Below are 109653 nucleotides of genomic sequence, written 5' to 3'. Positions count from 1 at the left end.
ATTCGGAGCACAGCTGTGGATGACTGCCCGCATTTTTGCGGCAAAAAAGCAACAATCGCGGCGCTGCAGCGTGACCTGTGCGTGTATCGGCTGGAATTGAGAACGATTTTGACGATAATGGGACATGTGGAATCGCGCTGCAGTGGCGCGGCCGTACCATTGCAACGTCAGCTGTCAATTGGAATTGGTGACATGTCGCTGAAGGTGAAACTCGGACTCCTGGCCGCCGGCCTGATGCTGTCGGGCTGCATGCAGGCCACGACGTACGAGGCGACCAACACGCAGGCCTTCAAGCCGAAGGACAAGGAGCTTCTCGCGAAGATCCGCTACACCAACACGCCGGTGGCCGAGCCCTATCGGCGCGCGATCGTCGAGTATCACCGCAAGGAAGCCCCGGGCTCGATCGTCGTCGATTCCGACAGCCACTACCTCTATTACGTCCTCGATGGCGGCAAGGCGATTCGCTACGGCATCACCGTCGGCGAAGAGGCGATGGCGTGGTCGGGCATCGCGAAGGTCGGCGCCATGACCGAATGGCCGGCCTGGCATCCGACCAAGGGCGAGATCGAGCGCCTGGGCGTTCCGACCTTCGTCGCTCCGGGTCCCGACAATCCGATGGGCTCACGCGCGATGTACCTCTATGCCAACGGCAAGGACACGCTGTTCCGCATCCACGGCACCAACCAGCCGGAATATATCGGCGCCTCGATCTCCTCGGGCTGCATTCGCCTGACGAACGAAGATGCGATCGACCTCTATAACCGGGTGAAGGTCGGCACCATCGTCGTGGTGCTGGATCCGAAGAAGGGTGATTCGCCCTACAAGCCGCAGATGGCGCTGCAGGGCGGCGGCACCTTCGCTGCGATGCAGTGAGCCCCGGCTGAAGCCGGTACGATATTCAAAAGCCGAGAAGCGCGTTTAGCAGCCTTTCCAAGGCGCTGGTCACCCGGCGCCTTTTTGTTTGGGGCTAGAACAATCCGCGGAACGGATCCCAGCCACGCCGGCCGTGATGGCGCTTCCGTGGAGCCGGCTTCGATGGCGAAGCCCGTTCCCCACTTGAGCTGTTCAGGGCGCGCTGGTCCCGCCCGGCTGTATTCCGTGCCTTGTCGGACGCTACGGTCGGCGCGCGCGTCTCTGCGGCGACGCGTCCGGACTTTTGCTGTTCAGGCGCAGACTTCGACGCGGTCTGCCGATTGCGGACCGTTCCGGCGGGCTTTGCGGCCGGAGGCTGCGCTTCCGTATCGGCCCGTCCGGAGCGGTCGTCAGCAGAAGGGCTCTGCGCGGTGGCCGGCGGCTCGGCCTTCTCGTCGGTACCGGCGCGACCGCTGCTGTTGTGTTCGGCGTCGGTGCTCGCGGTCTTCCGGACATTTTCGGTGCCAGCCTGCGCGGTCTCGCGTGACGGCGCGTCGTCGGGCCTGGCGGCGGGCATCAGGGGCGCGACCTTCGGCAGCGGGTCGAGCACGTCCCATTGGCAGATGCGGTAGTTGTTGCGGCGTTCGATCAGGTCGAGATGAATGTGGTCCTCGTGGTACCAATCCGAATCGGGGCCGAGCACCGTGGAGAAATGGGTGCAGACCGCGTGCAGCACGGACTCGCGCAAATCGCGCGGCTGATTTCGGTCGGTGAGATCGATCATGCGGCCGTCGGCCAGCTTGAAGCCGTGGACGTCCAGCGCATTGGCACGGCCGTGCTCCGATAGCTGCGCGCCGCTGACATTGTTGCGGCCGCGGCACTGATAGGAATCGAAATTGTCGAGCGCAGTGACCGCGCTGCCGAGCCGTTCGGCCAGCGGCGCCACATCGTTGCGCACCCAGTTGACGACCGCGGTCGCCATCGGACAACGCATGGTCGCCGCAGGCGTCAGCGCCACCCTGCGCTTGTCAGGCAGCACCACCGCCTCCAGCCGAACCAGGTCCTCGCCGCCGCATCCGCCTGGCCCCTTGATCGGCGGAATCGACGGCGCGATCGCGACCTCTTCGGTCAGGGCCAGCCTGCAGGCCGAAGGCGGCGGCGGAGCTTGGGCATCCACCTTTGGACCGGCGCTGGCCGCGTCGCGCGGGGCGGCATCCTCCCCCTTGGCCGCTGCCCGCGCCGGCGCATCGGCAGGCCGCGGCTGCGGAAGCGGCACCTTGGCAACACCGTCGGCCAGCTTCGCTGCGGGCTCGGCGGCCGTGGGCGGGCTGCGATGCGCCGATTTCGCGGCCGCCGCCGGCGCCGCCATGAGCCAGCTCAATGCGATCGCCACGGCCACAGCGCTAACCATCACGCCCGGCGCGACGTCGTGGCCATCACAAGCCCATTTGCGTCGGGTGCGGCGCGCGCTAAAATTGACCAAAGAGACCAAAAGACCCTCGCTGCAAGCGAATACCGGAGGAACGACCTGATGCTTGGTTTGATGCAAGACTGGCCCCTGCTTTGTCACCGGATCATCGAGCATGCGGCGACAATCCACGGCTCCCAGGAGGTCGTGACCCGCTCGGTCGAGGGCCCCATCGTTCGCACCACCTACCGGCAGATCCACGACCGCGCTCTCAAGGTCTCGCAGAAGCTGACGCGCGACGGCATCAAGCTGGGCGACCGCGTCGCCACTATCGCCTGGAATACCGGCCGTCATCTCGAGGTCTGGTACGGCATCATGGGAATCGGCGCGATCTGTCATACGGTCAATCCGCGCCTGTTTCCCGAGCAGATCGGCTGGATCATCAACCATGCCCAGGACCGCATCGTCATCACCGATCTGACGTTCGTGCCGATCCTCGAGAAGCTCGCCGACAAGCTGCCGAGCGTCGAGCGCTACATCGTGCTGACCGACGCCGCGCACATGCCGCAGACGACGCTCAAGAACGCCGTCGCCTACGAATCGTGGATCGGCGAGGCCGACGGCGATTTCGCCTGGGGGACCTTCGACGAGAACACCGCAGCCGCGATGTGCTACACGTCCGGCACCACGGGCGATCCGAAAGGTGTGCTGTATTCGCATCGGTCCAACGTGCTGCATGCGTTGATGGCCAATAGCCGGGATTCACTCGGTACGTCCGCAGCAGACACAATGCTTCCGGTGGTTCCGCTGTTCCATGCCAACAGCTGGGGCATTGCCTTCTCCGCTCCGTCGATGGGCACCAAGCTGGTGATGCCCGGCCCCAAGCTCGACGGCGCGTCCGTCTACGAGCTGCTCGACACCGAGAAGGTGACCTACACCGCCGGCGTGCCGACGGTGTGGCTGATGCTGCTGCAGCACATGCAGGCGCATAACCTCAAACTGCCGCATCTGAAGATGGTGGTGTGCGGCGGCTCGGCAATGCCGCGCTCGATGATCCAGGCCTTCCTCGACATGGGTATCGGCGTGCGCCATGCCTGGGGCATGACCGAGATGAGCCCGATCGGCACGCTCGCTACCCTGAAGCCGCCGTTCCTCGCCGCCGACGGCGACGCCAAGCTCGACGTGCTGCAGACCCAGGGCTTCCCGCCGTTCGGCGTCGAGATGAAGATCACCGACGATGCCGGCACCGAGTTGCCGTGGGACGGCAAGACCTTCGGCCGGCTCAAGGTGTCCGGGCCCGCGGTGTCGAAGGCCTACTACAAGGTCGACAGCAACATCCTCGACGATGAAGGCTTCTTCGACACCGGCGACGTCGCAACCGTCGACGAGCATGGCTACATGCGCATCACCGACCGCTCCAAGGACGTCATCAAGTCCGGCGGCGAATGGATCTCCTCGATCGACCTGGAGAATCTCGCGGTCGGCCATCCCGCGGTCGCCGAGGCTGCCGTCATCGGCGTCTATCATCCGAAATGGGATGAGCGCCCGCTGCTGATCGTGCAATTGAAGCCCGGCCAGACGACGACGCGCGAGGACATCCTGAAATACATGGAGGGCAAGATCGCCAAATGGTGGATGCCCGATGACGTCGCCTTCGTCGACGGCATTCCGCACACGGCAACGGGCAAGATCCTGAAGACCGCGCTGCGCGACCAGTTCAAGAGCTACCGCTTCCCCAACGCCGCAGCTTAGCAACAACTCCCGTTCCGCGCGAGACTCACGGCCCCTGCGCCCCCCGCGGGGGCCGTTTGCGTTCCGCGCAAAAAGTTCCATCGCCCTCGCCTCGACCAAAGGCGAATAGGAAGCCCATGGGCGGGTTCCTAAGGTCCGGCACCATAAAAAAACGAGGGAACGCCACCATGCGAAAATCAATCCGCCTGCTGCCCTGGCTGCTGGGAGCATCACTGGTCGCCACGGCCGCTCACGCCGCCGGCAACAAGGTCGTGATCGGCGACATCGACGACATGTCCGGGCTCTATGCCGACGTGATCGGGCCGGGCGGCGTCGAGGCTGCAAAGATGGCGATCGAGGATTTCGGCGGCAGCGTGCTCGGCAACAAGATCGAGTTCATGGAGAGCGATCATCAGAACAAGCCGGACGTCGGCGCCCAGAAATTGCGCGAGTGGGCCGATCGCGACGGCGTCACCATGATCCTCGGCGGCTCCAACACGGGGGTCAGCCTCGCGATGGCCACCGCCGCCAAGGAGAAGAAAATACCGTTCATTGCGATCGGTGCCGCCGGCGCCTCGCTGACGGGCAAGGACTGCACGCCCTACACCGTCCACTACGCCTACGATACGACCTCGCTCGCCAACGGCACCGCCAAGACCATGGTCAGCCAGGGCGGCAAGAGCTGGTTCTTCCTGACCGCCGACTACGCCTTCGGCACCCAGTTGCAGGAGGCCGCGTCCAAGGTGGTCGAGGCCAATGGCGGCAAGGTGGTCGGAGCGGTCCGCGTGCCGCTCTCGACCTCGGATTTCTCCAGCTATCTGCTGCAGGCGCAAGGCTCGGGCGCGCAGGTTCTGGGCCTCGCCAATGCCGGCAACGACTTCACGAACTCGATCAAGGCCGCGGATGAATTCGGCATCGCCAAGACGATGAAGCCGGCGGCGCTGCTCGCCTTCGTCAGCGACATCCACAGTCTCGGCCTGAAGACCGCGCAGGGTCTCTATCTCACCACCGGCTGGTATTGGGACCTCAACGACAAGACCCGCGCCTTCGCCAAGCGCTACTTCGAAAAGACCAAGCGCGAGCCGACCATGAACCAGGCCGCCTACTACTCGGCGACGACGACCTACCTCAATGCCGTGAAGGCGGCCGGCACCACCGACTCCGACAAGGTCATGGACCAGCTGCGCAAGATGAAGATCGACGACATGTTCACGTCGAACGGCAAGATCCGCGCCGACGGCCTGATGGAGCACGAGATGTACATCATGCAGGTCAAGAAGCCGGAGGAGTCGAAGTACCCCTGGGACTACTACAAGCTGATCCAGACGATGTCGGGCGAGGAGGCGTTCGGCAAGCTCGCCGACTCGGCCTGCCCGCTGGTGCATGGGCACTGAGCATCCGGCGCAGCCTGACCAAGGAAGCCGCGGCCCCTCCCTTTCGGCGGGGCCGTGGCGTTTGTGCCGCTGCGGCTTTGACGTGGCGCAAGATGGCAGTCTCGGCCGCATCTAGAAGATGGGCATGGGTTCAAGAGCGCGCGTCCCGGCTTCCACGACATGGCGCGACGTACCGTCGACGGTGCTGACGCTCGGGCTGGTGTCGCTGCTGATGGACATCTCCTCGGAGCTGATCCACGCGCTGCTGCCGGTCTTCCTCGCCACCGTGGTCGGCGCCTCCACGGTGACCATTGGCCTGATCGAAGGCGTGTCCGAGGCTACCGCCGCAATCACCAAGGTGTTCTCCGGCGCACTATCCGACCGCATCGGCAAGCGCAAGCTGCTGGTCGCAATCGGCTATGGGCTGGCGGCATTGACCAAGCCGGTGTTTCCGCTCGCCGGCACATCCTGGCAGATCCTCGCCGCGCGCTTCGTCGACCGCATCGGCAAGGGCATCCGCGAGGCGCCGCGCGACGCACTGATCGCCGACGTCACGCCGGAAGGCATCCGCGGCGCGAGCTACGGCCTGCGCCAGGCGCTCGACACGATCGGCGCCTTTGCCGGTCCCCTCCTCGCAGTGGCGCTGATGGCGCTCTATGCCAACGACTTCCGGGCGGTGTTCTGGTGGTCGGCGCTGCCGGCCACGCTTGCCGTGCTGCTGATCCTGTTCGGCGTGCGCGAGCCGGTGGAGACAGCGCCTGCGCCGCACCCCGGCTGGCCGGTCCATGCGCGCGAGCTGCGCCGGCTGCCATCAGCCTACTGGATCGTGGTCGCCATCGGCGCGGTGTTCGCGTTGGCCCGCTTCAGCGAGGCGTTCCTGGTGCTCAAGGCGCAGGCCGACGGCCTCGCTCTCTCCCTCATCCCGTTGGTCTACGTGCTGATGAACCTGATCTATGCCGGCGTCGCCATGCCCGCCGGCATCCTCTCCGACCGCATCGGCCGCAACAACGTGCTGACCTGCGGCCTCGTGGTGCTGACAGCCGCCGACCTGACGCTGGCCTTCGTGCCCGGCCTGATCGGCACCGCGATCGGCGTCGCGCTGTGGGGCCTCTACCTCGGGCTGTCGCAGGGGCTGTTGTCGGCGATGGTCGCCGATACCGCCCCGCCGGACCTGCGCGGCACCGCGTTCGGCCTTTTCAACCTTGTGACCGGCGCTGCGCTGCTGGTCGCGAGCCTGCTGGCGGGATGGCTGTGGCAAGCCTATGGGTCGCAGGCGACGTTCGCGACCGGCGCGGCATTCTCCGTCGCAACCATCCTATTGATGCTGACGGCCTTGCGCGCCCGCCCCATCCCAAGCGCCTGACGCAGTCAACGGATCAACCGCCCTCTCCGGGCCAGACCCCTCTTGAATTTAGCCCCTCCGCGTGGTCTCACACGGATGACCCGGCCGCCCGGCGCAACGCAGGCAGCGGCCCAACCCGGCAGTTCCTGACACGATGGCACGCAGGTTTCACGCCCCCTATCTGTCGGAGCCCATCTCCAGCCTCGCGACCTGGACCCGCAATCTGGCGGTGTTCTCGGTCGTCGCCGTGCTGGTCTCGATCCTGATCCTGCGCTTCGATTTTCTGGAGATGAAGCCGGCGCTGGCGACGTTCTTCGGAGCGCTGGGGCTTGCCGTCCTGTCGATCCTGCTCGGGCTCGCGGCCTTCGTCGCGATCTGGCGCAACGGCAGCCGCGGCATGAGCCGGATCCTGCTCGCCTTCATGATCGATGCCGTGGTGCTGGCCTATCCGGCCTACCTCGCGCTCCAGTACCGCAAGCTGCCGAAGATCTACGACATCACCACCGACCCGATCGATCCGCCGCGCTTCGAGGCCTTGGCGCCGCTGCGCAACGGCGACGGCACCAACACGGCCGTGTATGCCGGGCTGTATTCAGCCGAGCAGCAGCAGAAATTCTATCCGGACATCGAGCCGGTGCAGATCGAGCTGCCGCCCGATCGTGCCTATGCGATCGCGCTGAAGCTGGTCAACCGGCGCAAATGGTTCGTGGTCGACGAGCGCGCGCCGCAGCCGCCGCGCCGCGTCGGCCGCATCGAGGCGGTCGCACGCACGCCGATCATGGGCTTTCGCGAGGACATCTCGATCCGGATCCAGCCCGACGGCGAGGATTCCCGCGTCGACGTCCGCTCCGCCTCGCGCTATTTCGAGTCAGATATCGGCAGCAACGCCGCGCGCGTGACCAAGCTGATCGAGGATCTCTCCAGCGCCGGCGAGGCCGAGGCGCAGAAGCCGGTGAAGAAGGTGACGCCGCCGCCCATGGCAGCGAAGGGGAATGCGAAGACGGTGAAGAAGTGAGAGGCGAATAGGGATTACCGAACAGGGAGAACGTCGAGCACGACCGTGCTTCCTTGCCTCCTCCCTACTCCCTCTTCGCCTATTCGCTACACCAGCCGATACGTCCCGCCGATCACCGGATCGCCTTCCGTCGCGACCACGCCGCGGGCGACGAGGTCTTCCAGATGCGCCAGCACGGAATAGCCGGCCGCCGTGGTGAGCCGCGGATCGATGCCGATATAGATCGCGCGCACCATGGTCGGGATGTCGGCCTCGCCCTTGGCGAGGCGATGCAGGATCGAGGCTTCGCGCGCCTGGCGATGGCGCATCAGGAAGCGCGTGTAGCGCGGTCCCTCCGGAATTTCCGGTCCGTGGCCTGAGAAATACAGCTCCTCGGGCCGCGCGGCGAGCCGCTCCAGCGAAGCCATGTAGTCGACCATCGAACCGTCGGGCGGCGCCACGATCGAGGTGGCCCAGCCCATCACGTGATCGCCGACGAAGGTGGTGCTACGCGCGCCCCAGGCGAAGGCGAGATGGTTGGCGGTATGACCGGGTGTCGCCAGCGCCTCGAGCTGCCAGCCCTGCCCCTCGATCACGTCACCATCGGCAACGGTGACATCGGGCGCGAAGTCCCGATCGACGCCGGATTCCGGGCTGTGCTTCTCGCTCTCGTAGCGCGGCCGCGACGCGCGATGCGGGCCCTCGGCATAGACGGTGGCGCCGGTCGCGGCCTTGAGCCGGCCGGTGTTCGGCGAGTGATCGCGGTGGGTGTGCGTCACCAGGATGTGCGTGACGGTCTCGCCTCTGACGGCATCGAGCAGCGCCTGCGCATGGGCCTCGTTGTCCGGACCCGGATCGATGATCGCGACGTTACCGGTGCCCACGATGTAGCTGACGGTACCGGTGAAGGTGAACGGGCTCGGATTGTTGCAGAGGACGCGGCGAATGCCCGGACGCACCTCCTCGACGACTCCAGCTGCAAGCGGGAAGTTGCGGTTGAATGGGACGTCTTCCTCGGCCATCTGCTGCCCTTAACTCTGCGCGGGCGCTTGAATGGCCCGCTTCCTCCGGCGTCATGCCCCGCGCAGGCGGGGCATCCGGTACGCCCTGGCATATCGGCTGATCACTCTCGTCTCGGCATACTGGATCGTCCGCTTGCGCGGACGATGACAGTTGAGGACTCAGGGCCCGTCCCCAAGATCGACCAGGCGAATTAGAAGAACGCCTGGATGCCGGTGATGGCGCGGCCGAGGATCAGCGCGTGGACGTCGTGCGTGCCCTCGTAGGTATTGACCGTCTCGAGGTTGGCGACGTGGCGCATCACCTGATACTCGATCGAAATGCCGTTGCCGCCGTGCATGTCGCGCGCGACGCGGGCGATGTCGAGCGCCTTGCCGCAATTGTTGCGCTTGACGATCGAGATCATCTCCGGGGCCATCTTGCCCTCGTCCATCAGCCGGCCGACGCGCAAGCTTGCCTGCAAGCCAAGCGCGATCTCCGTCTCCATGTCCGCAAGCTTCTTCTGCACCAGTTGCGTGGCGGCAAGCGGACGACCGAACTGCTTGCGGTCCAGCGTATACTGGCGGGCGCGATGCATGCAGTCCTCGGCGGCGCCGAGCACGCCCCAGGAGATGCCGTAGCGGGCGCGATTGAGGCAGCCGAACGGCCCTTTCAGGCCGGACACGTTGGGCAGCAGCGCGCTCTCCGGCACCACCACGCCGTCCATCACGACCTCGCCGGTGATCGAGGCACGCAACGAGAGCTTGCCGCCGATCTTCGGCGCCGACAGCCCCTTCATGCCCTTCTCGAGGATGAAGCCACGGATCTGGTTGTCATGCGCGGCCGACTTCGCCCACACCACGAACACGTCGGCGATCGGCGCGTTCGAGATCCACATCTTGCTGCCGGTCAGGCGGTAGCCGTCGGCGACCTTCTCGGCGCGGGTCTTCATGCCGGCCGGATCGGAGCCGGCATCCGGCTCGGTGAGGCCGAAACAGCCGACCCATTCGCCGCTGGCGAGCTTCGGCAGGTACTTCTTGCGCTGGCTCTCGTCGCCATAGGCGTAGATCGGATACATCACCAGCGAGGACTGCACCGAGTTCATCGAGCGATAGCCGGAATCGACGCGCTCGATCTCGCGCGCCACGAGGCCATAGGCGACGTAGCTCGCATTGGCGCAGCCATATTCCTCCGGCAAGGTGATGCCGATCAGGCCGAGCTCGCCCATCTCGTTGAATATCTCGCGATCGGTCTTCTCGTCGAGATAGGCCTTGGTCACGCGCGGCAGCAGCTTGTCCTGGGCATAGGCGCGCGCGGTGTCACGCACCATGCGCTCGTCCTCGGTCAACTGCTCGTCCAGCAGGAAGGGATCGTCCCACTGGAAGCTCGACTGGGCCGGCTTGTCCTTTGCCTGAGGGCGCGCGCTCATGAATGGTCCTTTCGCGTCTCGCTGCGCACGGGTCGCAGCAGTCTAGAGGTTAAATCCTGGAAGTTCAGCCTTCAAGCCGCTCGTTGGCGACGATCTCGATGCCGAAACCCGACAGGCCCTTGTAGTCATGCGCCGACGACGTCAGGTTCCGGATCGAGGTCACGCCGAGATCACGCAGGATCTGCGCACCGACGCCGACCTCGCGCCACTGCCGATGGCGATCGGCCTCCGCGGTATGCGGCTCTTCGACCGGCTCGACGGGAACGCCGGCCGCGCCGTCGCGCAGATAGATCAGCACGCCGCGACCGGCCTGCTTGAAGTGCTGCAGCACCGCCTGGATACGCTGCGGGCCCGCGATCAGATCCTTCACGATGTTGGGCTTGTGCAGCCGCGTCAGCACGTTCTTGCCGTCGCCGATGCCGTTGTAGACGAACGCGGCGTGGGTGATCGGATCGAACGGCGAGCGGTAGGCGAAGCCCTGCAGCGGCCCGATCGGGCTGTCGGTCGTGAACGTCGACACCCGCTCGATCAGCTTCTCGCGCGCCTGCCGGTAGGAGATGAGATCGGCGATGGTGACATGCTTGAGATTGTGGGCCGCGGCGAAACGAACGACCTGCTCGCCCTTCATGACCGTGCCGTCATCGTTCATCAACTCGGAGATGACGCCGACCGGCGGCAGCCCCGAGAGCTTGCAGAGATCGACCGCCGCCTCGGTGTGGCCCGAGCGCAGCAGCACGCCGCCGTCGCGCGCGATCAGCGGGAAGATATGGCCGGGCCGCGCAAAATCATTGGCGCCGGCATTGGGATTGGCGAGCGCGCGACAGCAGGAGGCACGCTCCTCGGCCGAGATTCCGGTGCCACCGTCCGGCTTGTAGTCGATCGAGACGGTGAACGCCGTGGTGTGATTGGAATCGTTGTGCGCGACCATCGGGTCGAGCCGCAGCCGCCGCGCGTCGTCGGCCGTGATCGGCGCGCAGACGATGCCGGAGGTATGGCGAATGATGAACGCCATCTTGTCGGGCGTGCAGAGCGAGGCGGCGACGATGAGATCGCCCTCGCCCTCGCGGTCGTCGTCATCGGTCACGACGACCATCTCGCCCTTGGCGAAGGCGTACAGAACTTCCTGGATCGAGTCGGCCATTGCAAGTCTCGCTGCTTTTCCGGGCTGCTTTAGCCGGGATCGCAGGCGCGCGCCAGAGCGGCGGAATCGCCGCGCGAAGGTCGCCTTCCCCGGGAAAAGGACCTGCCCTGCCAGGACAAGCGCCCTGGTATCTGTTTAAAGTCGCCTCAAATCGAGAACAAGGGAGCCGCGCCTCATGGCCGCATTCGATTTTGCACCCCTCCTCAGCCCCGGCCTGCCCGCGCCGGCCGCGCGCTGGACGGGACTCGCAAAATACAGCTTCGTCGGTGGCAACAACGACGCCGACGCCGTGCCCGTGGAGGGCTTGCGCGCGGCTGCCGACGCCGTGCTCGCCCGCGAGGGACGCGCGCTCGCCACCTACGGCCTCGCGCACGGGCCTCAAGGCTACCGGCCGCTGCGGGACTTTCTTGCCGCCAAGCTGACGCGGGACGCGGGCATGTCGGCGCGCGCCGACGACATCATGATCCTGTCCGGCTCGCTGCAGGGCCTCGACCTCGTCAACCAGGCGCTGCTGACGCGCGGCGACACCGTGCTGGTCGAGCAGGACAATTACCAGGGCACGCTGGCGCGGCTGGCACGACTGGGCGTCAAGGTCATCGGCATCCCGCTCGACCAGGACGGCATGCGAACCGATGCGCTGGCGACGGTGCTGGCCGATCTGAAGGATCGCGGCATCCGGCCGAAATACATCTATACCATTCCGACGGTGCAGAACCCGACCGGCACCATCATGCCGGAAAGCCGCCGTGCCGAGCTGCTGTGGCTGTCGCGCGCCTATGGCGTGCCGCTGTTCGAGGACGACTGCTACGCCGACCTGATCTGGGAGGGCAAACGGCCCCGTGCGATCCACGGCATGTCCGATCATGGCGGCGTGATCCACCTCGGCTCGTTCTCGAAATCGGTCGCGCCCGCGCTGCGGGTCGGCTTCCTGGTCGCGCCCTGGGAGATCATGTCGGTGCTGCTGGCCCTCAAGACCGATGCCGGCTCGGGCGCGCTGGAACAGATGGTGCTAGCGGAATATTGCAGGCCGCATTTCGCGACCCACGTGCCGCAGTTGGTGCGGGGCCTGCGCGCCAAGCTGGACACCCTGATCGAGGCGCTCAACGCGGAGTTCGGCACCTCCGCCGAGTTCGCGCCACCCAAGGGCGGGATCTTCCTCTGGGTCAAGCTGCCGGACCAGGTTGACGCGATGAAGCTGTCACAGGCAGCGCTCAAACGCGGCGTCTCGATCAATCCGGGACCGGAATGGTCCACCGACGCCGCGCATGCGCGGAGCCGCCTGCGGCTGTGCTTCGCCAGCCCCTCGCATCAGGAGATCCGCGAGGGCATCGCAGTGCTCGCCGATGTCTGCCGGGAGGAGTTCGGCGTGCCGCTCCGCTCGTCCAATGTGGAGCGGACGCGCGCGATCGAGTGATTTGCGCGCCGCTCACCGCACCGAAAAGGGCGACTGATAGGGCCGCCCGAACGGCACGCCATTGATCACCGTCTGCACCGGCTTGAGCTGCAGCTTGCCGTCGCGCTTGTTGCCGCGGGTATCGACGAAGCTGACGGGACCCTCGACCAGGTCCATGATTGCAACGTCGGCCGGCGCGCCGACCTGCAACGTGCCCATCTTCGGCGCACGGTTGATGATCTTGGCCGGCACAGAGGTGGCCATGCTCACCACCTGCTCCAACGAAAATCCCATCGCGATGAATTTCGCCATCACGTTGGGCAGGAACGGCATGCCCGGACTGTTGCCGGAGAACACATGGATGTCGGAGGAGATGGTGTCCGGGCCGCAGCCGCCGGGGATTGCGACTTCGGCCACGGTGAAATCGAAGCTGCCGCCGCCGTGGCCGACATCGAACAGCACGCCGCGCTGCTTGGCGGCGAGCGCCGCGGGCAGCAGCTTGCCGTCCTGGACGATGTTGGTGAAGGCGCCGCCCATATTCGGCGCGCCGGAATAGGCATGGGTCAGGATGTCGCCGGGGCGCAGCAGGTCCAGGATCTGTGACATCAGCTCGCCGGTCTCGACGCCACCGATATGCACCATCATCCGCGCCGGCCAGCCGCACAGCTCGCAGGCCTTGATGGCACGCTTCAGCGGCTCGATCCCGTGCTTGAAGATCACGTTCTCCGACATCCGCACCTTGACCCCGAGCAGGAAGTCCGGGTTCTCCGCCAGCGCCATGGCGCAGGCGTCGACCTGCGCGTTGTCGATGTTGTAGAGCTCGGCCACCGGGAACGCCGACAGGCCGTTGTTGGCGATGTGGACGAAGGCGTAGATGCGTGCCCGCGACTGGGCGGCGATGAAGCGGCGCAGCGCCGCCAGATTGTTCACGCCGGCATCGCCGGCCGAGACGACCGTCGTGGTGCCCTGGAATTGCACCAGTTCGTCCGGGGGAATCCCGATCGCCGAACCATAGGGGTAGACGTGACTGTGGAGATCGATCAGGCCCGGCGTCACCAGCCGGCCGTTGGCGTCGATCGACCGCAGCGCCCGCTCGGCCGGTATCTCGGGCTCGACCGCTTCGACGACGCCCCAGCGGATCCCGATGTCGCGCCTGCCTCGGAGCGACTGGCTGGGATCGATCACGTCGCCGCCCTTGATCACCAGATCGAACTTGTCGGCCGGCCCCATCGCGGCGCCGGCGGGACCCGATAGCGCGGCCATGGCGGCCGCTCCGGACGACAGCAGGAATTTGCGGCGCGACAGCGCAGACATGGTCAGCCTCCCCACGCTTGTTTGTAGTTGCGGGGAGCATGCGCCTTGTCCCCCTCGCCATCAAGGCCGGCCCGGAAAGAATGAGACTTTGTGCCAACGATCTCGGCGCAGGTCTGTCGTTGCGCCGTTGACGCAGTGCATTAAGATGTCACGGCAGTCATCCCCGCGAGACCGCATGATTTCGATCTCCCGCCCTCTCATCGCAATCGTCCTCTGCGCGTCATCAGCGTCTGCCGCCCGGGCCGACGACACCGTCGAGGTCGCCCGGACCTGGGGCCTGATCGGAACCTGGGCCGCCGACTGCAGCGCACCGCCGGTCAAGGGCCGCGGCGCCATCATCTCCTACGAAGTCACTGACGATCGTCACCTGATCTATCGTCGTGACCACGATCCGTCCGACGTCAACCAGGTGGCGAGCGCACGCGTCGAGGCGGACCAGACGCTGGTGCTCTCGATCGTGCTGCCCAAAGCGCGCCAGACGCGAGAGAACGGGATCACCCGGACCGCCGACGGCAACATCCGCTCCGTGTTCAATCGCGGCGAGGACGACAGCTACACCATTCGTGACGGCCGCTTCGTTGCCAACGGCAAGCCGACGCCAGCGCTCAGGAAATGCGACTGACGCGGCGGGCTCGAGGGGGCGCCGCGATTCGCCCGCGAGCTTGAAGACCAAATCTGAACGTGCATTCAGCAACTTCGTGGAAGTTCCTGCGGAACGTTCTTTCACACTTCAAGTTGATCCCGCACTTTCATTCTGGAGGACAATATGAAGAAAATCGCTCTCGCGCTCGCTTCCCTGGCGGTCGTCGCGCTCGCGGCACCGTCGATCGCCAATGCCGAGACCGTGGTCATCAAGCGTGGCGGCCATCACTACCACCACGGCTGGGATCGGTCCCGCGCCGAATACCGCATGCATCGTGAGTACCGGCCTCACCGTTATGTCCGGCCCTTCCACCGCCATCACGATCGCACCGTGATCATCCGGCGCGACTGATCTGCAACTTCGACACAGCAATGGCCCCGCAAGGGGCCATTTTCTGTGGCGTTCGTTCTGACGCCCGTTCTTGCAGGGCTTCGCGTGGTCGTCAGCGGTCCCAGTCCGGCGCAAAGGCCGGATTGACGAAGCGCTTGTCCTTCGGGAGGGACGCGATGGTGGCGCGATCCTCATCGTCGAGTTGAAGCTTTATCGCATCCCAGTTCGCACGCTGACTTTCCGGGCGCGCTGCCTTGGGAATCGCCGCCACCCCATCCTGGTCCAACAGCCATTTCAGCGCGACCTGGGCGGCGCTGGCGCCATGCTTCCTGCCGATGGCCCCAAGCGTCTCGTCGGCGGCGGCCCGTCCCTGCGCCAGCGGGCAATAGGCCACCAGGGGAATCGAGCGGCCCGCCATGTAGGCCATCAGCTTCGACTGGTCGAGCATCACATGATATTCGACCTGATTGCAGGCGACAGGTGCCTGGATCTCCTCGACCGCCTGCTTCAGCAGCGCGACGGTGAAGTTGGCGACGCCGATCGCGCGCGTGCGCCCCTCCTCCTTCAGCTTCAGCAGCGTCTCCAGGGCGGCGGGCAGGTTCATCCCCTTGGCCGGCCAGTGGATGAGATAGAGATCGACGAACTCCAGCCGGAGCTTCTTGAGGCTCGTGTCGAAGGCACGGCGGATCGCATCCGGCGCGAGGTTCTCCGGCCAGACCTTGGTGGTGACATGCAATTCGGCGCGCGGCAGATTGGTCGCCGCAAGTGCAGCACCGATCGCGTCCTCGTTGGCGTACATCTCGGCGGTGTCGATGTGGCGGTACCCGAGCGCAAGCGCGCTCTCGACGGCCTCGCGGCAGACGGTGCCCTGCATGCGAAAGGTGCCGAGCCCGAGCTTGGGCAGGCGGATACCCTGGGTGTCGATGGCGTTCATGAAATCTCCTGGAATCGCGCGAGCCGCTCGCCAGCGAGCGCCGGCGGCAGCCTCGAAACATCAAGACCTTGGCGGGAAGTGCTCAGCTTGCCTTCGCTCCGCTTGCGAGTTCAAGCAAGCCGGCATCCACCTCGATCAAGATGTCGGGAGCGAGGTTCCTGGACGCAACAGGCGCGTGGGTAGACCCGCCGATCAGCGCCAGTTGCAGATGCCGCCGCTGCCAGGCCGGCACGGCCAGGTCTGAATGCGCGTATCCATCGCCTGCGCGTCGAGCGGATTGCCGCGCCGATGGACGAGCTTGGTGCGGGCGGCGCCGCGGGGCCGCTCGGCCGTCCTCGTACCATGAGGCCGCCGGGTGGCGACGGCGCGCGGGATTCCGGAACTGACGTCGGGGTCAACAGCAGAACGGACGGCGACCGCAGGTCGATCTGTTTTGGCTTCGATGGGCACGGGTTCGAAATGCGCCTCGGGGCCGAGCGGCTCCGGCGACAACACGGCCTTCGACAAATCGAGCTTGAGGAAGTCACCCGGCTGATAGGCCCCTGCCACAGCATCGGTCGCTGCGAGCAACACGGCGCATGTAATCGCGCCGACAACAGCTCTCAACACCATCCCATCCTCCCGTTCCCCCGCGTAACGCCACTTACGCGCGCCCCTGCCATGAGATCTCCGCGCGCCCGCTGACGGCAAGGCGCACGGCTGCAAGAACCGGCTGCGAGCGCCTGAGTTCGCGCCACGCATCATGTTCGATGATCGACCGTTATCAGTTCGGTGAAAGCGCCCGCCAACCGCCGGTCGTTCGACGCATCATAGCCAAAGTTCCGCGCTCGTCTCTCATGTAGGTCACGGCGCCGTCATTTCCAGGCCCAAAACTGCTGATCACGGTTACCGCTGTGCACGCAAACGGGCGCTCGCGAGATAAGTCATACTAATTCGAGGAATCGATTCTGATGCGGCAGCGTAGCCTCTCGGCGACGCCCGGCGCGATATGCATGACGCCGGGCTTGGCCGCGAACTCGCCGTCGAAATTGAGCGGACTAGCGAAACCGCGCCACGGCTCGATGCACAGGAACGGCACGCCGCCGGGCTTCGACCAGATTCCAAGCTGACGAAAATTATCCCAGGCTAACTCAAGCGCCGGTCCCCTGGTTCCGACGAGGCGAACCGAACGGCTGGCCGGCTGATCGAGGATCACGGCATCATCGTCGAACAGGCGTTCGCTCAACGGGAGAACGCGCCCCTCGATCGGTGAGGGCTCCGGCCGCTCGCGCAGCAAACCGCCGGTCAGACGGCGGATCGGCGCCAGCTCAGGCTCTGCAAAAATCAGCCGATAGCTCTCCTTCGGCTGGCCGGGGAGCAGCGGCCAGTTGAAGGCGGGATGGCCGCCGAACGAGGCGGGCAGCATCTCCGCACCGGGGTTGGCGATCTCGACCGCCACGTCCAGCGCGTCAACGGCGATCCGGTAGCTCACCGTGAGACGGAAGGCGAACGGATAGCGCACCCGCGTCGTCTCGTCGTCGGTCAGTTGCAACACGCACGACTCGGCCCCGCGCTCCAGCCAGGTGAAACGCAGGTCGCGGGCGAAGCCGTGCTGGGTCATCGGATAGGTCTGGCCGCGGTGGTGGAGCTGGTCATTCTTGAGTCGGCCGACGATTGGAAACAGCCATGGCGCATGGCGCGGCCAGGCGCCTCCGGCCTGCCAGAGCAACTCCAGGCCCCCGGCCGTCTTCAGCGAGCACAGCTCGGCGCCATCAGCCTTGACCGAGGCGGTGATGCCGCCCGCGCCGATCGTGTGAAGGTCGTCGCTCATCTGCCGTCACCCTCGTCGCAAAGAGATCACACGAGGTGATGCCGGATCGCGGCAGCAACGTCCAGGGTGCGGTTCATCACCAGCGCAGAGACCACCGCCACAAGTACAGGGGACGGGGATGTCGAACACGCGGCCGAAGCCGAGGATATCGCCGCGTTCATAGGGCCCGCGCGGTGTCCGAAGGGTAGGCAACCCGCGCCAAATCTTCGTGCAGGCCGCCGCTTGCCGGACCTGATCATTCGTGTACGAATGACCGAAACCGGCTTGATGCTGCGCCGCGTGCAGGCGCAAACTGCCGCAAATGCTTTGCCAGGAGAGAAGGATATCCCGATGGCCCATGACGCGCCGCAAGCAACCGGTCCCAGCAAGCTGGTCATCCGCAACATCGGCCTCATGCTGTCCGGTGCCCTGGAACGGCCCATCCTGGATGCCGACACGATCGTCGCCGAGAACGGCAAGATCACGGGAATCGGCCGCTTCAAGGACGTCGACACCGAAGGCGCGACGACCATCGTCGATGCCCATGGCACGACGGTGGCGCCGGGCCTGATCGACAGCCATGTTCATCCGGTCGCCGGCGACTGGACGCCGCGGCAGAACCAGAGCAACTGGATCGATTCCTATCTGCATGGTGGCGTCACCACGATGATCTCCGCCGGCGAGGTGCACATGCCCGGCCGGCCGCGCGACGTCGTCGGCCTGAAGGCGATGGCGATCTTCGCGCAGCGCGCATTCTGGACGCTCCGTCCCGGCGGCGTGAAGGTGCATGCCGGCGCGCCGGTGATCGAATGCGAGATGGTCGAGGACGACTTCAAGGAGCTCGCCGCCGCCGGCGTCAAGCTGCTCGGCGAGGTCGGCCTCGGCGGCGTCAAGGACGGCCCGACCGCGCGCAAGATGGTCGGCTGGGCGCGCAAATACGGCATCCAGAGCACCATTCACACCGGCGGTCCGTCGATCCCCGGCTCCGGTCTGATCGACAAGGACGTCGTGCTGGAGGCCGGCACCGACGTCATCGGACACATCAATGGCGGCCACACCGCGCTGCCCGACGATCAGATCCGCTGCATCTGCGAGGGCTGCAAGGCGGGGCTCGAGCTGGTGCACAACGGCAACGAGCGCTCGGCGCTGTTCACCTTGCGCACCGCGCGCGAGATGAACGATCTCCACCGCGTCATCCTCGGCACCGACGCGCCGGCCGGCTCCGGCGTGCAGCCGCTCGGGATCCTGCGCATGGTCTCGCTCTTGTCCTCGCTCGGCGATGTCCCGGCCGAGATCGCGTTCTGCTTCGCCACCGGCAACACCGCGCGGATGCGCGAGCTCGATTGCGGCCTGATCGAGGTCGGCCGCTCCGCCGACTTCGTCATCATGGACAAGGCGCAGCACTCGCCGGCCAAGACCCTGCTCGACAGCGTCCAGCTCGGCGATCTCCCGGGCATCGGCATGACCATCATCGACGGCATCGTCCGCACCCAGCGCAGCCGCAACACGCCGCCGGCGACGAAAATTCCGGAGATCGTGGCGAAGTAGTTGCCACAAGCTTCGTCATTGCGAGCGCAGTGTTCGTGAATGCGCCCTCTCCCCTTGCGGGAGAGGGCATGCAGGACGGAGCAGAAATCTCGGTCGGGTGAGGGGTATCTCTCCGCGAGTCTCGCTCGCCGAGAGATACCCCTCATCCAATCGCGAATGTGGATGGACCGGAGATGCCCTCTCCCACAAGGGGAGAGGGTGCTGTATCGGGCTGCGCTCATAGCGACTGAGCAAACAAGTAGGGTGGGCAAAGCGACGCCGCCAGGCGGCGCGTGCCCATCATGTGCAGATGCGCTCTCGGTGAGAATGGTGGGCACGCTTCGCTTTGCCCACCCTACGCGGGCGGTTTGCAACAGCTATTTCAGCCGGCTCAGCAGCGACAGCAAGCTCTCGCGCTCTCTCGCATCCAGCGGCGCCAAGGTCTCCTTGGAGATCGCGAGCGCCAGCGGCGCGGTCTTCTCCGCGAGCTGCTGACCCGCGCGGGTCAGGCTCACCAGTAGCCGGCGGCCATCCTGCGGATCCGAGCTGGTCTCGGTGAGACCGCGTGCGGTCAGCCGGTCGATCACGCCCTTGATCGTCGCGACGTCCATCGCCGTGAACCGTCCCAGCTGGTTCTGCGAGCACGGTCCGGTCTCGACCAGCTTCGACATGGCCGCCCATTGCGTCGGCGTCAGGTTGCTGCCGATGTCGCGGGCGAAGATCATGGTGTGGCGCTGCCAGACCTGGCGCAGGATGAAGCCGATCTGATCGTCGAGCACGTAGTTTGATTTCGCCGCCTTGGCCGTGGCCTTCGCAGCGGGCTTTGCCTGCGGCCTCGGCGCAGTCTTCGTCGTGGCTTTCGCCGATCGCTTCGGCGGGGGACTCTTGGCCATATCTTCCCTCGCCTCAGATCGACAGATGCGCGTCGCGGATGTCGGGCCGCGCGTCGAGCTCAGTCATGGTGCCGGAGAAGCAGATGCGGCCGCGCTCGATGATGTAGGCTCGGTCCGAGATCAGCTTGGCGAAATGCAGGTTCTGCTCGGAGACGACCAGCGAGACGCCTTCCTTCTTCATGGTCAGGATCGCATCGACCATCTGCTCGACGATCTTCGGCGACAACCCCTCCGAGGGTTCGTCGAGCAGCACCAGCGACGGATTGCCCATCAGGGTGCGCGCGATGGTGAGCATCTGCTGCTCGCCGCCGCTCATGCGGCCGCCCGGGCGGTTCTTCATCTCGCCGAGATTGGGAAACAGCTGATAGAGTTTCTCGCGCGTCCATTGCGGCGCATTGGGCCGCGGCTTCTGCCGACCGACCTCGAGGTTTTCCTCCACCGTCAGCTCGGTGAAGATGCGGCGCTCTTCCGGAACATAGCCGAGGCCGGCGCGGACGATCTCATGGGTCGGCGCGGACGAGATGTCCTTGCCCTCGAACACGATCTGGCCCTCGCGCAGCTCGACCAGGCCGACGATCGAGCGGAAGGTCGTCGATTTGCCGGCGCCGTTGCGCCCGAGCAGCGCCACCACCTCGCCCTCGCCGACCTCGAGGCCGATGTCGAACAGGATATGCGCCGGACCGTAGTGGCTGTTGAGATTGGCGACGGACAGCTTCATGCCGGCGCTCCCTCGCGATGGTCGGCATCATAGAGCAGACCCTCGCCGAGATAGATCGCCTGCACCTCCCGGTTGGCGCGCACCTCGGCCGGCGATCCCTCGGCGATCAGGCTGCCGCGATTGAGCACGAGAATGCGATCCGCATGCTCGAACACCACGTCCATGTCGTGCTCCGTGAAAAGGACGCCGATCGACTGCTCGCGCGCGATTCCAGCCGTCAGCCGCATCAGTTCGACACGCTCGCGCGGCGCCATGCCGGCGGTCGGCTCATCCATCAGCAGGAGCTTCGGTTGGTTGGCGAGCGCTATCGCGAGCTCCAGCCGCTTGAGGTCGCCATAGGCGAGCTCGCCGCACGGACGCTCGGCATAGCCGGCCATGCCGACGAGATCGAGCAGGCGATCGGCCTCGCCGCGCTCGATTGAAATCATCGGGCTCCAGAAATCGAACAGACGGTGATGATGCGAGACCAGGGCGACCTGGATGTTCTCGCGCACGGTCATGGTCGGATAGGTCGCGGTGATCTGGAAGGTGCGGCCGACCCCGAGCCGCCAGACCTCGCGCGGCCTGCGCCCCGTGGTCTCCTGCCCCATCACCGTGATGCGGCCGCTGTCCGGCACGTTCTGGCCGTTGAGCATGTCGAAGCAGGTGCTTTTCCCCGCGCCGTTCGGGCCGATCAGCGCCAGGATCTCGCCGGCCCGCAGCGTGAACGACACGTTGCGGACCGCGTGAATGCCGCCATAGGATTTCGACAGGCCTTCGACCGAGAGCAGCGACACGCTGGGGCTCATTGCGCGCCCTCCATCTTGGCCGACAGCGAAGCGCCCTTGGGGGCCAGTGCGCGACGCCGATGCATGACGGTTTCGACCACACCCACGATACCTTTCGGGAACACCACCACGATCAGCACGATGAAGATGCCGAGCACGAGCTTCGACCAGTCGGTCTGGCTGACCAGCCAGATGTTGAGCGCCTTGTAGACGATGGCGCCGAAGATTGCGCCGGGCACCGTCTCCACGCCGCCCAGCAGCACCATGACCAGCGCATCGACCGAGAGCGAGATGCCCATGTTGTCCGGAAACACGCTGCCCTTGAGATAGGCGAACAGGGCGCCGCCGATGCCGGCCGTGGTGCCGGCGATGATGAAGGCCGTCCACTGGATGCGCTTGCCGTTGATGCCGATGGACTCGCTGCGCAACGGCGAGTCCCGCATGCCGCGCAGGGCATAGCCGAACGGCGAGAAGGTGATCAGGCGCAGCACGCCGACAACGAAGGCGGAGACGCCAAGCGCGAGCCAGTAGAAATGCGACGGCGACGCCGCCCATTTCTCCGGCCAGAGCCCGAGAATGCCGTTATCACCACCGGTGACCGCGACCCATTGGAACGCGATCGACCACACGATTTGCGCAAAGGCCAAGGTGAGCATCGCGAAATACACGCCGGAAAGCTGGACGGCGAAGGCGCCGAACACGGCCGCACCGAGCGCGCCGAGCAGCGGCCCCAGCAAGAGGCAGGCGATCATCGGCAGTCCCGCCATCTTGGCAAGGAAGGCGACGCCGTAAGCGCCCAAACCGAAATAGGCAGCGTGGCCGAAGGAGGTGAGGCCGCCGACCGCCATCAGGAAATGCAGGGACGCCGCGAAGATCACGAAGATCGCGATCTCGGCGCCGACGGTCAGCGCGTAGTTGCCGGCGATGAAGGGCAGCATCGCCGCCAGCGCCAGCGCGACGAGAGAGGCCAGCCGCTCGACCGAGCTCAGCGGGCGCCACGGAATGACGGTCAGGCCCGGCGTGCGGCGCGCCGGCGCCTCCTTCTTGCCGAACAGGCCCCAGGGCCGCACGACCAACACGACGGCCATCACCAGGAACACGAGGATCAGCGAGATCGTGGGGAAGATGAGAATGCCGAAGGCATTGAGCTCCGACACCAGCACGGCGGCAACGAACGCGCCGAGGATGCTGCCGAGGCCGCCGATCACGACGACCACGAAAACCTCGACGATGATGCGCAGGTCCATCGCGTGATGGACCGCGTCGCGCGGGATCTGCAGCGCGCCGCCGAGCGCGGCGAGGAAGACGCCGACCGCGAACACCGAGGTGAACAGCCATTTCTGATTGACGCCGAGCGCCGCGACCATGTCGCGGTCCTGCGTCGCCGCGCGCGCCAGGACGCCCCAGCGGGTGCGCTGGAACAGCAGCCACAGCACCCCGAGCACGATCGGACCGAGCGCGATCAGGAACAGGTCGTAGCTCGGGATGTTCTGACCGAAGAAGTCGACCGCCCCCTTGAGGCCAGGTGCACGGCGGCCGACCAGATCGTCCGGTCCCCAGATCAGCACCACGAGATCTTCGACCATCAGGGTCAGGCCGAAGGTCGCGAGCAGCTGGAACAGCTCCGGCGCGTGATAGATCCGGCGCAGCAGCACGATCTCGACGAGGACGCCGATGGCCGCGACCGCGAGCGCCGCCACGACGATGCCGCCCCAGAAGCCGAGCGAGCCAGACAGCCGCTCCGTAAGCGAGAACGCCACATAGGCGCCGAGCATGTAGAACGCGCCATGGGCGAAATTGACGATGCGGGTCACGCCGAAGATGATCGACAGTCCCGACGCCACCAGGAACAGCGAGGCTGCGCTGGCAAGGCCGGTCAGGAACTGGACGAAATAGAAGGCCATGGGCGGTCCGCGTCAGGAGATCGTCTGTATCGAATGAGCCGCGTTCGAGCTCGTGTGCCCTGTCAATGAGCCGGCGAGCAAGCGTGGGGTGAGGGATCTCGGCCTGAACCTGTAGATCAGGCGTCGCGCGCCCTCACCCCGCCCGCTCTCCTCCGCGGGAGGAGGAGGCAGGAAGACCTCACTTAGTCCTTCGGACGGAGCTTGGAAACTTCGGCATCGCTCGGCAGATAGTCCGAGCCCTTGCGATAGACGGTGTCGACCATGATGCCCTTGCCGTCCTTCAGCGCGGTCTTGCCAACATAAGCGCCGAGCGTCGACTGGTGGTCGATCTTGCGGAAGGTGATCTCGCCGAAGGGCGACGGAACGGACAGTCCCTCGGCCGCGGCGATCAGCTTGTCGGTATCGGTCGAGCCGGCCTTGGCGAGGATGGCGGCCGCCGACTTGATGGTCTGGTAGCCGACGATCGAGCCGAGCCGCGGATAGTCGTTGTACTTGGCCTGGTAGGCCTTCAGGAACGCGTCGTGCTCGGGCGTCTTGATCGAATACCAGGGATAGCCGGTGACGATCCAGCCCTCGGGCGTCTCCTCCTTGAGCGGATCGAGATATTCCGGCTCGCCCGTCAGGAAGCTGACGACCTTGCGGTCCTTGAACAGGCCGCGGGTGTTGCCTTCGCGGACCAGCTTGACGAGATCGGCGCCGAAGGTGACGTTGAGGATCGCCTCCGGGTTGGCGGCGGCGACGGCCTGCACCACCGGACCGGCGTCGATCTTGCCCTGCGGCGGCCACTGCTCGTCGACCCACTGGATGTCCGGGCGCTTCTCGGAGAGCAGCTTCTTGAACACGGCGACGGCCGACTGGCCGTATTCGTAGTTCGGCGCGATGGTGGCCCAGCGCTTGGCGGGAAGCTTCGCGGCCTCCTCCACCAGCATTGCCGCCTGCATGTAGTTCGACGGACGAAGGCGGAAGGTGTATTTGTTGCCCTTGGCCCAGGTGATGGCGTCGGTCAGCGGCTCGGCCGCCAGGAAGAACACCTTCTTTTGGTTGGCGAAGTCGCTGACGGCCAGACCGATGTTCGACAGGAACGTGCCGGCGAGCATCGCCACGTTCTCGCTCGACACCAGCTCATTGGCAGCGGTCTGCGCGTCGGCCGGCTTGCCGCTGTCGTCCTTGGAGACGACGACGAGCTTCTTGCCGTTGATGCCGCCGGCCGCGTTGACCTCCTCGACCGCGAGCTGCCAGCCCTTGCGGTAGGGCTCGGTAAACGCCGGCAACAGCGAGTAGCTGTTGATCTCGCCGATCTTGATGACGTCCTCGGCACGCGCCGTGCCCGTCAATCCGGCAACGGCAAGGCCCAGGCCTGCCGCAAGCATCGTTCTCCGTCGCATCCCTTCAGCCTCCAATTTTGATTTGAATTATCTTAGACCGTCGTCGCCCTTGATCTCGGCGACCGTGAGCCCGCCGACCCTTGGCAAGGGACGCCCGCTGTCGGTGACCGCGAGCGCGACCATGATCTCGTTGGCGCGTGGCGCGTCGTTGATCTGCACCTCCATGCCGTCGAAATGGCTGCGCACGAACGCGGCGTCCTTGTGCCCGAGCGGGATGTCGAGCGTGCAACCGACGCCGCCGCGCTTTTTCGATGACGGGATCAGCGCCGCGCCCTTGCCGAGCACCTTGCGCACCGGCGCGCCCATTTTCGGATGCAGGATCGCGGCGGCATGCTCCAGCTCGCCGTCGCTGCCGACGGCCGCGGCCTTGCCGTAGCTGTGCGCCGCCGGCCCCTCGATGCCGAGCGCGGCCACGGCGCGCTTGGCGAGCATCTCGCCGAGCTCCTCGCCGATCGCGATCAGCGGCGTGAGGTCCTCGACATAGCGGCCGGCAAACGGATTCTCGATCACCGCCACTGCCGCCGCGCGCCGCGTCGGCGGCGACACGGTCCGGCCCATCTCCTGATGGACTTCCTCGACCACGGTCACGATCTTTCTGATGACGGCGCTCATCGTCGACCCTTCGTGTTCCTGCACATCATGCATCAAACCTCACGCCGCCGCCGCCCGCAACTGCGGCCGACGAACGATCTCGATCGCGCGCGGACCGACAACGCGAATGTTGCCGCGGAGCTGCAGTACGGCGCCTTCGATCAGGCCGGCCGAGAGCAGCGACTGCGCACGATGCTCGCCCACGGCCAGCGCTTGGGCAATCTCGGCATCACCGAGATCTCCGACCTCGCATGTGACGAGGCGGTCACCGAGATCGCTGTCCGGCTGCAGCTCGCAGGCGGGTCGGCGAAGCACGGCCGGATGACCCGGAAGGTCAACGGCGTTGCCGATCACCGTCGCCGCCGCATCGGCCTGCGCCGCGCTGCGCGCGAGCACCGTCACCGCGTCGGCAATGCCCAGCGAGAAGCTGCGGCCGTGGCGGCCCGATGTGGCGACGCCGCCGATCGCATCGGCAGCACGAAGCGTCATCCTGCGCATCACGCCTGCGCCGTCGGGACGGTCCATCAGCCCGACGCTGAACGTGGCGGCATCCCGCAGATGGAGTGCGATGTCACCGCCATTGTTGACATAGGCCCGCGTCAGCTTCGCCGCGCCGCGCATGGCGCCGAGAATCTCCTCGGCGACGCTGCCCGCGACCGCGGCCATCGGCGTGATGAACATCTCGCGCGCGAACGGCGACACGGCCGCATGCATCCGCCGCGCAACGACGCCTTTCAATGGGCAACGATCGTGATCGGCTCCCTTGCGCAGATCGGACAGTTCCGCACACAGCTCGTCCAAGAGACCCGTGAAACGCTCGGCCGCCGCACGATAGGCCGCGCGAACATCGCCATCGGCGGCGTCGGCGCCGATGATCAGATCGATCGGGCCGTCCTGCAGATGCAGCCGCCGCTCGGGCAACAAGGCGATCTGTGGCTGCCGGGTCATGCGCCCGGCCACGGCAGCTGACGAATGTCCTTGCTGACATCCTTGAGCGACGTGAGCGGCTGGACGTAGTCCATGTGCCCACCGAGCGCCGCGTAGTCCGATAGCCTCAACGTGAACTCGATCGGTGCGACGATCGCCGGCGTCGGCACATAGCCGAAGGCGCCGGCCGGCATCTGGGTCACGTCGACCATGTAGGTGATGCCGCCGCCCGGCCAGACATAGACCGGCGCACCGCCGCTCGTGACCCGCGTCAGCGTATCCTTGACCGACCGCGTCAGCCGCACCGGATTGTCGGTGACGCCCGCGCGCAGCGAGCCGCCGGCACCGGCCATGAACAGCACGGTGCACAGTGCCGGCTCGCAGTTCTCCTGGATGCGCTCGACCGAGAACTGCAGCTCCGGCGGCATCTCGCGCTGCACCGGCTTGAGCGACTCGTCGAGCACGTAGTAGCCGGCATGTTCGCCCGTCGTGGACACCATCAGCAGCGTCGTGCCAGGCTTCGCCGTCTTCGCATCGAACGGCCCGAGAATCGACAGCGGATCGGAGATGTCGGTGCCGCCCCAGCCGGTTCCGGGCTGCGCCACCTGGAAGTAGCGGCCCGGCGTGGAGCGCCGTCCCTTCATCTTGATGCCGGTCGCGGCAATGTCGAGCAGCTTGCCGGCCTGGTGCTCCGACAGCACGCCGGTGATGTGATCATCGACCACGACGACCTCGTCGACCTTGCCCTGCCATTGCTTGGCGAACATGCCGATCGTGGCCGAGCCGCAGCCGACGCGCATGCGCTCTTCCTTGACGCCGTTGACAACAGGCGGCTGCCCCGCCTGCACGATCACGCTGGAGCCGCCGTCGACGACGAGCTCGACGGCCTTGCGGTTGCTGAGGTCCATCAGCGCGTCGCAGGTGACGCGCCCCTCCTTCTTGGAGCCGCCGGTGAGATGATGCACGCCGCCGAGCGAGAGCATCTGCGAGCCGTATTCGCTGGTCGTGACGTGACCGACCGCTTCGCTGTCGACCCGCACCGTCGCCGCTTCCGGGCCGAGATAGCGATCGGTGTCGATCTTCACCTTGACGCCGCAATAGCTGAAGATGCCCTCGGTCACGACCGTGACCATGTCGACGCCCTCGACCTGCGAGGACACGATGAACGGCGCGGGCTTGTAGTCGGGATAGGTGGTGCCGGCGCCGATCGCGGTGACGAACAGCTCCGGCTGATGCACGATCTTGCCGTCCCAGTCGCCGCTCGCCTGGAACGGCACCAGCTTGCCGCCATGCGACACCGTGCGCTCCAGCAGGATATGCGGATCGACGCGCACCAGCACACCGTCCTGATTGGCATAGCGGTCGCAGGCGCCAGCCGCGCCCGGCTTGATGTAGCACATCACCGGACAGGCATCGCAGCGGATCTTGTCCCCTGCACCTTCGCTCGCCGTCTCAGTCACCATGCAGAGAAGCCCATCTTGAAGCGGAGTTGACGGCAACCGTCCGCACGCCGCGGCAATTCGTTCGTATACGAATGATGTCGCGCCCCTCCGCCGACTGTCAAGCGCCACCGCGAACGAAAAGCACGATTGCCGGATAAACGATCAGTTTGCCCTGCACAATGACGACAAATCGTGCACACGCTGCAGCGCAAAACGTGGCACTTGCATGTTAGTACACAAACGATACGCTCGGAGCGATCACCATCGCATCCTCGTTAACGATAGCACAGCGGACGGCAGAAGGGCATGACGCCAGCAACGATTCGGCTGACCGTGAACGGACGGGCGCATGACGTTGCGGCCGCGCCGGACACGCCCCTGCTTCATGTGCTGCGCAACGACCTCGCTCTGAACGGTCCGAAATACGGCTGCGGCCTCGGTGAATGCGGCGCCTGCACCGTGCTGATCGACGGCCGTGCCGCCCGCTCCTGCGTCATTCCGGTGGAAGGCTGCATCGGCCGCGACGTCACCACGCTTGAAGGGCTGGGCTCGCGCGAGGCGCCCGATCCGGTGCAGCAGGCCTTCATCGCCGAGCAGGCCGCGCAATGCGGCTACTGCCTCAACGGCATGATCATGACGACCAAGGCGCTGCTGGCGATCAAGCCCGATCCGTCACGCGACGAGATCAAGCAGGCGCTGCGCTACAATCTCTGCCGCTGCGGTGCCCATGTCGAGATCCTCCGCGCGGCGATGCGCGCGGCCGGCCACACGCTCGAGGCGCTGGACTGATGAACGATCGCCTCACCAAGGACGCCGACACGCCTCGCGGCTGGCTGGTCGTCGAACGTCCCATCGCCGGCAACGATGGCCGGTTCGAAACCTTCATCCGGATCACGGCCGCAGGCGAGGTCTCCGCCTTCAACGGCCATGTCGATCTCGGCACCGGCATCCGAACCGCGCTGGGACAGATCGTCGCGGAAGAGCTGGATGTCTCCTTCGCCCGTGTCGTGGTCGTGCTCGGGGACACCGCGGTCGTGCCGAATCAGGGCGCGACCATCGCCAGCGAGACAATTCAGATCACCGCCGTGCCGCTGCGCAAGGCTGCGGCGCAGGCCCGCGCCTTCCTCCTGGCGCGGGCGGCAGCGCAACTCGACCTCGACGTCGTGGATTTGAGGGTCGAGGACGGACTGGTCCGCGGTCCCGACAACCGCGTCCTCAGCTATGGCGAGCTGATCGGCGATGAGACGTTCCGCCTCGCCCTCGCCGACGATATCGTCGTCAAGTCGGTGAACGACTATCAGGTCGTCGGCCGGTCGGTGCCGCGCGTCGATCTGCCGGCAAAGGCGGCCGGTGAACTCACTTATGTCCATGACGTTCGCGTCCCCGGCATGCTGCATGGCCGCGTCGTGCGTCCACCCTATGCCGGTGTCGATGCCGGCCCCTTCATCGGCACCAGCCTTCTTGGCGTCGACAGGGAGTCGGTGCGCGACGTACCGGGCCTGGTTGACGTCGTCGTCATCGGCGACTTCATCGGCGTCGTCGCCGAGCGCGAGGAGAACGCGATCCTCGCCGCCGAGCGGCTCCAGGCGAATTGGAAGCCGGTGCCGAGCTTGCGCGACCTCGACGATGTCGAGAACGCGCTGCGCGCCAATCCGTCCGAGCCGCGTCGGCTGCTCGACAAGGGCGATGTCGATGCCGCCATCGCCGGCGCCGCCAAGCCGATGCGGCGGACCTATCTCTGGCCCTACCAGATGCACGGCTCGATCGGGCCGTCCTGCGCGGTGGCCGACTATCGCGACGGGCAGACCCGCATTTATTCCGGCACGCAGAATCCGCACATCCTGCGCGGCGATCTCGCCAAGCTGATCGACTGTCCCGAGGATCACATCGAGCTGATCCGGCTGGAGGCCGCCGGCTGCTATGGCCGCAACTGCGCCGACGATGTCACCGCCGATGCGCTGCTGCTATCGCGCGCGGTCGGCCGTCCGGTGCGGGTGCAATTGTCGCGCGAGCAGGAGCATCTGTGGGAGCCCAAGGGCACCGCACAGCTGATGGACGTCAATGGCGGCCTCAATGCCGATGGCTCGGTTGCGGCCTATGAGTTCGCCACGCGCTATCCGTCGAACGGCGCGCCGACGCTGGCGCTGCTGCTGACCGGCCGCATCGCGCCGGAGCCTGCGGTGTTCGAGATGGGCGATCGCACCGCGATCCCGCCTTACGACTACGACCACATGCGCGTCACTGCGCATGACATGCCGCCGATCGTGCGTGCGTCCTGGATCCGCGGCGTCTCGGCGCTGCCCAACACCTTCGCGCATGAGTCCTATATCGACGAGCTCGCGGCGGAGGCTGGCGTCGACCCGATCGAATACCGGCTGCGCTATCTGAAGGACGAGCGCGCGCGTGATCTCGTGAACGCCGTGGCCGAACGCGCCGGCTGGACGCCGCGCCCCGTGAGGGAAGAGAAGACGCCCGAGAACGGCGTCGTCCATGGCCGCGGCTTCGCCTATGCGCTCTACGTCCACAGCAAGTTTCCCGGCTACGGCGCGGCTTGGTCGGCGTGGATCGCCGATGTCGCGGTGAATACGACGACCGGCGACGTCAGCGTCACGCGGGTCATCGCAGGCCAGGACTCCGGCCTGATGATCAATCCGGACGGCGTACGCCACCAGATCGAAGGCAACGTCATCCAATCCACCAGCCGGGCGCTGATGGAGGAGATTCCGTTTTCGCGCGGCAAGGTCGCGGCCCGGGAATGGGGTGCGTATCCGATCATCACCTTCCCCGATTTGCCTGAGATCGACGTGCTGATGCTGCCGAGACCGGATCAGCCGCCGCTCGGCGTCGGCGAGTCCGCGTCCGTGCCGAGCGCCGCTGCGATCGCCAATGCGATCTACGACGCCACCGGCGTCCGCTTCCGCGAGCCGCCATTCACGCCGGAGCGCATTCTGAAAGGGCTGCGCGGCGAACAGGTCGAGACGCCGGCGCCGCAGTCGCTGCCCGCCCCCGAAAGACCGGCGACGACATGGCTCAAGCCCTTTGCCAGGCGGGGCGGCGTGATCGCCAGCGCCGTCGCGGCCTGCGCCGCGGCGATCGGCGTCGCCACCGCCGTGTTGCCCTGGCGTGCCATCGCACCGATCACACGCCCCGATCCCTCGGTCTATTCCGCCGCGACGATCGCGCGCGGCGAGGCGCTCGCGGCGCTCGGCAATTGCGCGGTTTGTCACACCGCGGATGGCGGCCTGATCAATGCCGGCGGCCGTGCGCTGGAGACGCCGTTCGGCACGCTGTTCAGCACCAACATCACGCCCGACGTCGAGACCGGCATCGGCGCTTGGTCCTATCCCGCCTTCGAGCGCGCCATGCGCGAGGGCGTGCATCGCGACGGCCGGCAGCTCTATCCGGCGTTTCCCTACACGCATTTCGCGCGAACCGATGAGGCCGACCTGCAGGCGCTCTACGCCTACCTGATGGCAGAGGCGCCGGTGAGACAGCAGGCGCCCGACAACGCGCTGCGCTTCCCGTTCAACCTGCGGCCGCTGATCGCCGGATGGAACGCGCTGTTTCATGACACCCAGCCGTTCAGGCCTGACCCAACCCAATCGGAGCAGTGGAATCGCGGCTTCTATCTCGTCGAAAGCCTCGGCCATTGCAGCGCCTGTCATTCGCCGCGCAATGCGCTCGGTGCCGAGCAGCGCAACGCATATCTGGCTGGCGGCTTCGCGGAGGGCTGGGAAGCCCCCGCGCTGACCGCGCTCTCGACTGCCCCGATCCCGTGGACCGAGGACGAGTTCTACACCTATCTCCGCTCCGGTCAGTCGCGCCTCCATGGCGTGGCCGCCGGTCCGATGGCGCCGATCGTGAAGGATCTCGCGACGCTGCCCGACGCAGACATTCGGGCCATGGCGGTCTATCTCGCCTCCTTCCAGACGCCCTCGCCCGAGGCAGCGAAGCTGGAGGCGACGGCAGCGGAGTTGGAGGCGCGCACCAGGGTGACCTCGGCGGCATCTCCGGCCGCCCGGCTCTATCTCGGCGCCTGCGCGGTCTGTCACGAGATCGGCGGCCTGCCGCTGTTCGGCAGCCGGCCCTCGCTGGCGCTGAACAGCAACCTGCACAGCGCCACACCCGACAACCTGATCCAGGTGATCCTGCACGGGATCATGAAGCCGGCCTCGTCCGATCTCGGCTACATGCCGGCGTTCAAGGACCATCTCAGCGACGTCCAGCTTGCCGAACTCGTCTCCTATCTCCGTCAGCAATTCGCCCCGGACAAGCCGGCCTGGACGGACGTGGACGCCGTCATCGGTCGCATCAGGTCGGCCGCGGTGCAGTGAGGCCGAGCATGCTCCTTCAGCGCCCGGCGCCCCGCCCACCACCCTGACGCGCATTCGGGCACCTGCTTGCCAGTAATTTCGCCTTGCGGCAGTCGCCCTGCCGCTTCTAGAATTCGGGACTACGTTCCAAAAAATGGAACAAACGGTATCATCATGAGCGCCCTGACCAACGCCATCGACATCCTGCGCTGCTTCTCAACCGCGCGGCCCGACCTCTCCTTTGCCGACGTCCAGGTCCTGACCGGCAAGCCGAAGAGCTCGACCTCACGCCTGCTCCGCTCGCTGCGCGATTGCGGCCTGCTCGAGCAGGATCCGCACAGCCGCCGCTACCGGCCGGGCCTGCTCACCTTCGAGCTCGGGCGGCTGCACCGGGCCCATGACGACCTGATCGCCACCGCCGAGCGCGAGCTGCGCGATGTCTGCGCGCGCACCGGACACACCGGCTACATCGCCGTGCTCGACGGCTATCAGCAGGTGGTGCTGCGCATCGTGCCCGGCTCCAACCCGCTGCGCGTCGTCAACCCGCCGGGCCAGCGCACGCCGGCCATCATCACCTCGAACGGCCGCGCCATGCTGGCGCGTCTGTCGGACCAGGAGATCCGGGCGCGCGTGCCGCTCGACTATCCGAAGGTCCCGGCCAACTCGCCGCAGAACTTCACCGAGCTGATGGCGCGGCTGAACGAGATCCGCCGGACCGGCATCTCGGACGCCGCCGACGAGGCCATCGAGGGCGTCGGCTCGCAGGGCTTTGCGCTGGCGAGCGGCGAGAGCGGTGAGCTGATCGGCATCGCCGTCTCCTACTCGGTCCAGGCCACCACCGAGATCGAGCGTGCCAATGTCCGTCGCGAGCTCGGCAGCATGGCCGCAAAGCTGCGGCGCATGACCGGCGATCCGCTCGGCCAGACCATCGAGCAATTGGCCGGACTGGCCTCCTGATGACGAGCAGCAGCGCGCCGCGCGTCAACAGCCTGGCGCTGTTGATCCTGCCGAGCGCGCTGCTTTTTGCGCTGTTCTTCTTCCTGCCGATCGGATTGATGGCGGTGATGAGCGTCCTGACCGGCAACCCCGTGGTCATGCCGAACGTCGCCCTCACCGCCAGGCACTATGCCCGCATGGGCGATGACGGCTACTATCTCGAGGTGATCTGGACCACGATCCGGATTGGCCTCTGGACGACCCTGGCCGCGCTCATGATCGGCTATCCGCTCGCGCATTGGATGGCGCGGATCAAGAGCCGCACCGGCCACGCGCTGCTGCTGATGGCCGTGCTGGCGCCGATGCTGACCGGCATCGTGGTGCGTACCTTCGCCTGGATGACGCTGCTGTCCGACAAGGGTGCCATCAACCAGATCCTGACCTCGCTCGGGCTGGTCACCAGGCCGTTGCAGCTGATGTACAATGAGACCGGCATCGTCATCGGCCTCGTCCACATCTATGTGCCGTTCATGGTGCTGACGCTGACCGGCGTGATCGGCCGCATCGACGAACGGCTGGAGCAGGCGGCGGAGAATCTCGGCGCCAGCCCATGGCGCGCTTTTCTCGAAGTCACCCTGCCGCTCAGCCTGCCCGGCATCCTCGCGGGGTCGCTGCTCGTGTTCGCGCTCGCGATCAGCGCCTATGTGACCCCGATCCTGCTCGGCGGCTTCCAGGTCATGACCCTGCCGATCCTGATCTACCAGCAGATCTCCGCCAACTTCAACGTCGGCTTCGCGGCTGCGCTCGGCATGGTGCTGCTCGTCATTTCGCTCTCGCTCGTCATCGCGTATAATCACGTGCTCGGCCTCGTCTCGGGCCAGCGCGAGCTGCAATGAGGGCGCAGATGACGAGCCTTGCTCCAGGATCGCAGCCGCCGCTTGCTGCGCCGATCGATCTGGGGGCGGCACCTGCCCGTCGCAGCACGACGCCGCTCCGGTGGGGCCGCAGGCTCTATCTCGCCGCCAACAGCGCCATCCTCGCCTTCCTCCTGGCGCCGATCGCGATCGTGATCGTGTTCGCGCTGAATCCGACGCCCTTCATCCAGTTTCCACCGGTCGGCGTCTCCTTGCGCTGGTTCGAGAAATTCTTCGCCTCGCGCGACTTCATGCACGCGCTGCTCTTGAGCATCGAGGTCGCAGCGATGACCACGGTCGCGGCCACCGTGCTCGGCGCGTCGGCCGCGCTGGCGGTCGCGCGCGGTAACCTTCCGGGCTCTCGCCTGATCGTGGCGACCATGCTGTCGCCGCTGATGCTGCCTGCGATCCTGACCGGTCTTGCACTGTTCCAGTCCTATGTGCTGCTCGATGTCGGGCGCCCGTTGTGGGGCCTTGTCGCCGGCCATACGCTGGTGACGATTCCCTACGTCGTGCGCACCACCCTCGCCGTGTTGCATAATTTCGATGTCAGGCTGGAGGAAGCCGCGCAGAATCTCGGCGCCAGCCCCACCCGGACCTTCTTCGAGATCACGCTGCCGCTGGTGAAGCCCGGCGTTCTGGCAGGCGCGATCTTTGCCTTCATCGTCTCGTTCGACCAGTTCCCGGTGTCGCTGTTCCTGGTCGCGCCGGGCAGCGAGACCTTGCCGATCACGCTGTTCAACTATCTGAAGTTCGATCTCGACGGCACCATCGGCGCGGCCTCGGTGGTCTCGATCCTGCTCGCCTTCATCGTCGTCATCGCGCTCGACCGCACCGTTGGCCTGCGCTCCTACGTCAAACTCTAAGGGAGATTCCGGACATGACCGACTCATTGCGTCGCTTCCCCATGAGCCGCCGGCGCCTGCTGACTTCGGCTGCTGCGCTTGGTGCAGGCGTCGTCGCGGCGCCTTACGTCGCGCGCGCCGAGGAGCCCGTGCTGAACATCACCGGCTGGGGCGGCAAATGGGGCGACGTCATGAAGGCCGAGATCGGCCCCGCCTTCGAAAGCGAGTTCAAGTGCAAGCTCAGGACCGACACTGCGCTGCCGTTCCTGCCGAAGCTGCAGGCGAGCTCGCGCTCCGCGCCGATCTACGACGTGCTGCACACCAACTCCAACGAGCAGTGGGCCGCCGTCGAGATGGGCCTCGTCGAGCCGAAGGTCGACCCCAAGCTGGTGCCGAACATGGCCGACGTCTACCCCTACGCGGTCAGCGACAAGATCGTCGGTGTCTGCATCTTCACCAGCGCCATTGGCTTGGGCATGCGCACCGACAAGGGCTACGCCAACGTCACGTCCTGGAAGGAGCTGTGGGACGCGAAGTACAACGGCGTGCGCGGCGGCTATGTGATCCCTGTCAACAGCCTGGGACAGGCTTTCCTGATGATGTGCGGCACGCTCTACGGAAAGGGGCAGACCGATCTCGACGCGGCCTATGCGGCGCTCGAGAAGCTGAAGCCGATCAAGCTCGTCGACTTCACCGGCGCGATGGAGAAGCTGTTCCTGTCCGGCGAGGTCGGCCTCGGCGTGATCCACGACTCCGGCATCTACCGCTATGACGGACAAAACCAGCCGATCGACTTCGTCACCCCGAGCGAGGGCGTGCTGTCGCTGGAGCAGGTGCTGAGCATCACACCCGGCAGCAAGATGAAGGAGCTCGCCAACGCCTATGTGAACTACATGCTGCGCCCCGAGGTCCAAAAGCGCCTCGCCGAGACCGTCTGGTACTCGCCGGCCAACAAGAAGGTGAAGCTCGACGCCAAGTACGACGCCAAGCTGCTGACCACTCCGGAAAAGGTCAGCAAGCTGATCCAGGTCGACTGGAAGTGGTACAATGCGCAGAAGGACGCGATCGACAGCCGGGTCAACCGGATCTTCCGCGCATGAGCGCAAGCATCGAGATCGCCAGCGTCAGCAAGGTCTATGACGGCGGCGTACGCGCCGTCGACGCGGTCGCCATGGACATCCGTCCGGGCGAGTTCTTCTCGCTGCTTGGCCCGTCCGGCTGCGGCAAGACCACCACGCTGCGCATGATCGCGGGCTTCGACAGCCCCAGCACCGGCGAGATCCGCGTCGACGGCGCCGACATCACCCATGTCCCCGCGCACAGGCGCGACATGGCGATGGTGTTCCAGAACTATGCGCTGTTTCCGCACCGGACGGTGGCGGAGAACGTCGCCTTCGGCCTGCGCATGCGCAAGACCGACAAGGCCACGATCGCGTCCAAGGTCACGGCCGCGCTGGCGATGGTCGAGCTGTCCGGCATGGAGGACCGCAGGCCGGCACAATTGTCGGGCGGCCAGCAGCAGCGCGTCGCGCTCGCCCGCGCCATCGTCATCTCGCCGCGCGTGCTGCTCTGTGACGAGCCGCTCGGCGCGCTCGACAAGAAGCTGCGCCAGCAGATGCAGTTCGAGCTCAAGCAACTGCAGAAGACTCTCGGCCTCACCCTCGTCTTCGTCACCCACGACCAGGAGGAGGCGCTGGCGATGTCCGACCGCATCGCGGTGATGAACGCCGGCCGCGTCGAGCAGATCGGCACACCGGTCGAGATTTACGACCAGCCGCGAACCCGCTTCGTCGCCGACTTCATCGGCGACACCAATATCTTCCGCGGCCAGCGCGTGACGCTGGACCACGGGACCGGAATCGCGGTCGGCAATGGCCTGGTGCTGGCCCTGCCGGATGTGTCCGCAACGGCCGGTGGCGAGGTTCTGTCGGTCGCCTTGCGGCCGGAGAAGATCATGGTGTCGCCAGCCGGCCCGGTCGATGCCGAGAGCAAGGGCACGTCCGCACGCGGTACGGTCGAGAGCACGAACTTCCTTGGCGGTGCCGTCCTCTACCGCATCGTCCTGGACGGTGGCGAGCGGGTGCTGGCTCAGCAGCCGAATTCAGGAGCCGGTCCACTCCACGCACCCGGCCAAGCCGTCGCGCTCGGCTGGCGGCCGACCGATCTCGTCATTCTCGAGGATTGATATTGTGAACGTCATACTCCCGTCCCCTTCCCTCGATGTGGCGGATCGCCCTTCGCAACGGCGCATGGGCGTCGTCGTCATCGGCCAGAGTCCGCGCCCCGCGATCGAAGCCGAGATCGCAGCCGTGCTGTCTCCCGGCACGACCATCGAATTGCGCGGCGCGCTCGACGGCATGAGCCGCGGCGAGATCGATCGCATCCCGCCGGTCGACGGCGCCGATGCGCTGTTCACCTTGCTGCCGAACGGTGACAACGTGCGCATCAGCAAGAAGGCGGTCGAGGGCCGGGCCAATGCACAGCTCGCGAAATTTCGGCAGGACGGCATCGACGTCGCGATGCTGGCCTGCACGGGCAAGTTTCCCAACCTCGCGCCAGAAGGGCTCGTGATCCTGCCCTCGGCAGTGCTGCACAAGATGGTGGAAGCCGTGCTGCCGAGGGGCCGGCTCGGCGTGTTCTCGCCGCTGGCCGAGCAGACCGCGCTGATCGCCGGCAAATGGCAGCGTGATCACGTCGAGGTGGTGGGCGTCACGCTGCAACCGGGCTCCGATGACGCGGCCGTCGACGCCGCGGCGCGCGCGATGGCGGCCAAGCAGCCCGACCTCGTCGTGCTCGACTGCATGAGCTACACCAGCGCCAACAAGGCCCGCGTCCGCCGCCATTATTCCGGGCCCGTGATCCTGTCGATCGCCGCAGCCGCCCGCGTTGTCGAGGAACTGTTGTCGTGAGCGGGGTGGAATTGAAGACGATCAGTCTCGACGACATCGAGGCGCTCGCGGTCGGCGCCTGGATCCTCGGCACCGGCGGCGGCGGCAGTCCCTATCTCGGCCTGCTCAACCTGCGTCGGCTCTATGCCGAGGGACATCGCGTGCAGATGATGTCGCCGCTCGATCTTGCCGACGACGACTGGGTCGCCGTGGTCTCCAACATGGGCGCCCCCTTGGTCGGGCAGGAACGGCTCGCCGACAGCCGCAGCATCGCGCGTGCGGTGCGCATGCAGGAGGAGCTCAACGGCATCACATTTCGCGCCGTGATGTCGGTCGAGATCGGCGGCGGCAATGGCATGCAGGCGCTGATGGCGGCAGCACATCTGAACATCCCCGTAGTCGACGCCGACTGCATGGGCCGCGCCTTTCCCGAGGCGCAGATGACGTCGGTTGCGATCGGCGACCTCAAGCCGTATCCCTGCACGCTCTACGATCCGCGCGGCATCGAGGCCGTGGTGACGAAGGTGCCGAGCTGGAAGTGGATGGAGCGCGCCAGCCGCAAGATCTGCGTCGAGATGGGCTCGATCGCCTCGACCAGCAAGGCGCCGCGCACGGGCCGCGAGGTCAAGGACTGGGGCATCCATTTCACGACCACCAAGGCCATCACGATCGGCCGCGCGGTCGAGGCCGCCAACCGCAGCCACCAGGATCCGATCGCCGCGATCCTCGATTGCGAGGGTGGCCAGCGGCTGTTCAGCGGCAAGATCGTCGACGTCGAGCGCCGCACCACTGAAGGTTTTCTGCGCGGCTCTGCCGTCGTGGAGGGCAGCGACGATGACCGCGGCACGCGGCTGAAACTGTCGTTCCAGAACGAGTGGATCGTGGCCTGGCGCGATGGCGAAGCCATCGCGATGTCGCCGGACCTGATCTGCGTGCTCGACAGCGTCAACGGCCACGGCATCGGCACGGAGACGGTGCGCTACGGCCAGCGCGTCACCGTGATCGCGCTGCCGGCGCCTGCCGTGCTGACGAGCCCGCGCGGACTCGAATTCGTCGGCCCCCGCGCCTTCGGTTATGACCTCGATTTCCGGTCGCTGTTTGCGCCCTCTGGAGCATAGTGAATGAAGCGGATTGGCATTGACGTCGGTGGCACCAACACCGACGCCGTCCTGATTGCCGACGACAAGGTCGTTCACTCCGTCAAGGCTGCGACCACCGCCGACGTGACCTCCGGCATCCTCGCGGCGCTGAAGGCGCTGCGAGAAAATCCCGCAGCGGCCGTACCGGTCGATGCGGTCGTGATCGGCACCACGCATTTCATCAATGCGGTGGTGCAGCGGCGGCACCTGCAGAAGATCGGCGCGATCCGCATCGGAATGCCGGCCTCCGCCTCGCTGCCGCCGTTCTGCGACTGGCCGGGCGACCTCGCCGCGCTGGTCAGCGGCAAGACCTTCATGCTCGAAGGCGGCCATGACTATGACGGCCGCCCCTTCATGCCGCTCGACACCAACGGCCTGAGGGCCGCCGCGCGCGCGATCAAGGCCAAGGGCCTGCGCGCGGTCGCGGTCGCCTCGTCGTTCTCACCGCTCGATCCGAGCTGTGAGAACATCGCGCGCGAGATCCTCGCCGAGATCTGCCCTGATGTGGCCGTCACGCTCTCGCACGACCTCGGCCGCATCGGACTGCTCGAGCGCGAGAACGCCGCCCTGCTCAACGCCGCGCTGCACGACCTCGCGGTCACGACGGTCGCCGCCTTCCGCAAGGCGATCGCGGAGTCCGGCATCGATGCGCCGCTGTTCCTGACGCAGAACGACGGCACCGTGATGCAGGCGGAGATCGCGACCGCCTTCCCGGTCATGAGCTTCGCCTCCGGCGCCACCAACTCCATGCGGGGCGCCGCGTATCTGTCCGGCCTCGACGACGCCATGGTCGTCGACGTCGGCGGCACTACCAGCGACATCGGCCAGCTCCGCCACGGCTTTCCGCGCGAGGCCAACGCCGTCGTCGAGGTCGGCGGCGTCCGCACGCTGTTTCGCATGCCCGATCTGCTCTCGATCGGGCTCGGCGGCGGCAGCCACGTCACGCAGGATCCGGTCCGTGTCGGCCCGCTCAGCGTCGGATACCGGCTGACATCCGACGCGCTGGTGTTCGGCGGCGACCAGCTCACCGCGACCGACATCGCGGTCGCAGCGGGGCTGATCGACATCGGCGACAGATCGCGCGTCGCGCATCTGCCGAAAAGCCTGATCGACGCCGCGCTCGCCGACGCCCACCGCAAGCTCGAAGGCGACATCGACCGCATGAAGACCGAGGCGGGCGACGTGCCGCTGCTCGCGGTCGGCGGCGGCGCCTTCCTGGTACCGGAGCGCCTCGCCGGCATCTCCACCATCGTCCGCGTCGACCATGGCGACTGCGCCAATGCGGTCGGCGCCGCCATCGCCCAGGTCTCCGGCGAGGCCGACCAGGTCTTCCGCGACATGACCCGCGACGAGGCCATCGCGGCGGCGCGGGCCATCGCCGAGGTGCGCGCCGTGCAGGCCGGCGCCGACCGCGACACGCTCAAGACGGTCGATGTCGAGGACATGCCGATCGCCTACCTCCCCGGCAACGCGCTCCGCGTCCGCGTCCGCGTCGCCGGCGCCATCGCCGAGCCGACCATCGGCGCGGCGGCGTAGTCCATCGTCGCTACGCCAGCTCGGCGATCCGCTCGACCCCGGCCTCCGCGCCCTGCGCCTTGGCCGCCGCCATCGAGCCACCGAGGTCGATGCCGCGGCAGGCGTTGTCGACGACGATGGCGGCAAAGCCGAGCCGCCGTGCATCGACGGCCGAATAGTGCACGCAGAAATCGGTGGCGAGACCGACCAGGAAAACCCGCTTCAGGCCGCGCTCGCGCAAGTATCCGGCGAGGCCCGTGGGCGTGGTCTTGTCGTTCTCGAAGAACGCCGAGTAGGAATCGATCGCGGCGCGAAAGCCCTTGCGGATGATGAGCTGCGCCTTGTCGGTCGCAAGATCGGCATGGAAGGCGGCGCCCGGCGTGCCCTGGATGCAGTGGTCCGGCCACAGGGTCTGCGGCCCGTAGGGCATCGTGACGCTTTCGAACGGCGCCCTGCCCGGGTGGCTCGAGGCGAACGAGCTGTGTCCCGCCGGGTGCCAGTCCTGGGTCAGGACGACGTGATCGAACATCCGGCTCAGCCGGTTGATCACCGGCACCACGGCATCGCCGTCGGCCACGGCGAGCGCACCGCCGGGACAAAAATCGTTCTGCACATCGATGATGAGCAGCAAATCCTCGTTGGCCCTGATCTGCATTCCTGCCTGCATCCGTTTCACGCGAGCTCCATCAAGGATGGCCCCAGGCCGCGGCGATCTCAAGCCGGGCCGCCGAATAATCCGCGGCCAGCCAGTCCCTCCATTTTGGAATCCCTGCTCTGCAGGCCGGGCCTGGAAACGCCCGCCGATTCATGGATTCTCCCGGCGGGAGAGAATGGCCGATGCCGACTGCCGTCACACACCGCTCCGCGAGCCAGCGTCTCGAGCGCTGGGCGGTCGCCACCCTGCGCGAGGCCGGCGCGATCGTCGAATGCGAACGGCACGGCTGGATGCGCGAACGCGGCGACCCGGAAGCGCTGGCGCGGGCGCTTTGCGTCGCACGCGACGATCCACCACCCGGGCTGTGCAGTTCGGACGCGCTCGCGGCCATCGAGGACGTCCTGGCTGCGACCGGCGACACCTGTCCTGATTGTTCACGGCACGGAGAGCCGGAAGATCCGCCGCGATTCAAATAAGTGATTCCGCGGCTACCCCAAGATGCCCTAGCCTGAGGCCTCCACCGGGAGACGCCATCATGCCGAAGCATCCGGTCCCATGGCTGCTGCGCAAGCCGTGCCCGACCTGCGGTCGCGCGCTCGCGGTGCGCGAGGGCAAGGGCGAACGTCGCCAGCTTGTTTGTCCCATCTGCGACGGGCCCGATCCGCTGCGCTCGCCCAAGGCGCTCGGCTGGGCGAGGGGATCGCTTCGGCCGCCGCAGCGGCCGAAGCAGCATTGACGTCACTTGCGCGTCAGCTTGCGCTCGACCTTGTTGCGGCTGTTGCCGACCTTCTTGACCGCCTTCTTCACCGCGGACGCCGAGCGGCCGCTCTTCTTGGCTTCGTAGCGGACTTCGTAGTCCTGTCCGCCCGCGACGCGGGCGCGATCCTGCTTGCGTCCGCGCCCGGATGTTGCGGTAGCTGACTTCGCGGTGGATGTCTTCTTCTTCACTGCCATGGTGCATCTCCTTGTCAGCGCGCAACGCACGACACATCGAAGCGGTTCCGCCGATGAGGAAGACCCATCACGTCGATCAGCCGAGGTCGAACCTGACGCCCTGCGCCAGCGGCAGGCTGCGGCCGTAGTTCACGGTGTTGGTGGCCCGGCGCATATAGGCCTTCCATGAATCCGAGCCGGACTCGCGGCCGCCGCCGGTCTCCTTCTCACCGCCGAACGCGCCGCCGATCTCGGCGCCCGAGGGGCCAATATTGACGTTGGCGATGCCGCAATCGGAGCCGCGCGACGACACGAACAGTTCGGCCTCGCGCAGATCATTGGTGAAGATCGACGACGACAACCCCTGCGGCACCGCATTGTGCAGCTCGATCGCGGCATCGAGATCGCGATACGGCATCACGTAGAGAATCGGCGCAAACGTCTCGCGCTCGACCGGGCCGCATTGTGCATCGATCTCGACCAGCGCCGGCCGCACGTAATAGGCCTCCGCGCAGCCGCCGACCGCGACGCGCTCGCCGCCGAACACACGGCCGCCGTGATCCCGCGCGGCGCTCAGCGCATCCTGCATGGCGTCATAGGCGCCGCGGTCGATCAGCGGTCCGATCAGGGTGCCCTGCTCCAGCGGATTGCCGATCGCCACCGAGGCATAGGCCTGCTTCAGCCGCGGCACGAGCTGGGCGTAGACGTCGGCATGCACGAACAGGCGGCGCAGGCTGGTGCAGCGCTGACCCGCGGTGCCCATCGCCGCGAACGCCACCGCGCGCAGGGTGAGATCGAGGTCGGCGGTGGGCGTGACGATCGCGGCATTGTTGCCGCCGAGCTCGAGGATGGCGCGGGCAAAGCGGCCGGCAAGGCAGGCGCCGACGACGCGCCCCATGGCCGTCGATCCGGTCGCCGACACCAGCGGCACCCTGGCATCGTCGACCAGCATCTCGCCCACCGCGCGGCCGCCGAGCAGCAGGCCTGCGAGCCCCTCCGGGGCCTCGCCGCCCTCGCGGCGATAACGCTGCAGCGCGCGCGCCAGCAGCGCGTCGGTCGCGAGCGCGGTCAGCGGCGTCTTCTCCGACGGCTTCCAGACGACGCTGTTGCCGCACACCAGCGCCACCGCCGCATTCCAGGCCCACACCGCCACCGGAAAGTTGAAGGCGGAGATCACGCCGGTGACCCCCAGGGGATGCCAGGTCTCCATCATGCGGTGCTCGGCGCGCTCGGTGGCGATGGTCAGGCCATAGAGCTGGCGCGACAGGCCGACAGCGAAATCGCAGATGTCGATCATCTCCTGGACCTCGCCGAGCCCCTCGGAGACGATCTTGCCGGCCTCGATCGAGACCAGGCGGCCGAGCGCGGCCTTGTGGGCGCGCAGCTCCTCGCCGAACAGCCGCACCAGTTCGCCGCGCTTCGGCGCCGGCCTGAGTCGCCACTGCAGGAACGCGGCATGCGCGCGCGCAATCACCGCGGTCGCATCCGCCCTGCTGTCGTCATGCACATGGGCCAGCACCTCGCCGGTCACGGGCGAACGCGCGGCGCGCGTCCCACCGCGCAGCCGCTCCGGCGCAACGCCGAGCGAGGTCAGGATCTCGGCCGTTTCCGCAACGAGGGTCAGGGGCGATGCTTGGCTGGGCGACATATGCAACTCCGGATTGTCCCCCGCACCGGTGCGCGCGAGACGTCATGAATGGTCCATCATAAACGCCCCCGTGTAGATCAAATCCGGCTGCGGCGCGAGCACCCGGGCGCTGGGCAAACGGCCACTGGGAAGGTCGCTCGTCGGCTCATGGGGGCGTCCTCCCGCTCGTTCTGCCTCGCGCGCGCGCAGGCTGAGCCTTCTGGCGCGCATCGGCGAGATCCCGCGACGCAGCGCGCCCGGGCTGATGGGATCGATGAGCCCGCGCGAAACACGAGGGCGCAGGGAATGCCGGGAGCTGGCCGCCCCCATGGCCCGCCTGCGAAAAAAATGCAGGCGGCAGGAACCACAGGTTCAGCCGAGACATCCCGGCATTCCCCGCGCGATGGTCTTCACGATTATATCGTGATCTCCTCGGTGTACGGCTGTTTAGCCACCGTCGCCCTCGGAATCATCGCCCGAAAGCTTAGCGCCAGCGTCGCGGCGCCAGGACCACACGACTTCTCGTCCGCCAGCTGCCGTTCGTCCGCGTGCAAGCACGCTGCGGCAAACAAGCGGCCATCGCCTCCCCGCCTCACGTGTCGTGACGATCGCGATACGCCCCTCGTGGCGAAGCAGGATGGACGCAGTAGAGCACATCTTCTGGAAAAGCGAAAGATAAATCTTCGGTGAGCGCGGGCGATGTTGGGCGCCGTGCTGACGTTGACGGCGGCGCCGTATCGGCTCGAACGGTCCGCACCGGCCAGGAGCAGCCGTCGGGGCCGACGGGCCGGACGTCACCCGCGCATCATCAGACGATGCGTTCGGAGAGGCCACACAGCCAACCGGCGGCTCATCGCTGGAGTTTCCTTCGCATCATCACGTGCGGTATGCCCGCATCGTCGAATGCTGATCCTTCCGCGCTGTACCCCAGTCGTTCATAGAATCCGCGTGCTGTGACTTGCGCCCCGAGAACGATCTCGTCGGCACCGCGGCGAGATGCGGTCGCAGCCGCAAACTCCATCAACTCCCTCCCAACGCCCCTTTTTCGCGATGATGCCGATACCGCCATCCTGCCGATTTTCGCAGCGCGGTCATGAAGCAGGATGCGTAACGTCCCTATGACGAGGCCATCCGAAAGCGCGGCAAGATGGATGGCGCGCCTATCGTCATCGTCGACTTCAAGTTCCTCAGGGACTCCTTGCTCGACGACGAACACACGGCGTCGTAAGGCGTAAACCTCCGACATGAGCGGGTCTGTTGCTTGGACCTCGAAGATCGTACTCAATCCTGTCTCCTCGGACCGGAGCCGATGCATCCCATCGAACGCAAGCGGTAACTCTCTTTCCCTAACAATTGCACTGTCGACCTCGCCTCGTAGTTTCGGCGGCAGCGCACGAGCTCAGATGCGGCTGCGCGCTGCCAGCCGAATTTATTGTAATTGCACCAAACTCCCAAAACGATGCCTTTGCCAAACTGACGGTCGACGCGTTGTGCGTTCCAACATGTCCGTATCACCGCCGAAGATATGATGGCCCGAGTTTCATCGAGTTTCGCGGAGAATGCATGTAAGCTTCGCTATCCCCGACTCGGAGCGAACCGGACATGCCCGATCTTCACACACTCGCGTTGTTTTCCCTCGCGTGTCTGGCGCTGACCGTCACTCCGGGCCCTGACATGCTCCTGATCGCCAGCCGCAGCATCGCGCAGGGGCGGTCTGTCGGGTTTGCGACGCTGATGGGAATTCAGGCTGGGACCTATTGCCATGCGCTTGCTGCGGCCTTCGGCCTCTCCAGGCTGTTTCTACTGGTCCCCGTCGCCTATGACGCGGTTCGCTACGCGGGCGCCGCCTATCTCCTGTTTCTGGCGTGGCAGGCTTTGAGCTCGAATCGTCCGCTCGCGCCGGTCTCCGGCGAGAGCGACCGGCGCTCGACCTTGGCAGCTGTCCGGCAAGGGCTGGTGACGAACCTGCTCAATCCAAAAATGGCCCTGTTCGTTCTGGCGCTGTTCCCCCAGTTCGTCACGGCCGATGCCGGATCGGTCGGGCTCCAGATCATGACGCTCGCGACCGTGCTCAACGCCATCGGCCTCGTCGTGAATGGAGCCGTCATTGCTGTCGCGAGCCGCGTCGGCGCCAACATCTTCAGAGGTGGCCGCCTCGGCCGCTGGCCGCAATATCTGCTGGGAACGGTGTTCGGCACGCTCGCCCTGCGGCTGGCGTTCGAGGGGAAACGCTAGTCGTCAGACATCCGCAACATTCGCTGAAGCGGGGACCCGACAGCCCCGGACGATCGTGTTGCGGAGCAGTCCGGCGCCGTCGCGGTCCTGACACCCGTCACGCCCGGTCAGCACAGAACCGAGGACGAGAACACGATTTCAGGCTCGACGAACCCGTATGCGATATGCCTTCATGATGGGAACGACAAGAGAGGGTCAGCATGACGATCGAGACTTGGCTCGCGTTTGCAGCGACGTCCATCATTCTCCTGGTGATCCCGGGGCCGACGGTTCTGCTGGTGGTCTCCTATGCGCTGGGCCAGGGGTGGCGAACTGCGCTGCCGACGGCGGTCGGCGTCGCGCTGGGCGACTTCACCGCCATGACCTTGTCCATGCTGGGCGTCGGCGCGCTGCTGGCGACCTCGGCGCTGCTGTTCACCGTACTGAAATGGATCGGCGCGGCCTATCTCGTCTGGCTCGGGATCAAGCTGTGGCAGGCCGGCGGCGCGCTCAACGCCGTGCCGCGGACCGACCGAACCTCGGCGCTGAAGATGCTCGGTCACGCCTGGATCGTCACGGCGCTGAACCCGAAGAGCATCACCTTCTTCGTCGCGTTCCTGCCGCAGTTCCTCAGTCCGAACGGCAGCTTCCTCACGCAGATGGTCGTGTTCGAATCGACCTTCGTCGTGCTCGCCTTCGCCAACGCCGTCGGCTATGCGCTGATCGCCTCGCGCGCCCGCGCGCTCGTACGGAGCGAGAAGGTGATCAGCATCTTCAACAAGGCGGGCGGCACCCTTCTGATCGGTGCGGGCGTCGCCGCCGCGGCGGCGCGGACGGCGCAGAACTGAACGGGCCGCGAGCTTTCGGCGGAATGTCGCCGGCCACATCGGCTGACAACGCCCGCGAGGCATCGTCCAGGTTTCAGCAGCGCGCAGGTCAGGCTATATTGCCGCCGTCACCTGTCATCGAGCAGGCTCTGCCATGGCCGACACGCCCCCATCCAGTCCCGAGCTCTGGCCGTCGCTCCAGCACGAGGCCCGGCGCATCGCTGCGGCCGATCCCGTGTTCAGCCGCATCCTGTCGGCTGCAATCCTCGACCATTCTGATCTCGGCAGTGCCGTCGCGCAGCAGATTGGCGTCCGCATCGGCAGCGGCGATGCCGCGCGCGCCCGGTTTGCCGCGGTCGCGCGCGAGGCGTATGCCGCCGCGCCTGAGCTCGTCGAGGCGGCGGGTCACGACCTCGGTGCGATCGCGACGCAGGATCCAGCGACGACGGCGCTGCTGCCGCCCCTGCTGAACTACAAAGGCTACGTCGCACTGCAGGCGCATCGCGTCGCGCACTGGCTCTGGTGCAACGGGCAGCCCGACCTGGCGCTACTGCTGCAGGCGGACACGTCAACGTCGCTGCAGGTGAGCATCCATCCCTCGGCGCGGCTCGGCACCGGGATGTTTCTCGATCATGCCACCGGCATCGTCATCGGCGCCCACAGCAGCATCGGCGACGACGTCACCATCCTGCAGAACGTCACGATCGGACGACACGACGCGCTGCCCGGCCGCGCCCCGCGGATCGGCCGCGGCGTGCTGCTCTCCTCGGGCGCGACCGTGCTGGGCGACGTCGCGATCGGTGATTTTGCCAAGATCGGCGCCGGTGCGGTCGTTACGTCCGATGTGCCGGCTGGCTGCACGGCCGTGGGCACGCCGGCCCGGCTGACGAACTGCCCGGAGCAGCCGATCCCGGCTGGGGCTTGAGCCATAGCGCGCGAAAGCCGCCCATGGGCGGCTCTCGTGTCCGGATCGCGATCCGTGCTCGATGTCGGCCTCTCCGAGGCCGCAGGATCGATCTGAGGGTCAGGCCGCAGCGCTCGCCGGCAGGGCTCGGGCGCTCGGCTTCGCCTGCGCGAGATGCGTCTTCCACGCCTCGATGGCAACGACGAGCGAGGTGATCGCCCAGAACACGGGATACTCATAGCCGCCGGTGTTCCAGGTCCAGCCGAAGCCCTTCACGACCTGCAGCGCGTAGACCGCAAACAGCAGCAGCGCGGTGGCGCCGAGCGCGGCAAAGCGCGTGCAGATGCCGAGCACCAGGGCAATGCCGGCGGCCGACTCGGAGGCGGCTGCGATCACGACCCACACCTCGGGGGGATGAAAGCCGGCTTTGGCGAAGAAGCCGGCGGTCGCCGCCGACACCGCGCCGCCGGCGAATTTTCCGGCAACGTGAGGAAACAGAAACAAGCCGCAGATGATGCGAAGAATGTTCAGGCCGTTCGAGAGATCAAAATTTTCCGCCTTGATACGAAAATCGTCCTTGGTGAGCCACATGGCATCAACTCCTTTCCAGTTGCCGCGATGCTCCAGGAAAAACGGGCTGCCGCCGTTGCGGCAAATCAAAAACGCGCCTGGAAAAACGCAGAACAGCGTTGCGTCCAACGTGTTCGCTGGGGGATCGGCGGCCCATGCGCGACGATGGCGCGCGGATGGACTCACGACTCCTGGGGCGGCCGGTTCTACAGCAGTGTGTCAAGCTTGCCGGCCGTGACGGAGATCAGTTCGCGGATTTTGTCGCACTCCGGCGCGAGCGATGCGAGGGCCGGATCCGATCTGATGCACCGCTCCAGATTGTCGACCGCGCTTCGCCAGGCCTCCAATTCGCGCTGCAGCCGCCCGATCTCGCTGGTGACCACGGCATCGCGCAGCCGTTCCGATTGCGCGCCGATGATAGGCAACGGGGCCCGGTCGGGAAATGCGAGGATATCAGCCACGGATCCCCCCGATGAGAGAGGTGGAATTCGGCGAAGACGACAGGCGCACGACGCGCGGGGCGGCGGCATTGCCTGCAACCGCGCGGCGGCCTGGATTGACAGGCCACCGCGCGATCGGCGCTTTCCGATCCGGCGTCAAGCCGCCGCGCGCTCGGCCAGAGCCTGAGCTTCGGCCGCGGCACGCGCCATGCTGGACGACATCTCGCTCGTGACCGTGCTCTGCTCCTCGACGGCGGCGGCCGTTGACGTCACATACTCGCTGACGTTCTGGATCGCCTGCTTGATCGAGCTGAGAGACGTGACGACGCCCCCGGAGATGTTGTTGAGGCTGTCGATCTCCGTCGCGATCTTGTCGGTGGCGGTCTTCGCCTGGGTGGCCAGGTTCTTGACCTCGGATGCGACAACGGCGAAGCCCCTGCCCGCTTCGCCGGCCCTGGCGGACTCGATGGTGGCATTCAGCGCCAGCAGATTGATCTGGCCGGTGATGTTGTGGATCATCTCGACGATGCCGCTCATCGACTGGGCGGCATCGGAGAGCCGCTGCGCCTGCGCGTCGGCCGAGGTGACACGGTCCACCGCGCCCATGGCGGTCTCGCGCGACTTCGTCATGGCTTCGGAAATCTCGCGCACGGACGCGTTGAGCTCCTCCGCGCCCGCCGCCACCGATTCCATCATGGCGCGCACGCGCTCGTTGCCCATGCGAACGAAGACCTGCCGGGTGACGTCGGTGGCGTATTTGACCACCTTGAACGGCTTGCCGTTGAGGTCGAGGATCGGATTGTAGGAGGCCTGGATATAGACCTCCCGGCCGCCCTTGCCGATGCGCTTGTACTCGGCCGACTGATACTGGCCGCGGTTCAGGCTCGCCCAGAAATCGCGGTAGGCGCCGCTCTCCCGCTCGGACGGTTCGACGAACATGCTGTGATGCTTGCCCTGGATCTCGGCCAGGGTGTAGCCGAGCGCGCGCAGGAAGTTGTCGTTCGCGGTGATGACCGTGCCGTCCATGTTGAACTCGATCACCGCCTGCGACTTGCCGATGGCCTCGATCTGCCCGGCGAGGTCGGCGTTCTCTAGCTTCTGCGCGGTGACGTCGGTCGCGAACTTCACGACCCCGATCGGCCTGCCCGCCGCGTCGAGCACCGGATTGTAGGTGGCGAGGATCCACACCTCCTTGCCGCCCTTGCCGATGCGCTTGTACTCGCCGCCCTGGTATTCGCCGCGATTGAGCGCAGCCCAGAACTCGCGATAGGCTTGGCTGTCGCGCAGCGCGGGTTCGACGAACATGCTGTGATGCTTGCCCTGGATCTCGTCGAGGCGATAGCCCAGCGCATCCAGGAAATTCTTGTTGGCACCGACGATGGTGCCGTCGAGCTTGAACTCGATCATGGCCTGCGCGCGGTCGATGGCGGCAAGCTTGGAGCCATCGGCCATGCTGCGCAGCTTCTTCTCCGTGATGTCGGTCGCGAACTTGACGACCTTCACGGGCTTGCCGGCGCTGTCGAGGACGGGATTATAGGACGCCTCGATCCAGATTTCGCGACCGCCCTTGCCGATGCGCTTGAACTCGGCGGCCTTGAGCTCGCCGCGGCTCAGCGCCGCCCAGAACTCGCGGTAGGCGGCACTGTCGCGTTCGGACGGCTCCACGAACATGCTGTGATGCTTGCCCTGGATTTCCTCCAGCTGATAGCCGAGTGCGTTCAGGAAGTTCTTGTTCGCGGTGATGATCGTGCCGTCGAGCTGGAATTCGATCACCGCCATCGCGCGACTGATTGCTGCAAGCTGTGCTTCCGCGTCCGAGCGGCTGTTCGATCGAAACAACAAGGTAACCTCCAGATGAATAGTTCGTTTGCAGATGGTCGGCGGGGATGACGATCGTCCCCGCGCGCCCGGCGACATGTCTGCGCAAAATTGATGCAACTTGTTCCAGTCTCGTTAAAGCGCGTTGAGAAACTCCGGCTTTTCCGTAGTTCTACCGCTTTGACATGACGACCGACATACAAGAACGTCGCGCGGAAGCTGCGTTGCGGCCCCTGAAGCATCGGCAATCGGGCCGCGTGGCGCGAAGATCGCGGGGGGTCAAGGCGGTCGATCGCATGTCTGCCGCAGCCCTGCTGCGTCAGAAAGCGGTTGGGGGACCAGGCGGCCGAGCGTCGCCTGGTTGGCGCGCAGCGCCTCACCGAGCAGCCGCACCAGTTCGCAGCATTTCGGCACCGGGGCAACCGCCAGTGCAAGAACGCCCGATGCGCGCGGGCGATCACCGCGGTCCATCCGCGCTGATGTCGTCATGCACCTGGGCTGGCGAGCCTCGATCAGCGGCGGTCCCGTTGGACAGCGGCGCTAGACCGCCTCGACCACCGCCTTCAAGGCGTCAGAGACCTTTGTGGTGAGCGTCGCAAGCGCCGCGTTCTCGATGGCCTGCATCGAGGCGACGGGATTCACGGCAGCGACCTCGACCTTCCCGCCGATCTCCTGGACGATGACGTTGCAGGGAAGCATGGTGCCGATCCGGCTCTCCGCCTGCAATGCCTCATGCGCCAGCTTCGGATTGCAGGCGCCCAGAATGGTGTAGGGCCGAAAGTCGGCGCCGATCTTCTCGCGCAGCGTCGCCTGCACATCGATGCGGGTCAGAACGCCAAAGCCGCGTGCCTTCAGCTCCGCGGTCACCCGCTCGATCGCTGCGTCGAACGATAGATTCACCGCTTTGGCAAAATAGTAGCTCATGTTCGCCTCTTTCCGGCTGGTCTGCCGCCGCGTCAACACGGTTCGTCGCGCGCGGCCATGGGATCTCCCGGCGGCACTGTTGCGCGTCCGTGCGGCGTGCACTTGATCGAGATCAGCGAAATGGCCGCACGTGCCGGACTCGCGGCGGCGCAGGCCAGGCCATCACGCTGTTTTGACGCCGGTCATTGCGGCCCGTGCATGAACGCCTGCATCTCTTCCGGGGTCAACTTGCCGTCCTTGTTGCTGTCCATGGCCCTGAAGATGCGCTCATGCGTCGCCTGGAATTCCTGCAGCGAGATCGTGCCGTCGCCGTCGGTGTGACGGCGCGGCGGATCACGCTGCGCCGATCCGCCCCGCCCGTTTCGATCTACCGGCCGCAATGACAGTCTCGCGCGCCGGTTTCCTCATATTCATCGTGCAGGCGCACCCAATCGGAGAGATTGCCGCGGCCGGTCTCGTTGCGACCCTTGGGCGTGAGATCGAGATAGTGATAGGCGCCGATCAGCGGATCGCCGCCGCGGGAGCGGACCTGGAAGGTGCAGAAGATGTTGCCGGCATCGTCCTTGGTGAACACGGTCAGCCCCGGGAGCTCGGGCGACCTGCGCGTCAAGGGGGCGAAATTGTAGACGGCCTGGCCCGTCACGATCTGCTCGTCCGAGAACGAGACCTGAAAGTCGAAATTGAAATCACTGCCCTCGGATGACACCCAGTCGAACGCCCAGCCCATGCGCGCCTTGAACGGGGCGATCTCGGCGAGCGGCGCACGCGATACGGCGACCAGGCTGACGTCGTGATGGCGGAGGTGCTGGTTGGCGCCGTCGATGTGGTCGCACAGGAACGAGCAGCCGGGACAGCGGTGCGGATCGCCCGGCGCCATCATGAAATGATAGACGATCAGCTGGCTCCGTCCCTGAAACAGGTCAGCCAGGCTCACGGGTCCATCCGCCGCCTGGAAGACATAGTCCTTCTCGACCCGGACCCACGGCAGCGCCCGGCGGGCGGCAGCCAGCGCATCGCGCTGCCTGATGAAGGCCTTCTCCTGGGTGAGGTGGGCGCGATGAGCTTCGGTCCATTCGTCCGCGGTGACTATTCTGGGGGTCATGTCTGGAGTCCTCCGTATCCTTCGCAGAGGACGATGCAAGGCTCGGCGGCCCGACACCGACGCCATCTATTTTGTCGGCAGGTCATCGCAGCGCGGCCGGGTGCAGCGAACCGCGGATCGACTGGACAAGGCCAGCTTCGGGCGCCCCCGCTCCCGTCTCAGACCGGCGTGCGCGCTCGACCTGATCCACCGTCTGCTCCCGTCCGTTTCGGGGCGGCCATGACAGACGTGTCGGATCAGAGCAGTGACTCCCGCAGCGGCCGGACCGAGCCGGCGCGCTGCCGCAGCTGCGGCCAACCGGCGCGCGCGGTTCAGAGCATCCTGAACCCGCGAACCGGCGAAGCGGCGCGTCTGTTCAACTGTACCGCCTGCGGATCTGTCAATTGGATGGACGACCGGCGGTGAGCAACCGGTTCGGTCGCGACTGCTGCCGGCAAGAAAATCTGATCCTCTCAGCGCGGTGCATGTGAACCGGGTGCTTCAGGAGTCCCGCAGTCCGGGTGTTCTGGACATCCGTAGGAACCTTGTCACAATGTTCGATCTTGAGAGGGTCGTGGCTGCTGGAGGGTTCGATCCCGCGTATCTTCACCAGATCGACGGTTCCCGCCCTGGGTGACGGCAGATCAGGACGAACGCGATGCTCTTCTACGTGACTGGCCCCGGTGAGATGCGCGGGGATGGCCTCGATTTCGACGATGTCGAGACGGTGCTGATGCAGACGGCGGACGCCGCGCTTGCAATCGCGCGCGACCGACTCCATCCGTCCTCGACGAACGTCTGCCTCGAGGTCAGCTCCGATGACGGCCAGATCGGGCATGTCACAGTTTCGGTGCTGATCGAGCGCGGTTGACGGCTGTGAAAGGTCCAAGGCCGCAGCTCGCTATCAGCAGCTCCCTATGAGGAAATGCGGGCCTGCGTCCAAACGTGGCCCATCTTTACCGCGTCGAGCGCGGCGGCCAGCTCATCGATGCGATACGGTTTCGACAGGATGCGGACGCCGGCCTCCTTGGCGGCGTGAACGGCAGCGCCCGAATAGCCGCTGGTCAGCAGGATCGGCATGTCGCCGCGCCGCTTCTGAATCTCGCGTGCCAGCTCGACACCATTCATGCCCCCCGGCATCATGACGTCGGAGAACACGAGGTCGACCGTGCGTCCGTCGGCGAGCGCGCCGAGCGCGGCCGCCGCGCTGGAGGCGCGGGTCACCTCATAGCCGAGCTGGCGCAACATCTCCCCGACCAGGGCCGCGACCTCGTCGTCGTCCTCGACCAGGAGAACGCGGCCCTCATCATGCCGGCGCGCCCGCGGCCGCTGCAGATCGAGGAGATGGTGCTGCTGCCTGGACGCCGCCTGCGCAGATCGCGGAAGGTACAGCGCAATCGTCGTGCCCTTGCCCACCTCCGAGTCGATGCGGACGGTACCGCGCGACTGGGTGACGAAGCCGTAGACCTGGGCGAGGCCGAGGCCCGAGCCCTTGCCGACATCCTTGGTGGTGAAGAACGGCTCGAACACCCGCATCCGAACGTCGTCCGTCATGCCGGTGCCGGTGTCGATCACCGAGAGGCGGACATAGTCGCCGGCCAATTCGTCGTCCTGCAGATTTCGCAGGTTCTCGGCCCGGACCAGGATCGTGCCGCCGGCCGGCATCGCATCGCGGGCGTTGACGGCGAGATTGAGCACCACGAGCTCGAGCTCGCCCGGATCGACCGCGACGGGCCACAGCGCGTCGGGGAAGTCGAACTCGACGTGCACGTCGCCGCGCAGGCTGCGGTCGAGCAGCTCGCGCATGCCGCCGATCTGGCGGGCGATGTCGACCGGCTCGGGCCGCAGCTCCTGCCGGCGCGAAAACGCCAGCAACTGCCGGGTCAGGCTCGCGCCGCGCTGCGCCGCCTGGATCATGCCGTCCATCAGGCGGCGGCGCCGCGCCGGGTCGCTCTGGCGGTCGAGCATGTCGAGGCCGCCGGAGATCACCATCAGCAGGTTGTTGAAGTCGTGCGCCACGCCGCCGGTCAGGCGGCCGATGGCCTCGATCTTCTGCGCCTGGCGCAGCGTCTCCTCGACCCGTGCGCGCTCGGCCATCTCGATGCGAAGATGCTCGTTCGATTCCGCGAGCGCCCGGGTCCGCTCGACGACGAGCTGCTCGAGCTGCTGCGCCGCCTGCTCGCGCGCCTGGATCAGTGCGCGGATCTGGTATTGGCGACGTCGCGCCCGCAGCGCCGATTGAACCGCGCTGGTGAGCGTGATCGGCTGGATCGGCCGTTCGAGCAGCGAGACGTTGCGCAGCGCACTCACGAGGTTTCGCCGCCAGGTGACGACGGCGCGCTGTTCGCGGTGGCTGGTGAGCACGATGAAGGGCAGGTCGGACCAGGCCGGCTGGCGTTCGACCCACTGCGTGAGGGGAGCGGTGTCCTGGGCAAACAGCCCTTCCTCGGCAACAAAGACCGCGCCGACGCCTGCGCTCATCTCACGGAGCAGATGCGCCAGGTCCGAGCAGACCGCCGCCTCGATCCTTGCGCTGCGGAGCAGCTCCGCCGATGCCGGTCCGTCCCGCCCGATCGGCGCGAAGACGAGGACACGGTGATCTTGCTCAATGCTCATCCCGCATGTCCATGTCGGGGAAATCCGTCCCGGTGAAGCGTGGATTGCCGGAGAAGATACCGCTGAAATTCTTGAGCGGCGGACCGAGGCTGATGCCGGAGCCGCTCAGGCGAAACTCGCGGATGCTGTGCTCGTGGTGGCCGCTGCGCTTCTTGACCACCGACAAGGCGCGCCGAACCGCGCCGCCGACCTCGAAATAGCGCAGCATCAGGACGGCATCGCTGAGATAGCTGATGTCCAGCGGCGTATCCATCGGCCCGACCATGCCGTGCTGCGCGAGCACCAGGATCGTCAGCACGCCCTGCTGGGCCAGATAGGTCAAGAGCTCGTGCATCTGCAGGATCAGAAACCGCTCGTCCGGCATCGCGTTGAGATAGCCGTTGAGGCTGTCGATGATGATGACGCGGGCATTGTCCTGCTCGACGCTCTGCCGGACGATGGCGCCGAACTCGCCCGGCGACAACTCGGCCGGGTCGACCTGCTGAAAGCGGATGCGCCCGGACTCGATGTGTTCATCGAGCGGCAGGCCGAGCGTCCGCGCGCGGGCTTCGACGGTGCCGCGGCCCTCGTCAAAGGCAAAGAATACCGCATGCTCGCCGCGCTGGGCCGCCGCGATCGCATAGATCAGCGCAACCGACGATTTGCCGACGCCGGCGGCACCGATGAGCAGCGCGTTGGTGCCGCGCTCCAGGCCGCCGCCGAGGAGCTGGTCGAGTTCGGCATTGCCGCTCGGCGTGACATCGCCCGCGAACGTCCGGTGATGCTCCGCCGCGACGAGGCGCGGAAAGATCTTGAGCCCGCCCGACGCAATGGTGAAGTCATGGTAGCCGCCGCGGAATGCGATGCCGCGCATCTTGATCACGCGCAGCCGGCGGCGCTCCGCGCCGTAGTCGATCGCAAGCTGCTCCAGCATCACCACGCCATGTGCGACCGAGTGCAGCTGCAGGTCGTCCTGGGCCGACGACAGATCGTCGAGCAGGACGACGGTACAGTTGCGCTTGGCGAAGAAGTGCTTCAGCGCCAGCACCTGGCGGCGGTAGCGCAGCGGGCTCTGGGCCAGCAGGCGAAGCTCCGACAGGCTGTCGATCACGACGCGGCTCGGATCAATCCGCTCGACCTCGTTGAACATCAGGCCGGTGGTCTCGCTCAGCTCGACCTCGGCCGGATGAAACACGGTGAGCTCGCGCTCGGGGTCGAGCGTCGTTTCCGGCGGCACCAGCTCGAAGATGTCGACGCCGGCCAGCGACCAGCCGTGCCGCCGCGCCACCAGCTCGAGCTCGCGCCGGGTCTCCGACAAGGTGATGTAGAGCACGCGCTCGCCGCAGCTCACGCCCTTGAGCAGGAACTGCAGCGCGATGGTGGTCTTCCCGGTGCCCGGCCGGCCTTCATACAGATACAGGCGATTGGGATCGAAGCCGCCGCCGAGAATGTCGTCGAGGCCTTCGCTTCCGGTCGAAATACGCGGCAGATCCGTGGGCCCGCCCTCGTCGCTTCCGCGAACAGGCTGCTCCGTCATGCAAAAGCTCCATACCAATCAAGACGACGCGGCAGCGAAACCGATAACTCGGGGATTCGCGACGACCGGATAGGAACACAGTCGATCCGCCTCGGGTTCCCCAGTTCCATAGTTCCATCCCAGGCAGCGGGCGGTTCTACAGGATCGTGGCGCGGGCGCCATGCACGGCTGACGCCGATCGCACCCGTCTTCTCAGCCGACGGCCGATCAGCTCGCCCGGCCCACCGTGTCAGCCATCGTGGCGCCGCGGGTGCCGAGCGGCTGTGCGACGCCGGTGGTGGTGTCGCGCAGGGTCTGATGCTCCAATTCGGCATCGAGTTCGGCACCGACCAGGATCACGATGGCGGAGATCCAGATCCAGGTCATGAAGCCGATTGCGGCGCCGAGCGAGCCGTAGGTCGCGTTGAAGCTGCCGAAATTGGCGGCATACCAGGAAAACAGCGCCGAGCCCGCGAGCCACAGTGCCGCCGCCAGTGCGCTGCCCCAGCTGATCCAGCGCCATTTGGGCTCCTCGCGGTCCGGCCCGTAGCGGTAGATCAGGGCCAGTCCGAGCGCGACGCAGATGAAGATCGCGGGCCAGCGGCCGATCCGCAGCACCAGATCGCCGGCCCCGGACATGCCGAGATAGTTCAGCAGCACCGGGAGCACGACGACGGCACCGATGGCGAGCAGCGCGAACAGGATCGCGCCGCCGGTGAACAGCAGCGAAATCGCGTTCAGCTTGATGAAGCCACGCCTCTCGGGTTCGCGATAAACGATGTTGAGCGTGTCGAAGAGCGACTTCATCGCCGCATTGGCGCTCCACAGCGAGATCGCGAGGCTGACGAGGAAGGTGATGCCGAGCGCCTGACGGCCGTTGGCGGAAACGCGCGTCAACTGGTCGCGCGCAATGTCGATGGCGCCGCCGGGCATCAAGCCCTGCAACTGCTCCAGATGTCCGGTGATTTTGGCCGGATCGGAGAACAGGCCGTAGATTGCCACCAGCGCGGCCAGCGCCGGAAAGATCGCCAGCAGCGTGTAGAAGGTCATGCCTGCGGCGAGCGCAATGATCCTGTGCTCGGTGACGCTCTCATAGACCCGGAGCAGGACGTCCTTCCAGCCGCGCGCGGGAATCTCCGCGGGCGAACGCGCCAGCCGGCCGTGTCCAGCGCCGGCCCGGCTCGCGCCTCGCGAGCGCTCCGCCTGTTCGGGCCGCTGATCGAAATAGTGGATCAGGAACGCGAACCCGAGCAGAGCCAGCATCCCGCCGGTGCCAGGTGTGCGCGGGCGGCCCGCGAAAACGCTCAAAGAGTCGCGATGGGCGGCGTCTGACGTCTTGGATCGGCGAAACATGGGATCGGTCCATCACCAGCGGCCAAAAAGCAACCGGTGCGGTGGACGAATGTTCCGGCATCACGTCATGACTCGCGTTGCCAGGCTCCGCAACGGTGGGGCTGCCTCAGACCTTCAAGAGGCCAACTCGGGCGCCAACATCCAGACAATTTCGCCGGCCTGTGAACGCGTCGCTGCGGCGCCGACACAAAACAGTTATGTTGCGCGCGAGGAACGGGCCTGCGCACCCTCGCGTTGCAACGGGACTTTTCAACGCAAGGATAAACGCATGCGCCGCCTGTTATTTGCCTCGCTGTCCGCCACCGCCGTCCTCGCGAGCTTTGCCGCGATCTCGCCCGCATCCGCCGCCCAGGACCGCTACTGCCTGCAAGGCAGGATCTGGGGCTATCCGGGCAACTGCCAATTCTCCACCTATCGCCAGTGCCTGGCTTCCGCCTCCGGCACCGATGCCGGCTGCGGCATCAACCCCGCCTACGCCTATGCCCGGCAGCGCGGCTACGACCGACGCTATTGAGCGTGGACCGTTGCGTCAGCCTCTTGCGCGGTGCACGATCAGCGCCATCGATTGAGAGATGGCTAGCGGCGGGATGTCAGGCCCCCGTGCTCCCCCGGCCCTGTTCTATTGCGTCGCGCAACGGCACGATGATCCGTTAGCCGTTGTGGCAAGCCTTACTCCGGCGCCGGCAGTCGCGCGTGCTCTCCTCCTCCGCCGCTCGGCGCACGGAACATTGAGGCTCGCCGTCGCTTATACGGCGACCATTGTCCAATCGGAGGAGGATCATCATGGACGGACTGATTTATCTCGTGGGGCTGATCGTGGTCATCATGGCCGTTCTATCGTTCTTCGGCCTGCGTTGAGACGACGATCATGGCCATGGAAACTGCGCCGGTCGTCGCCTCACCCGTTTCGAGCGCGACGGCCGATAGCTGGACCCTGCAATGGACGCCGGTCGTTGCGGGAGCTTTGACCGCGGCGGCGGTCTCTTCGATCCTGATCAGCTTTGCCATGTCGGTCGGTCTCGGTGTCAGCTCCACCGCGCCGACATGGCGCGACGCCTCGGTGGCGCTCTGGCTCCTGTCCGGACTCTATCTGGTGCTGCAGGCGCTGATCAGCTTCGGCTGCGGCGGCTACATGGCGGGCCGCTTGCGCGCACCGCACAGGCTCGCCGAAAGCGAGGAGACCGAGAAGCGGGACGGCCTGCACGGCGTCACAGCCTGGGCGCTGGCGGTCGTGCTCGGCGCCACCCTGGCCGTACTCGGCGCGTCCGCGGCGACACGGACCCATCCGCTGACTACGCCGGCGACGGCCAATGAACCGTCGATCCTGAGCTATGAGCTCGACCATCTGTTCCGCGCGCCCCGGCGGGTACCCAGCCCGGATCTCGCCCCCGCGCGCAGCGAGGCCGGCCGCATCCTGCTCACGGCGTCGAGCCACAATGGCGTCAGCCCGGACGATCGCAGCTATCTCGTGCAGCTCGTCACCGGCACGACGGGTCTTGCTGCGCCCGATGCGGAGCGGCGGGTGGACAGCGTGATCGCAGAAGCCAAGAGCGCGATCTCGCATACCCGCGCCGGCACTGTCATCCTGGCGTTCTCGGTTGCCACCGCGCTGCTGCTCGGCGCCGTCGCCGCCTGGGCGGCTGCGGAGAGCGGTGGCCGTCACCGCGACGGCAAGCCTGTCACCGGATGGATGCTGCACGCCAACCGCTTCAGCCGGCGGCGCGACATGTGGCGGCGGCCAATGTCGATGCCGGAATAGAGCACATCAAGACCAGCGAGCGGCCCGGCCCATCGCCGGGCCGCTTCGCGTTGGACCGCCGCCGCGAACGAAGCGCGTGCAATTCAGGCGAGCCGCAGGATCATCAGGTTCGCGTCGCTGCCATAGCTGCCGGTCGGATCGGCAGCGGCTGTCTTGTCGACCGCAAATCCTTGCCTCTCCCAGAATGGAGTCGAGCCGTTGACGGCGATCAAGGACAGCGACGTCAGGCCGAGCGCACGCGCGTGTCGGATCAGCTCCTCGACGATCACGGTCGCCGAGCCGCTGCCGCGGGCCTCGGGCAGCAAGGCGAGATCGTGGATGTAGTAGGTCGACGCAGCCGGCGGAATGCTGCCGATCAGCAGGTTCAAGGCCGGGGGCCGGCCGAGATGCCAGGGATGGCTGAGCACATAGCCGGCGATGCCCGTCCCACGCAGCACGCGGCAGCCATCAGGATGGAGACGCAGGCGCTCCGCGAAAACACTCTTGTCCTCGGGATAGTTCGGGTGCACGCGGGCCGCGATCTCATCGACATCAGCAAGATCGCCCGGCGCCATTGCGCGCCACCTCATGGTCTGGTTCTTTCTCACTCGCCCTTTCTCACTTGGCGAGGGCCAGCCAGCGCTCGCTGGCCGACAGCGCCGTCGGCCACAGCGCCTCCGTCGGCTGCCCCCGATGCAGTGCCTTGCCGACCTCGCAGATCGACATGAAGGCCGCCGAGCGCGCCTCCTCCACCTCGAGCGGCTGCTCCGCGCTCGGGCTGCGGACGAGGCCCATCAGGCCGTTCAACGTCTGCAGTGCCGCTTCCGGCGGGCTCGCCTTCGCCGCCCTCAGCGCAGCCACGATCTGCTGCGCCTTTTCCGATTCGGTCATCACGTCGGTCATCGTCTTTTCGTTTGCCCGTGCCTCACGGGAGAACGCTAGCAGCCGGACGAAGGTCGGGCAATGCTCGGGCGGACGGCACTCCAATGCCGAACGCGCGGTGCCGACGTGCGAATTTCCGCCGGTCCTGGCTCGGCCCTCTTGCGATGCTGCTTCGCCAGCGTCTCGGCCGGCGTGCATTGGCGTCGTGATCTGCAACGCGTTATTCAGATAGCGCGTTCTTTGGCAATCACGACGCCTCGACAAGGCGGAGGCATCGTGATCGCTCTGGCGCATGTCATTTCGCCAAGGATTTCGCCATGTCGAGGTGTTTCTGCAGCACCGGCACGGTCTGCTGGGCGAAGTCCGACAGCGGTGAGTTTGCCGCCGCCTGCTTCTGATACTTCTTGATATCCTCCTGGTGATCGCGAACCATCGCCTGCGCAAACGCCTGGTCGAACCGACCGCCGGACATGCCTTCCAACCGGTTGTAGATGGCCTTTTGCTTCCTGCTCGGCTCGGACGGCACCTTCATCCCGTTCTGGCTCGCAAGCTGCTGCGCCTTCTGCAGATGCTCGCTATGGTCCTGCTGCAAGGCCTGCCCGAACTGCTTGACCTGATCGCTCTGCCCCTTCTGCTGCGCCAGCTTGCCCATGTTCACCTCGGACATGTCGCCCTCGATCGCCTCGGTCATGAAATGCCGATCCTTGGCGGGCGACCGGCCCTTCGGAGCGGCGACCGCGCCGCCGGCCACCAACACGGTCACGGCAGAGGCGGCCAGGGCAATTCGGATTGCTCTCGTCTGATGGTTGTGGATCATCCTGCTCATCGTTGATCTCCGAGGGGTTCGACTCCTGATCGTCGCGACGGCAAGAGCCTTACCCGACGATCGTTCCTAAGCCCCGCGCGGCAACCCTGCAGAATGCTTCCGCGCGCAACGACGCGGCGGGTTCCAAATGCTGCGGCACAACCGTCCCTGCAGCACAACGTCCGCGACTTCTCGGTTTCGGACCCGCGCCATGCAGCGCTCAGTGAGTGCGTACATCCCCGCCGAGCGCCCGAGCCAGCACGCCTCGAAGCAGGCCGGCCTGCGCCGCGCTCCCGCGCCAGGCCACGATCTGATCGGGACGGATCAAAGCGAGGTCGGCCTCGTAGAGATCGCGCAGGGCCCGCGGCAAGGTGACGATCTCGACGTCGACACGCAGCGGCCCCATGGCCTCACGTAGTTGATCCTCATCGAGGTCGCTGCCCTCACACCGCAACAGCGTCCATTCGAAGCCGAAGCGGTCGTACAGCGAGATACCTTGCTCCAGCCAGGCGTGCGGCGCGCGGCCGCCGGGACAGGCGCTCGGCACGTAGGCGTTGGCCGCATCCGGCGGCGGCCGGGTGCCATCGGGGATGATGATCGGTGAGCCATCATAGCGGCCGCCGAAGGTGACGCCGGGGATGTTGAACTCGGCGCGCGCATGCTGATCGAGATAGGCGCTGGCGATGCGCCGTGCCTCGTCGCCGGCCGCGGTCGCGTCCTCGATCTCGGGCACCGCGGCAAACAGGCCGAGCGAATCCGCAAAGCCGCGCGCGTAGTCGGTGTTGCGCAGCGCCACCGGACGGCGCTCGGCCTCGTAGCTGTCGAGCAGCGAGACGGGGCTCGCTCCCTTGACGACGCTCGCGATCTTCCAGCCGAGATTGACCGCGTCCTCGATCGCGGTGTTGTAGCCGAGCCCGCCGGTCGGCGTGAACAGATGCGCCGCATCGCCGCCAAGGAAGACCCGGCCGCGCTGCATGCTCTCGGCGACCAGCGCATGCCCCGCGGTCCAGGTGAGATGCGAAAGCACCTCGCAGGGAATGGGCGCACCGCAGGCGCGCTGGAACGCTGCCCGCGCATCGTCGGCGGTGACAGCGCTTTCGTTCTCGCCGGGCCGAAGCTGGGTGTGGAAAGCGAACTCGTCGCGTCCGTTCACCGCGGCCATGAAGGCGCGGCGGTCGCGGTTGAAGCAGACATACATCCAGGCCCGCGCATGCGGGACGCTGGCGTAGAACTCCGGCGAGCGCAGATAGACCGCGAGCATGCGGCCGCCCATGAAATCGCGCTGCACGCCCGTCGTTCCGCCATAGGTGATCCCGAGCGACTGTCGCACTTGGGAGCGCGGACCGTCGGCCCCGATCAGGAAATCAGCCGCGATCTCGAGGCGCGCGCCGTCGCTGACACGCTCGACCTCGGCGGCAATGCCGCCGTCGGTAACGGCATGGCCGATCAACCGGTGCCCGTAGTGCAACTGAATGCCCGCAAGGCGCGCGGCATGCCGGCGCAGGATTTCTTCGACGAATTTCTGCGACACCCGGTGCGGCAGCTCGGCCGCGCTCCATGAGCCGGACAGGCCCTTCACCAGTTCCGTCGCGCGCGCAGCGGACGGCAATTGAAAACGTGCCAGCTCATGCGCCGTGTAGCGCGTGAAATAGGCGACGTCGGTCGGGTAGTCCGCGGGCAGGCCGGCGCGCCGGACCTCGTCGGCGAAGCCAAGCCGGCGGAAATGCTCCATCGTCCGCGCCTGCGTCGCGTTGGCCTGCGGGTTGAACGCCGTTCCCGGCTTCTCGTCGACCAGGATTGCGGACACGCCGCGGCGGCCAAGCTCGTTGGCCAGCATCAGCCCGCACGGACCGCCGCCCACGATCAGCACCGAGGCGCTCAGACGTTCGATCACGGCGCTCCTCCTCGCAATGGAGGAGTGCTAGCGCGCCCCGCGAATTAGTCAAGCAGCCTGACTATCTGGTGTCGTCGAGCGCGTCGAAGCGGGCGCCATAGGCCGACAATCCCTGCAGAATCGCGTCCATCGCGGCCTTGCCGAGCTCCTTGCGCATCTCGGCTTCCGCCACATCCACGGCATCGCCAAACGCCTCCAGCCATGTCAGTCCGGCCGGCGTGAAGCGGACGAGGCGCGCGCGCCGGTCGCTCGGATCGGCCTCGCGCGACACCAGCCCCAGCTCGGCGCATTGATCGACCAGTTCGCCCATCGCCTGCTTGCTCATCGAGGCCCGCCGCGCGAGCTCGGTCAGCCGCGTGCCCTCGACGTCGAGGTTGCGGGTGAGGCTGACATGGGCGATCCGCGTCTCGCCGTGACCGCTCTCCGCCATCAATTGGAGAACCCGGGATTCGAACCGGCGCACCGCATTGTTGAGCAGCCGGCCGACATTGGCGTGACGCCATGCCGTCTGCCCGGTGGGCCGCGCCTTGCGTTGATCTCGCGCTGTCATATCGGGACTACCTCGCCATATCGAACCACGCCGGGTCAACGTCGCAGACGCAAGGTGAAATCGGGAAACGCGTGAGATGTCACGCGAAGAATGGCCGGAACGGCAGGATTCGAGCCTGCGCCCCCAGCGTCCCGAACGCAAATAGCGAACGAAAAGGCCAATAGGGAAAATGAAGTTTGCTCGTGATTGACGACCATTTTCGCCGTCTGTTCACAGGGGTTCGGTCGTCAACCGGTGGCCGGCCTGCTCACGCGCCAGGCGAGCCCGCTCTACCGTCGCCGATGCAGATCGCTTGACCGCCGCCGCGTCCCGTCGCCAGCTTCAGCAAATGTTCGCAATAGCCGCGAAGCTGGCCGTCAGCTCGTAGCAGCGCACGGCGCACGCAGTGATGCCACGCTTCGCCAGATCGGTAATCGTGCGGACGGTGACGCCGAACAGGTCCCAAGCGCGGCGCCGCCGATGGTCTCAGCCATGATCCAAATTGCATTAGGCCGAAACGAGATCGCTAATGAAATGGTGAGGCCACCAACTAAAACGGTTGCCCTATAGCATGACATGGCTCGACGTTCACCAAGCAATCCGCAAAATTGATTATTAGATCTACTATCTATTATGTCTTGATTTCGCGAGGCAACAATTGCTGCAACGGCAAGCGCCATGTGTGGGGCAAAATCTGCAACCCGTGCCACAAATCGAAGTATACTCGCATCTACCAATAGGCTCCGCCTTTATCGGCTTATGTGGAGCCCCTTTGGCATGTGCCACAGATAGGCCCAGTGGTATCAACACCGCGAGGAAGACAACCAATCGCATTGACCCTCCTTCTTGCTTGTCTTGCATCACATGCAAGAATTGAACTATAACGCAAACGCAACCCATAGAAACGGCATTTATCAGCCGCCGGTCAAATCAGGCCTCCGTTAGGGAACATCGGGTGTGCGGGTCAGATCGATCTCGGGACGTCGAAAATTTTCTTTTTTTGGTAAGCGATATGCCGGAAGGTGGCATCCCCCAGCCCGAAGCGGATGCGCTGAACCGCGCCACCAGCGCCGTGGAGATATTCCACAGCCGGCGAGCTCATGTATTGCCGTGCATTGCGTCTTCCGCCGCAAGCATTTCGTCGAGGAGATCCCATGCACCCGACGCTTCGGCTTCCGACATCTTCCGGATGGCGTAACCGACATGAACCACGACGTGATCGCCGGGCTCGATAGCTTCATGCTGTAGCAAAAACAGACTCACCGTGCGCTCGATGCCTTTGGCCTCGCATCGCGCCATGACTCCGTCACTCTCCACGACCCGCATCGGGATGCCAAGGCACATCTCGGTTCCACCCGCAAATACTTGAGTCCGAAATCATAGCCCGATCGATGAACTCGATTTGACGTGGATCAAGATAAGGGAATCATATTCGCTGCATAGAATATGTGGCGTCTGATCTCGCGGGGATTTCCATGCGGACCAATGTCGCGGCGACCACCACGCTGGTGCTCGGACTCGGCAATATCCTGCTGAGCGATGACGGCATTGGTGTGCACGTCATTCGGGCCCTCGATGCGCTTGAATGTGCGGGCGAGATACCGCCTTGTGTTGCTCTGCGGGATGGCGGGACGCTCGGGCTGTCCCTGTTTTCGGAGATCGAAGATTTCGGCTCGCTGATCGCCGTCGACGCCGTGGAACTGGGCGCGAAGCCCGGCACCGTCAAGATCTTTCAAGGTCCGGAGATGGACCGGCAGCTCACGGGCAAGAAGCGGACGGCTCATGAGGTCGCGCTTGCCGACCTGATGTCGGCGGCGCGGCTGGCCGGCTGCGAGCCGGCGCGCCGGGCGCTGGTCGCAATTCAACCTGAATCCACGCAATGGGGCCTGTCGCTGACGCCCGCGGTTGGCGCGGCCATTCCCTCCGCGTGTCAGCAGATCAAAACACTGCTCAGCAGGTGGCACCATGACAGTTGAAGCGGATGCCGCGGCAGGGTTCCGCACGGGGATGACCGACAGCCTGCTCCGCGAGATCGCCCATCACCTCGGTGTGCTTGCCAAAACCGGCGCATGCGCGGCGATCGATCTATGCAGCCTGCCTCTCACGGCTGCGGACCGCAGCGAGTTGGAAGAGCGGTTGGGCCATGGTGACCTGGAGGCCGTTTTGACCGCAGCCGGCACCAGTGAAATCTGGGAGACGCGCTATGCCGGCGTGTGGTGGGTTCGCCATCTCGGCGCCGGGGACAAGCTCGCCGCCGAACGCATTGAAATCACGGCGTCCCCGGAGATCCTGACAAGCCATGCGGCCGACATCGCTGCGGCCAGCAACAGACTGGCTGAAGACCTGATCGACCGCGTCTCTTCAGAGGATACCGAAGATGCATGAAACCGAGACGATCGGCGAGCTCTTGACGCGCAGCGGCGTCTCCCGCCGCGCCCTGCTGAAATATACGAGCTATCTTGCCAGCCTTCTGGCGTTGCCCCCGATGGCCGCGAAGGGCATGGCGGAGGCGTTGGCGAATACGCGCCGCCAATCCGTGATCTGGCTCTCGTTTCAGGAATGCACCGGCTGCACGGAGTCGCTGACGCGTTCGTTCGGTCCAACCATCGAGGACATGATCTTCAATCTCATCTCGCTCGACTATCACGAAACGCTCATGGCAGTGTCGGGTACTGCCGCGGAAGCGGCCCGCCTCGCTGCCATGAAGGAGAACAAGGGCAAATATGTCGTCGTGGTCGACGGCTCCGTTTCGACGAGAGATGGCGGGGTCTACTCCACCAACGCCGGCAAGACCAACCTCGAAGTGCTGAAGGAGACGGCCGCAGATGCAGCCGCGGTGATCTCCGTCGGGACCTGCGCGGCCTTCGGTGGCATTCCCCACGCAAATCCCAACCCCACCGGCGCGGTTGCCGTCAGCGACATCATCACCGACAAACCGGTGATCAATGTCTCCGGTTGCCCGCCCATTCCGGAAGCCATCGCCGGCACGGTTGCCTATCTCGTGACGTTCAACAAGCTTCCCGATCTCGACGACAAGGGCAGACCGAAAGCGTTTTTCGGCGATACGATCCATGACCGCTGCTATCGCCGGCCGTTCTACGACAAGGGGCAGTTCGCCAAGCAGTTCGACGATGAGGGAGCGCGCAAGGGCTGGTGCCTCTATGAAGTCGGTTGCAAGGGGCCCGTGACTTACAATGCGTGCGCGACCATGAAATGGAATGGTGGCGTCTCTTTCCCGATCCAGTCGGGACACGGCTGTCTGGGCTGTTCCGAACCGAATTTCTGGGATCGTGGCAGCTTCTACCAGCCACTTTCTTCAAACACGTTGAATGATCCGGAGATCATCGGCAGCGCCGCGGCTGCGGGCGCGGCGGTCGGGATTGCCAGCGCATGGCTGGCGCGGCGACGCAAACAACGAGCAGAGAGGGAGGCCCAGCCATGAGCCTGCTGGATTTCGTGCGCGGACCCGCGATCGAGATCGCAATCGCGATATTCGTGGGCGGCGTGTTGTGGCGGCTCGCGTCGCTGCTGCTCCTGCCCTGGACCAGCGACAGATCGGCGAGGCGAGCTGATGCACCGCATGCCGTGGTTGGCGCGTTCCGTGGCTTCGTGCGTCACCTATGGCCCGCGAACACCTATCTGCGCGCCTCGTTGTTCAGCACGGTGAACGGCTATGTTTTTCACGTCGGCCTTGCCATCATCGTGTTCGGACTGGCGCAGCACATTCTCTTCCTGCGTGGATTGTTCGGCTTTTCATGGCCGAATCTGCCCACCGGCGTGATCTCGGCCGCCTCGGTGGTCACGCTGGCGTCGCTCCTGGCTGCGCTGGCGCGACGGATGACGAATCCGGTCTTAAGACTGCTTTCGACGCTTGACGACTACTTCAGCTGGCTGGTGACGTTCCTTCCGGTCGCGACGGGGCTGATCGCGGTGAGCCACCTATGGGCGCCGTACGAGACGCTCTTGTCCGTGCACATCCTGACCGTGTGCCTGTTCCTGATCTGGTTCCCGTTCGGAAAACTCATGCATGCCTTCCTCGTCTTCCTGACCAGGAGCGAGACCGGGATCTTCTACAGCCGCCGGGGAGTCGAGATATGAACCAGCGCATCGTCGTCGATCCCATCACGCGCATTGAAGGGCATCTGCGGATCGAGGCGGAAACAGATCCCCATGGCGCCATCACCGGTGCGTACAGTTCCGGCACGATGGTGCGCGGCATCGAACTGATCCTGAAAGGACGCGATCCGCGCGAGGCCTGGGCTTTCGCTCAGCGCATATGCGGCGTGTGCACGCTGGTCCACGGCATCGCCAGCGTCCGCGCCGTGGAGAATGCGCTGGGATACACCATTCCGCCGAACGCGCAACTCATCCGCAACCTGATGATTGCCGCACAATATGTGCATGACCATGTCATGCACTTCTATCATCTGCATGCGCTCGACTGGGTCGACGTGGTGTCGGCGTTGAAGGCCGATCCGGCGGCAACATCGCAACTGGCGCAATCGATCTCGAGCTTCCCGAAGTCGAGCCCGGGCTATTTCGCGGACACGCAGAAGAGACTGAAAGCCTTCGTCGAAGGCGGCCAGCTCGGCATCTTTGCAGGTGGATTCTGGGGACATCCCGGATTCAAGCTGCCGGCCGAAGCAAACCTGATGGCGGTCGCGCACTATTTGGAAGCGCTCGCCTGGCAGCGCGAGGTGGTGCAGATCCACACCATCTTCGGCGGCAAGAATCCGCATCCGAATTTCCTGGTCGGCGGCGCCCCGTCAGCGATCAGCCTGAACACCGGCGGCACCGCCATCGGCATCGACGGCCTGCAGACGGTGAAGACCGTGATCGGCCGAATGAAGGATTTTGTCGAGCAGGTCTATCTGCCGGACACGCTGGCCATCGCCTCCTTCTACAAGGACTGGTTCGCGCGCGGCGAAGGCGTGGGCAACTTCCTGACCTACGGCGACTTCCCCGAAAAGGGCATGGACGACCCGGCCAGTTGGCTGATCCCGGCGGGCGCGATCCTCAATCGCGACCTGACCACGATCCATCCCGTCGACATGAACAATTCGGAGGAAATCCAGGAGTTCGTCTCCCATTCCTGGTACGACTATGCAAGCGGCAAGGACAAGGGCCTGCATCCCTACGAGGGTGAGACCAATCTGCATTACACCGGTCCCAAGCCCCCCTTCGAGCAGCTCGATGTCGGCGCGAGCTATTCCTGGCTCAAGGCGCCGCGCTGGAAGGGCCATGTCATGGAGGTCGGTCCGCTCGCGCGCGTGCTGATGCTCCATGCCAAAGGTCACGAGCCGACGCGCGAACTGGCCGGTTACGCGCTGGGCAAGCTCGACCTGCCGCTGACGGCGATGTTTTCGACCATGGGACGCACAGCGGCGCGCGCCCTGGAAAGCAAGATCGTCGTCGACCAGATGTCGACCTGGTACGACCGTCTTCTTTCCAACATCCGCGCGGGTGATCTGAACGTTCACAATTCGAACAAGTGGGACCCCTCGACCTGGCCCACCGAAGCCAAGGGTGTCGGCTTCATGGAAGCGCCGCGTGGGGCGCTGGCGCATTGGGTGGTGATCAAGAACAAGCGCATCGATAATTATCAGGCCGTGGTGCCCTCGACCTGGAACGCGGGGCCGCGCGACTCCAAGGGCCAGCCCGGACCTTACGAAGCGGCATTGATGGATCGCCACACACTCCACGATCCTCGGCAGCCGCTCGAGATCCAGCGCACGATCCACAGCTTCGATCCGTGCATTGCGTGCGCGGTGCATGTGATCAATCCGGAAGGCGAAGAGCTGATACAATTGCGGGTGAGGTAAGGCGATGGGCGGCGAAATCGACGTCGAAGCAGCCAGCAGAACGTTCCTGGCGCGAACCGAGGGACATCTGGTCAGCTATCTCGAGGCTTGCGTCCATTGCGGGAACTGTGCCGAAGCCTGCCACTTCTATCAGGCCTCCGGAGATCCGCGGCACACGCCCGCCTACAAGCTGTTTCCGATGGCCAAGGCCTATCGCCGGCAGAAATTCCCGCTCTCCCTCTTCGCTCCCCGCATCACGGAGGAGGACCTCAAGGAATGGGAGGAACTGCTGTTCGATACCTGCACCATGTGCGGTCGATGCACCACGATCTGTCCGATGGGGATCGACATCGCTTCCATCGTGGGCGGCGCGCGGCAGGCCTTCGTCAAGGCCGGACTTGGACCGAAGGACCTTCTGCAGGCCGCCGACAATTCGCGCGACCATGGAAGCCCGCTGGGCGTGACGGCCGAAAAGCTGCGCGATCGTATCGAATGGCTCGAAGATGAGCACGAGGTGCCCATCGCGCTCGACAAGGAAAAGGCCGACATTCTGCTGACGCTCTCGTCCGTCGAAACGATGAAATACCCCGATTCCGTGGTGGCCATGGCCAAGCTGCTGAACCACGCGGGCGTTGACTGGACGCTGAGCACGAAGGGCTATGAAGCCACGAATTTTGGCTATCTGGCCGGCAAGGCGGACGTCGCCAGGATCATGGTTCAGCGGATCACCGAGGCCGCCGAGGCGGTGGGAGCCAAGACGGTGGTGATTCCGGAGTGCGGCCACGCGTTCGGTGCGCTGCGCTGGTCGGGCGCCAATATGCTCGGCCGCCCCCTGCCCTTCGCAGTCGTGCACATTTCGGAATTCATGGCGCAACTCAAGCGGGACGGCAGGCTGAGGCTGAAGCCGATCGAGGAGTCGATCACCTATCACGATCCTTGCCAGATCTCCCGTCGTGGCGGCGCGACCGAGGATGCGCGATTCCTCCTGCAGGATTTCGCGAAGGACTTCCGCGAAATGACCCCGACCGGAGATCTCAACTGGTGCTGCGGTGGCGGCGGCGGCGTGCAGGCGATCGCGCGCGCAGCCGATCTTCGCCACAAGGTCTTCAAGATCAAGATGGATCAGGTGGAGAAGACCGGCGCGAAGACGATGGTCTCGGCATGCTCGAACTGCCGGCTGACCATGGACGAGAGCAAGGCCCACTGGAAATGGGAGGGCGGACTCGCGAGCCTGGTGGAGATCATTGCGGACCACCTGATCGAGGACGCTCCGGCGAAGACGCAAGGGTGACGGTTCACGGTCGTGCGCCTTGCAGCGTGGGCAAACGGCGACGAAACGCCGGCGGCGGAGCGCGCAGACTGCACCGGTCGCCTCCGTTGGTTGCGGTTCCGCTCTCGGTCAAACCGAAAGGCACTCCGGCGTGGCAGAGATTGCGTAGCGTCAGGACGTTCGCCTGATCAGGAACTCGAACTGCTTGCCTTCCGACTTGGATTCCAAGAGATCATTTCCGGTCGTGCGACAGAACGCCTCGAAGTCCTTCACAGCGCCGGGATCGGTGGCGAGCACTTGAAGCGTCCCACCGATCGGCACGTCCTTGAGTGCCTTCTTCGCGCGCAAGATCGGCAGCGGGCAGTTCAGTCCCTTGGCATCGAGAACCTGGTCGGCCATTTCGTCTCCTCGTAGTTTCTAGTGCTGGGTTCGTGATCCATTCAAATGAACAGGTTGATGTCGCTCTTGGTCGCCGTCTCGATGTAGGTCGCGGCGCCCCCGAGCACCGGCCCCTCGATCATGTCGTCCTTGGTGTACTCGAACAGATCCATGGTCATCTGGCAGGCGATCATCTTGACTTCGGCTTCGATGGCCATCGTGCGCAGTTCCTCTATCGATGCGACCCCCTTCTTCTTGATCAGGTTTTTCATCATCGTCGTCGCCGCCGCGTCGACGCCGGGGATGGCCGATACGAGATTCGGCATACCGATGTGCATTCCAAACATCGGCATCTCCATGGCCGGATTGCCGAGCGTAGAGATTTTCAGGTCGAGATTCTTCTTGAGCAGCGTCAAGCCGTAGAAGGTGAAGAACATGGTCACGTCGAGGCCCATGGCCGCCGCTGTCGTGGCCAGGATAAAGGGCGGATAGGCCCAATCCAGCGTACCCTTGGTGACAATCATCGACATGCGCTTGGTATTGTTATCATCGGCCATTGCATCTCTCCGTTTGGTCTCGTGCAGGCGCAACCGCGCGCATCACTGGATTCCTGCTTTCCAACGCACGACCATCAGCACGAGGACTGCGAGGAACAACGTCTCGGCGACGATCAGCGCGATCGCCCGGCCGCCGACATCGGCCATCGCCTTGAGCGACGTCTTCATCCCGAGCGCTGCGATCGCCGTCACCAGGCACCACCTCGAAATGTCCTTGATGAGTGCAAGCAGGAATGCGGGAATGACGCCGGCGCTGTTGAGCATCACCAGAACGGCGAACACCACCAGGAACCCCGGCAACTGGCGCCCGGCCTTGCCGACCTGGTGGGCGCGGAACACGTAGGACAGCGTCACCACGACGGGCAGCAGCATGGCAACCCGGAGCAGCTTGGTGAAGGTCGCGACGTTCCCGGTCTCCTCCGACACGCTGAAGCCGGCGCCAACCACTTGCGCAACGTCGTGAATGGTGCCGCCAAGAAACATGCCGACTGCAGCGTGATCGAGATGGAATCCTGCGATCACCAGCGGATAGACGATCATCGCGATCGTGCTCAGCGCAGTCACGCCGATCACGGTAAAGACCGTGTCGCGTTCGTGGTGCTCCCCCTTGGGCAGCACCGACGAGATCGCGAGCGCCGCCGACGCTCCGCAAATCGCTACGGCCCCGGAGGTGAGGATTCCGAACGGCCGGCTCAAACCCATGGCACGGGAGGCCAGCGCGCCGAACAGGATGGTCAGGATCACCGCGCCGACGACCGTGATCACGGGCGTCGGGCCGAGCTTCATGATCTCGGCAATCGTGATCTGCGCCCCGAGCAGGCCGACAGCGACGCGCAGGATGCGCTTGGAGGCGAGTTCGATGCCGGCGACGCAGCGCCCCTCCTGCGACAGGAAATAGAAGGCCATCCCAAGCAGCAGGGCGAACAGCATGACCGGCCCGCCATAGTGCTCGGACAGGAAGGTTGCCGCGATCGCGATGATCAAACTGGCCAGGACGCCCGGGAAATAGGGTCGGCAGCGACATGAAGGCCGCGAAGCCGCGACTTTTCATCGATGTCCTGATTGCGGCGGTCTCGGTCACGGCCTGTCCACTTCCTTACGCGCAGCCAGCGAAATTCTCGGCAGCCATCTTCGCTTCATAAGGGGCGGCGGCCGCCGTGCCCGGCACGAGGCCGGCCTTGGCAGCAGCCCAGTCCTTCGGGCGCACCTTGACCATCCATCCCTCGCCATACGGGTCGGTGTTGGCGAGCTTGGGCGCAGCGCTCATTGCATCGTTGACCTCGACGATTTCCGCATTGAAGGCGACCTTTGCCGGGCCGACCCACTTGCCGGATTCGATCGTGGCGCAGGACTTGCCCGCATCGACCGACCGGCCGGCCTTCTTTGGTGTGAAGGCGACAAGCTGACCGGCCATGGCCGCTGCCACAGCGGTCATCCCGAGCGTCACGGTGCCGTCGGCGTTCTCGCGATACCAGATGTTGTTTTCGACGTCATAGAGGAGGTCGTCGGGAAGGTTGCAGCCGCGGACGATGGGCATCGTCTTCTCCTTGTCTCAGACAGTTTCGTTAGCCTGCATCGATGCATCGAGTTGACGTAGCGGCCGGGACGCGCAGCAGAAGTCGCCGAGCCCGGCCACCTCCAGCTTGCCTCCGATGAACAGCATAAGGTGCCGCGCGACCATGGCGCCCAGCCGCAGCCGCCGGGCGACCTCCGCGTGGCCTGGCTCGAGGCACACCAGATTATAGTGATAGACGAGCTCGCGGCATGTCTCGCGGCAAGCATTGAAGCTTGCATCGCCGCGCGCACCCTGCCGATGCAGCGCCAGCAAGCGGAAGGTTTCGACCTTGCGATCGGTCGCGATCTCGCCGTGCGCAGCGAGCCATGTTTCGAGAATCGTTTCGCCGAGCTGCAACAGCTCCTTGGCAAGTGGCGCGGCGGCCGCCGCGAGTGCAGCATCGGACGCGGCCAACATGCCATCGAGCCGCATCGCGACGTTGTCGAGGCTCGTGATACCGATATCCGCCATCAGCCGAGCCCCCGCGCACGCAACAGACCCGTCGAATCCGAGAAGTTCTCCTGCACGCCGACCTTGCGCGCCGACAGCCCGAGCGCCATGCCGAGGAGCTGGGTGAAGTACAGGATCTTGACGCTCGTCTTGCGGCCGAAGACCTTTTCGGCGCGCACCTGATGCATTTCGAGCCCGGTGTGGCAGGTCGGGCATTCGGTGGCGATCACGTCCGCGCCGCAGGCCTCGGCCGTCGTGAGCAGGTTGAGAACGAGCTTGGTCGAGGTGTCACTGTCGGACAGCGTGTGAGCGCCGCCACAGCATGCCGTCTTGAGGGGGTACTCGACATTTTCGGCCCCCGCCGCGGCCAGCAGGTCATCCATGAAATGGGGCTTGGAGGTCGATTCCGAGCCGGGCCCCTTGTCCTTCTCCGGAAAGATGTGACGCGGCCGCGTGTACATGCAGCCGTAGTAGTTTGCGACCTTCAGGCCCTTGAGCGAGTTCTTCACGCGCGCCTTGAGGCCCTGTTCGCCGACCGATTCCTTGATCCAGTCGAGCGCGTGAATGGTCGTGACCCTGCCGGCTTCGTAGGTCGCGTGGCCGGCCTTGCGCGACAGTCGGTCCGTCACCTCACGCGACGCGGGGTCCTTGGCGAGGTCGTATTCGGCCTTCTTGAGATTGTGATAGCAGCCATTGCACGGCGCCATCACGGTATCGAACCCCATCGCATCGGCGATCGAGAGGTTGCGGGCCGACAGGTAGGTCTGCAGCTTGGGATCGATGTTCTTGACCTCCATGGCGCCGCAGCAGTTCCAGTTCCTGAGCTCGACCAGATCGAGGCCGAGTGCCTTGCCGACCTCCTGGGTGGAGCGGTTGTAGGCGTGCCCGGTGCCTTCGAGCGCGCAGCCCGGATAGTAGGCGACCTGCTTGTGTTTGTCGCTCATCACTCAGCTCCCTGAACGTCCAGCCGAAGCGCCTTGCGGGCAGATGCTTCGCACTCATGGACATACTCGTCGATCGCGAGGCTGGCGCCCCGCCATCCGCGCGTGCGGGGACGGATCACGCTGGCAAGTCCCAACTTCACCAGGAGGCCGACCGGCAATCGGCTGGCGAGACTGCGTATCAGTTCGACGAGCCAGCCCTGCGACAGGGACTGCCCGGTCCGCGCGAAGAACCGGCGCAGCACGCGGCCTTCCTCGATCTTGCCGGTGGCGAAGACCTGCTCGGAGAAGACCTCATCGAACGCGGTGGACGGCTTCTTCTCCGTATAGCCCTTCAGCTCCAGCCAATGTGCCGTGGCCTTCATCACGCCTTCGGGACTGACGTCGCGAGGACAGGCATAGGTGCATTTGTTGCAGGAGACGCACTGCCAGATGATGTCCTTGTCACGCAGCAGCTCGCTTTCGAAGCCTATTCGGATCAGGTAGATCCAATAGCGCGGGTTGAAGTCGGGATTCACGGCGTTGATCGTGCAGGCATTGGTGCATGAGCCGCATTGCCAGCAGCGGTGGATGAACTCGCCTCCCGGGAGCGCCGCGATCTCCTCCTGCATCTGCTCGTTGTAGTCGGTAATGGCGCGTGAGGTGATGAACGTGCTCCAGTGCCCGGAGACATCGACGCCATCAATTTCCAGGTGCTCATGCGTGACGAGATTCTCTGGCCGGATCAGCGATTTTTCGTGAATCGGCATGGATGTTCCCTCATTCGCTCGGCAGGCGAGGCTGCCCGAGCACATGGGCCCTGCCATCGATCAGCTTCAGGCGGGTGCGCCCCGACTCGGTATCGACCGCATCGAGTCCCAGGAGACGGCGAGTATGCGCCATCGCGTCCGCCTTGAAGCCGCCGCAGAAGTCCGCGTGCAGGAACTGGCCGCCCTTGTCGTTGATATAGCTTGCATAGGTGTGGGCGCAGAGCAGATCGACGTAGAAGGCCAGATCGCGGAAGACACCGTTCGCCTGCAGGAAACCTTCGAGCTCCTCGCGTAGCATCGTGAAAGTGGCGAAGCCGTCGCCGACGGCGATCGTACCGGTCTCGGCAGCCTCGTCGTACCATATCTCGCGCAATACGCCGGTATTGACCCTGGCGTCCCACATCCAGCGCGTCATCAGCGGATAGTGGTCCGGCGCGGTGAAATGAAGGACCTCGGCGGCAAGATCGCGCGACCAGCGGTGCTCGCGATCGGCCGGAAAGCTCGTGACGAACGCGGCGACGCGCTGGTCGGTTGTGCCGAGGTCGGACCATCCGTGCAGCAGCGCCTCGAGCCTGCTGCGCAACGCCGCAAACCCGTTGCGGCCGAGCCACGCCCCCACACGCCGGCGCACCGGCGTGATGAACGTGGCAAGGTCGCAGAATTCGGCCTCCGTCAGCTCGCTGACCCGCCCCTTGCCCAACACCTCCTCGAACAGCGAGGCCTTGAGCGCGAGCGCTCCGACATAGCGCTCGACGCCACCGCTGTCGTCGGCGGATTCCACAAGGCTCTCGAACGCCCGCCGCAGCCTGGGGCCGGACAGATCGAGCACCGGCCGCGTCGGCTCGACCACCGCCTTGCCTCTATGGTTGGTGATCGGCCACATCACTCGGCCGCTTCCATCATGGCGCCGCGGACCAGGGCCAGCGCGGCCATCGCTGCCGATTGGCCCTGTGCGATGGAATCGTCGATGGTCTCGGGCCCGGTGGCCGCGCCGGCGACGAAGACGCCGGGCCGCGAGGTGGCCGATGTGTTGGAATAGACCGACGCCTTCTCGATATGGCCGTGCTTCTGCAGTTTGACGTCGAACACCGCCGACAACGTCATGTTGTCGACATTGGGATCCATGCCGATGGCGTGCACCACCATGTCGAACGGGATCGAGATCGGCCGTTTCACCAGCGTGTCCTCGCCCTTCACGATCAACCGCCTGCCGTCTGACGTCACTTCGGCGATCCGCGCCTTGATGTATTTGACGCGGTGCTTCTCCTGGCTTTCCCAGTAGTAGAGATCCTCGTAGAGGCCGAAGGTGCGGATATCCATGTAGTAGACATACACGTTGCACCGTGGCATCGCCTCGCGGATCTCCATGGCGATGTTGGCGGAGACCGTGCAGCAGATCTTCGAACACCACTCGCGACCGATCTGGCGGTCGCGCGAGCCGACGCATAGCAGGATCGCGACCCGTTCCGGCTCGCGCCCGTCGGACGGACAGCGCACGCCCCTGCCGGAGGAGAGCATCTGCTCGACCTGGGTCGTCGTAACCACATCAGGGTAGGTGCCGAAACCCCATTCCGGCTTATTGACGGAATCGAAATGCGTGAAGCCGGTGCACAGGATCGCCGCCCCCGCCTCCAGCACCGCGCCATCCGACAGCGTCACGCGGAAGTCGCCTGGGCTGCCCGAAAAGGCTTTCACCGTGACGCGCCTTCGGATCTCGACACGGCTGTCGGTTTCGACCCGGCGCACCATGCCACCGATGGCGTCCTTGGCCCATTCGCCGGACGGCACCAGCCTGGCGTAGCCTGACTGGATCGGCGCACCGCCGAGCTGCTCCGCCTTTTCGACGAGAACGACGCGCTGGCCGGCCGCGGCCAGCGCATGTGCGGCGGAAAGCCCCGACGGCCCGCCGCCAACGATGAGAACGGGACGGGTCATGATGCGGCTCCTGGCAGGGTCGCCGTCGGCTTGACATAGCCTGGGCCCGACGTAATCGCGCGTTTGGGGTCGTAAAGCGTCTCGATGCGGCCGGCCTTGACCTCACCGAGATAGGCCTCGAACTCGGCTTTGGCTTTCTGCCAGTCGATGCCGAGCTTCTCGAGCAGCCCCTCGAACGGCGAGGCGTGCCAGTGAAGCTGTGCGAGCTTGTAGGGATGCGCGCCGAGGGCGAGCGCCGCGAACTGGCAATCGGCCATGATCGGCAGCGCATAGACCTTGTCGACGGCCTTGCCGATCCACTGGTTCTTGTCGAGTGTGGTGATGCAACCCGTGTCGTGGCCGATCATGACGTCCGCCCTCGCCTCCTCGACCGCGACCCTGATCTTGCGATCGATGGCGAAGGAGCGCGTGAACTCACGTTCGCCGATGATATGACGAAAGCCGAAGCCGCAGCAGTCGTACCAGGTGGAGTAGTCGATCACCTGTGCACCCAGCGCCTGCATCAGGCCGGTCGATACCGCCACGCGGTTGCCGTCCATGACGGTGTCGTCATAGATCACGTCTTCCGGAACCATCTTGTAGACGTGACAGGCCGGATGAATGGTGGCACGAAGGCTGCTCACGTCGATGACCTGCCGCTCCCGGATGCGGTGGCGCATGACGTGCAGCCACTCGGAATAGTGCACGATCTCTTCGGGGATCAGCAGCTTGCCGTCGACCAGACGACCCAGCTTGCCGAGAATCTTCTTCACCTGCTCGCGCAGTTCAGCCGAATGCATCAAGAAGATGCGCATCTCCTTGTAATTGCCGAACGACGTGCCGCAGTGGATCAGCGGGAAGTAGGTTCCGACCGGCAGGCCCTGCGCCTTGGCCGACATGTATGCCTGGTGGAAGTTGCGCAGGAAGACGGCGGCCAGACTGACGACATTGCCGACCCCGGAGCCGTGATAATTCCAGGCGGTGCAAGAGGTCTGATCGGTCTCGTCGAGATAGCGCACGCCGAGCTGGTTCATCAGCCACATCACGCTCGACGGATAGCCGGGGATATTGCCGCACTGTCCGCAGGATTTGTGCTGCCAGAGGTTGGTGGTGGGAATGCGCTTGTCCCAGCCGTACAGTGTGCGCGCCACCACCGGCTCGTGGCGCTCGTCGATCCGATGAACGACGATTTCGCCGTCCTTCTCCAACTCCCACATCGCGTCGCGGATGTCGTGGACACGCTCCTTGTTGGTCAGCATGGAGCGACGGTCGATCCGGGTTTCCACCCAGGCCGTCGCCGTCTGCGCCTCGCTCGGCGTCAGGTTGGAAGGGCGCCACTCCGCGCCAAAGCCGGCGTAAGCCGACTGACTGTCACTGCGCTTTTCGTCCATCGCTTCCTCCGTCGTCCACCGCGGCGATTGATCTCGCCGTCTATTGTGGTCGTCTCAGCGGCCTATTCTTCCTGCTGCTCTTCAAGCCACTCGTTGTATTCCTCGCGCTTCTCATCCATCACGTCGCTGACGACGTCGAACAGATTCTCGTCGATCGTCTCGAGCTGATCGAGCACGCCGGTCGCCTCCCAAATGGTGTAGAGTTCGACGGACGTCTTCAGGTTGACCTCCCAGGCCGTGTCCATGGTGTGCATGGTTGGGACTGGAATGGCCTTGCGCAGGATATTGAGCGGAGCATCGACCTTGGCGACGTTCGGGCCCCAGTCGGGAAACGCATCGCGCGTGATCATGTTGGGCGCGAGCTGATTTCCCGTGGAAATGACCTTCAGAAGCACCCGCGAGAACGGTCGCAGCACATCTTTCGCCGACTGCATGCCATGCTTGATCGCGACCTCGCGCATGATCATGACGAGCCCGCCCGGTGAATTTTCGAACGGACAGCGGGCGGCACAGGTGTAGCACTGCGCGCAGGACCAGATCTTCTCCTGCATCGCGTCGTAGATGCCCTCGAGATTTTCGGTCCACAGCAGCTGGACGATCTCGCGGGGCGAATAATCGTAGTAGTGCGCCGAGGGACAGGTCGCGGTGCAGATGCCGCAATTGAGACAGCCGTGCAGCTCATGATCGTAGAGGACGTGCGAGCGAATGTCGTCGAACACCTCTTCCAGCTTCTCATAGGGAACGACCGGCGCCTCGGAGACCGGGTCGCCGATAGAGGTCAGCTCCATTGAAGCTCCGCTCGTCATCTGGCGGCTCTCCTCAGTAGGTCAGCACCTTGGCGTTATCGTTTTCCATCACCTCTTCGATGACCTTTGCACCCCCGACGATGCCCTCGCATTCAGGGATCAGATCCTGCTCGGTCATGTCGAAGAGATCGAGGTTCGGAGAGCAGCAATAGAACTTCACTCCAGCTCCGTGCGCGTCCTTGATGAAGTCATAGACGGTTTTCGGAGATCCGGGCTTGACCACGAGCTTCTCGGCCACGCCCTTTTTCATGAGTTGCCCCGCCGTCGCGGTACAGACGACATCGACCTCGTAGTCCATCGCCGCGGCAACAGTGGCCTGGAAGAACGGCGCGCCGAGCTCCTCGCCGTTGCGAGGATCGGTATTGACCATGATGATGATGAGCTTTTTCGCCATTCCTACGATGTCCTCCCCGATCGTCTGCTATTGAGCGTGCGTAGCGCACATCGACACAGGAGCGTGCACGACAAGTTATCTCGAGGCGCATCGCCTTGGGGTTGATGAAGATCAACAAGCCCAGGAACCGAAGTCCCAGGTAGACAACAAGCCGACATCGATTTCATCCAATCCGTCGGACGAACGCACAAAACATATTCCATTTTTTGAATGACATCTATAGGGTGAAGAAAATAATTCGTTGCTCGGGAGAACGGTCCTACGGGAGCGGCCGCATCAAATGCGTCGACTCGATCAAACCAATCATCAGCGGCCCGAGCGCCGCAGCAATCTCGCGCTGCACCACGCGCAGATCGGCGAGCGTTTCCGCCGTGCGATCAGGACATTCGTCGAATGCCATGATCAGATCCTCGATCATGGCCGATTTGATTCCGGGATGGCCGAGGAACCCGAAGCAGTTATCACGGAGCTGAAACACCGCCGGCTCCCCCGCAGAGTCGATCGCGAGAACACTTGCATCGGCCGGCAGCACCGGGCGATCGCGCATGTAGATCGCCACGGGAAAGGATCGCGGCAGATGACCGCCGAGCGCAGCGGGATCGACCCGTCGGGCCGTCTCCACGACGAAGCGGAGCGGAGCTTCCTGAGTGCCGCCGCCGCACGCGGTCGCAAGTATGCAGCTGCCGGCTCCGATGCCGATGACGGGCAAGCCGCGCGCCAGGAAATCCCGTACCAACCGCAACTCCGGCCCGAGGCTCGGAAGCAGGTTGCCGCTGACGACTCCGAGCGGTCCGGCGCCAAGAACAATGAGGCCGTCAAAGTCCCCTGCCGTCGCAGGTATCGATCCTCCGGCCGTAAACGGCCGGCAATAGCGAAAGCCGACGTTGCGTCCTTCGAATTGATCTTCCATCGAGCCGAGATAGTCCGCCTCGAAATGCTGCAGGACGCAGAGTGTCTTCATGGCGAACCGCGACAACTGAGTGAAGCATCAATGACGGCCGAAGCCGACGGCAGACCTGAAATATATATGTTTTTTCGCATATGAAAAGCGAGGAACGCAATGGCATGGTATGAGAAGCTGCAGGAGATCGAACCGCTCGAAGACCTGCGTTTTGACCGTGGGCTCGTCGATGCACTCGAGGCGGCAGCCCGCGAGCGCGCGCTCGGACCGATGCGGTTCTACACGCCGACGTTCCGCGCCTATGCCAGCGAGGAGCTCAGGGGCTGCGGCAAAGCGAGTTTTCCCGCCTTTTCCATCACCGGCGGCGCTTGCGCGCTGAATTGCGATCATTGTCAGGCGAAGATCCTCGAACCGATGATCGCGGCAACGACACCGGACGAGCTCGACCGCAAGGTGCGCGATCTCGTTCTGCTCAAGGATCTGGGCGGGTTCCTTCTTTCAGGAGGATCCAACCGGCGCAACGAGGTTCCGTACGATCGCTTCTATCCGACCATCGAAAGGCTCAAGCGCGACTTTCCCCATCTGCGCATCGCCGTCCACTCCGCGTTGCTCGACGAACGGCGCGCCAGATCCATGGAGGCCGCCGGGGTCGACGTCGCGATGCTCGACGTGATCGGCTCGCAGCAGACGATCCGCGACGTCTATCACCTCGACCGTCCCGTCGCGGATTTCGAGGCGACGCTCGCCGCGCTCTCGGGCACCAAGATGCAGGTCGTGCCACACATCGTCATCGGTCTGCACTACGGCCGGCTGCTCGGCGAGGAGACCGCGCTGGACATCGTTTCGCGCCATCCGGTCGCCGCGTTGATCCTGGTGGTGGTGACCCCGATCTATGCGCCGCCGGATCGGCCCTTCGCCACGATATCCACCGACGACGTGGCAAAGGTGCTGGTCGCCGCGCGGCAACGCATCAGTCACGCGCCGGTTCAACTTGGCTGTATCCGCCCCGCGGGCCGCCACAAGCTGATGACCGACGCATACGCCGTCATGGCGGGATTTGACGGCATCGCCTATCCCGCGGACGGCATCGTAGCTCTTGCCCGCGCCATCGGTCGCCCGGTCGAGCAGGAGCATGCCTGCTGCTCGATCGCGCTTGACGGCCTCGCCGGACGGCGGGCTTGCGCAGCCTGAGGTGCACGATGAACGCCGAGGCAACGGATATCGTCGTCGTCGGGCTTGGACCGGCTGGGAGTCGTGCGGCCGCAGTTGCCGCGAAGGCCGGCTACCGCGTCGTCGCCGTGGATCGCCGGCTCGAGGCGGGTCGCCCGGTCCAGTGTGCCGAGTTCGTGCCCGCCATGATCGAGCGGGACGTTCCGAACATCACGGCCGTCGCCCAACAGAAGATCACGCGCATGCTGACCTTCACCGAGGCGACAGATTGCGAGGAAACGCCGGATTTCCGCGGCTGGATGATCGATCGCGCCGCCTTCGATCGAATGCTCGCTGATGAGGCGGCGAATGCGGGAGCCGCGTGCCGATACGGCACCTCCGTGGTTGCCATCGACATCGACGGCACAATTCATACGTCCGATGGTCTTGCCATGAAGCCGCGCGTCCTGATCGGCTGCGACGGCCCTCGCTCGCGGGTCGGCGCGGCGATCGGCGAGACCAATCGCGCGCTCGTCGATACGAGGCAACTGACCGCGCCGCTGATCGTGCCGCACGATGCCACGGATATCTTCCTGAGCGCCGACTATCGCGGCGGCTATGGCTGGCTGTTTCCCAAGGGCGCCGTGGCCAATATCGGCGTTGGCGTCATGATGGAGGACCGGCGTCGGCTGAAACCGATGCTCGCCGCGCTCTTTGGCGCGCTGTCGGCATCGCGCCGCATCGGAACGCGCCCGTTCGCGTTGACGGGCGGGGCGATACCCGTGGGCGGCAGGGTGGGTTCGACAGGTCGGCTTGGCGCAACCCAGGTGTTGCTGGCCGGCGATGCGGCGGGCCTGACCAACCCCGTGACCGGCGCCGGCATCGCCTCCGCCGTGCAATCGGGCGCACTCGCCGGGCAAGCCGCGGCAGACATGCTGTCCGGCCGCAGCGGCGCCCTCAATGATTATGACGAAGAGCTCAGCGACATTTTCGATGCGGCCTTGAGCCGGGCATCACGGCGACGACGGCAAGTTCTGGCGCAATACGGCGACGGCCGTCGCCCCGACGCGGCTGCGCTCGCCGAGGGGTGGATCAGTTCGCCGAACTATTGGGCGTGAAAATGCAGGATCAGGAGAGGAAGTCATGAGCTGTCTCGAAGGACCGACGCATCCGGTGCCGGATTTCCTCACCGGGGAGACGCGCGCCTTCAACGCGGCCGAAGCCATGCGGCCGCGCGCGCCCGGCGACGTGCCGGCGGAAGCACGCAACGGCGGGCGCGTGAAAGCGCAGGACGCGCGGCCGGAAGGCGTCTACCTGCCGAACGACAACGTTCTGACGCCGAACATGCGATCACCCGACTACGTGCAAATGTCGACGGCAGCAGCGATCACCCTCGGCATCATGAACGGCTACATGCATCGCACCAGTTGCACCCGTTGCCTGAACCTGCTGCTGACCTACCCGGAGGGCTGCCGCGCCAACTGCGCATACTGCGGGCTTGCGCGCCATCGCGAAGCGGAGCGCAACTATGCCGACCGCAACTTTATTCGTGTCGACTGGCCTGCGGTGCCTTACGACCAGGTGATCGACATCGTCGCATCGGGCGGCGACGGCGGGCGCTTCCATCGCATGTGCATCAGCATGATCACGCATCCGCGGTCGGACCAGGACACCCGCATCGTCCTGCGGAAATGGGTTGAACGCATCAGGCACGTGCCCGTGTCCATCCTGTCCAACCCGACGACGATGACCCGACTGGATGTGCAGGAGCTGAAGGATCTCGGCGCCGAGATATTTACGGTCGCGCTCGATGCCGCCAACCCGGCCATCTTTGACCGCACCCGCGGCCACGGCGTTCAATCGCCGCACAGCTGGGACAAATATTGGGAGATCCTGCTGGCCGCCGCCGAGATATTTGGCCCGGAACGCTTCGGCGCCCATCTCATCGTTGGGATGGGCGAGAGCGACCACGACGTTCTCTCGCAGGTGCAGAGAATTCGCGATCTCGGCGGCCACAGCCACCTGTTCGCGTTCTTTCCCGAACAAGGCTCGTTGATGGATCACCTCCCGCCGGCGCCGCGCCCGCAATGGCGACGCATACAGCTCGCCCGCTATCTCATCGACTATCGAAGCCATTCCCTGCAGCGCATGCGTTTCGACGAGCGCGGTCAACTCGTCGATTTTGGTCTGCCGCAGGACGAAGTCGACGCGATCATCGACGCGGGCGTGGCCTTCCGCACGTCCGGCTGCCCGGGCAAGGAGGCCGCTGACGTGTCCGCCTGCGACCGTCCCTATGGCGACTCGCCGCCGCGCGACATTGCCTCCTACCCGTTCAAGCCCGATCGTCGCGACATTCGCCACGTGCGCAGCCAACTCCGGCGCGGACTACCCAAATAACCGGGAGGAAGATGCGATGGCCAGCAGCGCCAAGTCATTTCGGGTCATCGACACCGGGATTCGGGGCGGACGCGCCAATATCGCCTTCGACCAGGCGCTCATCGACGCTCACAAGGCACGGCGGATTCCCGATACCATCCGCTTCCTGCGGTTTCGTCCGTCGGCGCTCGTCGGAATCCATCAGATCCTGAGCCATGAGGTCCGGCTCGACTATTGCCGGAGCAAGGGAATCGAGATCGGCCGGCGGATCACGGGAGGCGGCGGCCTCTATCTCGACGAGGGTCAGATCGGATGGGAGCTCGTGTTCGGCCGCTCCAGCCTCGGCGCCATGGATCTCACCGAAACGACACGCCGGATCTGCGAAAGCGTCGCACTCGGGCTCAACAAGCTCGGCGTCCCCGCGCGCTACCGCCCGCGCAACGACATCGATGTCGACGGCCGCAAGATCAGCGGCACCGGTGGCTTCTTCGACGGCGATACGCTGTTCTATCAGGGAACTCTGCTGATCGACTTCGACCCCGAGCAGATGATCGCCGCGCTCAAAGTGCCGGTGGAAAAGCTCGCCAAGCGCGACCTCGCTTCGGCTCGCCAGCGCGTCGTCAGCATGCGCGAGATCCTCGGCGACCACCTTCCTGATCTCGCCACCATCCAGCAAGCCCTGCTTGACGGCTTGGCCGAAGGCCTCGGCATTGTTCCGCAATGGGGCGAGGTGTCGATGCACGAAGAAGAACTTGCCGCGCAGTTGTATCGCGACGAGATCGGCCGCGACGACTTCGTCGAGATGGTCGACGCCCCCGAGGTGGACGGCTCGCTGGTCAGTGCCACTCTGACGCGGCGTGGCGGCAGCCTGCGCGCCGATATCCGCCTCGAGGGGCCGGACCGCGGACGGATTCGCGAAGCTCTGATCACCGGCGATTTCTTCGTCACGCCGCCACGCGTCATCTTTGATCTCGAGGCGGCGCTGCGCGGCGCCGAACTGGCCGATGCCGGATCGATCGTCGAGAACTTCTTCTCGCGCACGTCGGCCGACTTCGTCAATCTCGGCCCGCCGGACATTCGCGATGTGGTCGTCGCGGCAGCGCGGCAGCTCAGCTTCGTTGCGGCCGGCCGGAGACTTCGCGGCCATTGGCTCGCGGCGACGCGACCGGAACGTCCGCCGCTCGTCCTGCTGCATGACGCCTTGGGCTGCGCCCGACTGTGGCGCGATTTCCCCGAGCGGCTTGCGGCTGCGACCGGCTCCTCCGTCCTGGTGTTCGACCGCTGGGGCTCCGGTGACTCGGAGCCGCTCGAGCTGCCCCATTCGCGGCAATATCTGCTCGCCGAGGCTTTGGATGCCCTGCCCGAAGTGCTACGGACGACCGGCGCGCGGCGCCCGATCCTGGTCGGACACTCCGACGGTGCTGCGATCGCGTTGACGTTTGCCGGCGCGTTTCCCGATGAGGTCAGCGGGGTCGTCGCGATCGCCCCTCACCTCTTCCGCGAACAGCGGACCGTTGACGGCATCGCCGCCCAGATCAGGGACTTCGAGCACGGTGACCTGAGGGCGCGGCTCGCACGGTATCATGGCAGCAGAACCGACCATCTTTTTGGCCGGCTGGTCGACGCCTGGACCGGAGAAGAAGCGCGCGACTGGGGTATCAAGCCCTACGTTGGACGGGTTCGCGCCCCGGTGCTCGCTGTTCAGGGCAGCGAAGACGAGTTCTTCACGCATGCGCAGCTTGAGACACTCCGCGCCCTCGTGCCGGCCCGGATCGAGACCTGCGTGCTGAAAGGCTGTGGGCACGCGCCCCACCAGCAGGCGACCTCGGCGGTGATAGCCGCAGCGGCCGGGTTCATCGATCGAGTGACCGCTGAAAACACGGTCGCGGCCGTCCCCGGCTCCGCCTGACGGAAGAGCTCCGGCAGGCGGCGAGCACCATCAGCACCACCTAGCAGAAGGCGCGATAAAGGGCGGACATGACCTCGATCACTTCCGGCCGCGCAACCGAATAATACACGTTTCTGCCGTCCCGGCGTACCTTGACGAGATCGTCCGCGCGCAGCCGGGCAAGTTGCTGCGATATCGTCGGCTGGCGGAGTTGCAGCGAGTCCTCGATGCTGCTGACGGATTTCTCTCCGTCCAGCAGCAGGCAGAGAATGGCAAGCCGCGCTTCGTGCGACAACGCCTTGAGGAATTCGCTTGCCTTGTGAGCCTTCTCGAGCAACGCGTCAGGCTCGAGCGAAGACCTGCTGCGTGCACGCTTGGTTGCCATGTTCGTCCGCATATTCCTCAATCGCCCGATTCGGTCGGTTACATCCAGGCGGCCACTGCGTCGTGTCGATGGCCGCCCCGTGTTGCTATCACTTTGGCGAGGCGATAACAAACAGGCGGTCGCGCCTGTCCCGGCGCGGTTCGTGCGAGACGGTATCGAGACGCCGGAGCGAGCGTGTCCTGCTCACGCGCCCGCCATGTCTGACGAGCTGATGGAGAACTACAATCCGGCTTTCAGTTCGCCTAGCTTGCGATCAAGGGTTCGCAAGCTGATACCGAGGGAGTTCTCAAGCTCCCTGCGTCTGCCAACAAACACGCTTGTCATCTTCAAAGTGGGATTGCCGATGGTCACGAACGTACCGCCAGACGCCGACGCCGGCCGCTGGAACCGACGGTTCGAAAGCGATGATTTCGTTTTCGGAACCGACCCCAATCAATGGCTGCGCCGCCATGCCGGCGCGTTCCCGCACCGCGGTCGTATTCTCTGCGTCGCCGACGGAGAAGGCCGTAACAGCGTCTGGCTCGCCCGGCAGGGATTCCAGGTCGACGCCTTCGACATCTCGGAAGTGGGTCTGGCGAAAGCGAGCAAGCTTGCCGCATCAGCCGGAGTGAGCGTGAATTACCAGCTTGCCGATTGACGGCTTCGCGTGGCCAAGTGCGGCGTATGACGGCATCGCGGCGATTTTCGTGCAGTTCGCCGCCCCGGATTTGAGGAAGCGGCTGTTCGCGCGCATGATCGCAAGCCTGAAGCCGGGCGGGATCCTGATCCTGCAGGGCTATACGCCCAAGCAGTTGGAATACAAGACGGGCGGCCCTTCCGCCGTCTCGCACCTCTATACGGAAGCCATGCTCCGAGAGGCGTTCCATGAGCTGGAGATCATCGAACTGCGCGAATACGAGACCGAGCTCAGCGAAGGCAGCGGCCATCATGGCCGCTCTGCGCTGATCGGAATGGTCGCGCACCGGCCTTCCTGATCGCGCTCTCCTGGTCCACGGAATCGATCGCACTCCCTTTTCTAGGCAAGGCTAGTCGCAATGGACCTCCAAATGACGAAATCCATCATGCCTGGCCGTAGAGGACGAGAATGCCAAGACGCTGAGCTGATCCTCGGAGAGCAAAATGGCCTATTCCATAGTCGAAGTCAGTCTCGTGACAGACTGAGATTTGCCGGCTATCGGCTTCGCTGCGACGCTGGAGCTGATGGTTTTTGCGAAAGCGTGCACTCAGCCCTTGCGTGATCACGTGAGGACTTTCAGTCCCGTCAAGGCCAGCAGAGTCAGCAGACATACGGATCCGGAGAACAGCCATCGCGGCAAGATCGCGTGCGGCACGAAGCCGACGCCGCGGACGAAGCCTGCGCTCATGGCCCAGAATGCCAGACCGGCCGACAGGTGGTCGGCGCGCCCTGCGGCGTTCGCCAGGAACGGCGGATAGAGCGTGCTCGCGAGCATGATCACCAGCGCGGCCACGAGGCACGGCAGATGGATGCGCGCCTGAGACGTGGCTACTGGCGCCATGTTCATTCCCCCGTCCGGTTGCCGGCCTTGCGCACCTCCTCGGTCTCGCCCCACATCGCGTTCATGATGGCAAGCAAGACGGCGAAGCCGACGCCGAGAATCCAGGCGAAATACCACATGACTAAGCTCTTCGAGTTGGCCGCTCCGGCGGCGTGGGGATCGGACCGCCGTCAGTATGCGGAATGTTCGTTGGCGTGGATCTGGGCTTCCGTGACCTTGCCGTGCATGACGCGATAGGCCCAGCCGGTGTAGACGATGATCAAGGGCATCAAGACCATCGTGGCCCAGAACATCAGCCCCAATGTGAGGTGGCTGGAGACGCTGTCCCACACCGTGAGGCTGGCATCCGGAACCGCGGAGGACGGCATGACGAAGGGAAACATGCTGGCCCCGGCCGTGCCGATGACGCCCGCAATGGCAAGTGATGACGACACGAAGGCTGCGAGGGTGCGATCTGCGGCGGCGAGTGCGCCCGCCAGCAGCGCGCCCGCGATACCGAGCAGCGGCAGCGCCCACAGCACGGGCCATCGGTCATAGTTGCCCCACCACGCGTCGGCGCTGCGGACCACGGTCTTGGCGAGCGGATCTGGAAGCGCGGCCGGATCGAGCACCGAGGTGATGGCGTAGCCCTGGAAGCCGCCGAAGCGCAGCCAGAGCCCGGCACCGATGAAGGCGATCACCATGATCGACGCGGCTCCGAGCGCACCACGGACGGCGCGGGCCTGGATGGCGCCTTCGGTGCGATGCGCCAGGTAGACGCCACCGTGCAGCGTGATCATGGCGCTCGAGACCACGCCCGCAAGCAGCGCGAACGGATTGAGGAGCTGCCAGAAACTGCCGCTATAGGTCGAGACCAGGTAGCGATCGAAGTGAAACGGAACGCCCTGGAGCAGATTGCCGAACGCGACGCCGAAGATCAAAGGCGGTACCGCCCCGCCGATGAACAGGCCCCAGTCCCAGGTCCGCCGCCAGGTGACGTTGTGGATCTTGCTGCGGTAGTCGAATCCAACGGGGCGAAAGAACAAGGCCCAGAGCACGGCGAGCATCGCCCAGTAGAATCCGCTGAACGCCGTTGCATACACCACGGGCCACGCGGCGAAGATCGCGCCGCCGGCGGTGATGAACCAGACCTGGTTTCCGTCCCAATGCGGGCCGACCGTATTGATGACGACGCGGCGCTCAGTGTCGGTGCGGCCGACGAATGGCAGCAAAGTGCCGACGCCCATGTCATGACCATCCATGATGGCGAAGCCGATCAGCAGCACCCCGACGAGCAGCCACCAGAGGACCTTCAATGTGGGATAATCGAGCATGACGGCGTCCTTCAGACGGGCTTGGGTTCGAATTGATAGCGGCCGGTGCCGAGGCTGCCCGGGCCGATCCGGGCGAACTTCACCATCAGATACATCTCGACCACCAGCAGCAGCGTGTAGAAGCCAACGAAGCCGGCGAGCGAGCCGTAGAGACTGGCGACTCTCAGCGTCGACACCGACAGATGGGTCGGCAGCACGCCGTAGATGGTCCAAGGCTGGCGGCCATATTCCGCGACGAACCAGCCGAGCTCGCTCGCGATCCAGGGCGCAGGCAGCAGCATCACGGCGGCACGCATGATCCATGGCCGCGCCGCACATTGCAGCCGCAGCGTGCTGAGAAAGGCCATCGCAAACAGGACAAGCATCGCAAAGCCGAGCCCGACCATCACGCGGAAGCTCCAGAACATCGGCGACACCGGCGGCACGGTATCGTCGACCGCACGATCGATCATCGCTGGCGTCGCCTGGGCCACGTCGGCGGTGTATCGCTTCAACAACAGGCCAAAGCCGAGATCGCCCTTGGTCTGCTCGAGCGTGGCCAGTGCAGCCTGGTCATGACGGTCCTTGCGCAGCGCTTCCAGCGCCTGGACCGCCGTGATGCCATCGACGATCCGCCGCCGGTTGTGTTCCTTGATCTCACGGATGCCGGGGATCGTCTTGCTGACGGAGCGTGTGCCGATCAGGCCCATCACCCAGGGAATCTCGATCTCCCAATCGTTCCGGCCCGCCTTCTCGTTGATGCCAGCCAGGAGCTTCAGCCCGGCCGGCGCCGGCTCGGTCTCCCACATCGCCTCCAGCGCGGCCATCTTGGTCTGCTGCGCCTCACCGACCGTGTAGCCGGACTCATCGCCCAGCACGATGACGCTCGCGACGCTGGCCAGCCCGAACGCGGCGGCGACCCGGAAGCTGCGCTTGGCAAATTCGATGTCGCGGCCCTTCAGGAGGTACCAGCTCGAGATCGACAGCACGAACATCGCGCCGGTGACGTAGCCCGCCGAGACGGTATGGACGAACTTGGCCTGCGCGTCGGGATTGAAGACGACGGCCCAGAAATCGACCATCTCCATGCGCATGGTCTGCCAGCTGAACGCGGCCCCCACGGGATTCTGCATCCAGCCATTGGCAATGAGAATCCACAGCGCGCTGAGATTGGTGCCGATCGCCATCAGCGAGGTCACCATCAGATGCTGGGTCTTTGGCAGGCGATCCCAGCCGAAGAAGAACAGGCCGATGAAGGTGCTTTCGAGGAAGAAGGCCATCAGGCCCTCGATCGCCAGCGGCGCTCCGAAGATATCGCCGACATAGTGCGAATAGTAGGCCCAGTTGGTGCCGAACTGGAATTCGAGCGTGATGCCGGTGGTGACGCCGAGCGCGAAGTTGATCCCGAACAGCTTGCCCCAGAAACGGGTCATGTCTTTCCAGACCACGGCGCCGGTCATCACGTACACGGCTTCCATGATCACGAGCAGCCACACCATGCCGAGCGTGAGCGGCACGAACAGGAAGTGATACATGGCGGTCGCGGCAAACTGCAGCCGCGACAGATCGACGAGTTGGTCGGGAATCATGGGAGAGCTCCTGGCAAGCCCAGCGGCTGCCGCGCGGAATTGACGCCGGCAAGATGAGCAGCAGTGGTCGGCGCATCGACGTCGATGCGGGCGTCGCGAACAAACGCCCACCACAGCGCCAGGAGCAGCACGAGTTTGGCGACGATCGCGACGCCCAGATGTCGGAAGAGGCGCCTGTCATTCATGGCCATTGCTTAACAAGACCCGTGCCAGCGGGCGGCGTGATGAATTATTGTGTTACTTCAATCTGTTGCCGAAACGGCCGTCATCGCGTCCCGTGCCATGATGCCAATTCTGGCATTATTTGGCAGTCCGTGGCACAGTGCAGCGGAGGAACGACACGGAGCGGCGGAGCAGGATGACGTCGAAAGCGCGAGTGCCGGGCCGGCTGCCAGAGGCCACGCGCCGGAAGCCCGAACTTGCATCTTATCTCGAAGCCCTTCCGGAGCCGCATATTCTCGTCGACGAGCAGTACCGGATCATCGCTTCAAACGCGGCCTATCGCGCCCACTTCAGCCCCAACGAATCGGTCGTCGGCCGCACCTGTTATGAAGTGTCACACCATTTCACCGTGCCTTGCGATCAGGCCGGAGAAAGCTGTCCGCGTGCGCGCCTGCAGAAAACCGGTCAGCGCGAGCGCGTGCTGCATCTGCATCACACGCCGATTGGCGAAGCCTACGTGAACATCGAGTTGACGCCCGTCCGCGACACGTTGGGACACGACGCCTGGTTTGTCGAGAAGATGGAGCCACTTCGGATTGCCAAGGGAGGGCCGGCGGCGCGAGGGTTGATCGGGCGTTCTGCGCCGTTTCGACAGATGCTCGAACTGGTCGCGAGGGTTGGTCCATCGAACGCGAGCGTTTTGCTGCTTGGCGAGTCCGGCGTCGGCAAGGAGCTCGTCGCTGCGGCCGTTCACGAAGCGAGCACGCGCGCCTCGCACCCGCTGGTCGTCGTCGATTGCGCCAGCATGCCGGAGACCTTGTTCGAGAGCGAATTGTTCGGTCACGAAAAGGGCGCCTATACCGGCGCGCATACGGCAAAGAGCGGGCTGGTCGAAGCCGCCAGCGGCGGCACTCTGTTTCTCGACGAGGTCGGCGACATCCCCCTTGCGATGCAGGTGAAGCTGCTCCGGCTGCTCGAAAGCGGCACCTATCGCCGGGTCGGCAGCACGGAGCTGCGTCGCGCCGACGTGCGACTGGTCTCGGCAACGCATCGGGACCTCGAGCGCATGGTGGCAGACGGGCGCTTTCGCAACGATCTCTACTACCGATTGTCGACCTTTCCGATCCTTCTGCCGGCATTGCGCGACCGCCCCGGCGATCTACCGCTTCTCGCCGCAGCGCTGCTTGCCCGCGTGGCACCGGAGCGAAAGCTCACCTTGTCCCCCCCCGGCACTCGAACGGCTCGAGGGCTACGCTTTTCCGGGCAATGTTCGCGAGTTGCGCAACGTGTTGGAGCGCGCGGCCCTGCTCTGCGATGACGATGTCATCTCAGCCGCAACGATCGAGCGTGCTCTGGCGTTGCGAGCGCCGGGCATCACGGGTCGCGACAATGCGCAGCGAACGGCAGCAAGGCTGCTGCATGCCGAGGATGAGAGCTCGCTGTCATTGAAGGAACGGGAAGCGCGAGCGCTTCGGACCGCCCTGTTGACGCATCGCGGCAATCGGGAAGCGCTTGCAAAATCCCTCGGCATCAGCCTGCGCACGCTTTACCGGAAGCTGAAGGAATTGGACGCTGGATAGGCGCTGTCGTCTACCAAGGAACTACGTCAAGTCCTCGCACACGAAAGAACAGGTCGTTGATGGGTGCGAGCACGCCGGCCGGCGGCCCGCTTCATCCTGATTGGGCTCTAAGCCCCCGGCGCGAGGAGACGATCCGCCGGTCGCAATGGGTGCCGACGACGACGCATCCATGGATGGACCTCCATGCGATGGCCGCAGAACAAAGAAGGGCGGACCGCCGGCCAAGATCGCCAATCGGCTGCGGCCGCATCTGGTTCGCTGGCGTAAGATCGACGGATGCCGATCTGCAGAGCCGCGCGCAGCGGCCTTTTCGATACCGGCAAGGAGATCCGCTTCGATCAACCGCATGCACGATCGCCAGCCGCTCGCCGGCAAGATCCGCTCGGCATGGGGCATTCTGGAAGACGCAGGGCTTGGCGATGACGTCGTGCGTCACTCCCTGCGCCACACGGCCGCGACGTCGCTGACGCAGCAAGGCACCGACCATTGGCAAGCGGCCGGTTGGCTCGGCACGACCGTCGAGCAGTTAGAGCAAACCTACGGCCCCCACCATCAGGATTTCCAGGGCGAGGCGGCTGAGGCGTTCGGAGGAAGGCGGCAAATGCTCACGAACAGCCGATATGCCGAATGGTGCAGGGCGGCGCCGCGTGATTTCATTGTACGTTTCGTTGCGCTTCTCGGGAGATAAAAGCTGAGCGCCTCAAAAAATGGTCGGAGCGGCAGGATTCGAACCTGCGACCCCTGCGTCCCGAACGCAGTGCTCTACCGGGCTGAGCCACGCTCCGACTTGGGAAGCCGGCTTATAGCGTCGGGTTTCCGTCTTCGCAAGGACACAAGGCAGGAAATCGCATCGAAATCGTCGATCGTCGGCGGAGGGGTTAACTGCTTGAGGCCGTGAGGCTTTGTCGGGCGGCCATGGCGCGGGCGCAATGCGACAGGCGAATTGTGCGCTTCATTCGAACGTCCCCGCCCGCTATAGCCGAGCGCGTAAGCCACCACCGTCTTGTACCATCGATGCCCACCGCACACACACCAGCGATCGAGACCAGGATCCTGCCCGCCGACGCGGCTGGAATCACACAGGCCGCGGCGACGTTCGCGCGCGGCGGACTGGTCGCGTTCCCGACCGAGACGGTCTATGGCCTCGGCGCCGACGCGGCCAACGCCGCAGCCATCGCCCGCCTCTACCAGGCCAAGGGCCGGCCTGCCTTCAATCCGTTGATCGTCCATGTCGCCGACATCGCGGCGGCACGGCGCATCGGCCGCTTCAATGCCACCGCCGAGCGTCTGGCCACCGCGTTCTGGCCGGGACCGCTGACCCTCGTGCTGCCGCAGAGCGACGGCTGCGCCGTGGCCGACCTCGCCACCGCCGGCCTCGATACGGTGGCAATCCGTGTGCCGGCGCATCCGATCGCGCAGGCGTTGCTCGCGGCGTTCGGCGGCGCCGTCGTGGCGCCCTCCGCCAACATCTCCGGCCACGTGTCGCCGACCACGGCGGCGCATGTCGCGGCCGATCTCACCGGGCGAATCGACCTCATCCTGGACGGTGGGCCGGTCGCGGTCGGCGTCGAATCGACCATCGTCGGCTGCTTCGATGCGCCGACGCTGCTGCGCCCGGGCGGAGTTCCAAGCGAGGCGATCGAGGCCGTGCTCGGCCGTGCGCTGGCGCGGCCCGCCGCAGACACCGAGACGTCCGAGCAACCACTGGCACCGGGCATGCTGGCCTCGCACTATGCTCCGCACGCTCACGTGCGCCTCGACGCCAGCGATGTCGCGCCTGGCGAGGCCCTGCTCGCCTTCGGCCCCGTCACCTTGCCCGGCGCCAGCGAAGCTGCCGCGATCCTCAACCTCTCCCCCGCCGGCGATCCGGCAGAGGCGGCGACGCATCTTTTCGGCTATCTTCGCAGCCTCGATGCCAAGGGCGCGCGCAGCATCGCCGTGATGCCGATCCCGAATGACGGCCTGGGCGAGGCCATCAACGACCGGCTGCGCCGCGCCGCCGCGCCGAGATAACATTGGAAGCGACCAACGATGAACATCAGCCAGCCTGCCGTGCCGCCGCTGCCACCCGACCTGATCGCGCAGTTCGCCGCCATCGTCGGCGAGCGCCAGGCGCTGACGGCGGAGACCGACGTCGCGCCTTACGTCACCGAGGAGCGCAACCTGTTCCACGGCCGCTCGCCGCTGGTGCTGCGCCCCGGCTCGACCGCCGAGGTCGCCGCGATCTGCAAGCTCGCCAGCCAGCATCGCATCGCGCTGGTGCCGCAGGGCGGCAACACCGGCCTCGTCGGCGGCCAGACGCCGCACAATGGCGAGGTGGTGGTGTCGCTCAGGCGCATGGACAAGATTCGTGACGTCGACACCGCCTCCAACACGATGATCGCCGAGGCCGGCGTCGTGCTGCAGGTGGCGCAGCAGAAGGCCGCCGAGGTCGACCGGCTGTTTCCGCTGTCGCTGGGCGCCGAGGGCAGCTGCACCATCGGCGGCAATCTCTCGACCAACGCCGGCGGCACCGCCGCGCTCGCCTATGGCGTCGCGCGCGAGATGGCGCTCGGGGTCGAGGTCGTGCTGGCCGACGGGCGGGTGCTGAATGCGCTGTCCAAGCTCAAGAAAGACAACACCGGCTACGACCTGCGCAATCTGTTCATCGGCGCCGAAGGCACGCTCGGCATCATCACCGCGGCGAGCCTGAAGCTGTTCCCGAAGCCGCGCGCGATCGAGACCGCGTTCGTCGGGCTGAAATCGCCGGAGGACGCGCTGAAGCTGCTGGCGATCGCCCAACGCGAGGCTGCGGGCAGCCTCACCAGCTTCGAGCTGATCGCCGCGATCGCGCTCGATTTCTCGATCCGCCACGCCGCCGGCAACCGCGCGCCGCTCGCGGGCGCCCATCCCTGGTTCGTACTGATGGAGCTGTCGTCGTCGCGCGACGATGCCCGCGCCACGCTCGAGACCATTCTGGAGCAAGGCCTCGAAGACGGCATCGTCGACGACGCCGCGATCGCCGACAGCCTCGCCCAGCGCATGGCGTTCTGGAAGCTGCGCGAGGACATCTCCGCGGCGCAGAAGCCGGAGGGCGGCTCGATCAAGCACGACATCTCGGTGCCGGTCGCGGCAGTCCCGGCCTTCATTGCGGAGGCCAACGCCGCCGTGGTGAAGCTGATGCCCGGCGCACGCCCGGTGCCGTTCGGCCATCTCGGCGACGGCAACATCCACTACAATGTCAGCCAGCCCGTCGGCGCCAATACCGCCGACTATCTCGCGCGCTGGCACGAGGTCAACGCGGTCGTGTTCGAGATCGTGCTGCGGATGGGCGGCTCGATCTCGGCCGAGCACGGCATCGGCGTGCTCAAGCGCGACGAACTGCCGGACGTCAAGGACCCGACCGCGATCGCGCTGATGCGCGCGATCAAGGCGCAGTTCGATCCGCTGGGGATCATGAATCCCGGCAAGGTGCTCTAGGCTTTCGACGCTCACATGGACAGTCCCCCCGCTCTCGCGATCTCCGACATCACCGATGCCGACGTGCCCGCCATCATCGCGCTGTGGCAGCGCTGCGGCCTGACGCGGCCGTGGAACGATCCGGCCGCCGACATCGCGCTCGCCCGCCGCGGTGACAGTTCCACGATCCTGGTCGGCCGCGTGGGCGACGCAATCGCGGCTTCGGCGATGGTCGGCCATGACGGCCACCGCGGCTGGGTCTACTACGTCAGCGTCGATCCCGATCATCGCGGCCGCGACCTTGGCCGCGCCATCATGGCCGCCGCCGAGGATTGGCTGCGCAGCCGAGGTGTGCCCAAGCTGATGCTGATGGTGCGCGGCGACAACACCAAGGTGCAGGCGTTCTACCAGGCACTCGACTATGCCGTGCAGGACAGCGTGGTGTTCTCGAAATGGCTCGACGGCCGCCCGCCGACGCCGGGAATGAAGTAGAGGCCCAGCATGAGCATCTCCGACCGCATCCGCGTCCACGAGACGCGCGTGCTCTCCGACCATTACGGCACGCTGACCTCGACCAGGTTCGAGTGGCGGCGCGACGACGGCACCTGGCAGATGCAGAGCCGCGACGTGTTCGACCGCGGCAACGCGGCGGCGATCCTGCCCTACAATCTCGCGCAGCGCAGCGTCATCCTGGTCAAGCAGTTCCGCTATCCCGCCTTCGTCAACGGCCATGACGATCTCCTGATCGAGGCCGCGGCCGGCCTGCTCGACGACGCCTCGCCGGAGGAGCGCATCCGGCTCGAGGCCGAGGAGGAGACCGGTTTCCGCCTGCACGACGTCAGGTTCGTGTTCGAGGCGTTCATGAGCCCCGGCGTCGTGACCGAGAAGATCCATTTCTTCGTCGCCGAATACGAGCCTCACATGCGCGTCAGCGCCGGCGGCGGCCTCGCGCATGAGGGCGAGGAGATCGAGGTGCTGGAACTGTCGATCGACGCGGCGCTCACGATGATCGCCGACGGCCGCATCCAGGATGCCAAGACCATCATGCTTCTGCAGCACGCGGCGTTGAGGATCTTTGGCTGAGCGCGGCCAACGCTCGGTCGCGGGTCTTGCTGCTCTGTCGTCCTTCGCGAAAGCGCGGGACCCAATATTCCACCGGCAGCCGTTTCAGCACGAGAGGCCACGGCATACTGGATCCCTAGGGGATGACGATCTTCTCTGTCGAGATATCCCGCCTCAGAACAAACTCCCCTGCCCGTCAGCGGCCACAGTTGAAACCTTGCGGGATGCAACCTTCTTCGCCGGCTTGCGCTGCGCGTCCTCGGCGGCGCGCATCTCCGCGGTCATCGGCAGCAGCAGTTGCTCGTCGTCGTTGGCCACCGTGTTGACGCGCGTCGACACCTCGTACCACGTGAACTCGCCCTCGCGAGGCGCGATCAGCAGCCTCATGGCCTCATCGGGATCGTCGGAACGGCAGTCGAGCCACAGCGAAAAATCATCCGGCCTGATCGTCACGGGAACACGATGATGCAGCGTGGCGAGATCGCGGCTCGCAGCCGCGGTGACGATCGCCACCGTGTCGACCTCCTCGCCGTTCGGCCCGCACCAGGTCTCGGCGAGGGCCGCGAAGCCGAGCGGCGCGTGGTCGCTGCGATGGATGAAGAACGGCCGCTTGCGGCCGTCGATCACCTGCCACTCGTAATACCCATCAGCGGGCACAAGGACGCGGCGCCGCCGAATCGCGTTCTTGAACGCGGGCTTCTCGCGTACGGACTCCGAACGCGCGTTGATCAGCAGCGTGAAACTACGGGGATCCTTGACCCAGGCCGGAATGAATCCCCAGCGCATGAGCCGGAAATGCCTGATGTCCTGATCCAGAAGAACTACGGGAATCGGCTGCGTCGGAGCGATATTGTGCCGCGGCGGAAAGTTCGGCTGTTCCTGGTAGCCGAAAATCTGCCTGAGAGCCGCGGGTGGTGAAGTGATCACGAAGCGTCCACACATAATCTCACTCAAATCGTCGTGTGTTCAGCACCTTTTAACTTGGGTTGCCAACACTGCAGCGGATGACCGCAGCGGCGACCCATTCCGTGCCTACCGATCGCACGACCCAACGACCGGCGGGCAGCGCCATTGACCCGGCGCGGGCCGCGATGCTGCGCGCTGCCAACATCAATCCGCGCACCGGGCTCGCCACCGACTATCTGAATCATTTCAACGAAGCCGTGATGCTGCTCGAAATGATTCCCGATATTCCGGAATGCGCCGAGGATTTTCTGGCGTGGTCGCCGCTGACCTATCCAGAACATTTCACGCATACCAATTTCAAGGCCCGCGATCTCGTCATCGAGGCCTATGAGCAGGCCGACGCGGCGATTCGCGACAAGTTCGATCATCTCACGAAGACCATGACCGACATCCTGCTCGCGGTCGGCAGCGCGATGCGCGATGCCAAGCAGGACGCCACCAAGGCCAAGCTCGCCGAGCAGGCCGCGGCCTGGGTCAAGCCGCTGGTGACGCAGGCCGGCGGCATCATCAACGGCGACATCGAGGTCGACCCTGACCCGGTCGACGAGGTCGACGCCGTCGACGCCATCATGGCAAGCTTCTGAGCTGCAAAGGCTGCCGGCGCGGCAGTCTTCACGCTACAGTGCAGACCACGCCTGGAGCCATTGGCATGACCGCCCCGACGCCGCCCCGCCACCCCCAGCTCGCCGTCAGCGCCGCCATCTTCCGCGACGGCAGGCTCCTGCTGGTGCGCCGGGCGCGTTCCCCCGCCAAGGGCGTCTACACGCTGCCCGGCGGCCGGGTGGAGTTCGGCGAGACCCTGCACGAGGCCATCGCGCGCGAGGTGATGGAGGAAACCGGCCTCTCGATCGCAATCGTCGGGCTGGCCGGCTGGCGCGAGGTGCTGCCGGCCCAGGGCGGCGGCGGCCACTACGTGATCCTTCCCTTCGCGGCGCGCTGGCGGGCCGGAGAGCCCCGGCTCAACCCGGAACTGGACGACTTCCAGTGGCGCCTCCCCGATGCGCTCGAGGGCCTCACGCTGACCGACGGACTGCCGCAGATCATCGCCGCCGCACGGACCCTGGTGTAGGCGCCTTGCGTCCGCCGTCCGGCAAAGGCATATGACGTCGGTGTTCCCCATGATCCCCAAGCGCCTCCTGGCCGTCCTCATGCTCGTTGCCGCCTGCGCCATCGTGCCCGTGCGCGCGCAGGATGCGGCGGCGCCGTTCGATGGCGATCTGCAGCGGCTGGCCGAGATCCTCGGAACCCTGCATTACCTCCGCGGCATCTGCGGCAGCAATGAAGGCGCCAAATGGCGCAACCAGATGCAGGCCCTGATCGATGCCGAGACGCCGTCGGGCGACCGCCGCGCCCGGATGATCGCCGGCTTCAACCGCGGCTATAACGGCTTCCAGCAGACCTACCGGACCTGCACGCCGGCCGCGATGGTGGCGATCCGCCGCTACATCGACGAGGGCTCCAAGATCTCGCGCGACCTCACGGCGCGCTACGCCAACTGATGGCCCATGGTTGACGGCGCGCGAGCGTTATCCACGTTTGCGTTAACCTTGTTAACCTTTCCTAAAGAACTGGCCTAGGCGCCCGCCGCCTGCGTGGTAAACCTCAGGGGTCCGGCGCGCCCGCGTTCGGAATTCAACGCGCCTCGCGGCCCCGCCAGACTGAATTCAATGAGCTTTCCCGTCACCTTCAGCGCCCTCCCCGCCGTCCTGCCCGACCACGAGCAGAAGCAGGCCGCGCTCAGCTACCTCAACGAAGCCTGGGCGGAAGCGCGCCACGACGGCGTCGACGGCGACTGCCTGGCGCAGGCCAGTCTGTTCGCGGCGCTGGCCGAGCTCGTGACGACCTATGGCGAGGACGCGGTCGCGACCTTCGTCGAGGGCCTGCCGGAGCGCGTCCGCAACGGCGAGTTCTCGCTGTCGCGCGCGACGCAGTAGGGTCTCCCGCTCCTCGGACCGTCCGAGATCCGTCTTCACATCTCAAACAGCTCGAGACACGCCTCGTCGTCCTCGCGGCGCGATGCGTCCGAGCGATGACCGGCGTTCGTCCCTCGTTCGATCGAGGGCGCAGGGAAGGCTGGGCGTCGGCTGACGCCCATGGCCCCCGTGCGAACAAGAATGCACGGGGCAGGAACCACAGGTGCAGCCGGATGAGCCCAGCCTTCCCTGCGCGATGGGTTTAACGCTTACTCCGTGCTCTCCCTGGGGACCGGCTTGTTTGCCCCCATCGCCCGCGCCGACACTCTCGCATCGATCGCCGGCTTGACCTCGGCACCGGGAGGCCAGGACCACACGACTTCACGTCCGCATCGATGTTGTTCGTCCGCGCAGCCAAAGCCACGCTGCAACCCGACACGTCCACCGCCTCCCCGCCTCGCGTCTCGTGACGACCGCGCGTACGCCCCTCTCGTTGAGGCGGGATGGGGAAAGGATAGACACGTATTCCGGAAAAACGAAAGCGAAATCTTTCGCCCGGAAGGTGCTGCGGGCGCGATCACGTTGAGACAATGCGCAAAATTGCCGTTTCGGCACAGGCGTTTCGTGTAGTTGCGGCGAGCCCGAACAACGGCGTTACACACAAGATCGTGCGACTGATTCGCCCGACGGGCTGCTTTGCTTTGCGTTCTTGCCGCGCTTCAGTCCCAATCCATTCCGCCAATGATGCCAAGAGGCCAGCCGCCGATGAAAGCGGCAGTCAGCGCCATGAGATGGGTTGTCGCGGAGAGACCAAGTTCCTGGTTGTCTTGAACATGGCTAAGTCCAATCAACCCAATTTCAAAAATTGCCGCGCAGAATACAGGCCAAAGCGCCCGCCGCCGCGCTGCCAGCCGCTGGGCTGGGCCAGTCCCCCGAGCGTTCCGTGATAGAGTCATGGATCGACGAAGCGACACCACGGCAGTCAAGACGACCACGCTCACAAAGGCGATGAAGTACACCAGACATTATCCTTGGGGCCAGCCGTACCGTCTCGAAGGTCACAAGCGAATGGCGCGAACCGGTTTCTTCAACCCTAAGAAGACAACAAGATACAGCCGTGTCGAACCGCTGTTCCCGGGCCCCTGCTTCCGGCTGAGCATCAGAAGCGGACCTTCACGCGAGCCGGCGACCGGATCCGTTATAAGCCAACACCCGACGTCGTTGTGTCAGTCAGCTAAGAAGAAGCGCCGGCCATCGTGATAGTCGATCTCTTTGCCCTGGAAATGTGCCGACTGCTTCGCCGAAACGGCAAAAATAAGCGTTATTCCGTCAACGTCTTGTAGGAGCCTCGCAGGTACCTCGTCGCGGTAGTACCAACCCCAAGCGACGCCGCGCACAACCGTCTCCTTTTTTATGTCGTCGTATTCCTCGTCCCAGAAGAGCGCAGGCACCATAGCACGGCTACTCGACTTGGAGGCGGTCTCCGTCAGTTCACCGAGCATTATCTGCGCTTTTTGACTGATCCGAAAGTTTACAGGGACAAGTCTCGCGTGTTCCATCTGAGGCTCGATCTAAGGGGCCGCAACTGAATTTGTTCTCTAACGTATCGCAGCGGTTGCCGCTGCTTACCCCGTCGGCAGTTCACATTTGATGTCGGCTTAGGGTCCATAAGCGGAAGTGCCGACCATTATAGTGCATGTTAATTACGGTGCGCGCCGACGGCACCAATGATGCCAATAAACAGGCCGCTGAAAACAGAAACCACCACCATCAGAGCATTCGCTAAAGCTGCTCCAAGTTCTGGCCCTGAAACACGAAGTAGCAGGACGACAAGAAGCCCCACACCTCCCACACAGAGTACTGGTAAAACCGCGCGCCGCCGCGCGGCGAGCCGCTTGGATGGGCTCGCCAGCTCATAGTCCCGGAACAGGCTCCAGGCCCAACGAGACGATATCTGGGCACTAACGGTTATAATGATCAGACAGGCAACGAGTAAGTACATTGAAAGTCGTCCTTGGCGCCAGCCGCTGCCAAGCGAAGGTCGGGGGACGGCCAATAGCGTATATTGATTGCCTCGACCTTAAGGATACATTGAACATCAGCCGTATCAGAGCCATTCGAAGCCAGAAGTCCCATCATAGGTCCGCTGGGTCAAGAGCGGCCCTCCGCTCCCACAAGTGCTTACTTCCGGTTGAGCCCCGGCATCCGACGTCAGCCAGGGCCGATCGGAAGGTCCGAGAGGCCAACAACGAGACATTGCCAACCAGGCCGCACTTGTGGTTTCTCCAGCGCGAAACAGCTCAAGTTGGTTCCTTTGCGATTGAAACAAAACATGCCAGGACCATCCACAAGGAACATGCGTCAACTGCCTGACGTCTTCTCATTAAGGCGGCTACTTCAATCAGTCGCGATGCTTGATGCAATCATCTGCCCTGAGTGGGCGTACCGTTACTACTCTTTCAACGCAAATTGGGCCACGGAAGAAATGATGGGCTCGATGCGGAATGGCCAAGGCGACGAGTTTTTCGTATTGTTCAATTCTCATGGTGCATTCATCAAAGGCTTTGATCACGAGTCATTGGTAGCGTCGCTAGTATTGCCAAGTGAGCAGTTCTATCGCGACCTGCCTCGCCAGTTCGCAGCTTGTTACAGTGAACCTGCGTTCTCGCCGGAGTATGTCACATTTTGCATGTGGCGTCTTTCTGAAGCGCCTGCGTGGTCCAGTGCAAGAATTGAGCTGGCAGCATCCGGAGACAGCGATGGCTCGGCCCACCTGCTTTCAATACTTGATTGCTCGCCTGAAACGTACCGGCGATGGGCTACTGAATACTATCAAAGAGAAGTGCCTCCAAAAGCCACGATCGCTGTGTACGAGCATCGTGTGCTAACGGATGAAATCGTTGCTGATATTAATCCAACAATCGATCTGGCTTCACTCGGTGAGGATATAGCCCAGATCGGCTATCCAACTTGAAAAAGTCCGTACCGATGAGATGGTAGATGTCCGCTCAGGGTCATGAACGTCGAGCCGCACGCCCGCCGGTTCCGATCTACCCCTGACAGCAGACGTGTAGGCGAACATCAGATTTCGTCGGTAAGGGCCGGAAGCGGTCGTCGGCCGGCTAATCAACGGCATTCCGCGCGCGACGGTCTCGGCTCGGACGTGCAATAGGCGCACGTCGCTACTTTGCGTAGAACAAATACTTAACGAAGCGCTGCTACTAGCGAACCCATGATCTATGTTGGCCAGCGTGAATTTATCATCCCAACCCGGCTGTGGGCGGCCCTTCCGCTCGCCGCCGTCGGGTACGTCGCGGTCGATCTTGCATGGCAATGGTGGCCTTCACCCACTGCCCTTGAACACGTTGATTGGTTCCTGGACGCGATGGCGCGGTTCGCGTCCGCCTACCTCGCCGCCTTCCTGGTGGTTGACATCGCCAGCCGGTCGCGCACGCCTTGGTACGGCCTGTTTCTGCTCATCCCGCTCGCCCATCTCGTCGCCGCATTCGTTATCGCTGTTTTGATTGTCCAGCCGCTGTCATGGCTGCCCACGGCAATCCTGCGGGGAGCGTTCGCAGTCGCAGTCGCGCCGCGTGGGCCGGCCGGCCGCGAATTTCTGGCTTTGGTATTTGGCACGCTGGCGGTGATACCGCTATTGGCAGCTCTCGCAGCCTTATTCGTCACCCTGGCGACCCTGATCGTGTCCCGCCTTCCTCTGCTGACGCCGGATGCCCGCCGAGAACTTTGGCCGAACCTGACGGCGGCGATCCTGTGGCTCCCAGTCAGCATGGCCGTCGCGATCGCGCTACGGGTTTACGGCTACGTCGTACCGCGCCCAGCGGCGCTGTTGGCCGCCCTTGTGCTGGCACTGGCTTCGATTTGCCTGCATCTGCGTCTGGTTCATCGCGTTCGCCGCGAGCAGCCTCATGGCGGCAGGCTCAGGACTTGGCTGGCGGCCGCCGTTTGTTGTTCGGCGCTGGTCTTGCTCGCACCGTATCCAATTCAGTATTTCTCGCTTCTTACGGTGATGCCCGGATACATTCGCCCGGTCATGCCGAACCTCTTCGGTCTGTACATGGACCATGTTCGTCCAGCCTTCCGCGCGATCGGAATGCTGCCGACGCCAGTGATCGAGGTCGCAGGCTATCGGGTCGACGTTCCCTTCAACGATCGAACGACGATGATGGAGCCTACCGAAGCCACGGACGGGTACGATTTCGTCCGGATCACCCTGCCGGTCGACTTCGGTGTGACGACGGTCAAACATGTTCCTAGTGTTGCTATCCTTCGGGCCGCCGCGATACGACCCAGCGACCTTTTCTGGTCGGAGCGCCACCGTGACCTGGAGCAGGCCGCGCGCGCGGCACAGCCGGGGCAGGAAGTAGTAGTGAGGAGTGAGTCCGGCTTCGGGCGGGACGTTGGCCTACGCTCAGACGCTTATCCTGAATTGGAGTTCTGGCTCAGGTCTGTCGATCCAGCGACGTCGTGGGAGGAGGCGGAGCAAGCCTTGCGCCGTTTTCTGCAACAGCGACTGCGACGAGCGAACTGAGTTCACCCACACCGATTTTCGGGACGGGAGCGGTCGCTATACATGATTTGCGCGTGCTCCCACCTGGCGGCCGCTATCTCGGCCGCGCGCTCCGGCTGACGCGTGCCGGGCTTGCGGTTGGCGCCTGCTTTCTGCCTAGGGTCACAAGCGGCCGACCGGCGTTCCGGGCACCTGCTTACGGTTGAGCATCGGAAGCAGACCTTCACGCGAGCTGGCGACCGGGCCCGTGACGGACCAAGCAGAGGTGGAGGAGCGACGGCAGCACGTTCGTCCGTCAGCCGCCGGGGCCGTCCTTCATGATGTAGCCCATCAGGTCGTCCACGTCGTGCTCCAGATCCCGGATGATGTTCTTGACGACGTCGCCGATCGAGATCACGCCCACGACCTTGCCCGCGTCCAGCACCGGCAGATGGCGAAAGCCGCGCTGCGACATCATCGCCATGCAACTGTCCAGCTTGTGGTCCGGCCTGATCGTCACCGGGTTGGCCGTCATCACCTGGCTCACCGGGGTCCGCTTCGCATCGAGCCCGGGCAGCAGCACCTTGATGGCGCAGTCGCCTTGCGTGATGATGCCGACCAGTACGCCGTCGTCGATGACCAGCACCGAGCGCACCCGATTGTCGCGCATCTGGCGCAAGGCTTCGACGACCATGTCGCCGGAATGAACATGGATCACGGCGGCACTCTTCTGGGCCAGCGCGCTTCTGACTGTGCTCATCGACGTCCCCTCCTGGACCCTGTTCTGCCCCGCCTTGATGGTCCGCTGGGCAGGATAGTCGAAATATCCGGCTTCGTCAGCGGCGCGCCGGGGCCGTGCGCCTGACTGTGGACCGCCATTGCGGTCGGGTAGAGAGCCCGGGGTCAAGCGGCGGCGGACCGGGAACTGCCGCACGGCAGCCGCGGCATCGAGGTCCCGTCAGAAACCCTTCACCATTTGAGCGCCTTTGACGGGAATGAACATGCGCCCTTAACGAAAGCGGGCAAAAATAGGCAGCTATTCTTCACTTGGCTGACTACGGTACCTCTTCGAGCCGCGTTGCGAGCCGGCAACGGCCGAACCGAATCCGAAATGCCTTCACGGAAGAGCAGGCCGGGGGGTGCAACTGCCGCGTGAAGAGTTGGTAAGGAAACGTTAAAGAGAAGTCGGGGATTTCTGATGATCGCGCCAGAAGAAGAGAGATTGCTGAAAACGTACCTGGTCGAGATGTTCGCCCAGATCAGCAGCATGCGGCGCGAACTCGCAGCTCTTCAAGGCGACGGCAAGGGCAGTTTTGCGTCGATGACCGACACGCTCGACGCGATCGTGGAAAATACGGAAGTAGCCGGAAACGCGATCCTCGAAAGCATGGAGGCGATCAGCGCCAGCGTCGGGAAGCTGCAGGGCGTCAAGGACCCGAAGACCGTAGCGGTCTGCGACGAGATCGTCGACAGCACAAACAAGGTGTTCGAGGCTTGCGCGTTCCAGGACCTCACCGGGCAGCGGATCACGCGGGTGGTCAAGTCGCTGAAGTTCATGGAGGACCACATCAACAAGCTCGTCCGCATCTGGGGAAAAGAGGAGCTGGCGCGGGTGGCCGCCGAGCTTGCTGCCCCCTCGAGCGTCCCGGACTTGCTGGAGGGTCCGAAACGGCCGGGCGTGGCGATTTCCCAGGACGACATCGACAAGCTGTTCACGTGAGTTGCGGCGGGACCGTCGTACTATCAGCTCCACGTCCTTGCGAGCGCAGCGAAGCAATCCAGAGTCCTTGCCGGGCCATCGATTGCTTCGCTGCGCTCGCAATGACGGAGTCAGATCACACGCAGCTACGTTACGGCCGCAGCGTCTCCATGAAGCGCACAGGCTCGCCCGTGGCCGGCATCAGCAGGTCGCCCTGCCACATCACGCGCCGGCCGCGGACGAAGGTGCCGACCGGCCAGCCGGTGACGCGCAGGCCATCATAGGGCGTCCAGCCGGCTTTCGACGCCACCCACTCGTTGGTGATGGTCTCGCTGCGCTTGAGGTCCACGATCGTGAGATCGGCGTCGTAGCCGGCGGCGATGCGGCCCTTGCGGGCGATGTTGTAGATGCGGGCGGGGCCGGCGCTGGTGAGGTCGACGAAACGTTGCAGCGACAGCCGGCCGGCATTGACGTGGTCGAGCATGATCGGCACCAGGGTCTGCACCCCGGTCATGCCGGAGGGCGAGGCCGGATAGGTCTTGGCCTTCTCCTCGGCGGTGTGCGGCGCGTGGTCGGAGCCCAAGATGTCGACGATGCCCTGGTGGACGCCCCACCAGATCACGTCGCGATGGTCGGCGGAGCGCACCGGCGGATTCATCTGCGCATAGGTGCCGAGCCGCTCGTAGCACTCGGGCGCTGTCAGAGTGAGATGATGCGGCGTGGCCTCGACGGTGGCGACGTCCTTGTGGTCGCGCAGGTACACGATCTCTTCCTTGGTCGAGATGTGCAGCACGTGGATGCGCTTGCCGGTCTCATGCGCGAGATTGACGAGACGTTGGGTGGCGCGCAACGCCGCCTCCTCGTCGCGCCAGACAGGGTGCGAGCGCGGGTCGTTCTCGACGCGCAAATCCTTGCGCTCGTTGAGGCGGTACTCGTCCTCGGCGTGGAACGCGGCACGGCGGCGGATCACCTGGAAGATGCGGCGGAGCGAGTCATCGTCCTCGACCAGCAGCGAGCCGGTGGAGGAACCGACGAACACCTTGACGCCGGCGCAGCCCTCGGCGCGCTCCAGCACCGGGAGCTGCTCGACATTCTCGCGGGTGCCGCCGATGAAGAAGGCGAAGTCGCAATGCATGCGATGACGGCCGGCCTCGACCTTGGCGGTGAACGCCTCCTCGGTCACCGTCAGCGGATTGGTGTTGGGCATCTCGAACACGGCGGTGACGCCGCCCATCACGGCGCTGCGCGAGCCGGTTTCGAGGTCCTCCTTGTGAGTGAGGCCAGGCTCGCGGAAATGCACCTGGGTGTCGATCACGCCGGGCAGCACGTGCAGGCCGGTGCAGTCGATGATCTCGGCGGCCGAGGCGGCGCCGAGATTGCCGATCTCGACGATGCGCCCGCCTGAAACGCCGATGTCGCGGACACCCTCGCCGTCCTGATTGACCACGGTGCCGGATTTCAGAATGACGTCGAACCGCGCGCTCATGAAGCCCTCATAGGATTTCATTCTCCTGACAACCCCAAGACAGATCGATCATGCTGCGCGCCTGCCCATTTGCTGGCCTCTGGCGGCACGCGAGTCTCGATCTTTAGAATGAAGCCACCGCGCGGCGGCGTTTCAGCCTTGTGGTTTATGCCTGGGCGGCTTACGTTTCAGTGCGGCCTGTCGCAAGAGGTTTTTCGAATGAAGGCGACGTTTCTCGACGACCGGGGCGTGGTCCAGGTCAGCGGCGAGGATGCACGCAAGTTCCTCAACGGTCTCTTCACCACCGACGTCACCAAGCTCACGCCCGGCGAGGCCCGGTTCGGCGCGCTGCTGACGCCGCAGGGCAAGATCATCGTCGATTTCCTGGTGGCGCAGGTGGCGGCGGCCGAAGCCGGCGAGCGCTTCCTGCTCGACTGTCCGCGCGCGCTCGCACAGGCGCTCACCGACAAGCTGAATCTCTACAAGCTCAGGGCCAAGGTTGCGGTCAGCAATCTGTCCGACCAGGTCGGCGTGATCGCGGTCTGGGATGGCGCCATCGGCGCCACGCCGGAGCCGAGCTTCGCCGACCCGCGTCACGAGAGCCTCGGCGCACGCGTCATTGCGCCGCAGGAGGCGCTGGCGGAGATCGCCGCGCGGCTCGGCGCCGAGCTCGTCGATTCCGCCGCCTATGAAGCGCATCGCATCGACTGCAGCGTGCCGCGCGGCGGCCTCGACTTCATGTATGGCGACGCCTTCCCGCACGAGACCAACATGGACCGGCTGCACGGCGTCGACGTCGGCAAGGGCTGCTATGTCGGCCAGGAGGTCGTGAGCCGCATGCATCATCGCGGCACCACGCGCACACGCGCGGCGAAGGTGCTGCTCGACGGGCCGGGTCCGGAGCCCGGCACACCGATTCTGGCCGGCGACAAGACCGTCGGCACGATGGGCTCGGCCGCCGCGCAGAAGGGCATGGCGTTGCTGCGCATCGACCGCGCCGCCGAGGCATTGGAGGCGGGAACGCCGCTCACCGCGGGCGGCCTCGTTCTGCGCATCGCCGATCCCGACGCGCTGCAGGGCGCGCCCAAGCAGACGGTCGCCTGAGCCGGTCTCATGGGTCGCGCTGCTGTCGTCCATCCCGATGGCCTGACGCGCTGCCCGTGGCCGGGCAGCGATCCGCTCTATGTCGCCTATCACGACACCGAATGGGGCGTGCCGGAATATGACGACCGCGCGCTGTATGAGAAGCTGATCCTCGACGGCTTCCAGGCCGGGCTGTCGTGGATCACGATCCTGCGCAAGCGCGACAATTTCCGCCGCGCCTTCGATGATTTCCAGCCGGAGAAGATCGCGCGCTACGGCGACAAGAAGATCCACGCGCTGATGAACGATGCTGGCATCGTCCGCAACCGCGCCAAGATCGAAGGCACGATTCTCAGCGCGAAATCCTGGCTCGACATCCAGGACAAGGGTCCCGGCTTCTCCAAGCTGCTGTGGGGCTTCATGGACGGCGCGCCCAAGGTCAACCAGTTCAAGACCACCGCAAGCGTACCGGCCTCGACACCGCTGTCGATCAAGATCTCCAAGGAGCTCGCCTCGCGCGGCTTCAAGTTCGTCGGGCCGACGATCGTCTACGCCTTCATGCAGGCGACCGGCATGGTCAACGACCATCTCGTCACCTGCTTCTGCCACGAGACCTGCAGCGGCAAGCGCCGCGCCCCGCGCCTCAAGCCTCCCAAATGACGACTGACAAGGCCCCGAGCGGGCACGACCGCGTCTGGCAGCGCATGCTGTCCGGCCGGCGGCTCAACCTGATCGATCCCTCGCCGCTCGATGTCGAGATCGCCGACATCGCCCATGGGCTCGCGCGCGTCGCG

At 65.2% G+C, this 109653-nt stretch carries 114 protein-coding genes, 1 tRNA gene and 1 pseudogene (1 of these 116 cut by a window edge); 56 read left to right on the top strand and 60 right to left on the bottom strand.

Annotated features, from left to right (window positions below; genetic code table 11):
- The first annotated feature begins 192 nt into the window (after positions 1 to 192).
- On the top strand, positions 193 to 873 hold the full coding sequence (locus tag ACQR2C_RS22690) for a L,D-transpeptidase (protein ID WP_315802304.1): 681 nt from the start codon (positions 193 to 195) through the stop codon (positions 871 to 873).
- 94 nt (positions 874 to 967) lie between these two features.
- Here ACQR2C_RS22690 and ACQR2C_RS22685 read toward each other — a convergent pair whose 3' ends face one another.
- Positions 968 to 2437 carry an extensin family protein gene (locus tag ACQR2C_RS22685; RefSeq protein ID WP_434882159.1) on the bottom strand — a complete coding sequence of 490 codons (1470 nt, stop codon included), beginning with the start codon at positions 2435 to 2437 and terminating at the stop codon, positions 968 to 970.
- Between ACQR2C_RS22685 and ACQR2C_RS22680 the strand changes: the two genes are divergently transcribed.
- The 4 genes from ACQR2C_RS22680 (at position 2384) to ACQR2C_RS22665 (ending at position 7721) form a co-directional block, all read left to right on the top strand.
- Positions 2384 to 4012, top strand: coding sequence for a fatty-acid--CoA ligase (locus ACQR2C_RS22680; protein ID WP_315752068.1), 1629 nt, complete (start codon positions 2384 to 2386; stop codon positions 4010 to 4012). The two genes, ACQR2C_RS22685 and ACQR2C_RS22680, sit on opposite strands and share 54 nt — an antisense overlap.
- A gap of 167 nt (positions 4013 to 4179) precedes the next feature.
- Positions 4180 to 5385, top strand: a complete 1206-nt coding sequence (locus tag ACQR2C_RS22675) for an ABC transporter substrate-binding protein (protein ID WP_316218401.1) — start codon at positions 4180 to 4182, stop codon at positions 5383 to 5385.
- Positions 5386 to 5503: 118 nt separating this feature from the next.
- Positions 5504 to 6727: an MFS transporter gene (locus tag ACQR2C_RS22670; protein WP_410051463.1), complete on the top strand. Its 1224-nt coding sequence runs from the start codon at positions 5504 to 5506 to the stop codon at positions 6725 to 6727.
- 133 nt (positions 6728 to 6860) lie between these two features.
- Complete coding sequence (locus tag ACQR2C_RS22665) at positions 6861 to 7721, top strand: DUF1499 domain-containing protein (protein WP_315802299.1); 861 nt, start codon at positions 6861 to 6863, stop codon at positions 7719 to 7721.
- 86 nt (positions 7722 to 7807) lie between these two features.
- Here ACQR2C_RS22665 and ACQR2C_RS22660 read toward each other — a convergent pair whose 3' ends face one another.
- From ACQR2C_RS22660 to ribB, 3 genes are all read right to left on the bottom strand, one after another.
- Positions 7808 to 8722 carry an MBL fold metallo-hydrolase gene (locus ACQR2C_RS22660; RefSeq protein WP_315802298.1) on the bottom strand — a complete coding sequence of 305 codons (915 nt, stop codon included), beginning with the start codon at positions 8720 to 8722 and terminating at the stop codon, positions 7808 to 7810.
- Between the two features lie 191 nt (positions 8723 to 8913).
- Complete coding sequence (locus tag ACQR2C_RS22655; protein ID WP_315802297.1) at positions 8914 to 10128, bottom strand: acyl-CoA dehydrogenase; 1215 nt, start codon at positions 10126 to 10128, stop codon at positions 8914 to 8916.
- A 64-nt stretch (positions 10129 to 10192) separates the two neighbouring features.
- Positions 10193 to 11269 carry a 3,4-dihydroxy-2-butanone-4-phosphate synthase gene (gene ribB, locus ACQR2C_RS22650; RefSeq protein WP_315802296.1) on the bottom strand — a complete coding sequence of 359 codons (1077 nt, stop codon included), beginning with the start codon at positions 11267 to 11269 and terminating at the stop codon, positions 10193 to 10195.
- 175 nt (positions 11270 to 11444) lie between these two features.
- Here ribB and ACQR2C_RS22645 point away from each other — a divergent pair, with 175 nt between their 5' ends.
- Complete coding sequence (locus ACQR2C_RS22645) at positions 11445 to 12683, top strand: PLP-dependent aminotransferase family protein (RefSeq protein WP_316218397.1); 1239 nt, start codon at positions 11445 to 11447, stop codon at positions 12681 to 12683.
- Between the two features lie 12 nt (positions 12684 to 12695).
- Here the strand turns inward: ACQR2C_RS22645 and ACQR2C_RS22640 are convergent, their stop codons facing one another.
- Positions 12696 to 13976 carry an amidohydrolase family protein gene (locus tag ACQR2C_RS22640; protein ID WP_434882158.1) on the bottom strand — a complete coding sequence of 427 codons (1281 nt, stop codon included), beginning with the start codon at positions 13974 to 13976 and terminating at the stop codon, positions 12696 to 12698.
- Positions 13977 to 14151: 175 nt separating this feature from the next.
- Here ACQR2C_RS22640 and ACQR2C_RS22635 point away from each other — a divergent pair, with 175 nt between their 5' ends.
- Both ACQR2C_RS22635 and ACQR2C_RS22630 read left to right on the top strand, forming a co-directional pair.
- Positions 14152 to 14598, top strand: a complete 447-nt coding sequence (locus ACQR2C_RS22635; RefSeq protein ID WP_315802293.1) for a hypothetical protein — start codon at positions 14152 to 14154, stop codon at positions 14596 to 14598.
- A gap of 144 nt (positions 14599 to 14742) precedes the next feature.
- On the top strand, positions 14743 to 14970 hold the full coding sequence (locus ACQR2C_RS22630; RefSeq protein WP_315802292.1) for a hypothetical protein: 228 nt from the start codon (positions 14743 to 14745) through the stop codon (positions 14968 to 14970).
- Positions 14971 to 15061: 91 nt separating this feature from the next.
- Here ACQR2C_RS22630 and ACQR2C_RS22625 read toward each other — a convergent pair whose 3' ends face one another.
- The 3 genes from ACQR2C_RS22625 to ACQR2C_RS22615 form a co-directional block, all read right to left on the bottom strand.
- Complete coding sequence (locus ACQR2C_RS22625; protein ID WP_434882157.1) at positions 15062 to 15883, bottom strand: aldo/keto reductase; 822 nt, start codon at positions 15881 to 15883, stop codon at positions 15062 to 15064.
- A gap of 192 nt (positions 15884 to 16075) precedes the next feature.
- A complete protein-coding gene (locus ACQR2C_RS22620; RefSeq protein WP_316178335.1) occupies positions 16076 to 16495 on the bottom strand; it encodes a hypothetical protein in 420 nt (139 codons plus the stop codon).
- A gap of 316 nt (positions 16496 to 16811) precedes the next feature.
- Entirely contained in the window at positions 16812 to 17693 is an 882-nt protein-coding gene (locus ACQR2C_RS22615) for an aldose 1-epimerase family protein (RefSeq protein ID WP_315802290.1), read from the bottom strand.
- A gap of 330 nt (positions 17694 to 18023) precedes the next feature.
- Here ACQR2C_RS22615 and ACQR2C_RS22610 point away from each other — a divergent pair, with 330 nt between their 5' ends.
- Positions 18024 to 19220, top strand: coding sequence for an amidohydrolase family protein (locus ACQR2C_RS22610; protein WP_315802289.1), 1197 nt, complete (start codon positions 18024 to 18026; stop codon positions 19218 to 19220).
- Between the two features lie 356 nt (positions 19221 to 19576).
- Here the strand turns inward: ACQR2C_RS22610 and ACQR2C_RS22605 are convergent, their stop codons facing one another.
- The 8 genes from ACQR2C_RS22605 to ACQR2C_RS22570 all read right to left on the bottom strand — a co-directional run bounded on the left by ACQR2C_RS22605 (position 19577) and on the right by ACQR2C_RS22570 (position 27847).
- The gene (locus tag ACQR2C_RS22605) at positions 19577 to 20092 is read right to left on the bottom strand and encodes a MarR family winged helix-turn-helix transcriptional regulator (RefSeq protein ID WP_316178332.1); all 516 of its coding nucleotides are present in this window, start codon (positions 20090 to 20092) and stop codon (positions 19577 to 19579) included.
- Positions 20093 to 20105: 13 nt separating this feature from the next.
- Entirely contained in the window at positions 20106 to 20810 is a 705-nt protein-coding gene (locus ACQR2C_RS22600; RefSeq protein ID WP_434882156.1) for an ABC transporter ATP-binding protein, read from the bottom strand.
- Entirely contained in the window at positions 20807 to 21598 is a 792-nt protein-coding gene (locus ACQR2C_RS22595; protein ID WP_434882155.1) for an ABC transporter ATP-binding protein, read from the bottom strand. The genes ACQR2C_RS22600 and ACQR2C_RS22595 overlap by 4 nt, the downstream gene beginning before the upstream one ends.
- Positions 21595 to 23481, bottom strand: a complete 1887-nt coding sequence (locus ACQR2C_RS22590; protein ID WP_434882154.1) for an ABC transporter permease — start codon at positions 23479 to 23481, stop codon at positions 21595 to 21597. Before ACQR2C_RS22590 ends, ACQR2C_RS22595 begins: the two co-directional genes overlap by 4 nt.
- A gap of 182 nt (positions 23482 to 23663) precedes the next feature.
- Complete coding sequence (locus ACQR2C_RS22585) at positions 23664 to 24866, bottom strand: ABC transporter substrate-binding protein (RefSeq protein ID WP_315802283.1); 1203 nt, start codon at positions 24864 to 24866, stop codon at positions 23664 to 23666.
- Between the two features lie 27 nt (positions 24867 to 24893).
- Positions 24894 to 25478: an amino acid synthesis family protein gene (locus tag ACQR2C_RS22580; RefSeq protein ID WP_315802282.1), complete on the bottom strand. Its 585-nt coding sequence runs from the start codon at positions 25476 to 25478 to the stop codon at positions 24894 to 24896.
- 39 nt (positions 25479 to 25517) lie between these two features.
- Positions 25518 to 26405, bottom strand: a complete 888-nt coding sequence (locus ACQR2C_RS22575) for a UPF0280 family protein (RefSeq protein ID WP_315802281.1) — start codon at positions 26403 to 26405, stop codon at positions 25518 to 25520.
- On the bottom strand, positions 26402 to 27847 hold the full coding sequence (locus ACQR2C_RS22570; RefSeq protein ID WP_315802280.1) for a 6-hydroxynicotinate reductase: 1446 nt from the start codon (positions 27845 to 27847) through the stop codon (positions 26402 to 26404). Before ACQR2C_RS22570 ends, ACQR2C_RS22575 begins: the two co-directional genes overlap by 4 nt.
- Positions 27848 to 28132: 285 nt before the next feature.
- Here ACQR2C_RS22570 and ACQR2C_RS22565 point away from each other — a divergent pair, with 285 nt between their 5' ends.
- From ACQR2C_RS22565 to ACQR2C_RS22520, 10 genes are all read left to right on the top strand, one after another.
- Positions 28133 to 28615: a (2Fe-2S)-binding protein gene (locus ACQR2C_RS22565; RefSeq protein ID WP_315802279.1), complete on the top strand. Its 483-nt coding sequence runs from the start codon at positions 28133 to 28135 to the stop codon at positions 28613 to 28615.
- A complete protein-coding gene (locus ACQR2C_RS22560; protein WP_315802278.1) occupies positions 28615 to 32160 on the top strand; it encodes a molybdopterin cofactor-binding domain-containing protein in 3546 nt (1181 codons plus the stop codon). Before ACQR2C_RS22565 ends, ACQR2C_RS22560 begins: the two co-directional genes overlap by 1 nt.
- 153 nt (positions 32161 to 32313) lie before the next feature.
- The gene (locus tag ACQR2C_RS22555; protein WP_315802277.1) at positions 32314 to 33096 is read left to right on the top strand and encodes an IclR family transcriptional regulator; all 783 of its coding nucleotides are present in this window, start codon (positions 32314 to 32316) and stop codon (positions 33094 to 33096) included.
- Entirely contained in the window at positions 33096 to 33971 is an 876-nt protein-coding gene (locus ACQR2C_RS22550) for an ABC transporter permease (RefSeq protein WP_434882153.1), read from the top strand. The genes ACQR2C_RS22555 and ACQR2C_RS22550 overlap by 1 nt, the downstream gene beginning before the upstream one ends.
- Positions 33972 to 33979: 8 nt before the next feature.
- Complete coding sequence (locus ACQR2C_RS22545) at positions 33980 to 34855, top strand: ABC transporter permease (RefSeq protein ID WP_315802275.1); 876 nt, start codon at positions 33980 to 33982, stop codon at positions 34853 to 34855.
- 14 nt (positions 34856 to 34869) lie between these two features.
- A complete protein-coding gene (locus ACQR2C_RS22540; RefSeq protein WP_434882152.1) occupies positions 34870 to 35934 on the top strand; it encodes an ABC transporter substrate-binding protein in 1065 nt (354 codons plus the stop codon).
- A complete protein-coding gene (locus ACQR2C_RS22535) occupies positions 35931 to 37019 on the top strand; it encodes an ABC transporter ATP-binding protein (protein ID WP_316178309.1) in 1089 nt (362 codons plus the stop codon). Before ACQR2C_RS22540 ends, ACQR2C_RS22535 begins: the two co-directional genes overlap by 4 nt.
- 64 nt (positions 37020 to 37083) lie before the next feature.
- A complete protein-coding gene (locus tag ACQR2C_RS22530; RefSeq protein WP_434882151.1) occupies positions 37084 to 37743 on the top strand; it encodes an AroM family protein in 660 nt (219 codons plus the stop codon).
- Positions 37740 to 38840, top strand: coding sequence for a DUF917 domain-containing protein (locus tag ACQR2C_RS22525; RefSeq protein WP_434882150.1), 1101 nt, complete (start codon positions 37740 to 37742; stop codon positions 38838 to 38840). The genes ACQR2C_RS22530 and ACQR2C_RS22525 overlap by 4 nt, the downstream gene beginning before the upstream one ends.
- 3 nt (positions 38841 to 38843) lie before the next feature.
- Positions 38844 to 40397, top strand: a complete 1554-nt coding sequence (locus ACQR2C_RS22520) for a hydantoinase/oxoprolinase family protein (RefSeq protein WP_315802270.1) — start codon at positions 38844 to 38846, stop codon at positions 40395 to 40397.
- A gap of 10 nt (positions 40398 to 40407) precedes the next feature.
- Here ACQR2C_RS22520 and pncA read toward each other — a convergent pair whose 3' ends face one another.
- Entirely contained in the window at positions 40408 to 41043 is a 636-nt protein-coding gene (pncA, locus tag ACQR2C_RS22515; RefSeq protein WP_434882176.1) for a bifunctional nicotinamidase/pyrazinamidase, read from the bottom strand.
- A gap of 170 nt (positions 41044 to 41213) precedes the next feature.
- Here pncA and ACQR2C_RS22510 point away from each other — a divergent pair, with 170 nt between their 5' ends.
- Together ACQR2C_RS22510 and ACQR2C_RS22505 are read left to right on the top strand one after the other, a co-directional pair.
- Positions 41214 to 41507 (top strand): hypothetical protein, encoded by a 294-nt coding sequence (locus ACQR2C_RS22510; protein ID WP_315802269.1) that lies wholly within the window; start codon positions 41214 to 41216, stop codon positions 41505 to 41507.
- 59 nt (positions 41508 to 41566) lie between these two features.
- The gene (locus tag ACQR2C_RS22505) at positions 41567 to 41767 is read left to right on the top strand and encodes a hypothetical protein (protein WP_434882149.1); all 201 of its coding nucleotides are present in this window, start codon (positions 41567 to 41569) and stop codon (positions 41765 to 41767) included.
- Positions 41768 to 41769: 2 nt separating this feature from the next.
- Here ACQR2C_RS22505 and ACQR2C_RS22500 read toward each other — a convergent pair whose 3' ends face one another.
- From ACQR2C_RS22500 to ACQR2C_RS22490, 3 genes are all read right to left on the bottom strand, one after another.
- On the bottom strand, positions 41770 to 41985 hold the full coding sequence (locus ACQR2C_RS22500) for a DUF3606 domain-containing protein (RefSeq protein ID WP_315802267.1): 216 nt from the start codon (positions 41983 to 41985) through the stop codon (positions 41770 to 41772).
- A 76-nt stretch (positions 41986 to 42061) separates the two neighbouring features.
- Positions 42062 to 43612 carry an L-piperidine-6-carboxylate dehydrogenase gene (gene amaB / locus ACQR2C_RS22495; protein ID WP_434882148.1) on the bottom strand — a complete coding sequence of 517 codons (1551 nt, stop codon included), beginning with the start codon at positions 43610 to 43612 and terminating at the stop codon, positions 42062 to 42064.
- Positions 43613 to 44441: 829 nt separating this feature from the next.
- Positions 44442 to 44876, bottom strand: a complete 435-nt coding sequence (locus ACQR2C_RS22490; protein ID WP_434882147.1) for a GNAT family N-acetyltransferase — start codon at positions 44874 to 44876, stop codon at positions 44442 to 44444.
- A 317-nt stretch (positions 44877 to 45193) separates the two neighbouring features.
- Between ACQR2C_RS22490 and ACQR2C_RS22485 the strand changes: the two genes are divergently transcribed.
- The 3 genes from ACQR2C_RS22485 (at position 45194) to ACQR2C_RS22475 (ending at position 47557) form a co-directional block, all read left to right on the top strand.
- Entirely contained in the window at positions 45194 to 45826 is a 633-nt protein-coding gene (locus ACQR2C_RS22485) for a LysE family translocator (RefSeq protein WP_315757099.1), read from the top strand.
- A gap of 200 nt (positions 45827 to 46026) precedes the next feature.
- Complete coding sequence (locus ACQR2C_RS22480; RefSeq protein ID WP_434882146.1) at positions 46027 to 46653, top strand: LysE family translocator; 627 nt, start codon at positions 46027 to 46029, stop codon at positions 46651 to 46653.
- Between the two features lie 133 nt (positions 46654 to 46786).
- Positions 46787 to 47557 (top strand): serine O-acetyltransferase, encoded by a 771-nt coding sequence (locus tag ACQR2C_RS22475; RefSeq protein ID WP_434882145.1) that lies wholly within the window; start codon positions 46787 to 46789, stop codon positions 47555 to 47557.
- Positions 47558 to 47656: 99 nt separating this feature from the next.
- On the opposite strand, the gene ACQR2C_RS22470 is transcribed toward ACQR2C_RS22475, so the two are convergent.
- From ACQR2C_RS22470 to ACQR2C_RS22445, 6 genes and pseudogenes are all read right to left on the bottom strand, one after another.
- Positions 47657 to 48127: a DoxX family protein gene (locus ACQR2C_RS22470; protein WP_315802261.1), complete on the bottom strand. Its 471-nt coding sequence runs from the start codon at positions 48125 to 48127 to the stop codon at positions 47657 to 47659.
- Between the two features lie 185 nt (positions 48128 to 48312).
- The gene (locus ACQR2C_RS22465) at positions 48313 to 48567 is read right to left on the bottom strand and encodes a hypothetical protein (RefSeq protein WP_434882144.1); all 255 of its coding nucleotides are present in this window, start codon (positions 48565 to 48567) and stop codon (positions 48313 to 48315) included.
- Between the two features lie 135 nt (positions 48568 to 48702).
- Complete coding sequence (locus ACQR2C_RS22460; protein ID WP_434882143.1) at positions 48703 to 50325, bottom strand: methyl-accepting chemotaxis protein; 1623 nt, start codon at positions 50323 to 50325, stop codon at positions 48703 to 48705.
- Between the two features lie 579 nt (positions 50326 to 50904).
- Entirely contained in the window at positions 50905 to 51288 is a 384-nt protein-coding gene (locus ACQR2C_RS22455; protein ID WP_434882142.1) for a DUF302 domain-containing protein, read from the bottom strand.
- A 182-nt stretch (positions 51289 to 51470) separates the two neighbouring features.
- Positions 51471 to 51605, bottom strand: a pseudogene (locus tag ACQR2C_RS22450) (EF-hand domain-containing protein); the annotation flags it as partial.
- A gap of 50 nt (positions 51606 to 51655) precedes the next feature.
- The gene (locus ACQR2C_RS22445) at positions 51656 to 52390 is read right to left on the bottom strand and encodes a DUF899 domain-containing protein (RefSeq protein WP_434882141.1); all 735 of its coding nucleotides are present in this window, start codon (positions 52388 to 52390) and stop codon (positions 51656 to 51658) included.
- Between the two features lie 637 nt (positions 52391 to 53027).
- On the opposite strand from ACQR2C_RS22445, the gene ACQR2C_RS22440 reads away from it, so the two are divergent.
- Positions 53028 to 53240, top strand: coding sequence for a hypothetical protein (locus tag ACQR2C_RS22440; protein ID WP_434882140.1), 213 nt, complete (start codon positions 53028 to 53030; stop codon positions 53238 to 53240).
- Between the two features lie 44 nt (positions 53241 to 53284).
- Here the strand turns inward: ACQR2C_RS22440 and ACQR2C_RS22435 are convergent, their stop codons facing one another.
- The 3 genes from ACQR2C_RS22435 to ACQR2C_RS22425 all read right to left on the bottom strand — a co-directional run bounded on the left by ACQR2C_RS22435 (position 53285) and on the right by ACQR2C_RS22425 (position 57743).
- Positions 53285 to 54985 carry a response regulator gene (locus ACQR2C_RS22435; protein WP_434882139.1) on the bottom strand — a complete coding sequence of 567 codons (1701 nt, stop codon included), beginning with the start codon at positions 54983 to 54985 and terminating at the stop codon, positions 53285 to 53287.
- Positions 54975 to 56501 carry an ATPase domain-containing protein gene (locus tag ACQR2C_RS22430; protein ID WP_434882138.1) on the bottom strand — a complete coding sequence of 509 codons (1527 nt, stop codon included), beginning with the start codon at positions 56499 to 56501 and terminating at the stop codon, positions 54975 to 54977. The genes ACQR2C_RS22435 and ACQR2C_RS22430 overlap by 11 nt, the downstream gene beginning before the upstream one ends.
- 207 nt (positions 56502 to 56708) lie before the next feature.
- Positions 56709 to 57743, bottom strand: coding sequence for a YihY/virulence factor BrkB family protein (locus ACQR2C_RS22425; RefSeq protein WP_434882137.1), 1035 nt, complete (start codon positions 57741 to 57743; stop codon positions 56709 to 56711).
- A gap of 358 nt (positions 57744 to 58101) precedes the next feature.
- On the opposite strand from ACQR2C_RS22425, the gene ACQR2C_RS22420 reads away from it, so the two are divergent.
- Positions 58102 to 58347: a DUF3551 domain-containing protein gene (locus ACQR2C_RS22420; protein ID WP_315802253.1), complete on the top strand. Its 246-nt coding sequence runs from the start codon at positions 58102 to 58104 to the stop codon at positions 58345 to 58347.
- A 354-nt stretch (positions 58348 to 58701) separates the two neighbouring features.
- Positions 58702 to 59592: a hypothetical protein gene (locus ACQR2C_RS22415; protein ID WP_434882136.1), complete on the top strand. Its 891-nt coding sequence runs from the start codon at positions 58702 to 58704 to the stop codon at positions 59590 to 59592.
- Between the two features lie 83 nt (positions 59593 to 59675).
- On the opposite strand, the gene ACQR2C_RS22410 is transcribed toward ACQR2C_RS22415, so the two are convergent.
- The 6 genes from ACQR2C_RS22410 to ACQR2C_RS22385 all read right to left on the bottom strand — a co-directional run bounded on the left by ACQR2C_RS22410 (position 59676) and on the right by ACQR2C_RS22385 (position 65025).
- Positions 59676 to 60161 carry a GNAT family N-acetyltransferase gene (locus ACQR2C_RS22410; protein ID WP_434840377.1) on the bottom strand — a complete coding sequence of 162 codons (486 nt, stop codon included), beginning with the start codon at positions 60159 to 60161 and terminating at the stop codon, positions 59676 to 59678.
- Positions 60162 to 60189: 28 nt separating this feature from the next.
- On the bottom strand, positions 60190 to 60462 hold the full coding sequence (locus ACQR2C_RS22405; protein WP_434882175.1) for a hypothetical protein: 273 nt from the start codon (positions 60460 to 60462) through the stop codon (positions 60190 to 60192).
- Between the two features lie 286 nt (positions 60463 to 60748).
- Positions 60749 to 61279, bottom strand: a complete 531-nt coding sequence (locus ACQR2C_RS22400; RefSeq protein ID WP_434882135.1) for a DUF4142 domain-containing protein — start codon at positions 61277 to 61279, stop codon at positions 60749 to 60751.
- A 199-nt stretch (positions 61280 to 61478) separates the two neighbouring features.
- A complete protein-coding gene (locus ACQR2C_RS22395; RefSeq protein ID WP_434882174.1) occupies positions 61479 to 63095 on the bottom strand; it encodes an FAD-dependent oxidoreductase in 1617 nt (538 codons plus the stop codon).
- A gap of 118 nt (positions 63096 to 63213) precedes the next feature.
- Positions 63214 to 63702 (bottom strand): MarR family winged helix-turn-helix transcriptional regulator, encoded by a 489-nt coding sequence (locus ACQR2C_RS22390; protein ID WP_316238282.1) that lies wholly within the window; start codon positions 63700 to 63702, stop codon positions 63214 to 63216.
- Positions 63703 to 64779: 1077 nt separating this feature from the next.
- Complete coding sequence (locus ACQR2C_RS22385; protein WP_315802248.1) at positions 64780 to 65025, bottom strand: HypC/HybG/HupF family hydrogenase formation chaperone; 246 nt, start codon at positions 65023 to 65025, stop codon at positions 64780 to 64782.
- Positions 65026 to 65156: 131 nt separating this feature from the next.
- Between ACQR2C_RS22385 and ACQR2C_RS22380 the strand changes: the two genes are divergently transcribed.
- From ACQR2C_RS22380 to ACQR2C_RS22355, 6 genes are read left to right on the top strand one after another with little or no spacing between them, the layout of a single operon-like run.
- Positions 65157 to 65657: a HyaD/HybD family hydrogenase maturation endopeptidase gene (locus ACQR2C_RS22380; RefSeq protein ID WP_315802247.1), complete on the top strand. Its 501-nt coding sequence runs from the start codon at positions 65157 to 65159 to the stop codon at positions 65655 to 65657.
- The gene (locus tag ACQR2C_RS22375) at positions 65647 to 66066 is read left to right on the top strand and encodes a hydrogenase expression/formation C-terminal domain-containing protein (RefSeq protein ID WP_434882134.1); all 420 of its coding nucleotides are present in this window, start codon (positions 65647 to 65649) and stop codon (positions 66064 to 66066) included. The genes ACQR2C_RS22380 and ACQR2C_RS22375 overlap by 11 nt, the downstream gene beginning before the upstream one ends.
- Positions 66059 to 67123, top strand: a complete 1065-nt coding sequence (locus ACQR2C_RS22370) for a hydrogenase small subunit (protein ID WP_434882133.1) — start codon at positions 66059 to 66061, stop codon at positions 67121 to 67123. The genes ACQR2C_RS22375 and ACQR2C_RS22370 overlap by 8 nt, the downstream gene beginning before the upstream one ends.
- Entirely contained in the window at positions 67072 to 67779 is a 708-nt protein-coding gene (locus ACQR2C_RS22365) for a hypothetical protein (protein ID WP_434882132.1), read from the top strand. The genes ACQR2C_RS22370 and ACQR2C_RS22365 overlap by 52 nt, the downstream gene beginning before the upstream one ends.
- The gene (locus tag ACQR2C_RS22360; protein WP_434882131.1) at positions 67776 to 69503 is read left to right on the top strand and encodes a nickel-dependent hydrogenase large subunit; all 1728 of its coding nucleotides are present in this window, start codon (positions 67776 to 67778) and stop codon (positions 69501 to 69503) included. Before ACQR2C_RS22365 ends, ACQR2C_RS22360 begins: the two co-directional genes overlap by 4 nt.
- A gap of 4 nt (positions 69504 to 69507) precedes the next feature.
- A complete protein-coding gene (locus tag ACQR2C_RS22355; protein ID WP_434882130.1) occupies positions 69508 to 70773 on the top strand; it encodes a (Fe-S)-binding protein in 1266 nt (421 codons plus the stop codon).
- A gap of 150 nt (positions 70774 to 70923) precedes the next feature.
- Here the strand turns inward: ACQR2C_RS22355 and ACQR2C_RS22350 are convergent, their stop codons facing one another.
- The 13 genes from ACQR2C_RS22350 to ACQR2C_RS22290 all read right to left on the bottom strand — a co-directional run bounded on the left by ACQR2C_RS22350 (position 70924) and on the right by ACQR2C_RS22290 (position 80863).
- On the bottom strand, positions 70924 to 71151 hold the full coding sequence (locus tag ACQR2C_RS22350; protein ID WP_315715462.1) for a sulfurtransferase TusA family protein: 228 nt from the start codon (positions 71149 to 71151) through the stop codon (positions 70924 to 70926).
- Between the two features lie 41 nt (positions 71152 to 71192).
- Positions 71193 to 71687, bottom strand: a complete 495-nt coding sequence (dsrE2, locus tag ACQR2C_RS22345) for a sulfur carrier protein DsrE2 (protein ID WP_434882129.1) — start codon at positions 71685 to 71687, stop codon at positions 71193 to 71195.
- A gap of 42 nt (positions 71688 to 71729) precedes the next feature.
- A complete protein-coding gene (locus tag ACQR2C_RS22340) occupies positions 71730 to 72680 on the bottom strand; it encodes a YeiH family protein (RefSeq protein WP_434882173.1) in 951 nt (316 codons plus the stop codon).
- A 103-nt stretch (positions 72681 to 72783) separates the two neighbouring features.
- Positions 72784 to 73224, bottom strand: a complete 441-nt coding sequence (locus tag ACQR2C_RS22335) for a glycine cleavage system protein H (protein WP_315715458.1) — start codon at positions 73222 to 73224, stop codon at positions 72784 to 72786.
- Between the two features lie 15 nt (positions 73225 to 73239).
- Positions 73240 to 73713 carry a hypothetical protein gene (locus ACQR2C_RS22330; protein ID WP_434882128.1) on the bottom strand — a complete coding sequence of 158 codons (474 nt, stop codon included), beginning with the start codon at positions 73711 to 73713 and terminating at the stop codon, positions 73240 to 73242.
- Positions 73713 to 74636 (bottom strand): CoB--CoM heterodisulfide reductase iron-sulfur subunit B family protein, encoded by a 924-nt coding sequence (locus tag ACQR2C_RS22325; RefSeq protein ID WP_434882127.1) that lies wholly within the window; start codon positions 74634 to 74636, stop codon positions 73713 to 73715. Before ACQR2C_RS22325 ends, ACQR2C_RS22330 begins: the two co-directional genes overlap by 1 nt.
- On the bottom strand, positions 74636 to 75382 hold the full coding sequence (locus ACQR2C_RS22320) for a 4Fe-4S dicluster domain-containing protein (protein ID WP_434882126.1): 747 nt from the start codon (positions 75380 to 75382) through the stop codon (positions 74636 to 74638). The genes ACQR2C_RS22325 and ACQR2C_RS22320 overlap by 1 nt, the downstream gene beginning before the upstream one ends.
- 10 nt (positions 75383 to 75392) lie before the next feature.
- A complete protein-coding gene (locus ACQR2C_RS22315; RefSeq protein ID WP_434882125.1) occupies positions 75393 to 76268 on the bottom strand; it encodes a hypothetical protein in 876 nt (291 codons plus the stop codon).
- On the bottom strand, positions 76265 to 77317 hold the full coding sequence (locus tag ACQR2C_RS22310) for an FAD-dependent oxidoreductase (RefSeq protein ID WP_315802234.1): 1053 nt from the start codon (positions 77315 to 77317) through the stop codon (positions 76265 to 76267). Before ACQR2C_RS22310 ends, ACQR2C_RS22315 begins: the two co-directional genes overlap by 4 nt.
- The gene (locus ACQR2C_RS22305; RefSeq protein ID WP_434882124.1) at positions 77314 to 78687 is read right to left on the bottom strand and encodes a heterodisulfide reductase-related iron-sulfur binding cluster; all 1374 of its coding nucleotides are present in this window, start codon (positions 78685 to 78687) and stop codon (positions 77314 to 77316) included. The genes ACQR2C_RS22310 and ACQR2C_RS22305 overlap by 4 nt, the downstream gene beginning before the upstream one ends.
- Before the next feature lie 62 nt (positions 78688 to 78749).
- The gene (locus ACQR2C_RS22300) at positions 78750 to 79475 is read right to left on the bottom strand and encodes a 4Fe-4S dicluster domain-containing protein (RefSeq protein ID WP_316171964.1); all 726 of its coding nucleotides are present in this window, start codon (positions 79473 to 79475) and stop codon (positions 78750 to 78752) included.
- Between the two features lie 31 nt (positions 79476 to 79506).
- On the bottom strand, positions 79507 to 79887 hold the full coding sequence (locus tag ACQR2C_RS22295) for a DsrE/DsrF/DrsH-like family protein (RefSeq protein ID WP_315802231.1): 381 nt from the start codon (positions 79885 to 79887) through the stop codon (positions 79507 to 79509).
- Between the two features lie 259 nt (positions 79888 to 80146).
- The gene (locus ACQR2C_RS22290) at positions 80147 to 80863 is read right to left on the bottom strand and encodes a type 1 glutamine amidotransferase (protein WP_434882123.1); all 717 of its coding nucleotides are present in this window, start codon (positions 80861 to 80863) and stop codon (positions 80147 to 80149) included.
- A gap of 84 nt (positions 80864 to 80947) precedes the next feature.
- Between ACQR2C_RS22290 and ACQR2C_RS22285 the strand changes: the two genes are divergently transcribed.
- From ACQR2C_RS22285 to ACQR2C_RS22270, 4 genes are read left to right on the top strand one after another with little or no spacing between them, the layout of a single operon-like run.
- Positions 80948 to 81979 carry a radical SAM protein gene (locus tag ACQR2C_RS22285; protein WP_434882122.1) on the top strand — a complete coding sequence of 344 codons (1032 nt, stop codon included), beginning with the start codon at positions 80948 to 80950 and terminating at the stop codon, positions 81977 to 81979.
- 8 nt (positions 81980 to 81987) lie between these two features.
- The gene (locus ACQR2C_RS22280) at positions 81988 to 83055 is read left to right on the top strand and encodes a geranylgeranyl reductase family protein (protein WP_434882121.1); all 1068 of its coding nucleotides are present in this window, start codon (positions 81988 to 81990) and stop codon (positions 83053 to 83055) included.
- A 25-nt stretch (positions 83056 to 83080) separates the two neighbouring features.
- Positions 83081 to 84334 carry a radical SAM protein gene (locus ACQR2C_RS22275; protein WP_434882120.1) on the top strand — a complete coding sequence of 418 codons (1254 nt, stop codon included), beginning with the start codon at positions 83081 to 83083 and terminating at the stop codon, positions 84332 to 84334.
- Positions 84335 to 84350: 16 nt separating this feature from the next.
- A complete protein-coding gene (locus ACQR2C_RS22270) occupies positions 84351 to 86222 on the top strand; it encodes an alpha/beta fold hydrolase (RefSeq protein WP_434882119.1) in 1872 nt (623 codons plus the stop codon).
- 40 nt (positions 86223 to 86262) lie between these two features.
- Here ACQR2C_RS22270 and ACQR2C_RS22265 read toward each other — a convergent pair whose 3' ends face one another.
- The gene (locus ACQR2C_RS22265; RefSeq protein ID WP_316217268.1) at positions 86263 to 86586 is read right to left on the bottom strand and encodes an ArsR/SmtB family transcription factor; all 324 of its coding nucleotides are present in this window, start codon (positions 86584 to 86586) and stop codon (positions 86263 to 86265) included.
- Positions 86587 to 86782: 196 nt separating this feature from the next.
- Between ACQR2C_RS22265 and ACQR2C_RS22260 the strand changes: the two genes are divergently transcribed.
- Together ACQR2C_RS22260 and ACQR2C_RS22255 are read left to right on the top strand one after the other, a co-directional pair.
- A complete protein-coding gene (locus ACQR2C_RS22260) occupies positions 86783 to 87223 on the top strand; it encodes a class I SAM-dependent methyltransferase (protein ID WP_434882118.1) in 441 nt (146 codons plus the stop codon).
- Complete coding sequence (locus tag ACQR2C_RS22255) at positions 87213 to 87560, top strand: hypothetical protein (protein ID WP_434882117.1); 348 nt, start codon at positions 87213 to 87215, stop codon at positions 87558 to 87560. The genes ACQR2C_RS22260 and ACQR2C_RS22255 overlap by 11 nt, the downstream gene beginning before the upstream one ends.
- A gap of 264 nt (positions 87561 to 87824) precedes the next feature.
- On the opposite strand, the gene ACQR2C_RS22250 is transcribed toward ACQR2C_RS22255, so the two are convergent.
- Genes ACQR2C_RS22250 through cydP form a run of 5 tightly spaced genes read right to left on the bottom strand, consistent with a single transcriptional unit; the run spans position 87825 to position 91169 of the window.
- Complete coding sequence (locus ACQR2C_RS22250) at positions 87825 to 88109, bottom strand: cyd operon YbgE family protein (protein ID WP_315802224.1); 285 nt, start codon at positions 88107 to 88109, stop codon at positions 87825 to 87827.
- Entirely contained in the window at positions 88106 to 88222 is a 117-nt protein-coding gene (gene cydX / locus ACQR2C_RS22245; protein WP_316217271.1) for a cytochrome bd-I oxidase subunit CydX, read from the bottom strand. Before cydX ends, ACQR2C_RS22250 begins: the two co-directional genes overlap by 4 nt.
- A gap of 51 nt (positions 88223 to 88273) precedes the next feature.
- Positions 88274 to 89416 carry a cytochrome d ubiquinol oxidase subunit II gene (gene cydB / locus ACQR2C_RS22240; RefSeq protein WP_434882116.1) on the bottom strand — a complete coding sequence of 381 codons (1143 nt, stop codon included), beginning with the start codon at positions 89414 to 89416 and terminating at the stop codon, positions 88274 to 88276.
- Positions 89417 to 89427: 11 nt separating this feature from the next.
- The gene (locus ACQR2C_RS22235; protein ID WP_434882115.1) at positions 89428 to 90984 is read right to left on the bottom strand and encodes a cytochrome ubiquinol oxidase subunit I; all 1557 of its coding nucleotides are present in this window, start codon (positions 90982 to 90984) and stop codon (positions 89428 to 89430) included.
- Positions 90981 to 91169 (bottom strand): cytochrome oxidase putative small subunit CydP, encoded by a 189-nt coding sequence (gene cydP / locus ACQR2C_RS22230; RefSeq protein ID WP_315802220.1) that lies wholly within the window; start codon positions 91167 to 91169, stop codon positions 90981 to 90983. The genes ACQR2C_RS22235 and cydP overlap by 4 nt, the downstream gene beginning before the upstream one ends.
- A gap of 173 nt (positions 91170 to 91342) precedes the next feature.
- Between cydP and ACQR2C_RS22225 the strand changes: the two genes are divergently transcribed.
- From ACQR2C_RS22225 to ACQR2C_RS22215, 3 genes are all read left to right on the top strand, one after another.
- Positions 91343 to 92464, top strand: coding sequence for a sigma 54-interacting transcriptional regulator (locus ACQR2C_RS22225; protein ID WP_434882114.1), 1122 nt, complete (start codon positions 91343 to 91345; stop codon positions 92462 to 92464).
- Positions 92433 to 92726 carry a helix-turn-helix domain-containing protein gene (locus ACQR2C_RS22220; RefSeq protein ID WP_434882113.1) on the top strand — a complete coding sequence of 98 codons (294 nt, stop codon included), beginning with the start codon at positions 92433 to 92435 and terminating at the stop codon, positions 92724 to 92726. Before ACQR2C_RS22225 ends, ACQR2C_RS22220 begins: the two co-directional genes overlap by 32 nt.
- Before the next feature lie 145 nt (positions 92727 to 92871).
- Entirely contained in the window at positions 92872 to 93414 is a 543-nt protein-coding gene (locus ACQR2C_RS22215; RefSeq protein ID WP_434840362.1) for a hypothetical protein, read from the top strand.
- A 20-nt stretch (positions 93415 to 93434) separates the two neighbouring features.
- Here ACQR2C_RS22215 and ACQR2C_RS22210 read toward each other — a convergent pair.
- Positions 93435 to 93511, bottom strand: a tRNA-Pro gene (locus ACQR2C_RS22210).
- Between the two features lie 229 nt (positions 93512 to 93740).
- Between ACQR2C_RS22210 and ACQR2C_RS22205 the strand changes: the two genes are divergently transcribed.
- From ACQR2C_RS22205 to ACQR2C_RS22190, 4 genes are read left to right on the top strand one after another with little or no spacing between them, the layout of a single operon-like run.
- Positions 93741 to 94739 (top strand): L-threonylcarbamoyladenylate synthase, encoded by a 999-nt coding sequence (locus ACQR2C_RS22205; protein WP_315802186.1) that lies wholly within the window; start codon positions 93741 to 93743, stop codon positions 94737 to 94739.
- An 18-nt stretch (positions 94740 to 94757) separates the two neighbouring features.
- Positions 94758 to 96185 (top strand): FAD-binding oxidoreductase, encoded by a 1428-nt coding sequence (locus ACQR2C_RS22200; protein ID WP_434873980.1) that lies wholly within the window; start codon positions 94758 to 94760, stop codon positions 96183 to 96185.
- A gap of 15 nt (positions 96186 to 96200) precedes the next feature.
- The gene (locus ACQR2C_RS22195) at positions 96201 to 96656 is read left to right on the top strand and encodes a GNAT family acetyltransferase (RefSeq protein WP_434882112.1); all 456 of its coding nucleotides are present in this window, start codon (positions 96201 to 96203) and stop codon (positions 96654 to 96656) included.
- A 9-nt stretch (positions 96657 to 96665) separates the two neighbouring features.
- The gene (locus ACQR2C_RS22190; protein WP_434873982.1) at positions 96666 to 97247 is read left to right on the top strand and encodes an NUDIX domain-containing protein; all 582 of its coding nucleotides are present in this window, start codon (positions 96666 to 96668) and stop codon (positions 97245 to 97247) included.
- 153 nt (positions 97248 to 97400) lie between these two features.
- On the opposite strand, the gene ACQR2C_RS22185 is transcribed toward ACQR2C_RS22190, so the two are convergent.
- Complete coding sequence (locus tag ACQR2C_RS22185) at positions 97401 to 98168, bottom strand: SOS response-associated peptidase (RefSeq protein ID WP_434882111.1); 768 nt, start codon at positions 98166 to 98168, stop codon at positions 97401 to 97403.
- 86 nt (positions 98169 to 98254) lie between these two features.
- On the opposite strand from ACQR2C_RS22185, the gene ACQR2C_RS22180 reads away from it, so the two are divergent.
- From ACQR2C_RS22180 to ACQR2C_RS22165, 4 genes are all read left to right on the top strand, one after another.
- Positions 98255 to 98776: a hypothetical protein gene (locus ACQR2C_RS22180; protein ID WP_434882110.1), complete on the top strand. Its 522-nt coding sequence runs from the start codon at positions 98255 to 98257 to the stop codon at positions 98774 to 98776.
- 65 nt (positions 98777 to 98841) lie between these two features.
- Complete coding sequence (locus ACQR2C_RS22175) at positions 98842 to 99261, top strand: NUDIX hydrolase (RefSeq protein ID WP_434882109.1); 420 nt, start codon at positions 98842 to 98844, stop codon at positions 99259 to 99261.
- A 31-nt stretch (positions 99262 to 99292) separates the two neighbouring features.
- Positions 99293 to 99691, top strand: coding sequence for a TIGR02301 family protein (locus ACQR2C_RS22170; protein WP_434882108.1), 399 nt, complete (start codon positions 99293 to 99295; stop codon positions 99689 to 99691).
- 168 nt (positions 99692 to 99859) lie between these two features.
- Complete coding sequence (locus ACQR2C_RS22165; protein ID WP_315717207.1) at positions 99860 to 100126, top strand: hypothetical protein; 267 nt, start codon at positions 99860 to 99862, stop codon at positions 100124 to 100126.
- Between the two features lie 698 nt (positions 100127 to 100824).
- Here ACQR2C_RS22165 and ACQR2C_RS22160 read toward each other — a convergent pair.
- Together ACQR2C_RS22160 and ACQR2C_RS22155 are read right to left on the bottom strand one after the other, a co-directional pair.
- A complete protein-coding gene (locus tag ACQR2C_RS22160; protein WP_434882107.1) occupies positions 100825 to 101124 on the bottom strand; it encodes a hypothetical protein in 300 nt (99 codons plus the stop codon).
- 207 nt (positions 101125 to 101331) lie between these two features.
- Positions 101332 to 101664: a hypothetical protein gene (locus tag ACQR2C_RS22155; RefSeq protein ID WP_434882106.1), complete on the bottom strand. Its 333-nt coding sequence runs from the start codon at positions 101662 to 101664 to the stop codon at positions 101332 to 101334.
- Positions 101665 to 102515: 851 nt separating this feature from the next.
- Here ACQR2C_RS22155 and ACQR2C_RS22150 point away from each other — a divergent pair.
- Together ACQR2C_RS22150 and ACQR2C_RS22145 are read left to right on the top strand one after the other, a co-directional pair.
- Complete coding sequence (locus ACQR2C_RS22150) at positions 102516 to 103079, top strand: hypothetical protein (RefSeq protein ID WP_434882105.1); 564 nt, start codon at positions 102516 to 102518, stop codon at positions 103077 to 103079.
- A gap of 258 nt (positions 103080 to 103337) precedes the next feature.
- On the top strand, positions 103338 to 104654 hold the full coding sequence (locus ACQR2C_RS22145) for a hypothetical protein (RefSeq protein WP_434882104.1): 1317 nt from the start codon (positions 103338 to 103340) through the stop codon (positions 104652 to 104654).
- 274 nt (positions 104655 to 104928) lie between these two features.
- Here the strand turns inward: ACQR2C_RS22145 and ACQR2C_RS22140 are convergent, their stop codons facing one another.
- Entirely contained in the window at positions 104929 to 105372 is a 444-nt protein-coding gene (locus ACQR2C_RS22140) for a CBS domain-containing protein (RefSeq protein WP_434882103.1), read from the bottom strand.
- Between the two features lie 438 nt (positions 105373 to 105810).
- Between ACQR2C_RS22140 and ACQR2C_RS22135 the strand changes: the two genes are divergently transcribed.
- Complete coding sequence (locus ACQR2C_RS22135; RefSeq protein WP_434840430.1) at positions 105811 to 106332, top strand: protein phosphatase CheZ; 522 nt, start codon at positions 105811 to 105813, stop codon at positions 106330 to 106332.
- Positions 106333 to 106462: 130 nt separating this feature from the next.
- Here the strand turns inward: ACQR2C_RS22135 and ACQR2C_RS22130 are convergent, their stop codons facing one another.
- Positions 106463 to 107797, bottom strand: coding sequence for a dihydroorotase (locus ACQR2C_RS22130; protein ID WP_434882172.1), 1335 nt, complete (start codon positions 107795 to 107797; stop codon positions 106463 to 106465).
- A gap of 198 nt (positions 107798 to 107995) precedes the next feature.
- Here ACQR2C_RS22130 and ACQR2C_RS22125 point away from each other — a divergent pair, with 198 nt between their 5' ends.
- The 3 genes in view from ACQR2C_RS22125 to ACQR2C_RS22115 are tightly spaced (at most 9 nt apart) and all read left to right on the top strand, a layout consistent with a single transcriptional unit that may run on beyond the window.
- Complete coding sequence (locus ACQR2C_RS22125; protein WP_434882102.1) at positions 107996 to 108880, top strand: YgfZ/GcvT domain-containing protein; 885 nt, start codon at positions 107996 to 107998, stop codon at positions 108878 to 108880.
- 9 nt (positions 108881 to 108889) lie between these two features.
- Positions 108890 to 109519, top strand: a complete 630-nt coding sequence (locus ACQR2C_RS22120) for a DNA-3-methyladenine glycosylase I (RefSeq protein WP_434882101.1) — start codon at positions 108890 to 108892, stop codon at positions 109517 to 109519.
- A protein-coding gene (locus ACQR2C_RS22115; RefSeq protein WP_316178222.1) for an HD family hydrolase crosses the window boundary here: on the top strand, positions 109516 to 109653 show its beginning. Its footprint extends 480 nt past the window's final position; the window shows 138 of its 618 coding nt (coding positions 1-138); its start codon is at positions 109516 to 109518; its stop codon lies off the right edge, out of view. The genes ACQR2C_RS22120 and ACQR2C_RS22115 overlap by 4 nt, the downstream gene beginning before the upstream one ends.

Source organism: Bradyrhizobium sp. HKCCYLRH3061, assembly GCF_051168015.1.
Taxonomy (GTDB): Bacteria; Pseudomonadota; Alphaproteobacteria; order Rhizobiales; family Xanthobacteraceae; genus Bradyrhizobium.
Note: the sequence above shows the minus strand (reverse complement) of the source record. Positions and strands in the feature narration are given on the sequence as shown.

Excerpts from the sequence above, each read along its gene's own strand:
- ACQR2C_RS22585 (WP_315802283.1), bottom strand. The coding sequence starts at position 24,866 with ATGCGACGGAGAACGATGCTTGCGGCAGGCCTGGGCCTTGCCGTTGCC.
- ACQR2C_RS22680 (WP_315752068.1), top strand. The coding sequence starts at position 2,384 with ATGCTTGGTTTGATGCAAGACTGGCCCCTGCTTTGTCACCGGATCATC.
- ACQR2C_RS22305 (WP_434882124.1), bottom strand. The coding sequence starts at position 78,687 with ATGGACGAAAAGCGCAGTGACAGTCAGTCGGCTTACGCCGGCTTTGGC.
- ACQR2C_RS22195 (WP_434882112.1), top strand. The coding sequence starts at position 96,201 with ATGGACAGTCCCCCCGCTCTCGCGATCTCCGACATCACCGATGCCGAC.
- ACQR2C_RS22350 (WP_315715462.1), bottom strand. The coding sequence starts at position 71,151 with ATGGCCGACCAGGTTCTCGATGCCAAGGGACTGAACTGCCCGCTGCCG.
- pncA (WP_434882176.1), bottom strand. The coding sequence starts at position 41,043 with ATGCAGGCAGGAATGCAGATCAGGGCCAACGAGGATTTGCTGCTCATC.
- ACQR2C_RS22120 (WP_434882101.1), top strand. The coding sequence starts at position 108,890 with ATGGGTCGCGCTGCTGTCGTCCATCCCGATGGCCTGACGCGCTGCCCG.
- ACQR2C_RS22460 (WP_434882143.1), bottom strand. The coding sequence starts at position 50,325 with ATGGCGGTGATCGAATTCCAGCTCGACGGCACGATCATCACCGCGAAC.
- ACQR2C_RS22660 (WP_315802298.1), bottom strand. The coding sequence starts at position 8,722 with ATGGCCGAGGAAGACGTCCCATTCAACCGCAACTTCCCGCTTGCAGCT.
- ACQR2C_RS22370 (WP_434882133.1), top strand. The coding sequence starts at position 66,059 with ATGCATGAAACCGAGACGATCGGCGAGCTCTTGACGCGCAGCGGCGTC.
- ACQR2C_RS22470 (WP_315802261.1), bottom strand. The coding sequence starts at position 48,127 with ATGTGGCTCACCAAGGACGATTTTCGTATCAAGGCGGAAAATTTTGAT.
- ACQR2C_RS22435 (WP_434882139.1), bottom strand. The coding sequence starts at position 54,985 with ATGAGCATTGAGCAAGATCACCGTGTCCTCGTCTTCGCGCCGATCGGG.
- ACQR2C_RS22545 (WP_315802275.1), top strand. The coding sequence starts at position 33,980 with ATGACGAGCCTTGCTCCAGGATCGCAGCCGCCGCTTGCTGCGCCGATC.
- ACQR2C_RS22425 (WP_434882137.1), bottom strand. The coding sequence starts at position 57,743 with ATGCTGGCTCTGCTCGGGTTCGCGTTCCTGATCCACTATTTCGATCAG.
- cydP (WP_315802220.1), bottom strand. The coding sequence starts at position 91,169 with ATGAATGACAGGCGCCTCTTCCGACATCTGGGCGTCGCGATCGTCGCC.
- ACQR2C_RS22565 (WP_315802279.1), top strand. The coding sequence starts at position 28,133 with ATGACGCCAGCAACGATTCGGCTGACCGTGAACGGACGGGCGCATGAC.
- ACQR2C_RS22215 (WP_434840362.1), top strand. The coding sequence starts at position 92,872 with ATGGGTGCCGACGACGACGCATCCATGGATGGACCTCCATGCGATGGC.
- ACQR2C_RS22260 (WP_434882118.1), top strand. The coding sequence starts at position 86,783 with ATGTCTGACGAGCTGATGGAGAACTACAATCCGGCTTTCAGTTCGCCT.
- amaB (WP_434882148.1), bottom strand. The coding sequence starts at position 43,612 with ATGTCGCCCAGCCAAGCATCGCCCCTGACCCTCGTTGCGGAAACGGCC.
- ACQR2C_RS22395 (WP_434882174.1), bottom strand. The coding sequence starts at position 63,095 with ATGCTGGCCAACGAGCTTGGCCGCCGCGGCGTGTCCGCAATCCTGGTC.
- ACQR2C_RS22590 (WP_434882154.1), bottom strand. The coding sequence starts at position 23,481 with ATGGCCTTCTATTTCGTCCAGTTCCTGACCGGCCTTGCCAGCGCAGCC.
- ACQR2C_RS22625 (WP_434882157.1), bottom strand. The coding sequence starts at position 15,883 with ATGAACGCCATCGACACCCAGGGTATCCGCCTGCCCAAGCTCGGGCTC.
- ACQR2C_RS22505 (WP_434882149.1), top strand. The coding sequence starts at position 41,567 with ATGCCGAAGCATCCGGTCCCATGGCTGCTGCGCAAGCCGTGCCCGACC.
- ACQR2C_RS22130 (WP_434882172.1), bottom strand. The coding sequence starts at position 107,797 with ATGAGCGCGCGGTTCGACGTCATTCTGAAATCCGGCACCGTGGTCAAT.
- ACQR2C_RS22145 (WP_434882104.1), top strand. The coding sequence starts at position 103,338 with ATGATCTATGTTGGCCAGCGTGAATTTATCATCCCAACCCGGCTGTGG.
- ACQR2C_RS22310 (WP_315802234.1), bottom strand. The coding sequence starts at position 77,317 with ATGACCCGTCCCGTTCTCATCGTTGGCGGCGGGCCGTCGGGGCTTTCC.
- ACQR2C_RS22570 (WP_315802280.1), bottom strand. The coding sequence starts at position 27,847 with ATGGTGACTGAGACGGCGAGCGAAGGTGCAGGGGACAAGATCCGCTGC.
- cydX (WP_316217271.1), bottom strand. The coding sequence starts at position 88,222 with ATGTGGTATTTCGCCTGGATTCTCGGCGTCGGCTTCGCCGTCTTGCTT.
- ACQR2C_RS22540 (WP_434882152.1), top strand. The coding sequence starts at position 34,870 with ATGACCGACTCATTGCGTCGCTTCCCCATGAGCCGCCGGCGCCTGCTG.
- ACQR2C_RS22285 (WP_434882122.1), top strand. The coding sequence starts at position 80,948 with ATGGCATGGTATGAGAAGCTGCAGGAGATCGAACCGCTCGAAGACCTG.
- ACQR2C_RS22580 (WP_315802282.1), bottom strand. The coding sequence starts at position 25,478 with ATGAGCGCCGTCATCAGAAAGATCGTGACCGTGGTCGAGGAAGTCCAT.
- ACQR2C_RS22265 (WP_316217268.1), bottom strand. The coding sequence starts at position 86,586 with ATGGCAACCAAGCGTGCACGCAGCAGGTCTTCGCTCGAGCCTGACGCG.
- ACQR2C_RS22550 (WP_434882153.1), top strand. The coding sequence starts at position 33,096 with ATGACGAGCAGCAGCGCGCCGCGCGTCAACAGCCTGGCGCTGTTGATC.
- ACQR2C_RS22335 (WP_315715458.1), bottom strand. The coding sequence starts at position 73,224 with ATGCCCATCGTCCGCGGCTGCAACCTTCCCGACGACCTCCTCTATGAC.
- ACQR2C_RS22630 (WP_315802292.1), top strand. The coding sequence starts at position 14,743 with ATGAAGAAAATCGCTCTCGCGCTCGCTTCCCTGGCGGTCGTCGCGCTC.
- ACQR2C_RS22675 (WP_316218401.1), top strand. The coding sequence starts at position 4,180 with ATGCGAAAATCAATCCGCCTGCTGCCCTGGCTGCTGGGAGCATCACTG.
- ACQR2C_RS22295 (WP_315802231.1), bottom strand. The coding sequence starts at position 79,887 with ATGGCGAAAAAGCTCATCATCATCATGGTCAATACCGATCCTCGCAAC.
- ACQR2C_RS22575 (WP_315802281.1), bottom strand. The coding sequence starts at position 26,405 with ATGACCCGGCAGCCACAGATCGCCTTGTTGCCCGAGCGGCGGCTGCAT.
- ACQR2C_RS22365 (WP_434882132.1), top strand. The coding sequence starts at position 67,072 with ATGGCTGGCGCGGCGACGCAAACAACGAGCAGAGAGGGAGGCCCAGCC.
- ribB (WP_315802296.1), bottom strand. The coding sequence starts at position 11,269 with ATGGCCGACTCGATCCAGGAAGTTCTGTACGCCTTCGCCAAGGGCGAG.
- ACQR2C_RS22440 (WP_434882140.1), top strand. The coding sequence starts at position 53,028 with ATGCTCTTCTACGTGACTGGCCCCGGTGAGATGCGCGGGGATGGCCTC.
- ACQR2C_RS22655 (WP_315802297.1), bottom strand. The coding sequence starts at position 10,128 with ATGAGCGCGCGCCCTCAGGCAAAGGACAAGCCGGCCCAGTCGAGCTTC.
- ACQR2C_RS22170 (WP_434882108.1), top strand. The coding sequence starts at position 99,293 with ATGACGTCGGTGTTCCCCATGATCCCCAAGCGCCTCCTGGCCGTCCTC.
- ACQR2C_RS22300 (WP_316171964.1), bottom strand. The coding sequence starts at position 79,475 with ATGGAGCTGACCTCTATCGGCGACCCGGTCTCCGAGGCGCCGGTCGTT.
- ACQR2C_RS22670 (WP_410051463.1), top strand. The coding sequence starts at position 5,504 with ATGGGCATGGGTTCAAGAGCGCGCGTCCCGGCTTCCACGACATGGCGC.
- ACQR2C_RS22645 (WP_316218397.1), top strand. The coding sequence starts at position 11,445 with ATGGCCGCATTCGATTTTGCACCCCTCCTCAGCCCCGGCCTGCCCGCG.
- ACQR2C_RS22270 (WP_434882119.1), top strand. The coding sequence starts at position 84,351 with ATGGCCAGCAGCGCCAAGTCATTTCGGGTCATCGACACCGGGATTCGG.
- ACQR2C_RS22375 (WP_434882134.1), top strand. The coding sequence starts at position 65,647 with ATGACAGTTGAAGCGGATGCCGCGGCAGGGTTCCGCACGGGGATGACC.
- ACQR2C_RS22605 (WP_316178332.1), bottom strand. The coding sequence starts at position 20,092 with ATGGCCAAGAGTCCCCCGCCGAAGCGATCGGCGAAAGCCACGACGAAG.
- ACQR2C_RS22690 (WP_315802304.1), top strand. The coding sequence starts at position 193 with ATGTCGCTGAAGGTGAAACTCGGACTCCTGGCCGCCGGCCTGATGCTG.
- ACQR2C_RS22535 (WP_316178309.1), top strand. The coding sequence starts at position 35,931 with ATGAGCGCAAGCATCGAGATCGCCAGCGTCAGCAAGGTCTATGACGGC.
- ACQR2C_RS22520 (WP_315802270.1), top strand. The coding sequence starts at position 38,844 with ATGAAGCGGATTGGCATTGACGTCGGTGGCACCAACACCGACGCCGTC.
- ACQR2C_RS22155 (WP_434882106.1), bottom strand. The coding sequence starts at position 101,664 with ATGGAACACGCGAGACTTGTCCCTGTAAACTTTCGGATCAGTCAAAAA.
- ACQR2C_RS22165 (WP_315717207.1), top strand. The coding sequence starts at position 99,860 with ATGAGCTTTCCCGTCACCTTCAGCGCCCTCCCCGCCGTCCTGCCCGAC.
- ACQR2C_RS22225 (WP_434882114.1), top strand. The coding sequence starts at position 91,343 with ATGACGTCGAAAGCGCGAGTGCCGGGCCGGCTGCCAGAGGCCACGCGC.
- ACQR2C_RS22320 (WP_434882126.1), bottom strand. The coding sequence starts at position 75,382 with ATGCCGATTCACGAAAAATCGCTGATCCGGCCAGAGAATCTCGTCACG.
- ACQR2C_RS22400 (WP_434882135.1), bottom strand. The coding sequence starts at position 61,279 with ATGAGCAGGATGATCCACAACCATCAGACGAGAGCAATCCGAATTGCC.
- ACQR2C_RS22205 (WP_315802186.1), top strand. The coding sequence starts at position 93,741 with ATGCCCACCGCACACACACCAGCGATCGAGACCAGGATCCTGCCCGCC.
- ACQR2C_RS22275 (WP_434882120.1), top strand. The coding sequence starts at position 83,081 with ATGAGCTGTCTCGAAGGACCGACGCATCCGGTGCCGGATTTCCTCACC.
- ACQR2C_RS22685 (WP_434882159.1), bottom strand. The coding sequence starts at position 2,437 with ATGCTCGATGATCCGGTGACAAAGCAGGGGCCAGTCTTGCATCAAACC.
- ACQR2C_RS22640 (WP_434882158.1), bottom strand. The coding sequence starts at position 13,976 with ATGTCTGCGCTGTCGCGCCGCAAATTCCTGCTGTCGTCCGGAGCGGCC.
- ACQR2C_RS22140 (WP_434882103.1), bottom strand. The coding sequence starts at position 105,372 with ATGAGCACAGTCAGAAGCGCGCTGGCCCAGAAGAGTGCCGCCGTGATC.
- ACQR2C_RS22380 (WP_315802247.1), top strand. The coding sequence starts at position 65,157 with ATGCGGACCAATGTCGCGGCGACCACCACGCTGGTGCTCGGACTCGGC.
- ACQR2C_RS22445 (WP_434882141.1), bottom strand. The coding sequence starts at position 52,390 with ATGACCCCCAGAATAGTCACCGCGGACGAATGGACCGAAGCTCATCGC.
- ACQR2C_RS22480 (WP_434882146.1), top strand. The coding sequence starts at position 46,027 with ATGACGATCGAGACTTGGCTCGCGTTTGCAGCGACGTCCATCATTCTC.
- ACQR2C_RS22250 (WP_315802224.1), bottom strand. The coding sequence starts at position 88,109 with ATGAACATGGCGCCAGTAGCCACGTCTCAGGCGCGCATCCATCTGCCG.
- ACQR2C_RS22360 (WP_434882131.1), top strand. The coding sequence starts at position 67,776 with ATGAACCAGCGCATCGTCGTCGATCCCATCACGCGCATTGAAGGGCAT.
- ACQR2C_RS22175 (WP_434882109.1), top strand. The coding sequence starts at position 98,842 with ATGACCGCCCCGACGCCGCCCCGCCACCCCCAGCTCGCCGTCAGCGCC.
- ACQR2C_RS22385 (WP_315802248.1), bottom strand. The coding sequence starts at position 65,025 with ATGTGCCTTGGCATCCCGATGCGGGTCGTGGAGAGTGACGGAGTCATG.
- ACQR2C_RS22555 (WP_315802277.1), top strand. The coding sequence starts at position 32,314 with ATGAGCGCCCTGACCAACGCCATCGACATCCTGCGCTGCTTCTCAACC.
- ACQR2C_RS22125 (WP_434882102.1), top strand. The coding sequence starts at position 107,996 with ATGAAGGCGACGTTTCTCGACGACCGGGGCGTGGTCCAGGTCAGCGGC.
- ACQR2C_RS22390 (WP_316238282.1), bottom strand. The coding sequence starts at position 63,702 with ATGACAGCGCGAGATCAACGCAAGGCGCGGCCCACCGGGCAGACGGCA.
- ACQR2C_RS22420 (WP_315802253.1), top strand. The coding sequence starts at position 58,102 with ATGCGCCGCCTGTTATTTGCCTCGCTGTCCGCCACCGCCGTCCTCGCG.
- ACQR2C_RS22185 (WP_434882111.1), bottom strand. The coding sequence starts at position 98,168 with ATGTGTGGACGCTTCGTGATCACTTCACCACCCGCGGCTCTCAGGCAG.
- ACQR2C_RS22500 (WP_315802267.1), bottom strand. The coding sequence starts at position 41,985 with ATGGCAGTGAAGAAGAAGACATCCACCGCGAAGTCAGCTACCGCAACA.
- ACQR2C_RS22430 (WP_434882138.1), bottom strand. The coding sequence starts at position 56,501 with ATGACGGAGCAGCCTGTTCGCGGAAGCGACGAGGGCGGGCCCACGGAT.
- ACQR2C_RS22150 (WP_434882105.1), top strand. The coding sequence starts at position 102,516 with ATGCTTGATGCAATCATCTGCCCTGAGTGGGCGTACCGTTACTACTCT.
- ACQR2C_RS22610 (WP_315802289.1), top strand. The coding sequence starts at position 18,024 with ATGGCCCATGACGCGCCGCAAGCAACCGGTCCCAGCAAGCTGGTCATC.
- cydB (WP_434882116.1), bottom strand. The coding sequence starts at position 89,416 with ATGCTCGATTATCCCACATTGAAGGTCCTCTGGTGGCTGCTCGTCGGG.
- ACQR2C_RS22455 (WP_434882142.1), bottom strand. The coding sequence starts at position 51,288 with ATGAGCTACTATTTTGCCAAAGCGGTGAATCTATCGTTCGACGCAGCG.
- ACQR2C_RS22510 (WP_315802269.1), top strand. The coding sequence starts at position 41,214 with ATGCCGACTGCCGTCACACACCGCTCCGCGAGCCAGCGTCTCGAGCGC.
- ACQR2C_RS22415 (WP_434882136.1), top strand. The coding sequence starts at position 58,702 with ATGGCCATGGAAACTGCGCCGGTCGTCGCCTCACCCGTTTCGAGCGCG.
- ACQR2C_RS22235 (WP_434882115.1), bottom strand. The coding sequence starts at position 90,984 with ATGATTCCCGACCAACTCGTCGATCTGTCGCGGCTGCAGTTTGCCGCG.
- ACQR2C_RS22355 (WP_434882130.1), top strand. The coding sequence starts at position 69,508 with ATGGGCGGCGAAATCGACGTCGAAGCAGCCAGCAGAACGTTCCTGGCG.
- ACQR2C_RS22410 (WP_434840377.1), bottom strand. The coding sequence starts at position 60,161 with ATGAGGTGGCGCGCAATGGCGCCGGGCGATCTTGCTGATGTCGATGAG.
- ACQR2C_RS22665 (WP_315802299.1), top strand. The coding sequence starts at position 6,861 with ATGGCACGCAGGTTTCACGCCCCCTATCTGTCGGAGCCCATCTCCAGC.
- ACQR2C_RS22200 (WP_434873980.1), top strand. The coding sequence starts at position 94,758 with ATGAACATCAGCCAGCCTGCCGTGCCGCCGCTGCCACCCGACCTGATC.
- ACQR2C_RS22560 (WP_315802278.1), top strand. The coding sequence starts at position 28,615 with ATGAACGATCGCCTCACCAAGGACGCCGACACGCCTCGCGGCTGGCTG.
- ACQR2C_RS22325 (WP_434882127.1), bottom strand. The coding sequence starts at position 74,636 with ATGAGCGACAAACACAAGCAGGTCGCCTACTATCCGGGCTGCGCGCTC.
- ACQR2C_RS22485 (WP_315757099.1), top strand. The coding sequence starts at position 45,194 with ATGCCCGATCTTCACACACTCGCGTTGTTTTCCCTCGCGTGTCTGGCG.
- ACQR2C_RS22615 (WP_315802290.1), bottom strand. The coding sequence starts at position 17,693 with ATGAGCGACGACCTTCACACGATCGGCGCGGGCGGCATCACCGCCTCG.
- dsrE2 (WP_434882129.1), bottom strand. The coding sequence starts at position 71,687 with ATGGCCGATGATAACAATACCAAGCGCATGTCGATGATTGTCACCAAG.
- ACQR2C_RS22620 (WP_316178335.1), bottom strand. The coding sequence starts at position 16,495 with ATGGTGTTGAGAGCTGTTGTCGGCGCGATTACATGCGCCGTGTTGCTC.
- ACQR2C_RS22280 (WP_434882121.1), top strand. The coding sequence starts at position 81,988 with ATGAACGCCGAGGCAACGGATATCGTCGTCGTCGGGCTTGGACCGGCT.
- ACQR2C_RS22600 (WP_434882156.1), bottom strand. The coding sequence starts at position 20,810 with ATGAAGCTGTCCGTCGCCAATCTCAACAGCCACTACGGTCCGGCGCAT.
- ACQR2C_RS22190 (WP_434873982.1), top strand. The coding sequence starts at position 96,666 with ATGAGCATCTCCGACCGCATCCGCGTCCACGAGACGCGCGTGCTCTCC.
- ACQR2C_RS22330 (WP_434882128.1), bottom strand. The coding sequence starts at position 73,713 with ATGGCGGATATCGGTATCACGAGCCTCGACAACGTCGCGATGCGGCTC.
- ACQR2C_RS22475 (WP_434882145.1), top strand. The coding sequence starts at position 46,787 with ATGGCCGACACGCCCCCATCCAGTCCCGAGCTCTGGCCGTCGCTCCAG.
- ACQR2C_RS22530 (WP_434882151.1), top strand. The coding sequence starts at position 37,084 with ATGGGCGTCGTCGTCATCGGCCAGAGTCCGCGCCCCGCGATCGAAGCC.
- ACQR2C_RS22405 (WP_434882175.1), bottom strand. The coding sequence starts at position 60,462 with ATGACCGAATCGGAAAAGGCGCAGCAGATCGTGGCTGCGCTGAGGGCG.
- ACQR2C_RS22595 (WP_434882155.1), bottom strand. The coding sequence starts at position 21,598 with ATGAGCCCCAGCGTGTCGCTGCTCTCGGTCGAAGGCCTGTCGAAATCC.
- ACQR2C_RS22635 (WP_315802293.1), top strand. The coding sequence starts at position 14,152 with ATGATTTCGATCTCCCGCCCTCTCATCGCAATCGTCCTCTGCGCGTCA.
- ACQR2C_RS22135 (WP_434840430.1), top strand. The coding sequence starts at position 105,811 with ATGATCGCGCCAGAAGAAGAGAGATTGCTGAAAACGTACCTGGTCGAG.